95 protein-coding genes, 5 tRNA genes and 2 pseudogenes (2 of these 102 running past the window's edge) are annotated in these 115,343 nt (G+C 48.2%); 51 read left to right on the top strand and 51 right to left on the bottom strand.

Translation table 11 applies throughout. The annotated features are described in order from the left end of the window. A protein-coding gene (locus BQ5453_RS09900; protein WP_071123096.1) for a histidine phosphatase family protein crosses the window boundary here: on the top strand, positions 1-113 show its 3' portion. The gene continues 454 nt to the left of window position 1, outside the view; only the last 113 of its 567 coding nucleotides appear in the window; its start codon lies off the left edge, out of view; it ends in the stop codon at positions 111-113. A gap of 102 nt (positions 114-215) precedes the next feature. On the opposite strand, the gene BQ5453_RS09895 is transcribed toward BQ5453_RS09900, so the two are convergent. After that, positions 216-1,823 (bottom strand): OmpP1/FadL family transporter, encoded by a 1,608-nt coding sequence (locus BQ5453_RS09895; RefSeq protein ID WP_071123095.1) that lies wholly within the window; start codon positions 1,821-1,823, stop codon positions 216-218. Between the two features lie 386 nt (positions 1,824-2,209). Here BQ5453_RS09895 and BQ5453_RS09890 point away from each other — a divergent pair, with 386 nt between their 5' ends. The 6 genes from BQ5453_RS09890 (at position 2,210) to BQ5453_RS09865 (ending at position 10,281) form a co-directional block, all read left to right on the top strand. Next, positions 2,210-2,437: a helix-turn-helix domain-containing protein gene (locus tag BQ5453_RS09890; RefSeq protein WP_235860109.1), complete on the top strand. Its 228-nt coding sequence runs from the start codon at positions 2,210-2,212 to the stop codon at positions 2,435-2,437. A gap of 38 nt (positions 2,438-2,475) precedes the next feature. Continuing rightward, positions 2,476-5,337, top strand: coding sequence for a type I restriction endonuclease subunit R (locus tag BQ5453_RS09885; protein ID WP_071123094.1), 2,862 nt, complete (start codon positions 2,476-2,478; stop codon positions 5,335-5,337). 122 nt (positions 5,338-5,459) lie between these two features. Then, positions 5,460-5,834 (top strand): four helix bundle protein, encoded by a 375-nt coding sequence (locus BQ5453_RS09880; RefSeq protein ID WP_071123093.1) that lies wholly within the window; start codon positions 5,460-5,462, stop codon positions 5,832-5,834. Positions 5,835-5,856: 22 nt separating this feature from the next. Further along, the gene (locus BQ5453_RS09875) at positions 5,857-7,413 is read left to right on the top strand and encodes a type I restriction-modification system subunit M (protein WP_071123092.1); all 1,557 of its coding nucleotides are present in this window, start codon (positions 5,857-5,859) and stop codon (positions 7,411-7,413) included. 43 nt (positions 7,414-7,456) lie between these two features. Beyond that, positions 7,457-8,872 carry a virulence RhuM family protein gene (rhuM, locus tag BQ5453_RS09870; RefSeq protein WP_071123091.1) on the top strand — a complete coding sequence of 472 codons (1,416 nt, stop codon included), beginning with the start codon at positions 7,457-7,459 and terminating at the stop codon, positions 8,870-8,872. Between the two features lie 89 nt (positions 8,873-8,961). Continuing rightward, on the top strand, positions 8,962-10,281 hold the full coding sequence (locus tag BQ5453_RS09865; RefSeq protein ID WP_083361203.1) for a restriction endonuclease subunit S: 1,320 nt from the start codon (positions 8,962-8,964) through the stop codon (positions 10,279-10,281). On the opposite strand, the gene BQ5453_RS14670 is transcribed toward BQ5453_RS09865, so the two are convergent. Together BQ5453_RS14670 and BQ5453_RS14665 are read right to left on the bottom strand one after the other, a co-directional pair. Then, entirely contained in the window at positions 10,274-10,756 is a 483-nt protein-coding gene (locus BQ5453_RS14670; protein ID WP_229035474.1) for a restriction endonuclease subunit S, read from the bottom strand. The two genes, BQ5453_RS09865 and BQ5453_RS14670, sit on opposite strands and share 8 nt — an antisense overlap. Before the next feature lie 69 nt (positions 10,757-10,825). Continuing rightward, a pseudogene (locus BQ5453_RS14665) lies at positions 10,826-11,353 on the bottom strand (restriction endonuclease subunit S); the annotation flags it as partial. 100 nt (positions 11,354-11,453) lie between these two features. Between BQ5453_RS14665 and BQ5453_RS09855 the strand changes: the two are divergent. The 5 genes from BQ5453_RS09855 to BQ5453_RS09835 all read left to right on the top strand — a co-directional run bounded on the left by BQ5453_RS09855 (position 11,454) and on the right by BQ5453_RS09835 (position 17,890). Next, positions 11,454-12,380 carry a tyrosine-type recombinase/integrase gene (locus tag BQ5453_RS09855; protein ID WP_071123090.1) on the top strand — a complete coding sequence of 309 codons (927 nt, stop codon included), beginning with the start codon at positions 11,454-11,456 and terminating at the stop codon, positions 12,378-12,380. A 1,307-nt stretch (positions 12,381-13,687) separates the two neighbouring features. Continuing rightward, on the top strand, positions 13,688-15,043 hold the full coding sequence (gene mtaB / locus BQ5453_RS09850; RefSeq protein WP_071123089.1) for a tRNA (N(6)-L-threonylcarbamoyladenosine(37)-C(2))-methylthiotransferase MtaB: 1,356 nt from the start codon (positions 13,688-13,690) through the stop codon (positions 15,041-15,043). Continuing rightward, positions 15,036-16,070, top strand: coding sequence for a glycosyltransferase family 2 protein (locus BQ5453_RS09845; protein ID WP_071123612.1), 1,035 nt, complete (start codon positions 15,036-15,038; stop codon positions 16,068-16,070). The genes mtaB and BQ5453_RS09845 overlap by 8 nt, the downstream gene beginning before the upstream one ends. A 95-nt stretch (positions 16,071-16,165) precedes the next feature. Continuing rightward, positions 16,166-17,119 (top strand): gliding motility protein GldB-related protein, encoded by a 954-nt coding sequence (locus tag BQ5453_RS09840; protein WP_074027664.1) that lies wholly within the window; start codon positions 16,166-16,168, stop codon positions 17,117-17,119. Positions 17,120-17,182: 63 nt separating this feature from the next. Beyond that, the gene (locus tag BQ5453_RS09835; protein ID WP_071123088.1) at positions 17,183-17,890 is read left to right on the top strand and encodes an SAM-dependent methyltransferase; all 708 of its coding nucleotides are present in this window, start codon (positions 17,183-17,185) and stop codon (positions 17,888-17,890) included. Between the two features lie 126 nt (positions 17,891-18,016). Here BQ5453_RS09835 and BQ5453_RS09830 read toward each other — a convergent pair whose 3' ends face one another. The 5 genes from BQ5453_RS09830 to BQ5453_RS09810 all read right to left on the bottom strand — a co-directional run bounded on the left by BQ5453_RS09830 (position 18,017) and on the right by BQ5453_RS09810 (position 25,811). Then, complete coding sequence (locus tag BQ5453_RS09830; RefSeq protein ID WP_071123087.1) at positions 18,017-19,825, bottom strand: RICIN domain-containing protein; 1,809 nt, start codon at positions 19,823-19,825, stop codon at positions 18,017-18,019. A 41-nt stretch (positions 19,826-19,866) separates the two neighbouring features. Continuing rightward, entirely contained in the window at positions 19,867-21,480 is a 1,614-nt protein-coding gene (locus BQ5453_RS09825; RefSeq protein ID WP_071123086.1) for a beta-N-acetylhexosaminidase, read from the bottom strand. A gap of 22 nt (positions 21,481-21,502) precedes the next feature. Continuing rightward, entirely contained in the window at positions 21,503-22,801 is a 1,299-nt protein-coding gene (locus BQ5453_RS09820; RefSeq protein WP_083361201.1) for a leucine-rich repeat domain-containing protein, read from the bottom strand. A 694-nt stretch (positions 22,802-23,495) separates the two neighbouring features. After that, positions 23,496-23,825, bottom strand: coding sequence for a hypothetical protein (locus tag BQ5453_RS09815; RefSeq protein WP_143033365.1), 330 nt, complete (start codon positions 23,823-23,825; stop codon positions 23,496-23,498). Positions 23,826-24,740: 915 nt separating this feature from the next. Continuing rightward, entirely contained in the window at positions 24,741-25,811 is a 1,071-nt protein-coding gene (locus BQ5453_RS09810; protein WP_143033364.1) for a TlpA disulfide reductase family protein, read from the bottom strand. A gap of 234 nt (positions 25,812-26,045) precedes the next feature. Here BQ5453_RS09810 and BQ5453_RS09805 point away from each other — a divergent pair, with 234 nt between their 5' ends. The 3 genes from BQ5453_RS09805 to BQ5453_RS09795 all read left to right on the top strand — a co-directional run bounded on the left by BQ5453_RS09805 (position 26,046) and on the right by BQ5453_RS09795 (position 29,011). Beyond that, the gene (locus BQ5453_RS09805) at positions 26,046-26,795 is read left to right on the top strand and encodes a polyprenol monophosphomannose synthase (RefSeq protein ID WP_071123082.1); all 750 of its coding nucleotides are present in this window, start codon (positions 26,046-26,048) and stop codon (positions 26,793-26,795) included. Between the two features lie 69 nt (positions 26,796-26,864). Further along, the gene (locus BQ5453_RS09800; RefSeq protein WP_071123081.1) at positions 26,865-28,205 is read left to right on the top strand and encodes a dihydroorotase; all 1,341 of its coding nucleotides are present in this window, start codon (positions 26,865-26,867) and stop codon (positions 28,203-28,205) included. Between the two features lie 56 nt (positions 28,206-28,261). Next, entirely contained in the window at positions 28,262-29,011 is a 750-nt protein-coding gene (locus BQ5453_RS09795) for a lysophospholipid acyltransferase family protein (RefSeq protein ID WP_071123610.1), read from the top strand. A gap of 295 nt (positions 29,012-29,306) precedes the next feature. Here the strand turns inward: BQ5453_RS09795 and BQ5453_RS09790 are convergent, their stop codons facing one another. After that, complete coding sequence (locus tag BQ5453_RS09790) at positions 29,307-30,065, bottom strand: hypothetical protein (RefSeq protein ID WP_071123080.1); 759 nt, start codon at positions 30,063-30,065, stop codon at positions 29,307-29,309. Positions 30,066-30,495: 430 nt separating this feature from the next. Here BQ5453_RS09790 and BQ5453_RS09785 point away from each other — a divergent pair, with 430 nt between their 5' ends. Then, positions 30,496-30,699 (top strand): PG1828 family lipoprotein, encoded by a 204-nt coding sequence (locus tag BQ5453_RS09785; RefSeq protein ID WP_071123609.1) that lies wholly within the window; start codon positions 30,496-30,498, stop codon positions 30,697-30,699. A gap of 275 nt (positions 30,700-30,974) precedes the next feature. Here BQ5453_RS09785 and nudC read toward each other — a convergent pair whose 3' ends face one another. The 3 genes from nudC to BQ5453_RS09770 all read right to left on the bottom strand — a co-directional run bounded on the left by nudC (position 30,975) and on the right by BQ5453_RS09770 (position 34,133). After that, positions 30,975-31,730 carry an NAD(+) diphosphatase gene (gene nudC, locus BQ5453_RS09780; protein ID WP_071123079.1) on the bottom strand — a complete coding sequence of 252 codons (756 nt, stop codon included), beginning with the start codon at positions 31,728-31,730 and terminating at the stop codon, positions 30,975-30,977. Between the two features lie 95 nt (positions 31,731-31,825). Next, the gene (locus tag BQ5453_RS09775; RefSeq protein ID WP_071123078.1) at positions 31,826-33,577 is read right to left on the bottom strand and encodes a phospho-sugar mutase; all 1,752 of its coding nucleotides are present in this window, start codon (positions 33,575-33,577) and stop codon (positions 31,826-31,828) included. A gap of 178 nt (positions 33,578-33,755) precedes the next feature. Then, a complete protein-coding gene (locus tag BQ5453_RS09770; RefSeq protein WP_071123077.1) occupies positions 33,756-34,133 on the bottom strand; it encodes a VOC family protein in 378 nt (125 codons plus the stop codon). 68 nt (positions 34,134-34,201) lie between these two features. Here BQ5453_RS09770 and BQ5453_RS09765 point away from each other — a divergent pair, with 68 nt between their 5' ends. Together BQ5453_RS09765 and BQ5453_RS09760 are read left to right on the top strand one after the other, a co-directional pair. After that, positions 34,202-34,906, top strand: coding sequence for an HAD family hydrolase (locus BQ5453_RS09765; RefSeq protein ID WP_235860072.1), 705 nt, complete (start codon positions 34,202-34,204; stop codon positions 34,904-34,906). A gap of 254 nt (positions 34,907-35,160) precedes the next feature. Further along, positions 35,161-35,481, top strand: coding sequence for a hypothetical protein (locus BQ5453_RS09760; RefSeq protein WP_071123076.1), 321 nt, complete (start codon positions 35,161-35,163; stop codon positions 35,479-35,481). A gap of 502 nt (positions 35,482-35,983) precedes the next feature. On the opposite strand, the gene rplT is transcribed toward BQ5453_RS09760, so the two are convergent. The 3 genes from rplT to infC all read right to left on the bottom strand — a co-directional run bounded on the left by rplT (position 35,984) and on the right by infC (position 37,473). Then, entirely contained in the window at positions 35,984-36,328 is a 345-nt protein-coding gene (rplT, locus tag BQ5453_RS09755; RefSeq protein WP_022102596.1) for a 50S ribosomal protein L20, read from the bottom strand. Between the two features lie 153 nt (positions 36,329-36,481). Next, positions 36,482-36,679: a 50S ribosomal protein L35 gene (rpmI, locus tag BQ5453_RS09750; protein WP_022102595.1), complete on the bottom strand. Its 198-nt coding sequence runs from the start codon at positions 36,677-36,679 to the stop codon at positions 36,482-36,484. Between the two features lie 104 nt (positions 36,680-36,783). Beyond that, positions 36,784-37,473 carry a translation initiation factor IF-3 gene (infC, locus tag BQ5453_RS09745; protein WP_071123075.1) on the bottom strand — a complete coding sequence of 230 codons (690 nt, stop codon included), beginning with the start codon at positions 37,471-37,473 and terminating at the stop codon, positions 36,784-36,786. A 498-nt stretch (positions 37,474-37,971) separates the two neighbouring features. On the opposite strand from infC, the gene BQ5453_RS14170 reads away from it, so the two are divergent. Together BQ5453_RS14170 and BQ5453_RS09740 are read left to right on the top strand one after the other, a co-directional pair. Continuing rightward, the gene (locus BQ5453_RS14170; RefSeq protein WP_022102592.1) at positions 37,972-38,109 is read left to right on the top strand and encodes a hypothetical protein; all 138 of its coding nucleotides are present in this window, start codon (positions 37,972-37,974) and stop codon (positions 38,107-38,109) included. 5 nt (positions 38,110-38,114) lie between these two features. Beyond that, positions 38,115-38,914, top strand: a pseudogene (locus BQ5453_RS09740) (KilA-N domain-containing protein). 1,119 nt (positions 38,915-40,033) lie between these two features. Here BQ5453_RS09740 and thrS read toward each other — a convergent pair. After that, positions 40,034-41,977 carry a threonine--tRNA ligase gene (gene thrS, locus BQ5453_RS09735; RefSeq protein ID WP_071123074.1) on the bottom strand — a complete coding sequence of 648 codons (1,944 nt, stop codon included), beginning with the start codon at positions 41,975-41,977 and terminating at the stop codon, positions 40,034-40,036. A 212-nt stretch (positions 41,978-42,189) separates the two neighbouring features. On the opposite strand from thrS, the gene BQ5453_RS09725 reads away from it, so the two are divergent. Together BQ5453_RS09725 and BQ5453_RS09720 are read left to right on the top strand one after the other, a co-directional pair. After that, positions 42,190-42,486 carry a nitrous oxide-stimulated promoter family protein gene (locus BQ5453_RS09725; RefSeq protein ID WP_071123072.1) on the top strand — a complete coding sequence of 99 codons (297 nt, stop codon included), beginning with the start codon at positions 42,190-42,192 and terminating at the stop codon, positions 42,484-42,486. A gap of 282 nt (positions 42,487-42,768) precedes the next feature. Further along, complete coding sequence (locus tag BQ5453_RS09720) at positions 42,769-44,235, top strand: Do family serine endopeptidase (RefSeq protein WP_071123071.1); 1,467 nt, start codon at positions 42,769-42,771, stop codon at positions 44,233-44,235. Between the two features lie 505 nt (positions 44,236-44,740). Here BQ5453_RS09720 and BQ5453_RS09715 read toward each other — a convergent pair. From BQ5453_RS09715 to BQ5453_RS09700, 4 genes are all read right to left on the bottom strand, one after another. Then, positions 44,741-47,158: a TonB-dependent receptor gene (locus BQ5453_RS09715; protein WP_143033363.1), complete on the bottom strand. Its 2,418-nt coding sequence runs from the start codon at positions 47,156-47,158 to the stop codon at positions 44,741-44,743. A gap of 150 nt (positions 47,159-47,308) precedes the next feature. After that, positions 47,309-47,391: transfer RNA gene (locus BQ5453_RS09710), tRNA-Tyr, on the bottom strand. Between the two features lie 31 nt (positions 47,392-47,422). Continuing rightward, the gene (ribH, locus tag BQ5453_RS09705) at positions 47,423-47,917 is read right to left on the bottom strand and encodes a 6,7-dimethyl-8-ribityllumazine synthase (protein ID WP_022102584.1); all 495 of its coding nucleotides are present in this window, start codon (positions 47,915-47,917) and stop codon (positions 47,423-47,425) included. A 145-nt stretch (positions 47,918-48,062) separates the two neighbouring features. Further along, positions 48,063-48,770: a tetratricopeptide repeat protein gene (locus BQ5453_RS09700; protein WP_071123070.1), complete on the bottom strand. Its 708-nt coding sequence runs from the start codon at positions 48,768-48,770 to the stop codon at positions 48,063-48,065. 356 nt (positions 48,771-49,126) lie between these two features. Here BQ5453_RS09700 and recF point away from each other — a divergent pair, with 356 nt between their 5' ends. After that, positions 49,127-50,230 (top strand): DNA replication/repair protein RecF, encoded by a 1,104-nt coding sequence (recF, locus tag BQ5453_RS09695; RefSeq protein ID WP_071123069.1) that lies wholly within the window; start codon positions 49,127-49,129, stop codon positions 50,228-50,230. A gap of 91 nt (positions 50,231-50,321) precedes the next feature. On the opposite strand, the gene BQ5453_RS09690 is transcribed toward recF, so the two are convergent. The 8 genes from BQ5453_RS09690 to BQ5453_RS09655 form a co-directional block, all read right to left on the bottom strand. Next, positions 50,322-50,666 carry a hypothetical protein gene (locus tag BQ5453_RS09690; RefSeq protein ID WP_071123068.1) on the bottom strand — a complete coding sequence of 115 codons (345 nt, stop codon included), beginning with the start codon at positions 50,664-50,666 and terminating at the stop codon, positions 50,322-50,324. Next, positions 50,656-50,910 (bottom strand): type II toxin-antitoxin system Phd/YefM family antitoxin, encoded by a 255-nt coding sequence (locus BQ5453_RS09685; RefSeq protein WP_022102580.1) that lies wholly within the window; start codon positions 50,908-50,910, stop codon positions 50,656-50,658. Before BQ5453_RS09685 ends, BQ5453_RS09690 begins: the two co-directional genes overlap by 11 nt. A 404-nt stretch (positions 50,911-51,314) precedes the next feature. Beyond that, a complete protein-coding gene (locus BQ5453_RS09680) occupies positions 51,315-51,605 on the bottom strand; it encodes a DciA family protein (protein WP_022102579.1) in 291 nt (96 codons plus the stop codon). 14 nt (positions 51,606-51,619) lie between these two features. Beyond that, a complete protein-coding gene (locus BQ5453_RS09675) occupies positions 51,620-52,702 on the bottom strand; it encodes a DUF4831 family protein (RefSeq protein WP_071123606.1) in 1,083 nt (360 codons plus the stop codon). 40 nt (positions 52,703-52,742) lie between these two features. Then, entirely contained in the window at positions 52,743-54,269 is a 1,527-nt protein-coding gene (locus BQ5453_RS09670; protein WP_071123067.1) for an NAD(P)H-hydrate dehydratase, read from the bottom strand. Between the two features lie 78 nt (positions 54,270-54,347). Beyond that, a complete protein-coding gene (locus BQ5453_RS09665) occupies positions 54,348-54,773 on the bottom strand; it encodes a BT0820 family HAD-type phosphatase (protein ID WP_022102576.1) in 426 nt (141 codons plus the stop codon). Positions 54,774-54,886: 113 nt separating this feature from the next. Further along, the gene (gene rfbA / locus BQ5453_RS09660) at positions 54,887-55,780 is read right to left on the bottom strand and encodes a glucose-1-phosphate thymidylyltransferase RfbA (protein ID WP_071123605.1); all 894 of its coding nucleotides are present in this window, start codon (positions 55,778-55,780) and stop codon (positions 54,887-54,889) included. Between the two features lie 591 nt (positions 55,781-56,371). Then, positions 56,372-57,154 (bottom strand): polysaccharide biosynthesis/export family protein, encoded by a 783-nt coding sequence (locus tag BQ5453_RS09655; protein WP_071123066.1) that lies wholly within the window; start codon positions 57,152-57,154, stop codon positions 56,372-56,374. Between the two features lie 854 nt (positions 57,155-58,008). On the opposite strand from BQ5453_RS09655, the gene BQ5453_RS09650 reads away from it, so the two are divergent. Then, the gene (locus BQ5453_RS09650; protein WP_071123065.1) at positions 58,009-58,482 is read left to right on the top strand and encodes a PaaI family thioesterase; all 474 of its coding nucleotides are present in this window, start codon (positions 58,009-58,011) and stop codon (positions 58,480-58,482) included. A gap of 246 nt (positions 58,483-58,728) precedes the next feature. On the opposite strand, the gene BQ5453_RS09645 is transcribed toward BQ5453_RS09650, so the two are convergent. From BQ5453_RS09645 to BQ5453_RS09630, 4 genes are all read right to left on the bottom strand, one after another. Then, entirely contained in the window at positions 58,729-58,995 is a 267-nt protein-coding gene (locus BQ5453_RS09645; RefSeq protein ID WP_071123064.1) for a hypothetical protein, read from the bottom strand. A gap of 80 nt (positions 58,996-59,075) precedes the next feature. Next, positions 59,076-60,200, bottom strand: coding sequence for an AAA family ATPase (locus BQ5453_RS09640; RefSeq protein WP_071123063.1), 1,125 nt, complete (start codon positions 60,198-60,200; stop codon positions 59,076-59,078). A 316-nt stretch (positions 60,201-60,516) separates the two neighbouring features. Further along, positions 60,517-61,047 (bottom strand): BatD family protein, encoded by a 531-nt coding sequence (locus BQ5453_RS09635; RefSeq protein WP_071123062.1) that lies wholly within the window; start codon positions 61,045-61,047, stop codon positions 60,517-60,519. A gap of 276 nt (positions 61,048-61,323) precedes the next feature. Beyond that, positions 61,324-63,303 (bottom strand): NAD(+) synthase, encoded by a 1,980-nt coding sequence (locus BQ5453_RS09630; protein ID WP_071123061.1) that lies wholly within the window; start codon positions 63,301-63,303, stop codon positions 61,324-61,326. A gap of 551 nt (positions 63,304-63,854) precedes the next feature. Here BQ5453_RS09630 and BQ5453_RS09625 point away from each other — a divergent pair. The 14 genes from BQ5453_RS09625 to BQ5453_RS09560 all read left to right on the top strand — a co-directional run bounded on the left by BQ5453_RS09625 (position 63,855) and on the right by BQ5453_RS09560 (position 79,571). After that, positions 63,855-66,554, top strand: coding sequence for a 4-alpha-glucanotransferase (locus tag BQ5453_RS09625; RefSeq protein WP_071123060.1), 2,700 nt, complete (start codon positions 63,855-63,857; stop codon positions 66,552-66,554). A gap of 408 nt (positions 66,555-66,962) precedes the next feature. Further along, on the top strand, positions 66,963-67,379 hold the full coding sequence (locus BQ5453_RS09620) for a sugar 3,4-ketoisomerase (protein WP_022101964.1): 417 nt from the start codon (positions 66,963-66,965) through the stop codon (positions 67,377-67,379). After that, the gene (locus tag BQ5453_RS09615) at positions 67,366-67,806 is read left to right on the top strand and encodes a sugar 3,4-ketoisomerase (protein WP_022101963.1); all 441 of its coding nucleotides are present in this window, start codon (positions 67,366-67,368) and stop codon (positions 67,804-67,806) included. Before BQ5453_RS09620 ends, BQ5453_RS09615 begins: the two co-directional genes overlap by 14 nt. Continuing rightward, a complete protein-coding gene (locus BQ5453_RS09610) occupies positions 67,803-68,930 on the top strand; it encodes a DegT/DnrJ/EryC1/StrS family aminotransferase (RefSeq protein WP_071123059.1) in 1,128 nt (375 codons plus the stop codon). The genes BQ5453_RS09615 and BQ5453_RS09610 overlap by 4 nt, the downstream gene beginning before the upstream one ends. A gap of 63 nt (positions 68,931-68,993) precedes the next feature. Then, complete coding sequence (locus BQ5453_RS09605) at positions 68,994-69,362, top strand: LytTR family transcriptional regulator DNA-binding domain-containing protein (RefSeq protein WP_071123058.1); 369 nt, start codon at positions 68,994-68,996, stop codon at positions 69,360-69,362. Beyond that, positions 69,353-69,964 (top strand): FHA domain-containing protein, encoded by a 612-nt coding sequence (locus BQ5453_RS09600; protein WP_022101960.1) that lies wholly within the window; start codon positions 69,353-69,355, stop codon positions 69,962-69,964. The genes BQ5453_RS09605 and BQ5453_RS09600 overlap by 10 nt, the downstream gene beginning before the upstream one ends. 168 nt (positions 69,965-70,132) lie before the next feature. Further along, entirely contained in the window at positions 70,133-71,869 is a 1,737-nt protein-coding gene (locus BQ5453_RS09595) for an ATP-binding protein (RefSeq protein WP_071123057.1), read from the top strand. Between the two features lie 15 nt (positions 71,870-71,884). After that, positions 71,885-72,754 carry a formylglycine-generating enzyme family protein gene (locus BQ5453_RS09590; protein ID WP_071123056.1) on the top strand — a complete coding sequence of 290 codons (870 nt, stop codon included), beginning with the start codon at positions 71,885-71,887 and terminating at the stop codon, positions 72,752-72,754. Positions 72,755-72,771: 17 nt separating this feature from the next. Next, positions 72,772-73,680, top strand: coding sequence for a formylglycine-generating enzyme family protein (locus tag BQ5453_RS09585; RefSeq protein ID WP_071123055.1), 909 nt, complete (start codon positions 72,772-72,774; stop codon positions 73,678-73,680). Positions 73,681-73,873: 193 nt separating this feature from the next. Further along, positions 73,874-74,617 carry a caspase family protein gene (locus BQ5453_RS09580; protein ID WP_071123054.1) on the top strand — a complete coding sequence of 248 codons (744 nt, stop codon included), beginning with the start codon at positions 73,874-73,876 and terminating at the stop codon, positions 74,615-74,617. A gap of 657 nt (positions 74,618-75,274) precedes the next feature. After that, positions 75,275-76,255 (top strand): hypothetical protein, encoded by a 981-nt coding sequence (locus tag BQ5453_RS09575; RefSeq protein WP_071123053.1) that lies wholly within the window; start codon positions 75,275-75,277, stop codon positions 76,253-76,255. A gap of 18 nt (positions 76,256-76,273) precedes the next feature. Further along, a complete protein-coding gene (locus tag BQ5453_RS09570; protein WP_071123052.1) occupies positions 76,274-76,717 on the top strand; it encodes an FHA domain-containing protein in 444 nt (147 codons plus the stop codon). After that, a complete protein-coding gene (locus tag BQ5453_RS09565; RefSeq protein ID WP_071123051.1) occupies positions 76,714-77,814 on the top strand; it encodes a PP2C family protein-serine/threonine phosphatase in 1,101 nt (366 codons plus the stop codon). Before BQ5453_RS09570 ends, BQ5453_RS09565 begins: the two co-directional genes overlap by 4 nt. 161 nt (positions 77,815-77,975) lie before the next feature. Further along, positions 77,976-79,571 carry a protein kinase domain-containing protein gene (locus BQ5453_RS09560; RefSeq protein ID WP_071123050.1) on the top strand — a complete coding sequence of 532 codons (1,596 nt, stop codon included), beginning with the start codon at positions 77,976-77,978 and terminating at the stop codon, positions 79,569-79,571. A 1,024-nt stretch (positions 79,572-80,595) separates the two neighbouring features. Here BQ5453_RS09560 and BQ5453_RS09555 read toward each other — a convergent pair. The 6 genes from BQ5453_RS09555 to BQ5453_RS09530 form a co-directional block, all read right to left on the bottom strand. After that, positions 80,596-81,528, bottom strand: a complete 933-nt coding sequence (locus BQ5453_RS09555; RefSeq protein WP_071123049.1) for a M48 family metallopeptidase — start codon at positions 81,526-81,528, stop codon at positions 80,596-80,598. Between the two features lie 82 nt (positions 81,529-81,610). Next, complete coding sequence (gene glgP, locus BQ5453_RS09550) at positions 81,611-84,241, bottom strand: alpha-glucan family phosphorylase (RefSeq protein ID WP_071123048.1); 2,631 nt, start codon at positions 84,239-84,241, stop codon at positions 81,611-81,613. Positions 84,242-84,255: 14 nt separating this feature from the next. Continuing rightward, positions 84,256-85,932, bottom strand: a complete 1,677-nt coding sequence (locus BQ5453_RS09545; RefSeq protein WP_071123047.1) for a glycosyltransferase — start codon at positions 85,930-85,932, stop codon at positions 84,256-84,258. Between the two features lie 616 nt (positions 85,933-86,548). After that, positions 86,549-87,442, bottom strand: coding sequence for a hypothetical protein (locus tag BQ5453_RS09540; RefSeq protein ID WP_071123046.1), 894 nt, complete (start codon positions 87,440-87,442; stop codon positions 86,549-86,551). 1,053 nt (positions 87,443-88,495) lie between these two features. After that, positions 88,496-89,404, bottom strand: a complete 909-nt coding sequence (locus BQ5453_RS09535; protein ID WP_071123045.1) for a dihydroorotate dehydrogenase — start codon at positions 89,402-89,404, stop codon at positions 88,496-88,498. Then, a complete protein-coding gene (locus BQ5453_RS09530) occupies positions 89,392-90,174 on the bottom strand; it encodes a dihydroorotate dehydrogenase electron transfer subunit (protein WP_071123044.1) in 783 nt (260 codons plus the stop codon). The genes BQ5453_RS09535 and BQ5453_RS09530 overlap by 13 nt, the downstream gene beginning before the upstream one ends. 312 nt (positions 90,175-90,486) lie before the next feature. Between BQ5453_RS09530 and BQ5453_RS09525 the strand changes: the two genes are divergently transcribed. The 4 genes from BQ5453_RS09525 to BQ5453_RS09510 all read left to right on the top strand — a co-directional run bounded on the left by BQ5453_RS09525 (position 90,487) and on the right by BQ5453_RS09510 (position 90,923). After that, positions 90,487-90,561, top strand: a tRNA-Val gene (locus tag BQ5453_RS09525). A gap of 55 nt (positions 90,562-90,616) precedes the next feature. Next, positions 90,617-90,691 (top strand) — tRNA-Val (locus tag BQ5453_RS09520). A gap of 44 nt (positions 90,692-90,735) precedes the next feature. Further along, positions 90,736-90,810 (top strand) — tRNA-Val (locus tag BQ5453_RS09515). 38 nt (positions 90,811-90,848) lie between these two features. Beyond that, a tRNA-Val gene (locus BQ5453_RS09510) sits at positions 90,849-90,923 on the top strand. 518 nt (positions 90,924-91,441) lie between these two features. On the opposite strand, the gene BQ5453_RS09505 is transcribed toward BQ5453_RS09510, so the two are convergent. From BQ5453_RS09505 to ispE, 12 genes are all read right to left on the bottom strand, one after another. Continuing rightward, entirely contained in the window at positions 91,442-91,621 is a 180-nt protein-coding gene (locus tag BQ5453_RS09505; protein ID WP_071123043.1) for a hypothetical protein, read from the bottom strand. A gap of 18 nt (positions 91,622-91,639) precedes the next feature. Then, on the bottom strand, positions 91,640-92,527 hold the full coding sequence (locus tag BQ5453_RS09500; protein ID WP_083361197.1) for a DUF4296 domain-containing protein: 888 nt from the start codon (positions 92,525-92,527) through the stop codon (positions 91,640-91,642). A 32-nt stretch (positions 92,528-92,559) separates the two neighbouring features. After that, entirely contained in the window at positions 92,560-93,162 is a 603-nt protein-coding gene (locus BQ5453_RS09495) for a lipoprotein signal peptidase (protein ID WP_071123041.1), read from the bottom strand. 385 nt (positions 93,163-93,547) lie between these two features. Further along, complete coding sequence (locus tag BQ5453_RS09490) at positions 93,548-93,922, bottom strand: TraR/DksA family transcriptional regulator (RefSeq protein WP_022102780.1); 375 nt, start codon at positions 93,920-93,922, stop codon at positions 93,548-93,550. Between the two features lie 184 nt (positions 93,923-94,106). After that, the gene (gene ileS / locus BQ5453_RS09485; protein ID WP_071123040.1) at positions 94,107-97,649 is read right to left on the bottom strand and encodes an isoleucine--tRNA ligase; all 3,543 of its coding nucleotides are present in this window, start codon (positions 97,647-97,649) and stop codon (positions 94,107-94,109) included. Positions 97,650-98,052: 403 nt separating this feature from the next. Continuing rightward, entirely contained in the window at positions 98,053-99,243 is a 1,191-nt protein-coding gene (locus BQ5453_RS09480; RefSeq protein ID WP_083361196.1) for an MFS transporter, read from the bottom strand. Positions 99,244-99,254: 11 nt separating this feature from the next. Further along, positions 99,255-100,073 (bottom strand): 3-methyl-2-oxobutanoate hydroxymethyltransferase, encoded by an 819-nt coding sequence (gene panB / locus BQ5453_RS09475; RefSeq protein WP_071123038.1) that lies wholly within the window; start codon positions 100,071-100,073, stop codon positions 99,255-99,257. Between the two features lie 2 nt (positions 100,074-100,075). After that, positions 100,076-100,729 (bottom strand): HAD family hydrolase, encoded by a 654-nt coding sequence (locus BQ5453_RS09470; RefSeq protein WP_071123037.1) that lies wholly within the window; start codon positions 100,727-100,729, stop codon positions 100,076-100,078. Between the two features lie 224 nt (positions 100,730-100,953). Further along, entirely contained in the window at positions 100,954-101,613 is a 660-nt protein-coding gene (locus BQ5453_RS09465; protein ID WP_071123036.1) for a YggS family pyridoxal phosphate-dependent enzyme, read from the bottom strand. Positions 101,614-101,745: 132 nt separating this feature from the next. Beyond that, positions 101,746-102,228: a DUF4494 domain-containing protein gene (locus BQ5453_RS09460; protein WP_022102774.1), complete on the bottom strand. Its 483-nt coding sequence runs from the start codon at positions 102,226-102,228 to the stop codon at positions 101,746-101,748. A gap of 106 nt (positions 102,229-102,334) precedes the next feature. Beyond that, positions 102,335-103,096 carry an EFR1 family ferrodoxin gene (locus BQ5453_RS09455; RefSeq protein ID WP_071123035.1) on the bottom strand — a complete coding sequence of 254 codons (762 nt, stop codon included), beginning with the start codon at positions 103,094-103,096 and terminating at the stop codon, positions 102,335-102,337. Next, a complete protein-coding gene (ispE, locus tag BQ5453_RS09450) occupies positions 103,093-103,938 on the bottom strand; it encodes a 4-(cytidine 5'-diphospho)-2-C-methyl-D-erythritol kinase (protein WP_071123034.1) in 846 nt (281 codons plus the stop codon). The genes BQ5453_RS09455 and ispE overlap by 4 nt, the downstream gene beginning before the upstream one ends. 498 nt (positions 103,939-104,436) lie before the next feature. On the opposite strand from ispE, the gene BQ5453_RS09445 reads away from it, so the two are divergent. The 9 genes from BQ5453_RS09445 to BQ5453_RS09405 all read left to right on the top strand — a co-directional run bounded on the left by BQ5453_RS09445 (position 104,437) and on the right by BQ5453_RS09405 (position 114,457). Next, positions 104,437-105,075 (top strand): hypothetical protein, encoded by a 639-nt coding sequence (locus tag BQ5453_RS09445; protein WP_022102771.1) that lies wholly within the window; start codon positions 104,437-104,439, stop codon positions 105,073-105,075. A gap of 58 nt (positions 105,076-105,133) precedes the next feature. After that, entirely contained in the window at positions 105,134-105,427 is a 294-nt protein-coding gene (locus BQ5453_RS09440) for a hypothetical protein (protein ID WP_071123033.1), read from the top strand. A gap of 11 nt (positions 105,428-105,438) precedes the next feature. After that, entirely contained in the window at positions 105,439-105,738 is a 300-nt protein-coding gene (locus BQ5453_RS09435; RefSeq protein ID WP_071123032.1) for a cell division protein ZapA, read from the top strand. A gap of 156 nt (positions 105,739-105,894) precedes the next feature. Beyond that, on the top strand, positions 105,895-107,427 hold the full coding sequence (gene rny / locus BQ5453_RS09430; protein WP_071123031.1) for a ribonuclease Y: 1,533 nt from the start codon (positions 105,895-105,897) through the stop codon (positions 107,425-107,427). Positions 107,428-107,583: 156 nt separating this feature from the next. Further along, a complete protein-coding gene (locus tag BQ5453_RS09425) occupies positions 107,584-108,870 on the top strand; it encodes an MFS transporter (RefSeq protein WP_071123030.1) in 1,287 nt (428 codons plus the stop codon). Between the two features lie 868 nt (positions 108,871-109,738). Next, positions 109,739-111,223: an IMP dehydrogenase gene (gene guaB / locus BQ5453_RS09420; protein WP_071123029.1), complete on the top strand. Its 1,485-nt coding sequence runs from the start codon at positions 109,739-109,741 to the stop codon at positions 111,221-111,223. 157 nt (positions 111,224-111,380) lie between these two features. Continuing rightward, positions 111,381-112,805, top strand: coding sequence for a peptidylprolyl isomerase (locus BQ5453_RS09415; protein WP_071123028.1), 1,425 nt, complete (start codon positions 111,381-111,383; stop codon positions 112,803-112,805). 3 nt (positions 112,806-112,808) lie between these two features. Beyond that, on the top strand, positions 112,809-114,161 hold the full coding sequence (locus tag BQ5453_RS09410; protein WP_071123027.1) for a peptidylprolyl isomerase: 1,353 nt from the start codon (positions 112,809-112,811) through the stop codon (positions 114,159-114,161). A gap of 95 nt (positions 114,162-114,256) precedes the next feature. Further along, positions 114,257-114,457 (top strand): hypothetical protein, encoded by a 201-nt coding sequence (locus BQ5453_RS09405; RefSeq protein ID WP_071123026.1) that lies wholly within the window; start codon positions 114,257-114,259, stop codon positions 114,455-114,457. A gap of 183 nt (positions 114,458-114,640) precedes the next feature. Here the strand turns inward: BQ5453_RS09405 and BQ5453_RS09400 are convergent, their stop codons facing one another. Further along, on the bottom strand, positions 114,641-115,343 hold the 3' portion of the coding sequence (locus tag BQ5453_RS09400; protein ID WP_022102762.1) for a phosphoribosylaminoimidazolesuccinocarboxamide synthase. 239 nt of this gene lie beyond the right edge of the window; only the last 703 of its 942 coding nucleotides appear in the window; its start codon lies beyond the right edge, outside the window; its stop codon occupies positions 114,641-114,643.

Genomic DNA, 115,343 nt, shown 5'->3' with positions numbered 1-115,343 from the left:
GCGAAATACGCGACATTCCACGCATGCAGAATGCCGAGGTGCGCCACATCGCCATCGACCATCTGCCAGCGCAATGGAACAGTTCGACACAAGACGCTATTTCTGCCGACTGACCTCTTTCTCTCCAAAAAACAAAAGTTTCGGATTTAATCAAAGCTGACCTAAAGTCAAACCTTGATTAAATCCGAAACTAATATATAGATATATGTGGCGTATTAGAAATCGATTTCGAGTCCCAAACCGAACACGTCGTTGCTGCGGTGGAAGTTGTCAGAGCCTACCGTGCTGTAATTCGCCAACCCCGTCTGAATATTCTGCAAAGCTACACCCTCTGCCTGTATTTGTCCCAGTCGGGCCTGATATGCAGCTCGCTGCTCAGCTGGCAACTGCGGGTTAGCCAACGCTGTACCAATTTGCGTAGCCGCGGCACTCAACTGATCGCCCATGGGCTTAAGCATTTTGCCAAAATTACCCTTGATATTATAGAAGTCACTGTGCTGACGTTCGTAATGCTTGTAGAAGGTCTTGAAGTAGGCAATATTCAGAGCCACCTTTTTGCGCAGTTGGAAACGGGCACCAATACCCAGCGAGTTAGAGTTGGTTACAAAACTCATGTCGCTGATAAACTGGCTGTTATCGCCAAGGCCATAGTTGGTTGTTTGCCAACCGGCACTCACTGTCCAGCGGGGTGCCACATCTACCTCGGCACCGGCCAGCAATTCCCAACCACCCTTTTTCAGAGAGTTGTGTCTGTCGTTGTGCTGTGTGGCTTGTTTGTCAAAGTAATAGTGGAAGCCTGCGTTCAATCGCAAGTTATCAAGCACTTCGTAGCGTGCGCCCAATGCCAGTATGGCCGGAATGTCAGCCTTTACCTTGACCCCGTCGTCATACTCTTCAAGGCCGCTGGTGTTCATACCCGTTTGATTTTTAAGGCGCAACTTTGTCTTAAATTCGTAACGTGCCGAGAGGTTTACCTTGCCCACCTTGTAGTCGGCACTGATGATGGGGGTAAATCCCCAACCGCTCTGGTCGCAGTTAAGTTCCTTGTCCGACACAACCGATGCAAAGTCGGGCATATTCTGAGATTCAAAGAACTTGGTTGCAGATACAAAGCCCTGCTGGTCCGCCAAAGATACTAAGTTCGGGTCCGTCACATGCACACTGATGTTACGCACATAGCCATAATAGTTACACTGTGCATAGACCACACGTCCACCTACGCTGACATTAAAATTGGGAGTGATTTTGTAGCCCACACCAAACTGGCCACCAAAGTAATACTGGCGTCCTTGCATGTGGGTGTCCATTCTATAACCTGTGACAATATTGGGGTCGCCAGTTACAGCGCCAATCAAAGCGGGCAACATGGCCACCTGGCTCTCAAATGAAGGCAAACCATCGGCAAACTTACACTTGCCACCGCCACCGGTAATGCCAAAGTGGAATGACGCGAACCACTTTTCACCCACACGGGCCAAATCGAACGAAGGGATTACAGGCGCCTTGGCCTTACCCTCAAATTTCTTAAAACCGTCACTACCATTGGCCACACCGTTTACGGTGCCAAGGGCAAATGGTGCAAAGTATGTATTGTCGCTACGTGTTTGGTAGGCACTCTGCAGGTCAAAGCCCAAATGCCAGCCTGTCGACATAAATCCCAAACCTGCGGGATTGGCATAAGCACCGTCTATGGCAATGGCGGCATCGCGTGCCGGATTGCGGAGAAAGCTCACACTCTGGTTGGTGTTTGTCAGATAGCCACCAGCCTGAGCTGCTGTGGCGGCGCTCAGTGCAAGCGCAGCTGTAAGGATTGATTTTTTCATTATTTTCCTTTTTCTTGTTCTAAACGTCGGCAAAAGTACAAACAATTTTGCACACAAACAAGAATTATGCGCATTTTGTGAAAAATCCTTGCGCACACGGCTGTCGCTGCTGCTGCCTCATGCCTTCTTACATCGCCGCCTGCAGAATATAGACCTTACACTTAGGGACGTTCAAAATTGCCATCAAAAAGAGAGACTGTTTTGCGGGCGCTTGCACAATTTTGTATCATTTATGCAAAAGAACAACCCTATAGTTGTACCTTCTCGTAAGAATCAGTTATCTTTGTTGGCGAAATGGCATTAGCCATAATATAAAAGGCACAAAGCGAAATACGTCTAAGATGATAAAGGAAACAATATCTCCTATTCAAAATGCAGGAACACAAATGAGCCAAGAAGAAAAATCTTGGTTTAACCATTCGCAGATGATAGCCAATATCATGTCAGCAAGAATGAAGGAACTTGGAATGACTCAAAAGATATTGGCAGAGAAAATGAATTGCACTCAACAGTACATTTCAAAAATCTTGAAAGGGCATGAGAATCTTTCGCTTGAAGTCATAAGCAAAATAGAGAATGCCTTGGATATTCATTTTCTGCAAACGAATGAATAACCATGTTCTTATAAGTATAACGATAAAAAAGATGAGATATGCCTGTACAAAGTGAAGCAGCCCTCGAAAACGGACTTATAGATACTCTTCAAAAGATGAACTACGAGTATGTTCATATTGAAGAGGAGAAGAACCTGTCTGCCAATTTCAAGAAACAGTTGGAGAAACACAACAAGAAGAAATTGGAAGAACTTGGTCGCACTGAGTTTACGGAGGCTGAGTTTGAAAAGATACTTATCTATCTTGAAGGTGGCACTCGCTTTGAAAAGGCAAAGAAACTGCGTGACCTCTTTCCGCTTGAACTGGAAAGCGGCGAACGCCTGTGGGTGGAGTTCTTGAACCGCACTCACTGGTGTCAGAACGAGTTTCAAGTTTCCAATCAGATTACGGTTGAAGGTAGAAAGAAGTGTCGTTACGATGTGACGATACTTATCAATGGTCTGCCTTTGGTTCAGATAGAACTGAAGCGTAGAGGCGTAGAGTTGAAACAGGCATACAACCAAATACAACGCTATCACAAAACTTCTTTCCATGGACTGTTTGATTACATCCAGTTGTTTGTCATATCTAATGGTGTGAACACTCGCTATTTTGCAAATAATCCGAATAGCGGATATAAGTTCACATTCAACTGGACGGATGCAGCCAATATGCCTTTCAACGACTTGGAGAAGTTTGCCACTGTGTTCTTCGACAAGTGTACGTTGGGCAAGATTATTGGCAAGTACATTGTATTGCATGAGGGAGACAAATGTCTGATGGTGCTTCGCCCTTATCAGTTCTATGCAGTGGAGAAGATTCTCGACCGTGTAGAAAACTCCAACGATAACGGTTATATTTGGCATACAACAGGTGCAGGAAAGACCTTGACATCATTCAAGGCAGCCCAACTTGTATCGGAGTTGGACGATGTGGATAAGGTGATGTTTGTGGTTGACCGCCACGACCTTGACACGCAGACGCAAGCCGAATACGAGGCCTTTGAGCCTGGTGCCGTTGACAGTACCGACAACACAGACGAACTGGTGAAGCGTCTGCACAGTAATTCAAAGATCATTATTACCACCATTCAGAAACTTAATGCAGCTGTCAGCAGGCAGTGGTATAGCAGTCGTATAGAAGAAATACGTCATTCTCGCATCGTGATGATATTCGATGAGTGTCATCGAAGCCATTTCGGAGATTGCCACAAGAACATCGTAAAGTTCTTCGACAATACACAGATATTCGGCTTTACAGGCACACCTATCTTTGTTGAGAATGCGGTGGACGGACATACCACAAAAGAAATCTTTGGCAACTGTCTTCACAAATATTTGATAAAGGATGCCATTGCCGATGAAAATGTGCTTGGTTTTCTTGTGGAGTATTACCACGGCAATGAGGATGTGGATAATGCCGACCAAGACCGCATGACGGAGATAGCAAAATTTATCCTTAATAATTTCAATAAGTCAACATTCGATGGAGAGTTTGACGCATTGTTTGCCGTGCAGTCAGTGCCGATGCTAATCCGTTACTACAAGATATTCAAGAGCCTCAATCCGAAGATCAGGATTGGGGCGGTCTTCACATATGCAGCCAACAGTTGTCAAGACGATGAGCAGACCGGTATGAACACTGGCGGTTTTGCAAGCGAAAGTACAGGCGAGGCAGACGAACTGCAAGCCATCATGGATGACTATAACAATATGTATGGCACAAGTTTCACTACCGAGAACTTCCGTGCGTATTATGACGATATCAACCTTCGCATGAAGAAAAAGAAAGCAGACATGAAGCCTCTTGACCTCTGCTTGGTTGTCGGTATGTTCCTAACTGGCTTTGACAGCAAGAAACTCAACACTCTCTATGTTGACAAAAACATGGAGTATCACGGATTATTACAAGCGTTCAGTCGTACCAACCGTGTGTTGAACGAGAAGAAGCGTTTCGGTAAGGTGGTTTGCTTCCGTGACTTGAAAAGCAAGGTGGACGAGTCTATCAAACTTTTCAGCAACAGCAATAATCTTGAAGATATTGTGCGCCCACCATTTGATGATGTTAAAACCCACTATCAAGAACTGACAAAGGACTTCTTGGAGCATTATCCCGAACCTCATTTTGTGGACTATTTGCAAAGTGAGGACGACAAGAAGCAGTTTATCCTCGCTTTCCGTGACATCATCAAAAAACACGCAGAGATACAAGTGTATGATGAGTTTGAAGAGGATGCTCCCGACCTCGGAATGACAGAACAACAGTTTATGGACTTCCGCAGCAAGTATCTTGATATATACGATTCGTTTGCTGTCAAGAACGATGATCTAAAGAAAGGTTATCAAATTCCAGAGGAAGACCTAAGCATGGTTGGTGAACCAAGCCCTCATGAAGAAGTCGCAACTGGTATGGGCGATATTGATTTTTGCTTGGAACTCCTGCATAGTGATATTATCAATGTTGCCTATATCTTGGAGTTGATTGCAGACCTCAATCCATACAGTGAGGACTACGAAGAGAGGCGTAAGCACATCATCGACACAATGATTAAGGATGTTGAACTTCGCAGTAAAGCAAAACTCATTGACGGATTTATCCAGAAGAATGTGGATGATGACCGTGACAATTTCATGGTTCGCAAACAAAAGGCTGATGGTACAAGCGACCTTGAAGAACGGTTGAATAACTACATCGTAACAGAGCGCAACAATGCTGTAAATACACTTGCCAAGGAAGAGGATTTGGATGCATCCGTGCTCAATCACTACCTATCTGAATATGACTACCTACAGAAGGAACAGCCTGAAATCATACAAGAGGCACTGAAAGAGAAACACCTGGGACTGATAAAGAAGCGCAAGGCATTGACAAGAATACTCAACAAACTGCGTTCGATTATAAGAACATTTTCTATGTATTAAGTGTTAGTGATAAGTGATTAAGTGTCAGTGATAAGTGATTAAGTGTTAGTGATAAGTGATTAAGTGTTGCACTGCAACCACTTAGTATCTATTCACTAAAACATAAAACTAAAAAATGGATTATGAAGCAAAGTATATTAAAAGATAAGAACAAGCTTTTTGCACTAAGGGTTATACGCTTGTACAAGTATTTATGTGAAGAAAAGAAAGAATACGTTCTTTCAAAACAATTACTTAGAAGTGGTACAAGTATTGGAGCAAACATTGCCGAAGCCTTTTACGGACAAAGCGAAGCAGATTTTGTTGCGAAATTGTCTATCTCGCAGAAAGAAACGAGTGAAACCATTTATTGGTTAGAATTATTACATGAGAGTGAATATTTAAAAGATAATGAATTTGATAGTGTTTATAGTGATGCAGAGGAATTAATCAAACTATTGACATCCTCTATAAAAACAATTAAAGGAAAAATGCAACAAAGCAAACTTAATCACTAATCACTAAAACTTAATACTTAACATGAGCGAAGAATTACAACAGAGACTCCGTGACCAACTTTGGGAAGTCGCTAACAAACTGCGTGGCAATATGTCTGCCAGTGACTTCATGTATTTCACCCTTGGCTTTATCTTCTACAAGTATTTGTCGGAGAAGATAGAGAAACACGCCAATGACGCATTGGTGGATGATGAAGTTACGTTCAAGGAACTCTGGGCAATGGAGAAAGACGAAGATATAGAAGAACTTCAGGAGGGCGTCAAGACCGAATGTCTGGAGAACATCGGCTACTTCATTGAACCAAACTTCCTGTTCTCGTCTGTCATTGAGAGCATTAAGAGAAAGGAGAATATTCTGCCGATGCTCGAACGCTCATTGAAGCGTATTGAGGACAGTACCCTCGGACAGGACAGCGAAGAGGACTTTGGCGGTCTATTCTCTGACATTGACCTTGCTTCACCCAAGTTGGGCAAAACTGCCGATGACAAGAATACTTTGGTCAGCAATGTGCTTCTTGCACTTGATGATATTGACTTTGGTGTGGAAGCATCGCAAGAGATTGATATTCTCGGTGATGCCTACGAGTATATGATTAGCCAATTTGCCGCAGGTGCTGGCAAGAAAGCTGGTGAGTTCTACACTCCTCAGGAAGTAAGCCGTATCTTGGCAGAGATCGTAACCATCGGTCATGCTCGTCTGCGCAATGTCTATGACCCAACTTGTGGTAGTGGTTCGCTGTTGCTACGTGCAGCAAACATCGGTCATGCAAACGAGATTTTCGGACAGGAGAAGAACCCTACGACCTACAACTTGGCTCGTATGAATATGCTTCTTCATGGCATAAAGTTCAGCAACTTCCGCATAGAGAATGGCGATACCTTGGAGGCTGATGCTTTTGGCGATACACAGTTTGACGCTGTGGTAGCAAATCCTCCTTTCTCTGCTGAATGGAGTGCTGCCGATAAGTTCAACAACGATGATCGTTTCAGCAAGGCAGGACGCTTGGCACCACGCAAGACTGCCGACTATGCCTTTATTCTCCACATGATTTACCACCTTAATGAGGGTGGTACAATGGCTTGTGTCGCTCCTCATGGCGTGTTGTTCCGTGGCAATGCCGAGGGCGTTATCCGCCGTTTCCTCATCGAGAAGAAGAACTATGTGGATGCCATCATCGGACTTCCTGCCAACATATTCTATGGCACAAGCATCCCGACCTGTATCTTGGTATTCAAGAAATGCCGTAAGGAGGATGACAACATTCTGTTTATTGATGCAAGCAAAGAGTTTGAAAAGGTCAAGACCCAGAACAAGCTCCGTACGCAGCATATCAAGAAGATTGTTGACACCTATCGTGAGCGCAAGGAGATAGAAAAGTACAGCCATCTCGCCACACTGCAAGAAGTGGCTGAGAACGACTACAATCTCAACATTCCTCGTTACGTTGATACTTTCGAGGAAGAAGAACCTATCGACATCCATGCTGTCATGAAAGAAATCAAGGAATTGGAAGCCAAACGAGCCTACCTTGACAAGGAGATTGAAGGGTATTTGAAGGAATTGGGATTGGTAGAATGAATTTTTTGTACCAGGTTGGGACAATTTTAGAAGAACGTTTTATATGGCTGAGAAAGATAATATACCAGAAATGCGTCCTACGTTTGATGCTATCCGCAGGACTGACGAAAACAACAAGGAATATTGGAGTTCGCGCGACCTGTGCAACGCTATGGGATATTCTACTAACTGGAAATTCCAAAATGTCATAAATAAGGCAATTGCCGTAGCCAATCAAAAAGGCATGAAGATTGATGACCATTTCAACCAAACGGTTGATATGGTCAAGCTCGGTAGTGGTGCATATAGAAAGGTGAACATATTCCGTTTGTCTCGTATGGCGTGCATGATTATAGCTGAAAATGCAGACGGAAAGAAACCTCTGGTGCAACAAGCAAGAGAATATTTTTCGCAATCCGTTTCTACCACAGAACTTATCCGAAACTCACTGGAATCCAACATATTACTGTATAAAACAGCACAAGGTGAAACCCGCATTGAAGTGATATTCAACAACGAGACATTTTGGATGTCGCAAAAACGCATGGCAGATTTGTTTGGCGTAGACCGAGCAACGATTGCTTATCACCTTTCTCAAATTTATGAAAGTGGAGAACTTACAAAAGAGGCAACTTGTAGAAAAATTCAACAAGTTCAACTTGAGGGTGTGCGTGATGTTGAACGTACTCCTTTGTTCTACAACCTTGATGCCATTATTGCCGTTGGCTATCGTGTGAACAGTTATCAAGCCACACAATTCCGTATATGGGCTACATCTGTATTGAAGGAGTTTATCATTAAGGGGTATGTACTTGATGACGAACGCCTGAAACAAGGCAAGCATTTCGGCAAGGACTACTTTGACGACTTGTTGGAACGCATCCGTGAGATACGGACGTCTGAACGTCGCTACTATCAGAAGATAACGGATGTATATGCAGAGTGTAGTGCTGATTATGATGCAAAATCAGAAAGTACCAAATTGTTCTTCAAGATGGTGCAGAATATGATGCACATGGCTGTCACACATCATACCGCAGCAGAGATTGTCTTTAACAGAGCTGATGCCGAACAACCACACATGGGGCTTACAACATGGAAAAAAGCACCAGACGGTAGAGTACAAAAGTCTGACACAATTGTTGCCAAAAACTATTTGTCGGATACCGAACTTAATCAACTCAATGGCATAACTACTTCATTCCTTGACCTTGCTGAGACTCGTGCCCAACGCCATATCATTACAACAATGGAAAATTGGCGAAAGCGACTTGCCCAGTTCCTTGCGGCAATGGACTATGAGGCAAACCCTTCGGCAGGAACTGTTTCGCAAGATGAAGCAAGAGCAAAGGCTTATGGAGAATATGAGAAATATAAGCTCATCCAAGACCGTTCATATATTTCTGATTTCGACAGATTTAATAATGGTAATGACGATATGCCTCTGCTTCCTTTCGACCTCAATCCAAAGGAGAACTGAAATCTTCCACAACTTGTGGAAATTTTAGGGAAATAATTTGTCCACCAAGCTGGTGGACTATTTCAGAACAATCAAATTAAGGATTAAAAATGACAACGACAAAAAATAACGAACATAAGAAACTCTATTTTTCGAGTGAGCGAGAGCAGAGTCAAGCTTGCTTGAACTCTGCCGAGCATGAGAAAAATCAAGGACGAAAAGTCCTTAATGTCCCAAATCTCAGACTCCCAGAGTTTCAGGGGGAGTGGGAAGAACTTGGGCTTTCAGAACTTCTTGATTTCAAGAATGGATTAAACCCCAAACCAGACAAATTCGGCAAAGGTATAAAGTTCATTTCTGTTATGGACATTCTTAATAATGCAGTCATTTCATATGATTGCATTAAGGCTTCTGTTGATGTAACGGAGAAAGAATTATCTGACTTTTCTGTTGAAAAAGGAGATATATTATTCCAACGCAGTTCAGAAACTTTGGAGGATGTTGGTAGAGCGAATGTTTATATGGATGATAAAACTGCTGTATTTGGAGGTTTTGTTATTCGTGGAAAGAAAAAAGGAGAATATGACCCACAATACTTCAATTATTTGTTACGCAGTCCGTTTGCTCGCAAAAAAATAGTTCCAATGGGTGCAGGTGCGCAACATTTTAATATTGGGCAAGAAGTATTGAGCAAAGTAAAACTGCACTTTGCAAATATAAAAGAGCAAAAGAAAATTGGAAAAATGTTCTCTTTGCTTGACGAGCGCATAGCGACCCAAAACAAAATCATTGACAAGTTGCAGTCCTTAATCAAGGGACTAAATGACTTCTTGTATACTCAATATGGTGGTGAAGTATTGACCTCTTTTGCAGAACTTGGCACTTCATATTCTGGACTATCTGGGAAGTCTGCACAAGATTTCGGTTCGGGTAAGCCTTTCATAACTTATTTGAATGTGTATTCAAACAATGTCATCAAAGAAAATGATTTCCAATATGTGGCAATCAAAGATGATGAGAAACAGAATGTTGTAAAATATGGCGATGTGTTATTCACATTATCCTCGGAAACTCCAGAAGAAGTTGGTGTAGGGTCTGTGTATCTTGGTAAAGAGAAAGTGTATCTCAATAGTTTTTGTTTTGGAATTCACATCACAAATACGGAAGTTGCTTTTCCTCCGTATCTGTCTTACTACGTTTCTTTAACAGCATTCCGCAAATTTATTTATCCTTATGCACAAGGAAGTACGAGGTTCAACCTGTGTAAGGCTGATTTCGAGAAGGCAAGTATTAAACTACCAACCTTAGCAGATCAAAAACGAATATACTCTGTGTTGGGGCATATAGACTGTAAAATAGAAACAGAAAGACAAATGCTTAACCTTTATAAATCTCAAAAGCAGTATCTGCTTCGCCAAATGTTCATATAAACATCTGGCGGAGCAAATATTTCTTCTGCATACTTAGGCTTGTTAGAATGTTCTTTTCCACCAATAATTTGCTATCTATTGCAGATAACGACTGAGCATATTGGAGTTGTTCTGTATATGATGGGCAAAAAAACTTGGCTTTGCCATAATCCTTGAAATATATGTGAGGTATAGCCATACCTGTCTTATAGGGTTCAAAGTTGAATACTTTCAGCAGATAGTAAAGGTATTGGAGTGAATAGCCTTCTTTTGCTTGTAATGTATTCAAAGTTCCTGTTGCAGAACATTTGCCTGTAACGTAGGAAACGGTTCCTACACCAGAACCATCTTTGATAATATAAACGGCTTCACCCTCTGTATTATAATTATCGAGGTAGCCAACGATGCCATTTGCTCCATAAACTGGATATGCACCATGTTCACAAACATCACTTTCTTGTAAGGTGGAAGAACTGCATTCTACGCACTCTGACAAACGAACATTAGTCTTGTTGCTGTGAACTATCTTCTGTGCAATTCCCTTGATTAAGGACTGCAACTTGTCAATGATTTTGTTTTGAGTAGCAATGCGCTCGTCAAGTGAGCGCAATAGTTTGGTTATTGCGTTTTGTTCTTCTTTACAAGGTAAATATACATGCGTCCTTTTTAGGTCTGCAAATGGAGGTATGTTTTTAATGGCAGAACCATTACTGTAAATTTTGGAAAATTTATCAATCATCGAAGAGAATACTGTTATAAAAATTTTCTTATTTACAAATTCGTCGTTTACTCGTACTCTCATCAAAGCTTGATTAAATACGCCATCCTCTGCTTCTTGTGGTAATTCATAGATTTCTCCAATAGTTCCTGCACATGAGACAATCAAATCACCAGCTTTTGTAACAAATTGTTTCATGTGTGAATCGAAGTAATCTTTCGTAATATAATATCTGCTCAAGGTCCAGTCTTTTTTTATGGCATTTTGTTGTTCGTAAACTTTTATTGCAGTCTTGCTTTGCGGAACGAAAATATCTTTCTTCAATGCACTACCAAAAGGACCTTTTTTGTATTGTGCTATTTCATCAAATGTGCACTTCTCCCACTCCCCCTGAAACTCTGGGAATCTGAGATTTGGGACATCAGAGGTCTATTTTCTCTAATTATTATGTACATCTTCAAAATTAAGGATTACAATGACAATAAAAACAATTAGAGAAATTGCGTTGGCTTGGAAAAGTGACAAGCAACGCTACGTAAAGCAGTCCACATACGCTGCTTATGTGCTAATTCTGGAGAACCACATTCTGCCATCATTTGGTGATTGCGATGCTCTGAGTGAGAAACTTGTGCAGGAGTTCGTTTTACAGAAACTGAATGGCGGTCTAAGCATTAAGACGGTGAAGGACATCCTTATTGTCTTGAAAATGGTTATGAAGTTCGGAGTAAAGAACGAATGGTTGAACTATTGCGAGTGGGACATCAAATACCCTACGACAGAGCCCAACAAGGAAATTGAGGTGCTGACGGTGGCACACCATAAGAAGATCCTCGATTTCATCAAACAGAACTTCACATTCCGTAACCTCGGTATCTACATCAGTCTGACCACTGGCTTGCGTATTGGAGAAATTTGCGGTTTGAAATGGTCGGACATCAATACCGATAATGGCACTATCACCGTGAGTCGCACCATTGAGCGCATCTACATTGTGGAGGGCGAACGCAAGCACACGGAGTTGGTCATCAACACACCCAAGACAAAGAACTCATGCCGTGAGATACCGATGAACAAGGAACTGCTGGCGATGGTGAAGCCACTGAAAAAGGTGGTAAACACAGACTTCTATGTACTGACCAATGAGAAGAAACCGACAGAGCCACGTACCTACCGCAACTATTATCATCGGTTGATGGCGCATCTTGACATGCCTCGACTAAAGTATCACGGGCTGCGCCATAGCTTTGCAACACGCTGCATTGAAAGCAACTGCGACTACAAGACAGTAAGTGTATTGCTCGGTCATGCCAACATTACAACAACCCTTAATCTCTATGTTCACCCGAACATGGAGCAGAAGAAAAAGTGCATCACCAAGATGATCAAGTCTCTTGGAAAATAGGGAACACAAAAGACATAGGCTATAAACGGTAAAAGGATGTGGTGACTTCAAATCACCCCATCCTCCGCCTATTTGTTGATATATAATGCGACAAAACAGACAAGCAAAATGACTGTATAAAGGAAACTCGGCAAGAATATCCAAAACCAAGTCTTTACCCAACCATTTGACAACCACACGCCTTCATTCCTTGACATCAAACAAGCCCTAAACACAAACAAGCTGAATAATCTCGCCAACAATCTGTAAAGGAATTAGGTATTAGGGCGTCACACCCCATCTGCACCAAGTGCAAACGAGCATGTGCACTTGTCTGCACACGTTCTATGCACGCCATATTTTTAATTATGTAAAAAGTGTCTGCACTCTGCACTTTTTACATATTCTTTATTGATAATCAAGCACTTAAGCAGTGTATACACATCTACACTCCGTCTGCACTGGCATCTGCACGCGCCTTGTTCCTATGCCACCATCTACATTCAAACACACTGCTTGCACCTCCCTTCATTCGTTCACGAACAGAGACACGAATCGGCATAGGGGGAGAGATTTTTCATACGGAGCAAGAGTCCTTTCTAACTCCCGCAACTGTATTTTCGCCCTCCCATAACAATGCTTGCGGCTATTCTACACCCATTTCACCACGCCTGCATAAAGGCTCGCATCAAAGTGCAGACAGTGCAGACAAGTGCAGACAGAAGTGTAGACAAGTGCAGACGGTGTCTACACGCCTAATTATTTAATTTTCAACACATTACAAACAATAGTGCAGAGTGTAGACAAAATTGCTTTTTTCCTCTGTATAGCACGAACTCAGCAATAAGTATTCAGCGGGAATACGTATATTGGGGGTTACCTTGTTGTATATTCTAAAGAGTGCATACCCTTCTGACACAGTTTCCATTTTTATTTTGCTTAGTAATGTTTTATTTGCTACCTTCGCAGCATAGCATGGAAGTAGAGCCAGTATATAGGAAGTTGGCCAGTCGTTAGACTGAGAGCAGCAGTTCGAATCTGTCGCTTCCATGCTTTTTTGTTTATTCTGTTATATTTATTTTGATTTATGCTTTAAGGCACTACTATTCGGGGGGGAGTTTCTTGTCAAGTACTTGGCTTGGCGTATAATCTATTATTGTTTCGGACCAGTGCGTTAATATGTTTTAGCCTTGTAGGCATTTCTTCTCCGATATTTCGTAACTTTGCACGGATTATGTGTTGGCGGAATTTGTTGACGTGAACTAACCTGAATGCACGTTCGATTTCGTACCAACAGACACACTATACATATAAGGTATTGAAATAGCATGTCATCACTACACAATAAGAAAGCAGCTTACCACACACTTGGCTGCAAACTCAATTTTGCCGAAACATCGTCACTTCGCGACCAACTGGAACGCGAAGGGGTGCAAACCATACAAAAGGGCGAACATGCAGACATCTGTATTGTAAACACTTGCTCCGTAACCGATGTGGCCGATCACAAATGCCGACAGGCCATACACCGCTTTACACGCGAACACCCGGGTGCCTTTGTGGTGGTGATGGGTTGCTACGCCCAACTCAAGGCCGACGAAATCGCCACCTTTGACGGGGTGGACCTTGTGCTTGGCATGGAACAAAAAGGCGATGTGCTGCGTTACATTGAGGAACGTATGGCACAGAAGGAGGCCCTGAATGGCGGCGACGCCTGCCACGAGGCTATCAGTGTGCCTACCAAGGACATTCGCACCTTTGTGCCATCATGCTCGCGCGGTGACCGCACACGCTATTTTCTGAAAGTGCAAGACGGCTGCAACTATTACTGCACCTACTGCACCATTCCCATTGCACGCGGCCGCTCACGCAACGGCAGCATTGCATCGCTCGTTAAACAGGCCGAGCAGGTGGCCGCCGAAGGAGGCAAGGAAATAGTGCTGACGGGTGTCAACACGGGCGACTTTGGCCGCTCGACAGGCGAAACTTTCCTGCAACTTATCAAAGCTCTCGACCAGGTGGTGGGCATTGAGCGCTACCGTATATCGAGCATAGAGCCAAACTTGCTCACCGACGAGATTATTGAGTTCTGCGCACAGTCGCGCGCCTTCATGCCTCACTTTCACATACCGCTACAATGCGGCTCTGACACAGTGCTGAAACTGATGCACCGCCACTACGACACGGCCCTGTTTGCACAAAAAATAGCACGCATCAAGCACATCATGCCCGACGCTTTCATAGGGGTGGACGTTATTGTTGGTATGCGCGGCGAGACGGACGAGTGTTTTGAAGAGTCGTACAACTTTATCAAGTCGCTCAACATCTCGCAACTGCACGTGTTCAGCTACAGCGAGCGCCCAGGCACCAAAGCACTGGAAATACCCTACGTTGTGCCGGCACAGACGAAACACGAACGCAGCCAGCGCCTGCTTGCGCTGTCGGAGGAGAAACGACGTGCGCATTATGCCCAATTTATTGGCACCACACGTCCTGTGCTGTGGGAGCACGCACGCGACAATGAACCCATGCAGGGCTTTACCGACAACTACATACGCGTGAAGCAAGCTACCGGCGACCATGCCAAAGACAACCATGTGACTTTGGCCGAACTGGGTGATTTTACAGCCGACGGCGAATGCTTGAATGAAGTGTTGGACCAAACTACATCTGCTCATGATTAAGACTGACAAAATAGCCATCGTCATACTTAACTGGAACGGTCGCGACATGATGCGCCAATTTTTACCCTCGGTTGTAAAACACTCCAAAGACGAGGGGTGCGTGATTGTGGCCGACAATGGTTCGACCGATGGCTCGCTCGATATGCTGAAGGAGGAATTTCCCGAAATTGAATTACTGCCATTGCCGCAAAATTATGGCTTTGCCGAGGGCTACAACAAGGCGCTCGACCTGGTGGAAGCTCCCTACTACTTGTTATTAAACTCTGATGTGGAGGTGCCAGATGGTTGGTTGCGCCCCATGCTCGACTATATGGAGCAGCACCCTGAGGTGGCTGCCTGCCAGCCCAAACTGCTGAGTCAGAAAGACAAACAATACTTTGAGTATGCCGGAGCTGCTGGTGGATTTATGGACCGCTACGGTTATCCATTTTGCCGCGGCCGCATATTTGCCGATGTTGAACGCGACGAAGGGCAGTACGACACCACAGCACACCTGCTTTGGGCCACTGGCGCGGCCTTGATGGTGCGCAGCCAGGATTGGAAGGAGAGCGGCGGACTTGACGGCCGTTTCTTTGCCCACATGGAGGAAATTGACCTGTGCTGGCGACTGCGATCGCGCGGCAGAGGCATTGTGTGCGTGCCGCAGAGTGTGGCCTACCACGTGGGAGGGGCATCGCTTGCCGCGGGCAATCCGCGCAAGACATTTCTCAACTTCCGCAACAATCTGCTGATGCTCTACAAAAATTTGCCGGCCGACGAGCTAAAGCCTGTCATGCGTGTACGCAAATGGCTTGACATGGTGGCGGCCTTCAAATTTTTGATTACAGGCGATGTGGCCAACTTCAAGGCGGTATACAAGGCACGCAGAGAGTTTAGGCGTATGCTGCCTGACTTTGAAAAAGACCGCCAACACAACCTGCAGTTAGCCGTCGATGGCGGACACGGACTGCCCGAACGTATTGACCAAAGCCTGCTGCTTTTGTACTACGCGAAAGGCATTAAAAGGTTCAGCGCTTTGCATTTTTGATATTATTTCATATATTTGCAAACAAAATAACAGTATAGTTGAAACGCTTACGCTACATATTATCCACTCTCATGGTATGCTCGCTTGCAATTTGTATGGCAGCATGCCAGTTTGACCGTAACCTTATTAAGGAGAATGCTGGCAAGGACTTGCGCATCATTCGTTACGACCGCATGGTGGACGACTATGTCAATACGGGCAATGTGGCTTTGTGGCAACGAATGAACACGGAGTTTCCACGCGAGACCCGTGCATTGATTGAGGACGTGCTGCACCTCGGGCGCGCCGACAATGAGGACATTGACGACAGCTTGATAGCATACTACAAAGACCCCATTCTGGTGCAATTGCGCATGGACATATCGCGCAAGTTTGAGGACCTTTCGGTTTACGAAAAAGCTTTGTCTCGTGCCTTCAAGCGCCTTGAAACCGAAGACAAGAATTTTGTTACACCCAAGATTTACGCTCAAAACTCGGCCTTTAACCAAAGCATTGTGGTGGGCGACAGCCTTATTGGCATCAGCCTCGACAAATACATGGGGGCTGATTACCCCGCATACAAAAAGTATTTTTACGAAAATCAGCGCGCCACAATGGAGCCCTCGCGCATAGTGCAGGACTGCTTATACTTTTACCTGAACCAACAGTTTCCTCCCACGAGACTGCGCATACGCCACACTTTGGGACAGTGGCTTATACACCAAGGCAAAATTGCCTGGGTGGTGGCACAACTCACTAATAAGAGTGCTATTGACATAGCAGCCTGCCAACCGGCCACCAAGGCATGGTACAAGCTGAACGAACGACGCGTGTGGAACACGCTGCGCAACGAAAAAATATGGAACAGCTATGACTCGTTGTTGCTGCACTCCATTTTGTATTCAAGTGATGCACACCCTTATTTTGTCGACCCGCACTCGCGTGGCGTGGGACTGTGGATTGGTATGCGCATTGTAGATGGCTACATGAAACATCACCCTGAAATGTCATTTGACGCACTGCTCCGTTATAACAACTATGATTTGATCAAGAAGGAGAGTAATTATTGACTCAAGTTTCGGATTTAGCCCGCCCGTGTTAAATCCGAAACTTCAATTATTGAAATATACACTATGGCTTCATTGTACCTTATACCCGTAACCTTGGGTGATACGCCCTTGTCGCAGGTGCTGCCTGCCTATAACAAGGACATCATTCTTGGGTTGCGGCATTTTATTGTGGAGGAGGTGCGCACAGCACGCCGTTTTTTGAAACAAGTTGACCGCGACATTGATATTGACAGTTTGACGTTCTACCCCATGGGCAAGCATGCCGATGCAGCGTTATTTTCAAAATACCTTGACCCGCTGCGCAAAGGCGAGTCGGTTGGTGTTATAAGCGAGGCTGGCTGCCCCGCAGTGGCCGACCCTGGAGCTGACGTGGTGGCCATAGCCCAACGTGAGGGACTGCATGTGGTGCCATTGGTCGGCCCTTCGTCCATTCTGTTGGCAGTGATGGGTTCGGGATTTAACGGACAGAGTTTTGCCTTTCATGGCTATCTGCCCATTGCACCTGGCGACCGTGCCAAAAGGTTGAAACAACTCGAAAGCCGCTCTGCTGCTGAACACCAGACACAGCTATTCATTGAAACGCCCTATCGCAACCATAAGATGATTGCCGACATCTTGTCTACCTGCAACCCGCGCACACGACTGTGCATTGCCTCGGGGCTGACTACCACACAAGAGTTTCTGCAATCGAAAACGGTGAAAGAGTGGAAGCAGACTCCCCCACCCGACTTGAACAAGATTCCTACCATCTTTGCCATTTACGCTGGTTAACGCTGGCATTTTGTTTGCCGCAAGGCCTGCGTGCTAAATTGGACAATAAATACGAAAGTGTCCGGTAAAATGTGCTGTTGCACATTTTACCGGACACTTGCCATTTACGCGATATGCTAAAGGTGCTTAGAGCACAACTTTAACTACTTGCCCATCGGCCACAACCACATAGGTGCCATGAGGCAGCGCAGTGCTGTTGTTAACCTGTTGGCCAGCTGCATTATAGATGCTGTAGTGGTTGGCATTCTCAACAACAATGCCGCCAAACTTGGTATATACCTTTACAGCAGAAGTTTGGTTGTTGTTAATTGAAGTTACCTCACCAAAGTTCTTGACAGAGCTGTCGCCCTGACCAGTCAGTTCGGCTACCTTGCCATTCAGCACCTCTACGTCGTAAGCCACATCGTTGGCTGTAAGGTACGGATAGTCGAGTTCGCTTTGTGCCAAGGCAATGGCTTGCTTGAGAGCCTCAGCCTTTTCACCCTGCAAAGTGGCGAGCACCTGCTGTGCACTGCTGACTGCCTGCTGCAATCTATCGGTCTCAGCCGAAGCGGGAAGCGGCACCAAGCGGAAGGTGAAGGCGTTCTTTGCCACCTTGTTGGCTATGGTGAGCGCTGAACCAGCTGCATTGGGTGCAACAAACGAAAGCGTGCTGCCGCTCTTGGCATCAGTGGTGCTGCCGGCATGAATGGCCAGGTGCGAATCGAGCGTCCATTCGTCCTCGTTGAGGAACAAGACAAACTTTGATGCTTCGGCTGTGGTGGCAGACTTAACAGCATTTCCGTCAACCGTTACATTGGCACCTGATTGCGGCAGCGTGAGGGTGGCAACGCCTTCATCATTTGTACTAATGAGCAAGCGCGAACCTTGGTAGGTGTAATCTGTGCTCAACGAGGCATTGCCGTTGGCATCGAACGACACAAAACGTCCCTCGCTATTGTAGTTGTAGTCGGGGAATACACTAACTGCCTGAATGCAATAGTAACCATTGGCAACGGCATTGGCCAATGAAACGGGCTTAGCCTCAACCAACTTGACACGTACCGCGCTGGTCTTGTCCTGAAAAGTCATGGTGCCGTCTGCATTATAGCCATAGCACTTCTCAGCGTTTTCGAAGGGAACCATGTAATATGAGTTGTCATCAGCCTTCTCAAAGGTCCACTTTTGGTTGTCGCCACCGCTTGTTTGCCACTGCAAGAGCTTGTGATAGTTTGCATTGTTTGAGGCTGATGGGTTGTCGATGTTGACATTGCCTACCGAGCTCTTTATGGTCCAATAATTTCCCGAACGGTTTATTTGCCATATCTGTCCTTCGTCCTTTACATCAAAAGGCTGCATGGTCAATATGGTGTTATTGGCCGTTGAACCATTGTTGCTTAATGCTGCCGAAGTGTCGAATGTGCAAATTTGGTAGTAGTTGCCGCTGGTTATGCCATCAATGGTAATGACGGGTTCAACATACTTGACCAACTTGACACGTGTGTCGGCACCTTTGTCCTGAAATGTAAAGTTGCCATTGGCATCAAGCGCATAACATTTCTCGGCATTTTCGAATGGGATCATGTAATATGAGTCATCGTCTGCTGCCTCGAAAGTCCACTTCTGGTTGTTGCTACCTTCTGTTTGCCATAAACAAAGCTGGTTACCGAATCCTAAATGGTTCTTGGAAGGATTATCTATATTAAATGCCCCCATTGCCGAGGTTATGCCCCAATAGTTGCCGTTTTGGGTCAGCACCCATACCTGGCCTTCCTCGGTGTCGCTCAAGTTGGTGAGTGTAAGCGTGACATTGTTTTTGGCCACTTCGCCACAGCTCAATGCTTTTGTGCCATCGAGCGTTACTATTTTGTACTTTTGACCGCTCACAATGTTGTCGGCCTGCACATTAAATGCGAATGCCAACAATGCGAAGAGCGTTAGAAATATCTTTTTCATAAATCTGATGTTGTATCGTTAGTAATGTATGTGCGGCCCTTTTACTGCAAGTCGATGTATTCGGTAGGCATTGAGAAGGTGATGCCGCGATGCTGAAGGTCGAGCATCAAGGGGCGTGAACGCTTTAAGAAACCCTTCCACGAACGGTTCTTTTGTGCGCTCCAACCTGCCTCGGCCAATATCAGCGAACGTGGGTAGGCCTGGTAGAATATGCGCTCGGGCGAATTGATAGATTCGCTCCACAGAGTGCCGGCCACGCCAAAGAGATTGTTCTTTTCAAATTCCTCACCTTTGCCCCAACCTGGGTCGAACTGGTAAACAGTCTCGAACGTGCGCACGGGCATACCCCAGTTTACCTCGGGCATATCGCCACTTGCCATGGGATAGTCGAAATAGCAATAGTCGCCAGGGCACATCATGATTTTGGCATTATTGTCGATAGCCGCCTGCACTGCAGGTTCTGTCAGACCATTACGCCAAGCAAATGTGACACAGCCCTCTTGTATCTCCTTAAAGTCGGTTTCGTACCAGAACATGGGTACCTTGTCGTACTTGGTGCGCAAGGTGTCAATAATACGGTCGAACATGTACTTTTGCAGTTTCCAGTTTTCCGACCGGTCGGTAGTGGTGATACCGAGCTTTTTCTTGAGTTTCTTGTCCTTCTCGCAAGTGGTCCAACAGTCGAGGGCGGGATTACCGGCCTCATCACCACCAAGGTGAACATATTTGCATGGGAACACATCGGCCAACTCGCGGAACACGTTGCCAAGGAACTCATAAGTAAATTCGTTGCCCGGGCAGAGCAGTTCGTTCGACACACCACAAGTGGTGCGGATAGGCACTTGCTTTCCACCACAAGTAAGTTCGGGGAAAGCATGAATGGCAGCCACTTCGTGTCCCGGCATTTCGATTTCGGGCACAACCATAACATGATATTGTGCACAGTACTTGACGAAGTCCTTCATCTGCTCTTGTGTGTAGTAGCCAGATATGGGTATCAGCATGTCGTCCATGCCCACACGCGAGGTGCTTTTCTCGATAAGTTGCGGATACTTCTTTATTTCAATGCGCCATGCTTGGTCATCGACCAAGTGGAGGTGAATACTGTTAAGTTTGTAACGTGCCATTTCGGGCACAATCTCCTTCAGACGTTCGTAAGGAACGAATATGCGGCAAGGGTCAACCATCAACTCGCGTACATGGGTGCGCGGTGCATCTTCGATGGTGATAGGGTTGGTTTCGATGCAACGGGCCGAGGCATTGTCATCTATCATGAGTTGCTCCATGGTCATGATGCCATAGAACACACCCGCGGCCGTTTTGCCGGCAATGTTTACGCCATTCTCGTCGATTGAAAGCGTGTAAGCCTCATCGTCGTTGAGCGAGGTGTCGATAGAGAGCGTTATTTGTGCTGTGCCGTTGTCGTTAAGAGTGGTTATGCCTGCACGGTCGGCAAGAATGCGCAGCAAGTGCGCCTTTTCGTTGGCCAACTCGTCGGGGCAGTTGATTTGTCCAACATTCTGCCATACAAGCGGCTGGCCCTGTGCTGAGGCCATTTTCAAAGGGATTGGCACCAAATTTTGTGCGGTGGCAACTGTTGGGGCCACCCAACTTGCTGCACAAAGCAGTGCGATGGAAAGAAATATCTTTTTCATAAATATTGTGTCTGATTGAGGGTTAGTAATTTACTTTGAATGTACGATTGTTAACCTTGACAAGGTAAGCGCCTCTTACCTGTAAGGGCAAAGCAATTTCACCCTCGCCCTGCAATGACTGCAAGAGCTGGCCTTGTGCATTATACATCTGCACACGGCTGCCCTGAGGCAAATGCTTGAGCCATACCTTGCTGCCTTCGACAGTGGCAGTAACTTTGGCTAATGCCTGCTGGGTGCTGACTGTGGTGACAGTACCGATGTTGAAGTTTTTCCACACCTCGGCCGATTTATAAGCCTCTTCGCTACCCTCGGGCACCAGCAAGTCTACATTGGCGCAGTCAACCCCGGCAAAGGCTGTGGCATCGACTGCTGCGGGAGTTTCGGCATAAACCTTTATGGTTTTGAGTCCGGTACAACCGGCAAACGCACATGCTTTGAGTTCGGTGAGTTCGGCAGGCAGAATGACGCTTTCTATGCCACTGCAACCTGAAAATGCGCCCTTACCAAAATACAAGATGCTGCCCGGAATGCTTACCTCGCCACGCAAACCGCTACAATTCATGAAAGCGGCATCGCCTAACTGCTGCAGGGCTCTCGGCATGCTGATGTGTGTGAGGCTCTTGCACTCGGCAAAAGCTGAGGCGCCTATGCGGGTTACCATCTTGTCGAGATTGATGTCGCCCGAAAGACTGGTGCAATTAAAGAAGGTGTTGTTGCCTATCGACTGCAAAGTAGAAGGCAACTTGATACCCTCGAGACTGCTGCAACGCGAGAAAACGCCATCGCGCAACACAACAAGGGTTGAAGGTATGCTGACAGTGCCCGCCAAGCTTGTGCAACCCTCGAAAGCATACGAGCCAATGTTTACCAACTGACCCGAGCCAGCGAACTGAATGCCTTGTAACGACTTGCAGCCTGCAAAACAGCTGGCACCGATGCTGGTTGTTGTTCTCGAAAATGTCAGTGTGCCTGCTAAAGAGTCGCAAGCGAAGAATGCCTGCGAGCCAATGGTTGAAAGGTTGTTGGGCAACACAAGGCTCCGCAAGTGATGGCGCGAATGGAGCGCATTTTTAGAAATGTTCGGACAGTTGGCCGCCGACAGATCGAGCGTGGCCATTGAATAGCAAAGGTCACGCAGCTGGCGAAAATCGCTGTTGCCTGTGGTGGTCAACGTTCCCGTGAGTTTGACATTTACCAGGTTAGGCTGATCTTTTGCCGCCACACTGGTTATGTTGCCAGTGGTCACATTTTGTGCCCAAACGTATGCAGGCGAGCCGCACAACAATGAGCACATGAGCATGAATTGTAGACTTCTTCTCATAGAATGATGATGGGTAAAAAAGTTTGTATTCGTAAGTATTAATAGGTCGTATATACCATCTGTTATTCATTTCAGAATAACTACCGGTAGCAAATGTACATAAAAATTATGTAACAATGCGAGGCTAACTTGCAAAATAGGGCATTTAACTGGCCAAAACGCCACATCTCGCATAAAAATGGTGTGCCAAGGCCCTCCTAACTTCGTCAATGCGTCACCCAATCAAATGACGTAACGCTTCGTTTTTCAACATGCGCCATTCAATGGTACAAAAGAGCGATGAAGTCGGGATATTGTGGTGTTTTATGAGATCTGCCGCTAACGCGGAGAACATAAGGACAAAAGAACATAAGAACAAAAGAGTTTCAAGACATACGGGCATGGACTTACGTCCATGTGCCCTCAAGAACATAAGGGCTACGCCGTTAAGCCCATGAGCGTCATGGAACAAGAAAACAATAGCATTAAACGCTACGGCGTAGCCCTTATGTTCTTAAGGGCACATGGACGCAAGTCCATGCCCGTATGTCTTGAAACTCTTTTGTTCTTATGTTCTTTTGTCCTTATGTTCTCCGCGTTAGCGGCAAATCTCATTGAGCGCCACATTCTTCAGCACCCCTCGTCATATTTGCGCCTCACGCAGTGCTATGTAGACTTGCTGCTGCGTCGGCGCGGCACTTGCTGCTGCACCAGTTCACGCCCCAGAGCCACGGCAGTGAACGTCTCCTTTGTCCGTCTTGTCACGCCGTTGCACTTCGGGTGTGCGGTCAAGCACATTATAGCGTATGTCGCACAGTTCGTCCATTAGGGTGATGGTTTGTTCTGTCAGACCGCAGTTTGTAGTGTTGCCAGTCGCTTGCGGTGCGCCGTCAGTGTCGTTGCTCTTGCTTTTTTGCGGCTGGGGCTTTTCTGTGTTTTTAGTTTGTGATTCCGGGGTATGTCCGATAACGTCTATCAGTTTGTCAACGCCACGTTTCACAATGGCGTCGGCATAGCGCAGCATTCTGTTAAGCATTCGTTTCATGGTAGTTACTACAATTTGGTTTGATATAAAAGTAAAGTGCTGCAAAGGTAACACGAAGGCATTGAACCCAACAAAAAAAGTGTACAATTTGTACACAAATATTTGCTCCCCTTCCCGCCTACCTACATATAAATGAATGTGTGTGCTTTTACTGCCATCTTACACTTTTTGTGCGTAACAAGCTGATACACAGAGTTTTCAAGAGTGTAAGATGATTTCAAAGTATCTTACACGCCCCTACATACATCTTACACACCTCACTCCGCTGCCGCGCAGCCAATTTGGACGTGTGCAGTAGATAATACGGCATAGGGACGTAGAGAAAACTGTCGGAGCAACAGACTTTTCTGACCCCCTATGCCGTGATGTCTTCCTCCCGTGCTTGTGCCGTGTGGCAGCGTGTGGGTTGTGTAGGTTGTGTGTAAGTGGAATTTGTAGCATCTTACACTAAGTAAAGCGTTGAAGGTCAATGATTTACGATGTGTTAGTGTAAGATGTAAGATACTCGGTAAGTAAAGTTTTTGTAGTATGGTAAAGGCCCCGCTACCACTAAACGCAAGCACTAATCGCTACCACAAAACACAAGCACAAAACGCAAGCACAAAACGCTACCACTAATGGGGGCGACGCGTCCCGCGTCGGGCATCAAAGCAAAGGTTCACAGACAGGCATGTAATTAGTGCTGAGCTTTTGTGTTCAGTGTATGAGCCCTTGCTTTAATGCCCGACGCGGGACGCGTCGCCCCCATTAGTGGTAGCGTTTTGTGATGGCGCAGGAAAGTGATGAAGTCAGGAAAGAGTGTGCCAAGGCCCTACATATAAGAGCCTTGGCACACCATTTTACATAATATTGTTTATTGGGGAGGACCCCGTCAACTTGTTTGCTAATTCCGCCTACGCGTTGGCACTGTCGAAATTACTTGAGCAATTCAGCCAGTTTCTCTTCGACCTTTGACACGCCAACCCCACTGGCCACGATTTTGCCATCGGGACCTATGAGCAATGTGGCAGGTATGGCTGTGATGCCATAAACCTTGCCGGCCACACAATCCCAACCCTTGAGGTCGGACAGGTGGTGCCATGGCAAATCAAGTTTTTTGATGGCATTTACCCACGCAGCCTTATCACCATCGAATGACAAGCCCACCACATCAAAGCCCTTGTCTTTATACTTGTTGTAAAGTGCTTTCAACGCAGGCATTGACTGACGGCAAGGACCGCACCACGAAGCCCAAAAGTCGACGAGCACATATTTTCCCTTGCCCACATACTCTGACAGTTTGTGTGTTTTGCCATCAACATCGGCCATCTCGAGGTCGGTAAACATGGTACCTACAGCCTGACGTTTCCACGCTTGAACTTTGTGCTTTATGTCATCACTTAACTTCGTGCTCATATAAGCAGAATTGCTATTTTCGGCCAAAGCTATCACGTCTTCCTGCTCCATGATGGGACTTACCCGCCACAGGAAGAATGCCGGAAACTTGAACTGCTTGTTTTCAGTGCAACACTGCTTGGTCAAGGCTACCAGTTGCTCGGTGCACTCTTCATTAACTTTTTCAAAACGATCTAACACACTGTCGGGTATTTGCTTGCCTGAGGCGCGCATGGCACGGTACTCGTCACCAAGTTTGATGATTTTGCGCATCGGCACATCGAACTTGGCAGCCCATGCGCTCATGCCTTCATTCTCGGCATTGCCCGTAGCCTTTTCGCTGGTAAAATCTACCTTCACATTGCCTTCGAGCACCACGTTAACGCCTTCGCTTTTATTATAAGTGGCCATTGCAAAGATATTGCCATTGGCATCGCCTTCAAAACGGAACTGGCCATTGCTGACCGTCGTGCTGTCGATATGGGGTGATGCGCCCATAAATTGTAAATACACCTTCTTCACACCATTGGGAACTTGACCACTGACCGTATATCTCTGAGCCATGCTTGGAAGGGCTAATAGCGCACATAGCGCCAATACTGTTCGTTTCATTTTTATGTGTTTAGATTGATTGTTTGCCGATTTATCTTGTGCAAAGATAAACAATGTCGGCCAAAATGCTTACTTTTGTAGCGGAAATAAGGACAAAGGGTGGTTCTAATAATTCTGGAATAGGAATTTGTGTGCTTTCAAAAAGACACTTTCGATAGCGTACAAGTCACATTTCAGAATCGCAAAACTCTAAAAACAGAATTTTTAGAACCACCCTAAAACTCAAACACGTTAATGGAAAAGAGCGACAGCGTTGTAATAATTCCTACCTACAACGAAAAAGAAAACATTGAGAATATCATACGCGCCGTAATCGGCCTGTCCGAACATGGCTTTCACATTTTGGTCATTGATGACGGGTCGCCCGACGGCACCGCAGACATTGTAAAACGCTTGATGGCCAATGAGTTCAAACACGAATTGCACTTGGTGCAACGCACTGGCAAACTCGGTCTTGGCACAGCATACATTGCCGGTTTCAAATGGGCTTTGGAGCACGGCTACGAATACATATTCGAGATGGACGCCGACTTCAGCCACGCTCCTAAGGACCTGCCCCGACTCTACAATGCTTGTGCCAAAGATGGGTACGACGTGTCGGTTGGCTCACGCTATGTAAGCGGTGTCAATGTGGTAAACTGGCCCATGGGACGCGTGCTCATGAGCTATTACGCCTCAAAGTATGTGCGAACAGTTACAGGGGTGCCCTTGCACGACACCACAGCCGGATTTGTTTGCTATCGTCGTAAAGTGCTCGAAACTATCGACTTGGACGCCATACGCTTTAAGGGATATGCCTTCCAAATCGAAATGAAGTTTACGGCTTACAAACTCGGGTTCAAAATCAAGGAGGTGCCCGTGGTATTTGTCAACCGCGAACTCGGCACGAGCAAAATGAGCGGTGGCATATTCAGCGAAGCATTGTTCGGCGTAATGCGCCTGCGATGGGCCGCCATGACGGGAGGCATCAAAGCCAAGAAATAACTTGCTAACTATAATGTGCCAATGCGACAAATTGTTTTACCGCATTGGCACATTGTTAAATATAGACCTATGCACTTCAGAACTCAAATTAAGAATGCTACCATCATAAACGAAGGCCGCCAGTTTGTTGGCACGCTCGTTATTGATGATGACCGCATCGACGAAATACTTGAAGGCCATGATGCCGAACCTACCATTCCGGTTGACGAGTCGATTGACGGCACCGGCTGCTACGTGCTACCTGGTGTGATAGATGACCACGTACACTTTCGCGACCCCGGACTGACGCAAAAGGGCGATTTCTGCTCAGAAAGCCGTGCTGCTGCGGCAGGTGGTGTGACTACAATTTTTGACATGCCCAACTGCGTGCCTCAAACCACCACCCAAGAGGCATTTGACGAGAAATGGAAAATTGCAGCTTCAAAGAGTGTAGTCAACTATGGCTTGTTCTTTGGCGCCACCGCTGGCAACGCCTACGAGCTGGCCCATCTTAATCCACGCAAGGTGGCCGGCATCAAACTCTTCATGGGTTCGTCAACTGGCAATATGCTGGTTGACAACGAAATAGCCCTGAAGGCTATCTTTGAAAATGCCAAACTGCTGATCATGACTCACTGCGAGAATTCTGCCATCATAAATGAAAACATGAAGGCGGCACAGGCACAATATGGTGCGGACCCAAGCGTGGAACACCACCCCGAAATACGCAGCGAAGAGGCTTGCTACCAATCAACGGCACTGGCTGTACGCCTGGCCCGCGAGAATGGGGCACGCTTGCACGTGGCACACTTGTCAACAGCAAAAGAACTCGAGCTCTTCGCTCCCAACGACCCACTTATTACGGCCGAAGCTTGTGTGGGACACCTGCTATTCTGCGACGAGGACTATGCACGACTCGGCTCACGCATCAAGGTAAACCCTGCCATCAAGACCAAAGCCGACCGCGATGCACTGCGCGCCGCACTGTCGTCAGGCAAAATCTACACCATTGGCACCGACCATGCACCTCATTGCATGGCCGACAAAATGGGAGGGTGCGCAAAAGCGGCATCGGGCATGCCCATGGTACAATTTTCACTGGTTTCGATGCTCGAACTTGTTGACAAAGGCTTGCTCACCCTTGAACGCCTTGTAAAACTGATGTGTCACAACCCGGCCGATTTGCTGCAAATTGAAAACCGCGGCTACCTGCGCGAAGGATATAAGGCCGACATTGTCATGGTGCGCCCACACAGACCATGGACACTCACCCCGAACCGCATTCAGAGCAAATGCAACTGGAGTCCGCTTGAAGGGCACACCTTCCATTGGCGTGTAGAACGCACCTTCTGCAATGGGTTCCCCATCTTCAACCGCGGTCATGTAACGGACGAGAAATTCCGTGGGCAGGCTGTATGCTACAACAGATAACCATCGAATACAACACAAGCAAAGCTACGCAACAAAAAACTACACTCCTATTTATTATGCTGTACAAAATATATCAACTCTGCATAGCACTCCCCATCATTTTTGTAGCCACAGTCATCACTGCTTTAGTTACAATAATAGGCGGTTTGTTCAACGCCCATGTGTTTGGCTACTACCCCGGAAAAATATGGTCACGCCTTATTTGCCGTGTGCTGCTACTGCCCATCAAGGTTGAGGGCCGCGAAAATATCGACCACAACCAAAGTTATGTGTTTGTGGCCAACCACCAGGGGCCAATGGACATATTCCTTATATATGGCTATCTGAACCGCAACTTTAAGTGGATGATGAAAAAGGCTCTTCGCAAAATGCCACTCGTTGGATATGCCTGCGAAAAGGCACGCCACATCTTTGTAGACAAATCTGGCCCCAAAGCTATCAAAGAGACCATTGAGAATGCACGCCACACGCTACAAGGAGGCACCTCGCTCGTAGTGTTTCCCGAGGGCGCACGCTCCTTTACCGGCCACATGGGCATATTCAGAAAAGGTGCATTCCAACTGGCCGACGACCTGCAACTGCCCGTTGTGCCTGTTACCATTGACGGTTCTTTTGATGTGCTTACCCGCATGGCCGGACTCAACTTTGTCAACCGGCACGCCATGCGTTTGGTTATTCACAAGCCCATATATCCCACATCGCACAGCCCCGAAGATATCAAAACTACTATGAATGAGGCTTACAATGTGATTATGTCGGCACTGCCCGAAAAATATCAAGGTTACGTTAAGAATGACGACCAGTGACCGACGTCACGCTATAAAGTGTACGAGTAAGCATATGACACTTGCAGAATAGACACATTTAACAAATACGCGAAAGAGCGCAATAGTCCAACATGAAGCCCTTTTATTATGGCGCTTCAAAATGGACCATTGCGCTCTTTCGGTGTTTATGAGGCTCAAACTAAGTAGGTGTTCAAAATTATTTTTACATTGAAAGGGCACATCTGCGCCTCGATAATGCACTTTCAATGTGAAAATGACATCTACTGATTGTATAAAATAATTTTGAACACCTACTTATTACACGCCACACAACTTAATATACGCACCAATCATAAAGTCCGTCAAGCAACGACTGCAAGGCAACCTTGTCACCACTACGCTCAACAATCCTTAGCAAGCGAGCCATAATCGAAGGTTTGGTCACACGGCATATAACAGGAGCAAAATGATCTTCATAGCGCAAATTTTCAGCCCCCCACTGCGCAAAGAACTCATTAAATCTGAACGAAGCATGACCATACGCATAATCCAACACGAAATCAAGTATCATTGAATGCAAGGTTGACGGGCGCGGATTGTGCAACTGCATGTATTCACGAAGCAAGCCAGACACCCTTTCGTCGCTAACCTTAAATCCCTGCCGGCGCAAATACCTGCATATAACCCAGCCATAAGCGGCATGATACACAGGGTGCACATTTTGCGGCGTACACTCCATGGCATGTACGATGCTCATAGCTTTAGTTGGATGAGTCTTGGATATGCGCTCCGCATAGTCTACCGCTGCAGCATGCGGCATGTGCTTTAGCAGCAAATTGTCATAACACTTGCGCCCTATGCCCTCCTCATCAATCATTGTGCGCAACAGATACTTCATGCACACAAAACATTTTGCCGCCACCTCGCCACCCCCGTCCGTAACCAAAGCCATTTTACACATGTCGTATATAACCCAAAAGAGCGACATTTGGGTCCATTCTGTGTCCATGAAGTGCAAATTGTCAAGCGCCGCATCAAGTGCCGCCTGCCAGTGCCCCCTCCGGCGCAAATCGTTTACATGATTGATTGACATGGCAAGTTAGTGTTCAAAATTACTATATGCGATGCGCAGATGCTGTCTCCAAACGGAATGTAAGTGCTTTAGCGCATCTATCACCTTTGTTTTCGGTCACATAACCCGCTATGTTCCTTCAAACAAAGATAAATTCAACTATATGATTGTGTAAAGATAGGAAAAACGCTCATAACTGCCTATTACCTGTGCGCATTATCTCAAAAGTTGCACAATGAATGCCCATTCTACTGCCGCCTGTCGTAACAGATAGCATGCTTTTTGCCAACTACGTTTTACAAAGAAACGCATCAAGATAAAATAATGTCAATTTGTACAACATTTTTGAGAAAAAAGCAGCCGAAACGTTTGCATGGATTGAAAAAGTCCGTACCTTTGCATCGATTAAAAAAGGCAATTGATTGTTTTACTTAAAATTTTAACAAACACAATGAAAAAGTTAGTTTTCATGTTCGTAGCTTTCGCAGCTATCTCTTTCGCTTCATGCGTTAACAAAACTTCTGACGCAGCTGCTGCTGATTCAACTGCTGATTCTTCAGTTGTAGACAGCACTGCTAACGACTCAGCTAACGCTGATTCAGCTGCTACTGTTGATTCAACTGCTGCTACTGCTGATTCAACTCAGGCTGCTTGAGAGCCAGCTGCTTAACTAAAGAAGTTTAGCTAAGCGAACTCGCTACAACAACGAGAGAAACTGAAACCTGTAACACCGCGTGTTGCAGGTTTTTTTGTGCACCTATACAAACTCAAGGGGAGAACATGGCAAACTCACGCATTGTGCGATGACCATATTCTCCCCATTAGTTTTTCAGTAAGCCCCCTATTACAGGGTAAATAGGTGTTCAGAATTATAGGGTGGTTCTAAAAATTCTGTTTTAAGAACCACCCTACAGCGGCTGGTTGCATGCGCTACTGTGCAAGCCAATGATCTATCAGGTGACGTGCCAAACTCACCTCGCCGGGTATGGCCGGCATGTTGTCGCGCGAATACCACCCTCCCTTGTTGAGTTCAGACCGCTGCAACTGTATGTCGCCACTGTCATATTCAGCTATAAAGCCAACCATCAGTCCACAAGGATAAGGCCACGGCTGCGACGCAAAATAGCGAATGTTCTTCACCTTTATGTGGGTTTCCTCCCACACTTCGCGATGCAAGCACTCCTCAAGCGTTTCACCGGTTTCTACGAATCCGGCCACAAGCCCAAGATAATCCTTTTTGAACTTGTTGCTTTGCACCAACAATATCTCCTGATTATCATGACGCGTAACAGCCACAATAATGGCTGTAGCCAGTGCCGGCCACACCTCCTTGCCACAATTTGTACAACGCTTTGATATGTCGGTATGTAATTTCATAGGCGCGCCACACACCCCACAAAACTTTGTGGTTTGGTCCCAATACAATATTTCACGCGCCTTACCCGCCATATTGTAGAGCGATGCCGGCAACACATCAAACGAGGCACGCAAGGGTACCATCTGCCATTCGTCGCCAAGCACGGGCGTGTCAAGTCGCGCTGTAAAACAAGCATGACCATTCAAATCGGGCAAATGATGCAAATGTTGCCACGCCTCCAAGCGTATTGGCGACTCGTCCCGCAATGGCACATCACCGCCCGACGTCAACAACAATTCGTCCTGACAAAACAAAAAATAGTAATTCATTAATATACCATTTAAGTTAATAGCAAGAGGCGGGCCTGTTCATCATCACAATGAATAGCCCGCCTCATAAGCTTGTTTATTCTAATCCAATAATATTACAAACCAAGGCTCTTCTTTACAGCCTCAATCTTTTCGTGTGCATCAGCCACAGCGCCCGCATAGCACTTCGGACATTGCATTGTGCCCTTTACTTCAACATAGAACTTGATCTTAGGTTCAGTACCCGAAGGACGAACGCTCACCTTGGTGCCATCTTCAGTATACCACTGCAACACATTGCTTGGCTCGGGGAAGTCAACGGCATCAAGTGCTTTCTCTGTGCCATCAGCATCAAACTCCTTCAATGCCTCGTAATCCTTGGTGCACACCACGCGCGAACCAGCTATTTCGGCAGGACGGTTAACACGGAAGTTTTCCATCATAGCCTTTATTTCGTCGGCACCAGTCTTGCCAGGCTTAACCACATTGATGGTTTTGTTTACTGCCAAGCCGTATTCCAAGTATATCTCCATGAGCACATCGTACAGCGTTTTGCCCTGATCCTTTGCCCAAGCGCAAATTTCAGCAAGCAGCGAGCAAGCCGATACAGCGTCCTTGTCGCGGCAGAAGTCCTCGGCCAAGAAACCGTAGCTCTCTTCACCACCGCCAATATACTGCAATTTGCCTTCGTTCAGACGAATTAAACGTGCAATCCACTTGAAGCCTGTGTAGCAGTCAAACATCTTAATATTATTTTTGTCTGCAATAGCCTTAATAAGTTCAGTGGTCACAATCGTCTTTACAACAAAGTCATTAGGCTGCATCTTGCCTTGAGCCTTGCGGTTCATGATGATATAATAAAGGAATATCATGCAAGTCTGGTTACCATCAATCAGCACCCACTCGCCCTTATCGTTCTTGCAAGCCATGCCCACGCGGTCGGCATCAGGGTCCGAAGCCATCACTATATCAGCATCGATGCGCTTAGCCAAATCAAGTGCCATTGTAAGAGCCTCGCCATTTTCGGGGTTAGGACTCTTCACTGTGGGGAAATTGCCATCCTTCACCATTTGCTCGGGCACGCAATGCACATTCTCAAAGCCCCAAAGCTTCAACGAATCCGGAATAAGCATCATGCCCGTACCATGCAACGGCGTATACACAATCTTCAAGTCCTTTTGGCGCTTGATAGCCTCGGGGTCAATGCTCAATGTGTGTACCTTGTCAAGATAAATCTGGTCAATTTCCTTGCCAATAATCTGGATGAGTGCCGGATTGCCCTCAAACTTGATATCCTCAACCTTCACCTTATTCACCTCGGCAATGATGCCCTTATCGTGTGGAGCAAGCACCTGCGCGCCATCGTCCCAATAAGCCTTATAGCCATTATACTCCTTCGGATTGTGGCTGGCGGTCAAAATGATACCGCTCTGACAACCAAGGTGACGTATGGCAAACGACATTTCGGGGGTTGGACGCATGTCCTCAAACAAATACACCTTGATGCCATTTGCTGAGAATATGTTGGCAGCAGTTTCGGCAAACAAGCGGCTGTTATTACGGCAGTCGTGTCCTACAACCACGCTAATTTCATCGCGGTCCTTGAAATTGATATTAAGGTAGTTTGACAAGCCTTGTGTGGCTGCACCAACAGTATAGATGTTCATACGGTTTGTTCCAGGGCCCATAATGCCACGCAAACCACCAGTACCAAACTCAAGCGTTTTGTAAAAAGAATCGATAAGTTCGGTCTTGTCTGAATTTTCTACCATGGCCTTTACGGCCTTCTTGGTCTCGGCATCGTAGCAGTCAGAATCAATCCACTGCTTTGCCACCTGCTCACACTGAGCTACAAGCTGATTATCCATAATTGAAATATTTGCATAAACAAGCGGCCGGCTGCTGCCATGCCGCCATTTTTTGTTTGCTATTATTACGACGAGTAGGCTTCAAGTGTTATACCACAAAAGTACCTTCTGCGCAAAAGCTGCGCCCACCTACTTACAAAATAAAAATTGAACCTGTATTACTAATCCTGCCCAAGCACTACTTCATAGGCAGCACTTCAATCCAATAGTCATCAGGATCGTTAATGAAATAGAGTCCCATCTCTTCGTTCTCGAAGCACACGCACCCCATTTCTTTATGATAAGCACGCACCGCATCATAATCACCAGGCACACGCAGGCAAATGTGCGATTCATTGTCACCCAGTTCATAGGGGTCTTTGCGGTCACGCAACCAAGTGAGTTCTAACTTGAAATCACTCAATTCGTTTTTCAAATACACGATTTTGAACGCACCGTCCGGCCCTTCAATCTCACCACAAGGCTTAAGACCAAGTGCCTTGCCATAAAACTCTATGCTGCGCTTCAAATCGAGCACATTGATGTTGAAATGATCAAATTTAGCTGTTACTTCCATTGCAGTCTGAATTGATACTTTGGTTTGTTTACAAAGGTACGAAAAAAACTCTGCAAACAAAGTGGCGCATGAATAATTTAGCAGTAATTTTGCAACAGCACAAAACTAAAAACTACATCATTATGCTTGACACCATTATCTTTGATTTGGACGGCACACTGCTTGACACATTGGACAACCTTGCAAACAGCGTGAACTACGCGCTGCGTACACACCGACTGAAAGAACGTTCCATCAAAGACATTCGACGTTTTTTGGGAAACGGCATCAGATATTTGATGACAAACGCCGTCGACAATGCCGTAACGGGTGATGATTTTGAAACGGTGTTCCAAACATTCCGCACACATTATGTGGCACACTGCCTGGACACCACACGCCCCTACCCCGGCATCATGCAACTGCTTGAAACACTCAAATCAAAGCAAATAAAAATGGCCATCGTATCGAACAAGCTGGACCCCGCTGTGCAAGAACTGGCCGAGCGCTTTTTCAAAGGATACATTGACTCCGCCGTGGGCGAAAGCAAAACCGTGCGCCGCAAGCCCAACCCCGACGCAGTGCTTAAAGCCATGCACGATTTAGGCACTACGGCCGACCATGCCATATACGTTGGCGACTCCGAAGTTGACCTTGAAACAGCCAAAAATGCCGGACTGCCATGTGCCTTGGTCACCTGGGGGTTCAGAGACGAGGACTTTCTGCGCTCACTACCACTACAACGCGACACACATTTTATCAACCAACCTGCCGAATTACTCAAACTTGTATGAACAGGCAACTGCCTATCACAATACAAATTATACAGACTGACACGCTGCAAAATAGGCTCGTAATGGCAGCAAAACAGTAAAATCGCGCCTTACAACGCAGAAAAACGCAGCAAAAACAACTAAATTAACATATAAATTCGCCATTGTCGTAGACTGTCACATTTCATACGTTCCTTTGCATCACGATTTTGAAAGCAGCCTAAGCTCACTTTCCAACGAGCTGCTACATAAAACAACTCACAAAATACACAGCCATGCAAAAGAACAATTTGACACTTCACAACGCAGCCAATCCCGAGTGGAAACTCATCAATCTGCTCACGCTTGCCACTCTCACACAATGGCTTAAGCGCACAAGCGCCATACAGACACTAAAGAAATGCTACGCCGACATCATGGGCATTAAACTGACATCAGAACAAACCGTTTACGTGTCGTATGCACAGATTGCAAGCGTGCTTACGCTCATGCCCTTCAACATCAATCTGGGCTGGCGCGCCCTCTTCTTTATGTGCTTCTGCATTATGGTCAAGCAGTCGGGCATTACACAAGCCATTCACGACGACGGCGCATAACTTTACTATCACAACACATCACAGGCCCGGGTATGCACTCATCTTAAATGTTGGAGAGCAAACCCGGGCCTGTAATAAATAGGCGTTCATACTTGGTGTTCGCTGTCCGGTGAAACGGAACGTTAACATGCGAACAGACTCAAGCACTTAACGCTACCTCTAATGGGGGCGACGCGTCCCGCGTCGGGAAAATGCAATGTTTATACACTAAATAAAGGCTCACAGACAGCAGTAATTACACTTCTGCCTGTGAGCCTTTGCCTTTATTCCCGACGCGGGACGCGTCGCCCCCATTAGAGTTAGCGTTTAGTGGTAGCGCTTAGTGCTTGAGTGCGTTCGCATGTCTACGTTTTACCAGATGGCAATAAAACTCATGCTATAAAGAGGGGGCCATTGTCACCCTGCAAAACACCTGCATATATTGAAAAAACGGGAGAAGCACTTACGTGCATTCTCCCGTTATACTTTTCGTATTGAGCTGTAATGTGCTTATCGGCACTAATTACTTAGCCTTAGCTACGATGGCCTTGAAAGCCTGAGGATTGTTTACAGCGAGGTCGGCGAGCACCTTACGGTTGATCTCGATACCAGCCTTGTGCAAACCACCCATGAGCTGTGAGTAAGAAAGACCTTCGAGACGAGCTGCAGCGTTGATACGCTGAATCCACAAAGCACGGAAATTGCGCTTTTTGTTACGACGGTCGCGGAAGGCATAAGTCAGACCCTTTTCCCAAGTATTCTTGGCTACGGTCCAAACATTCTTGCGGGCACCATAGTAACCGCGAGTGAGTTTGAGAATTCTCTTACGCTTAGCTCTTGAAGCTACGTGATTTACTGATCTTGGCATTTTGTTGTTACATTTTGGAAGTTAGCGTCGGCTGCCACATTATATTTTTAGTTGCATGACAGACGAACTTGGAAGCTGAACATCCGGTTAGACTTTAATGTGAAAGATTAAAAGGTTTGGATTGCTCCTTTACAGTTAAACCCGCTAAGAGGATTAACGGAGGCAGAGGAGTTCGCGAACCTGACGGCGGTTAGTGCTGTCGATGATAGCTACGTGGTCAAGGTTACGCTTCTGCTTCTTAGTCTTCTTAGTCAGAATGTGACTGTGGTAAGCATGACGTCTTTTGATCTTACCCGTTCCAGTGAGAGCGAAACGCTTCTTTGCACCAGAATTAGTCTTTACTTTTGGCATTTTCTTTTGTTGTTTTATTGTTAATATATCACTGCGGCTACGTGAGATACCGAACGTAGCGCGCGAGCTATTCAGTTATTGCTTCTTTTACCCGAGCGCAAAGATTAGAAATCCTCGCCCTCAACAAAAGGACCAGTATACTCTTTCTTGGCCTTCACCTGAGGAGCCTTCTTTACAGGCTTTGGAGTCTGTTCTTCCTGAGCCTCACTGGCGTCGGCCACAGCCTCAACCTTCTTGGGGGCTGCAGTCTTTTTGGGCGCGATAAAAAGTATCATGCGCTTACCCTCAAGCACAGGCATTTGTTCGACCTTGCCATATTCTTCAAGGTCATTGGCAAAACGGAGCAGAAGCACCTCGCCCTGTTCCTTGAACAATATAGAACGGCCACGGAAGAATACATAAGCCTTTACCTTGTCACCCTCAGACAAGAACTCCTTGGCATGCTTCAACTTAAAGTTGTAATCATGCTCATCAGTTTGCGGTCCGAAGCGAATTTCCTTCACCTCTATTTTAACCTGCTTGGCCTTGAGCTCCTTCTGGCGCTTTTTCTGCTGATAGAGGAACTTTGAATAGTTGATCAAGCGACATACAGGCGGAACAGCATTGGGGGAGATCTCTACGAGGTCAACACCCTTTTGCTGCGCAAGCTGAATGGCCTGACGCGTGGGCATTACTTCAGATTCTACATCATCACCTACAATACGTACCTCGCGGCAACGTATCTGTTCGTTAATGCGATGCTGTGGCTTGTTGTTATTGCGGTCGCGGCGATTATTCTTCTGCGGTGCTGGCATTAAATGAGTATTTGAGTTTATAAGTTTACGAGTTGACAAGTGAACGAGCGATTTTTCACGCGCCACGTATCCTTGTAGACTTTCAACTTTCTTTTATTTTAGTTTTTATCGGCTGCAAATTTACACCTTCTTTTTTGAATATCAAAGCATAACTATGTTTTTTACACGTATTTTTCATCACGTCGTTACAAAATAAGGCCTTTACCTTTGTCTTTATAGCAAAGGCTGGCATAGAGAAAATGCTTGAAGTCCCCTTACAAACACGTAAATTCAGCAAGCAAGAGCCAACTCCGTCATAAGGCAAAATTTTCCACCCCCAGAAAAAAGGGGGCGGAAGATTTTAGTTATGAAACCACTCTAAAAAGGTGCCAATACGTCTATATGCACTTTCGTACCTTCACGCAAGATAAGTGTACTTTTGCACAATAAAACTCTGGAAAATACGTCATTTTTTATAACTTAGCAGTTCAAATTCGAGAATAGACAATTAAGAATAATATGAATACAAAAGCAAAAACATTCATCAAATGGGTCGGCGGTAAAGAACAGTTCATCGAACAACTGGAAGCAAAACTCACAGCGGACTTTGATAATTTGGCAAATGTTACATACAGATTTGTGGCAACTAAAGACTAAGGATTATGGCTAAGATAAAAGTTGAAAATGCAGAAATATCTGTTGTTAGTGTGCAAAGCGAGGATTATATCTCTTTGACTGATATGGCACATAGCCAAATGCAGGAGCACGTAATTTTCAGATGGTTGAGTCTCAAAAGTACAATAGAATATCTCGGCGAATGGGAAATACTATATAATCCGAATTTTAATTGTACCGAATTCGATACAATTAAAAATGCAGCAGGAAGCAACAACTTCGTACTTTCTGTGAAAGCTTGGATTCAAAGAACAGGCGCAATTGGCATTATGGCAAAAGCTGGTCGATATGGTGGAACATATGCCCATCGTGACATTGCCTATCATTTTGGAATGTGGATAAGTCCTCGATTCCAACTTTTATTAGTAAAAGAGTATCAACGTCTTAAAGCTGACGAGCAGAAGCAATTGGCGTGGTCTGCCAAACGTGAATTGTCAAAGATAAATATCGTATTCACACAGATGCAATTAAGGAAAATCTTATTCCAAACGAGGTGACACGTGAACAAGCAGCTATGAAGTATGCCGACGAAGCCGATGTTCTCAACATAGCCATGTTTGGTATGACGGCAAGGCAATGGCGTGAGCAGAATCCAGACAAGAAAGGCAACATTCGTGATTACGCAAGCATCAACGAGCTTATCTGCCTATCAAATATGGAGAATCTAAATGCTGTGTTTATCAACGATGGAATGCCACAATCAGAACGGCTCATTAAACTGAATCAGATTGCTATCCAACAAATGAGAATTCTCGAAGGTACAGGAGGTAGAAACTTATTAAAGTAAAATTGATTATGGCACAACAGAAATATACACAGGTACAGCAAGTGATAGACACGCTTCGCAAGACTGGAGGGTATGCAACACTTGGGGATTTGTATTATCTCGTAGATACAAAATCGTGGGCGACCTATACTCCCAACAAATCAACCCGAAGGATTGTGCAGCAATCTAACGAAACATTATACAATGTGTCAAATCTATAGCGCATAATGCAAGAAACCGTGTCAACAGAGACATGCAATGTATCGGGGGAGGTTTGTGGCATTAAGATTGTATAATTCATTATTAGAATACAGCTGAAACAGCGTTTCTTGTATTACTCCATTCGGAATGGTGCAGGAAACGCTGTTTTTGCGTCCAGACCCAAAGGAGCGAGCAAGCTATGCAAACAAGTGTAGACAAGCTACGGTTATCACCCTACCCCATATATTGGGTTTTAGCCGTTTTGTCTGCACTCTGCACTTTTCACACATAAACGTTTGATTATCAGATATTTGAAGTGTGTAGACAACCCTGAAAATCATCTACACACCTGTCTGCACTACAACACGCACTATAACACTTCATGCACAACTTATCACACTTTGCACAAGTAGGTTTTACCATGCCGCCACAAATAAGAACGATTACGGGAGGCCGTACTATCTATTACTCCAAATGAAACGCCTACCTCGCACAACCGTAACAACGAACTGCCTGCACCGACAACTCTAATCTATACAGACAAGATGCCACTATGCTGGCAGCCGTGCAGACAGTGCAGACAAAAGTGCAGATAGTGTAGACAAAAATGCAAGCAGTGCAGACAAAAAGTGCAGATAGTGCAGACAAAAAAATGCAAGCAGTGCAGACAAAGTGCAGACAAAATGTACTTTTGTCTACACTCGTAAGATAATTGATTATCAGCACTTTAAGACGAAAAGTGCAGAGTGCAGACAAAATTCAAAAAACTATGTAGAGGAGGCTTGACGACGAGACTAAAGTGCAGAATACTTGTATGCACGCACACCACAATTTGTAACACAAAAAAGTGTGCCGTTTACGTTTTGAACAATACGTAAACGGCACACCTTATGCCATGTGGTTGTTATGTGAAATGGCTTATGAACCTCTGAATTTTGATTAGAATTTCTCGGTCATTTCCTTTACTTCATCATTCACCTTCTTTGCAAAGTCGGCAATAGAGAGAACGCCTTGGTCGCCTTCGCCTTGCTTACGCACAGCTACAGTGCCGTTGGCAGCCTCTTTCTCGCCCACTACGAGCAGATAAGGCACATGCTTCATTTCGTTGTCACGAATCTTACGACCAATCTTCTCCGAACGGTCGTCAACGTATGCACGCACGTCCTGTGCATTGAGTTCTTCGCTCACCTTATGTGCGTAATCGTTGAACTTGTCTGAAATAGGCAGCACAGCCACCTGGTCGGGAGTAAGCCACAAGGGGAACTTGCCGGCAGTGTGCTCGATAAGCACAGCCACGAAACGTTCCATAGAACCGAACGGCGCACGGTGAATCATTACAGGACGGTGCTTTTGGTTGTCTGCACCAGTGTATTCCAACTGGAAGCGTTCGGGCAGGTTGTAGTCAACCTGAATGGTACCCAACTGCCAACGACGTCCAAGAGCGTCCTTCACCATAAAGTCGAGTTTAGGACCATAGAATGCAGCTTCGCCGTATTCGATGTGTGCGGGCAGTCCTTTTTCCTTGCAAGCCTCGATAATGGCTTGTTCGGCACGTTCCCAATTTTCTTCTGAACCGATGTATTTCTCGCGATGCACCTTGTCACGGAGTGAGATCTGTGCCTCGAATTTGTCAAAATTCAGAGCCTTGAAAATAATCATGATGATGTCCATCACACGAAGGAACTCGTCCTTTACTTGCTCGGGTGCACAGAAGATGTGTGCATCGTCTTGAGTAAAGCCACGTACACGCGTCAATCCGTGAAGCTCACCACTCTGCTCGTAGCGGTATACCGTACCAAACTCTGCACAACGGAAGGGCAATTCCTTGTATGAGCGTGGACGCCATGCAAAAACTGCACAGTGGTGAGGACAGTTCATAGGTTTGAGCATGTATTCCTCACCCTCTTCAGGTGTGTGAATGGGTTGGAAAGAATCCTTGCCATACTTTGCATAGTGACCTGAAGTTACATAAAGGTTCTTTGAACCGATATGAGGTGTCATAACCTGCTGATAACCATAACGCTTTTGTATTTTCTTCAAGAAATCTTCCAAGCGCAAACGGAGCTGTGTTCCCTTAGGCAACCACATTGGCAAGCCCTTACCCACGAGGTCAGAGAACATGAAGAGTTCCATTTCCTTGCCAATTTTGCGGTGGTCACGGCGCTTGGCTTCCTCTATCATCTGCAGATATTCATCGAGCATCTTCTTCTTGGGGAAGGTGATGCCGTACACACGAGTCATCATCGGACGCTTTTCGTCGCCACGCCAATATGCCGAACTTACCGATGTTACCTTGATGGCCTTGATAGGTGCAGTGCTCATCAAGTGCGGGCCACGGCAAAGGTCGGTATAATTGCCCTGTGTGTAAGTTGTGATATGACCATCTTCGAGTTCTTCAATCAACTCGTTTTTGTAGGTCTGGCCATGATCGGCAAAGAACTTCAATGCGTCGGCCTTTGAAATGTCCTTACGTACAAGAGACTCTTTCTTTTGAGCGAGTTCTTGCATCTTCTTTTCAATCTTGGCAAAATCGGCTTCACCGATTACTACGCCTTCGGGTGGCATCACATCGTAATAGAAACCATTCTCGATAGCCGGACCAATACCAAACTGGGTGCCTGGCCACAACTCTTGCATGGCTTCGGCCATGAGGTGGGCTGATGTATGCCAGAAAGCGTGCTTGCCCTCTTCATCGTCCCATTTATAAAGATTGATAGTAGCGTCTTCGGTAATTGGGCGATTGAGTTCTACCGTTTCGCCATTCACACCGCAAGCAAGCACATCTTGCGCCAAACGCTGCGATATGCTTTCTGCTATTTGCAGACCTGTTACGCCGTTTTCATACTCACGTACAGACCCATCAGGAAAAGTTATTTTTACCATAACATTATTTGGTGTATGTTCTTAATTGGTGGCAAAGTTAGTGCAAACCGAATGCAATGCAAAGCAAAAAGGCAATTTTTTGCCTTGCATTGCTGAGGTGCAGCCTAACTTGCAGAAAGTTTACTGCATATTTTATAAAGCCCTGTGCAGTATTTTCAGAATGATAATGATACTTTTGCACCGCAACATCAACCAACATACATATATATAATATGCCAACACGAATTGAACGAGAAAAGCAAACCGTTGCACAGATGATTAAAATCTACTGCAATGGCAAGCATCACAGCAAGCAGCTTTGTGCAGAATGTCAAGAGCTACTCAACTATGCCCAGCTTAGACTCGAGCGCTGCAAATTTGGCAACCAGAAGCATACTTGCAAAAAATGCCCCGTTCATTGCTACAAGCCCTGTATGCGACAAAAGATGTGCGCGGTCATGCGCTACGCGGGCCCTCGCATGCTATGGCACCACCCCATTGCCGCCATACGGCATATGCTAAATCATTAACCGAAATGGTATAAACCTATTATCACGCCATCACTCATCACTGGCGCATTTGCCGAGCGTGTCAAGTTTTCGGCTGATATGGAGGACGAGGTGGACGATGACGGGCAACTGGGTTACTAAATGCGCTATTCAAGCATTTTTACTTAACAATTTATATGGTTGAGGCGCGTATTCGTGTTAAATGAGACAAAAAAATGGCGAAAAGCAAGTGCTATGGCATACACTCTATTGACGTATATCGTAAATTCGCGGTCAGTAAAATCAAACAACCTATTTCGATATATGACACGTAAATATCTTCCGTTATGGGTTCTGGCCTTGACTTTGGGCCTCCAATCACCCGCTATGGCTGCTAATGCAGTTCCGTCAAACCCCGCTGACCTTACAGTTGCTGCCGAGAGCGCAGTTAACTCTGTAGTATACATCAAGGTCGTAACAGGTGGCAAGACACAGACTATTCAATATTCTGACCCATTTGAAGACTTCTTCGGATTCGGCGACTTTTTTGGCAACGGCAATGGACAGCAACGCCAACGCATACAAACTCCTAAACGCGTAGGAGCCGGTTCCGGTGTCATTCTGACTGAAGACGGCTATATCGTAACAAACAACCACGTTGTGGAGAATGCCGAAGAAATGACCGTGAAGCTGAACGATAACCGCGAGTTCAAAGCACGCATCATCGGTACCGATAAATCAACCGACCTGGCACTTATCAAGATTGAAGCCAAAGGCTTGCAAGCCATCAAGGTGGGCAACTCTGACAATCTTAAATTGGGCGAATGGGTTTTGGCCATTGGCAACCCGTTCAGCCTGACATCTACCGTTACGGCTGGCATTGTCAGCGCCAAAGCCCGCACTCTGAATGCCACACCTGGCAGCATCGACAGCTACATTCAAACTGATGCCGCCATCAACCCTGGCAACTCTGGCGGCGCCTTGGTCAACACCAAGGGCGAGCTGGTAGGTATCAATGCCATGCTTTACTCACAAACGGGTTCGTTCTCGGGTTACGGCTTTGCCATTCCTACTTCTATCATGAACAAGGTGGTTGACGACTTGCGCAAATACGGCACAGTGCAGCGCGCCTTGCTTGGCATTTCTGGCATGGACGTAAGCAACTACATCGACATGCAAAAGGACAAGGGCAAGAACCCTGACCTTGGCACCGTAAATGGCATCTATGTGAAGGAAGTTAGCGCTGATGGTGCCGCTGCCGAGGGTGGTCTGAAAGAAGGCGATGTGATTACAGCTGTTGACGGCAAGAAGATTGAGAAATTTGGCGAGCTGCAAGAGTTGCTTACCAATCACCGTCCTGGCGACAAAGTGACAGTTACTTATCTGCGCGACAAGAAACAACATTCTGCTACCTTGACGCTGCGCAACGTTCAAGGCACTACCGTAGCAGTTCAGTCACTTGACATTACGGCAATGGGGGTGGGCTTGCGTCCGCTTACCGACAGTGAAAAGAGCGAACTCAACATGCCTTATGGTTTGATGATCACAGCTATTCGCGAAGGCAAGATGAAAGAGGCCGGATTAACAAAAGGCTTGATAATCACAAAGGTTAATGATCGTGAGATGCGTACTACCGACGACTTTGACGAGGTAACCAAACAAGCAAACATGAGCAGCGACCGCGTGCTTTGGATTCGTGCCAAAACTCAGACTGGACTCAATCGTTCATTTGCTGTTGAATTGGCTGACACCAAGGCCGTCCACAAGGACAAGAGCAACACGAAGAAATAACATCATATTAAGGTTGAAATAACTGCAAGCGTCCGAGCTTGGCTGTACTAATCACAACCGCTCCGCACGTGCATCAAGATAGATGCCACATGCGGAGCGTTTTTTATTGTTGTTTGTCGTGTATTATCAACGTGCTGTCAGATTTTGTTGACGGTGTACGGCAAATGATTGCATCTCGACAAGCCTGACAATCGGTTTATATCGGTTAAAAAGTTGCCTCGTTTAGCTCTTACCCCCCTATTACGAACAAAGCGACTCGTTTCGCAACGAGTCGCTTTTGAATGTTTTTGATAGGTATTAGTTCTTTAAGGTAAAAAGATTGTATTTAGGATAACGGTGCAAAAGTAGCCCCTTATTTTTACATAGCCAAGTAAACACTAAACAAATTTACGTTATTACTTACTTTTTGCTACATTAGGAGCGCAATTTTGATTTTAAGCGGTCCAATTTGTTAGCATTTCTTTCATAAGCCCCAACGTTCGCGTTGTATTTTGGCAGTCTCATATCAGAAGTCGAACGACAAGCGCGCGTTAATCTGGCGACCAGTCAAGTAGTTCGGCACAGCATATTGGGTGTTAGTAATATCTGTCACCCAATAGTATGAATTGACGTTATCTATGCCCAAAAGGTTGAAGCAATCCAACCCGAGCCAGATGTTTTTGAACAGACGTCCCATGCCACGCTGTATGTGACGGTCACTATTGTTCAACAAACGATAGCTCATGCCAATATCCACACGTTTGTAGGCAGGAGCACGAAGCGTTTGCTTCGACTTGTCACTGCGTGGAGGCCCAAACGGCAAACCATCGGCAAAAGCAGCTTTAAGCGTGAAACGCCAACGTGTAGTTCCCGGAAAATAATCGGTAAAGAACAACGACACGTTATACCTTTGGTCTGTGGGACGCGGAATAGACAGGCCGTCTATTTTTTCTTTGGTACGCATCAGCGAGAAAGTAAGCCACGAATCTGTACCGGGCACAAACTCGCCATACAACTTAAAGTCAACACCTGCTGCATAACCACTCGACTCATTACGGCCATAATATACCACACGCACATTATCTACCGTGTATGGTATCAAGTGCGAAAGGGCTTTGTAATAAGCCTCAGCCGTAAACTTGAACGGACGTCCGGCGACCTTGAACAAATAGTCGGCACCGAACACAAAATGTATAGAACGCTGCGATTTGATGTCACGATTGAGCTGAACCGTAGCAATGCCATTTGTCAACGTCGTATCCTTCAACTCCTTGTAAAAAGGTGCCTGGTAATAAAAGCCCGTGGCAAAACGGAAGGTCCAATGGTCGGAGAATGATGGCAACAGTCCCATCGACACACGCGGCGACACTATCGTTTCTTTATTCCAGTCCCAATGACTCAAACGTACACCATACGTAAGGTTGAACAAGCCAATCTTTGCACGTATGCGCCAAGTGTCCTGTGCGAAAAGCGATATACGCGAAGTTGTAATGTCTGACTTCGATCGCAAACTGTAAATGAGGTTCAATGCTGTGGGGTTATATGGCAATGAATAGCCCATCGAATCGCGCATTTCCCACTCACGCGAATTGTCATGAATAGTCTCGCGTGTCCAGTTAAAGCCTGCTTGCAGCGTATGACCGGTCAACTTGGTACGGAAACGCAGACCCGTGTTCATCACACGCGCCCTCAAGCGGTTACGTGCGTGTTCCAAATAGGTGCCGACACCCAACTGCTCGGCAGTCGTGGCCTCATTCAGCCAATATTGCCCCTGTATGTCGTAAGTTTCATGCTCTTGTGTGGCATAAGTTGAGAACTGCAAGGCCAAATAGGTATCTGGATTAAAATGACGCGTGAGAGTTGCTGCTCCAAACATGGTTTTGAAAAAGTCCTTTTCCTGACCGTCGAAATACACAAGAAAGGTTTTAGCCTCGCTGATTGTACCAAACTTCGTTTCGCGGTTGTGCGGCACAAAGTTGTAATGGTTGTCTGATATATTACCCAACACATCAAATGACCACCGACGATTGGGACGCCACGAAAAGAATGCCTGATAGTCGAGAAAGTTCGGGCGGTACTCGCCATTGGTGTCTGTCGACCCCAACAGATATCGCGTGGTTTTGTAACGCACCGACGACATCAAGCTCACCTTTTTATTACCCCAACCCACATACGCGCCAGCACCAAGCATTGACGCCTGTGCCGTAGCCTCAAAATTCTCCGGGTGCTTGTACGTAATATCGAGCACTGACGACATTTTGTCACCATAACGTGCCTCAAAGCCGCCCGACGAAAAACCGATACTCTCCACCATATCTGAGTTGATGATAGAAAGCCCCTCCTGCTGCCCCGAACGCACCAACATGGGACGGTACACCTCGATACCATTAAGGTAAACGCAGTTTTCGTCAAACGAACCACCACGCACATTATACTGCGACGACAATTCGTTGTGTGTGCTCACACCGGCCTGCGTGGCAATAATCTCCTCCACCCCGTTGCCTGTGGTTGACGGAGTAAGTTTGGCATCAGGCTGTGTAATACGCTGCGTAGTTGTTGTTTGTCTTCCCTGTCCCGTCACCACAGCTGTGCCAAGTGTGTTGTTCGAGTCGAAAGGTGGCAACATGACATCAAGACGCACAGAGTCGCCCGGCGAACGCAACAAACGTTTGCGTGTTTCATAGCCTATCATTGAATAAACTATGCGCACACTGTCTTCTGACGCACACCACAAGTTGTACTCGCCCTTCAAATTGGTAAATGTCAGCGCATTCTGTCCCACAGCCCTTACCGAAGCCAATTCGATTGGTGCCCCTTGGTCATCTTTTATTACACCGAACACGCGTGTGCGCCTTTGGGCATATACGTTAGTGGCCGCCATTGCAAACAGCAACAGCAGCCATACGCTATTTAATATCTTGTTGTATTGTTTGTTTGAAGCCATATAAATATGATAACGGCATATTTCCATGTTTATTGCAAATATCGGGAGTTGATTTACCCTCTCCCACCCTGCAACATCTCGCCTATCTGCTACACCTTACTTATTAAAACTCAACGGCGCAACTTTCGATGTGAAAGCTGCGCCGTTGCGTGGGCAAAGATGGATTCGAACCACCGAAGGCGTAAGCCAGCAGATTTACAGTCTGCCCCATTTGGCCACTCTGGTATTTGCCCTTATTTCTTAATTGCGATGCAAAGATACGAACTATTTTTGTAACTTCCAAGCATAATCGACCATTTTTATTGCAGTTAGTGCAAATTCTTCGCCTTTATTGCCTAATCTGCCCCCCGAACGCTCCTCAGCTTGCTCATGATTGTTAACTGTGAGCAATCCGAAAATCACCGGAATATCGCCTTTGGTGTTCAATTCTGCCACGCCTTGCGTCACACCTTGGCAAATATAATCAAAGTGCGGTGTATCGCCACGTATTACGCAACCAAGGATTATGATACCATTCACATGACCGAACTTTGCCAGTTGTGATGCAGCATATATCAGTTCAAAACTGCCCGGCACACGTTCTACCTTTATATTGCCTTCGGCCACACCATTCTTTTTGAGTTCACTAACCGCCCCATCAAGCAATTTGTCGGTTATGTGATTATTCCACTCTGTGGTGATTATGCCAAAACGCATTTCGCTGGCATCGGGCACTGGTATGGTTTGGTCTGCTGTATATGAATAATTAGAAGATGACATTTTATATATATGTGTTATATGTGTGCAAAAAAAGAGTGGCTGCGGCTTGCAAAGTTCTTATCAGTTTATTAAGACCTACTCACTTGCAAGGCGCAGCCACCGCATTATTGTAAATTACAAATTGTATCAGTTACCGAATACAAGGTTACTTTGAAAGTCTTTCAATGTACTTATCAATTACAGCATCAAGCACCACACCATTTTGTTGTTGACGGCTGCAAATCGGTGCTGAAGGATACTTGCTCTTTATGTCTTGATACAATTTCAAAGCATCGTCCTTCTTGTTCTGGCTTTCAAGAACAAGTGCCGCATCAAACAAGGCCTGTGAGCTGAGCGCAGGTACATCTGTAGCATCAGCTGCCTTCTTAAAGGTCTCAACAGCCTTGTCAAGTTGCTTATCAGTTGCATAAGCATTAGCGAGGGCATAAAGAGCTTGTGCCGATACGGTCTTGTCACCCTTTACGTCAAAGGCTTCCAAATATTTGATAGCCTCCTTGGTCTTGCCCAACTGAAGGTTGCAGATACCAGCCTCATACTTGGCAATGTTGCCTGCATTGGTTGAGCTGTACTTGTCAGCGATTTTAGTCAAACCGAGCGTCTTGCCTTCGCCTTTCAAAGCGTGCTCGTAGTCCTGACTCATCAGATATTTTTGCATTACGATACCAAGGCACTCCTGTGCTTTTTCCTCACGAGGCTTTGAATAGCCAAAGATGTAGGCAGGAATACCACCTGCAATGACTAAGACCACTACAACGGCCGTGATTACTTGCTTTTTGTACTTGATGAAAAATGCTTCGGTCTTGGCCAAAGATTCGTTCACATCGAGTGTTTGGTTGTTCTTCTGATTGCTCATAATATGTTTTTTCTTTATTTACAGATTGCTTTGGCACTCATAACCCTTTAAGCATCAACGGGTTGACAAATGCAGCGCAAATTTACAACTTTCCACCCATGTACTGAAATAAACCACTACTTTTTTTACCTCACGCAAGCACGTACATTGATAAAAAGGATTATTTTGACAGCACACAGCGCGCTTTAAGCTGCCGTTTACTTTGTTTTTGACTCATCAAGGTGTAACTTTGCATTGTCTTAAGCCGTCGGCGAAATTCCTTGTTAATGGGGTTAAGGGTTAAAGGGTTAGCAGGTTAACAAGCTCTTTACTAATTCCGCCTGCGCGTTGTCTTAACGCTATTATTTAGCATACACATGATATTAAACCATCTCACCATAACCAACTACCGCAACATCGGCGTAGCCAGCCTTGAGTTTTCACCCAACATCAACTGTTTGGTGGGCGCAAACGGCATGGGCAAGTCGAACGTGCTCGATGCCATATACTACCTGTCGTTTTGCCGAGGCTTTGCCAGTGCACAGGACGCTCTCAATGTCAACCACGACACAGACTATTTCATATTAGAGGGCGACTACACCGACGATATCGATAGCCACAAACGTGTGTGCTGTTCACTCAAGCGGGGGGCACGCAAAAGGCTCAAGGTTGACGGCAAGGACGTCAAACGCATCTCCGAGCACGTGGGCCACATACCGCTCGTCATCATTGCCCCTGCCGATTCGGCATTGATTTTAGGCGGCAGCGAAGAGCGGCGGCGCTTTATGGACATGGTCATCATGCAGTACAGTGCCCCCTACCTCGACGCCCTCATTCGTTATGACAAGGCGCTGAAACAACGCAACGCCTTGCTCAAACAAGAGGCTGAGCCCGACAGCTCGGTTTTGGACGTGCTGGAGGATATGATGTCTATGAGCGGACAAGTTATCTATGAGCAGCGCAAACAATTCATCACAGATTTTCTGCCCATCTTCACCGACTTGTACACGCAACTTTCGGGCAACACTAACGAACAGGCCGGCATAACATACATCAGCCATGGCGACCGTGGCGAACTACGTCCTCAGTTGCACGACTGGCGTGCCAAGGAACGCATCGTGGGCTATTCACTGCACGGCATGCACAAGGACGAACTCGAACTTACACTCAACGGTTTCGGAGTCAAGCGTGAGGCATCACAAGGTCAACAAAAGACGTTCTTCATTGCCATGAAACTGGCACAATTCATCTTCCTAAAGAACAAAGGCGAGCACCGTGTTCCATTATTATTGCTTGACGACATTTTCGACAAACTCGATGCCAACCGCGTGGAACGCATCATTTCTTATGTCAGTAACCAAAACTTTGGACAGATATTCATTACAGACACCCGCCGCGAACACCTCGACCGCATACTTGCCGCCACACAGCACGACTATAAACTGTTCAATGTAACAAATGGCGAAGTAAGCCAGGTGTAGTAAAAAGAGAATAAGATTATACAGCTGTCCGGTACAACCACAAAGCACATATTTATGCCTTTGCTATTAGTTGTACCGGACAGCATTCATATTAAATAGGATAACCCTCTTCCATGATAATTTGTTTGAGAACATCGTTTTTTACAGAAGAGGCTTCAGCCTTATCGTAGATAAGAAGCAGGACAATTACACCATCAACCTCATGGACAATAAAATTATAGGTGATAATCCTTGCCCCTCCCGATTTTCCCTTACCTTTTGATTTGATAGCCATTCGTATTTTACGAATGCCTGGAGACAATTCATCTCCTTGCAGCGGATTATCCAATAGTTCTTTACGAAAGGTCTTCAAGTTTTCCTTGAAACTCGGATACTTTTTGGCTAACCTTTTTGCAGCCACATCAAAGTAGCTTGAAGTGGTTATACTATAATTCATCAATCAGGCTATCAAGTGTATTAAGCTTTTTCTTTCCGGCAATAACCTCTTTAAGTTCACGAAGAGCACCCCTTAAATCAGCTGTTATTTTCTGTGTTTCGTCCGAAATAAAATCAGAAGAAGACACAGGAACTAAGCGAAAGTTCCCCTCACGTGATTTCAATATTACATGTTCGCCCGAATTTACCATCGAGAAATATTTCCCTTGGTTGGCTCTAAAATCTCTTGCACTAACTATCGTCATAACAATATGGTTTATTGGTTATGGCGCAAAGTTAAGAACTTCCTTTCTATTTGGCAACCGAATTGGTACCAAACATTATATGAATCATTCTCACAAACACCTCCATTTAGTAATGGTGAAAGAATAAGTTGAGCAATTTTGACCTGTATTTTTGTTGCTTTTGAAATTTGGAAGAGGGAGCATAGCGGGCTATGTGACCGATGACAAATTGCAAAAGCGGCAAAAAGACAGGGCATAAGGAACATCTCCTTACTCCGCAAAATTGGTCAAGTTATTTTTTCACCATTACTTAATTCAAACTATTACTGTCCGGTAGCCCCAAAACGCATATATCTGCAATTTGGGGTTACCGGACAGCAACTATTGGTATTACTTGGCTTATCTTCAAGTCCGTCATACATTCCTCACGAAAATGCGATGTCAACAATCACATTAACGCCGACTTTGGCATTGAGTTTCTTGACAAGGTCGCTGCGCTTCATCGACAACTCGTTGCGCAACATAGCCGAACGCAGTTTAACATACAACGTTTGGTTGTACACCCTCAAGCTCTCCGTCAACCGTTCTGCCGCAACTCCGGCCACCTCGCCCCATGCCGCTATCAAGCGGTGCTCATTAAGCGGTGTTTCGAGTTGCGACTGACGCAAGAAGCGCAAAAGCACTTTTTCAATAGATTCTTCTTTACGCCTTTCCATTGTCCGTCGGCATATTACTCAGGCCTTTCAGCCTCAATCTTTACGATGCCGCCTGTCACAGGAGAAAGCTGCACATGGGTCGTTGTCTTTTTGTTAAACAGTTCGCCGCCCAAATGTTCTACGCGTCCGAATTGCGCCATTGGCACCGATTGCGAAACAAATTCCTTATCGGCCGAGAATACCTTTACCAAAGCTCTGCCCGGTGTGGCATACCTCAGGTCGGCCACCTTTTTCTTTGCCTTGCCATTTGCCTCAGCCGCAACTACCTCTGGCAAGCTTTTTTGGTCTTTTACGCTTATATATACAGGTGTGCCAGCAGGGTCGTCAGCGTCAACCACGCCCAAATATTTTGAAAAGTTGAACACCACTTGGCGATCAATATCCTGCGTTGGTGTCACATCAAACACCACAACGTGTGTTTCACTGCTTGCCGAGCCACGGAACAGCTGCATCAACCCATCTTCCTGCGTGTCCAGATTAGCGAGCATCAACTTGAGCTGCTCACCGTCCTTAGGCATAAAGTCGGCCTGTCCCTTTGTCAACAAACCACGGTTTTCGCGAATGTCATATATTTCGTTTGCAGCCAATTCTGCCATTTTAGCAGTACTGCCAGCCGAGAGTATCTCTTCTGTCTTGAAATCAGCACCATTCACCGTCTTTTGCTGCACTTTCGTTACCGACGCCACAGGCAGTTGCTCATCGTTCACACTGCTTTTGGCATTAACCGACAGCAAGCGCCCGTCGTTAGTCAGCGACACATACGGGGCCGAAGTTTTCTGTTTGAACTTGATGCTATAAGCCTTCGACTTGTCGGCTACGCCATAAGGCACAATTTTCACATCGTCAATAGTCCACGTGTCATACGCTGTCTGCGGCACATCTTTCAAGCGCAAGTAGCGCTCTGCATACTCACAGAACTCGCCTGGCGTATGATGCGTTTTGGTAGCAGTCAGCACAACGCGCAAACTTGTTGCGGGCAAAAAATATGTAATGCCGTCTTCGGTCAACCCCGGCGTATAAGCAGTCACTTCGGTTTGAGCCTTTGCGCCCAATGAAAGCAGAGCCGCAGCAGCGGTTATTATTGTAAAGCGTTTCATCTTCATCGTACAAAAATTTCAAGTTTCACACACCTGCCGTTCATGCCCCAGCCTTTATACTGAGCAAAGCCTTTGGCAAGTAATTTATGATGTCCGAGGCCGTCACGCCATGTTCTCCCATGTCGGCAGCCGCCATGTCGCCAGCCAGCCCGTGCCAGTAAACGCCCAGTTTACAGGCCTCCTCTGGCGTATATTGCTGTGCCAGCAGGGCCAAAATAATGCCCGTCAACACATCGCCGCTACCGGCCGTAGCCATGCCCGAATTGCCTGTTGGGTTAAAGCACACCTGCCCATCAGGAATACATACGGCCGTATAATGCCCCTTCAGACAAATAAAGAATTTGTGCTGCTTGGCCATGTTCACAGCCTCGAGCAAAGTGCTGTATGAATCCGTATTGCATATACCAAGGTGCTGCATCTCCTTGGGGTGCGGCGTAAAGATGGCATTTGCCGGAATTTGCGGTATCCACCCTTTGTGGCTGCCCAATATGTTGATGCCATCAGCGTCTATCACCAAGGGTATGTCCGTATGGCTCGTTTGTTCTATGAAGGCCAGCGCCGTGCGTTTGTCTGTCCCAATGCCAGGGCCAATGGCCAAAGCCTGGAAAAAGTCGGTCCTGACGGGATTGGTAAAAATGCGTTCGTCCTCATCATGGTCGAGCACAGCCTCAGGCACAGCTATTTGCAAGATGTCATTATTTTTCAACGGGGTGTGCACCGTCACCTTGCCTACGCCCGACTTCAGACAGGCCCTTGCAGCCAACACAGCAGCCCCAGCCATGCCATACTTGCCAGCCACGAGCAGCGCATTGCCAAATGTACCCTTATGACCAAAGGCAGGACGTGCCTTTACCAAAGCGGCCACATCGGCACGTTCCGTTATTTGATACGGAATGCACATCTCGTCAAGCTTGTCAAGGCACAACCCTATCGACAGCACATGCGTTTGTCCTGCATAAATCTGGTTGTCGGCCAATATGAGCGCAAGCTTGGGCAGCCCGATGGTCAATGTATGGGTAGCCCGCACAATGGCCGAAGGCGAATTGTAAGTATTATCCTCACACATCAGTCCCGAAGGCATATCAATGCTCACCACATCGACTTGTGCCGCATTGATAAACTTTACCAAAGCGGCATATCCGCCCCCAAGGGGCTTGTTCAGCCCTGTGCCAAACAAGGCGTCAACTATCAAGGTGTCGGTGCTCAGTTCGGGTGCTTCAAACTGCTGTTGTATTTCAATGAAATCCACTTCAGGACATTCTTGGCTCAACCTTTCGGCATTCACCTTGCAGTCCTCGCTCAGCGAATTGTTGGTATTAAACAAAAAAGCCTGTATGCGCTTATAGCCACGTTTGCTCAGCATACGGGCCATAGCCAAACCATCGCCACCATTGTTGCCCGGACCAGAAAATACGACAATAGGCTTTTCGTGGTCGGTGTATTCATTCTGTATAAAGTCTGCCACAGCCTTTGCAGCCTCCTCCATCAGGTCAACAGACTTCATGTCACGTTCTTGGATCGTATAATTGTCCAACTCCCTCATTTGGTGAGCGTTTGGTAGCTTCATGCTTATATGTGATTTTCGTTATTTGTATTTTCCTTGCTATGTCAGAATAGCCGACAACAGCCCATGCGGTACGACATGTCAGAATTTCCACCAAGCCTTTTTCTTTGGCTCTTGGTTGTCATTTGTCAACCTTTCAACATACTGCGCATAGGTCATGTGCTTTGTCACCATCTGATAGATTGTGCCCCAATCGGGCAGTCCGCCACAATTACGGTCGTCGATGAACACATCGGCCTTAATTTTACGACTAAAGTGTGCCGTACCCTGGTGGTCTGAGGCGTCCTCGTCAATATCTGAATTTACAGCATAGAAACGCACGCCACGTTCTTCGCACCATTTTACGGCGTCGTCAAGTAATTGTCCCTCGCGCACACTCCACAATATGAGTTTGTGGCCGTCCTGCATCAACTGGCGCAAGCTGGCGGTGGCAAATGGTATTTCCTTTCCGATGGCCGGATATTTGTGCTCCACTATCGTGCCATCAAAGTCTACTGCTATTATCATGTGAGATTTTTGGAGTAAGGTTATAAGGTGGTTCTAATTAAAGTGTAAGGATTGCCTTGAAAACTAAACAGGCCAGGATACACGTGCCCCTGCCAAGTCCAGCCCATCAGCGGCTAAGCCCCTTGGCTGGCATACTCATCGGCCAGCTTCAACAGATATTGACCATATTGGTTTTTAGCCATTGGCAAAGCCTGTTGCCGCACCTGCTCAGCCGTCACCCACCCATGGGCCAACCCGATGCCTTCGAGACAAGCCACTTTCAAGCCGGTACGCTTTTCTATCACTTCAATAAACGTAGAAGCCTCGCTCAAACTGTCGTGCGTCCCGGTGTCGAGCCAGGCAAAACCGATGCCCAAAGTTTGCACCATGAGTTTTTTGTTCTCAAGAAAATGCTGATTAACGGTCGTAATTTCCAGTTCGCCACGTGCCGACGGTTTAATTTGCTTGGCCACCTTCACCACCTCGTTGGGATAGAAGTACAAGCCCACCACGGCATAGTTCGACTTAGGCTGTGCAGGTTTTTCCTCAATGCTCACTGCCTGTCCATCGTTGTTAAACTCTACCACGCCATAGCGTTCCGGGTCGTTCACGCGATAGCCAAACACCGAAGCGAGTCCCTCGTTTTCAGCCTTTGACACAGCTTCACGCAGCATGCTCGAAAAATTACTGCCATGAAATATATTGTCGCCAAGCACAAGGCACACGCTATCGTTGCCAATAAATTCCTCGCCAATAATAAAGGCCTGTGCCAAACCATCGGGCGAGGGCTGCACGGCATATTCAAAGTGTACGCCAAATTCACTGCCATCTCCCAGCAAGCGTTGGAAGCTCGGCATATCCTGTGGCGTTGAAATAATCAGTATGTCGCGTATGCCTGCAAGCATCAACACCGATATGGGGTAATACACCATCGGTTTGTCGAATATGGGAATAAGTTGCTTGCTTATGCCTTTTGTAATGGGATAGAGGCGTGTGCCGCTACCACCAGCTAATACTATTCCTTTCATGTAGTGAGGGATAAGGTTGTAACAAATGAAATACGCCATGGCAGCGCATCATTGCAAATCTAAAGCCAAGATAGTGCAAGGTGTGAGCAGAGCACCAAACTCGTTTGAGTGTTTTGCCGAACCGACGCCTATCTTTTGCAAAGATAGTGCAAGGTGAGCGAAGTGCAAAGCGAAAAACGCGTTTTTTGATTTGCACTTCCGAGCCGCAGCCTATCTTATTCAAAGATAGTGCAAACCGAGCGCAATACAAAATGAAAGGCCCAAGACTTTCATTTTTATTGCCGAGGTACAGCCTATCTCGGGGTTCAAGCACCAAACGCTAACTCTAATGGGGGCGACGCGTCCCGCGTCGGTTTTTTCAGCAGCCTCGTCTCGCGAAAAAGATGCTGCTATTATTTAGTAGAGTTCATATTTTCCTACTTTCTCTATCCCGACGCGAGACGCGTCGCCCCCATTAGAGGTTGCGTTTGGAGCATGAACACACAAAATGCGGGCAAAATCAAGACCCTGTACAAGGTCTTCAGTTTTGCCCGCAATAATCATTATAACAATTATACATCTTGCAAAACACGTTGCAAGAATGCTTATGCATTATCTAAAAATAAGGATGGCTATACTCGTGAGTACAGACGTTACAGACAACCAGGTTGAAATATTGCGCACCGAGTTATCGTTGTTGGTAGACTGACCCATACGCACTTTGTTAGGCTCAACATACACCACATCATTCTGCTGCAAGTTGAACACCGGCGAATTAAACAAGTCCTTTGAGCGAAGGTCTACAAAATAAGTCTTTGTTACGTTGCCCTCCTGACGGAGCACCCTGATGCAATCGCGACGGCCAGTAATGGTCAAGTCGCCCGCACGACCTATAGCCTCGAGTATGGTCATCTTGTCACGCGTGATTTCCTGCAATCCCGGACGGGCCACTTCACCCAACACCGTAATATACTGATTGTAGGCGGCCACCGTTACAACAGCGTCGTTCAACACGCCATCACGGAACTTGGCCTGAATGCGCGATGCAGCCTCAGCGCGAGTGAGGCCTCCCACTTGCACACGACCTATGCCCGGCACATCAACATTGCCATTCTCGTCTATCGTGTAACGCATGTTGTCGGCATTTGAAGTGCTCGAATATGACGAACCTGTCGACAAGTTGTAACGTACTGCCAACTCGGGAGTGGCAGCACTGGTCACGGTTATACCTATCTTATCGCCCGGCACGAGTTTCAGCACACTCTGCTGGGTGGGAATGACTGTTGTGGCAACACTGTCGGGAGTAATGTCTTGAAAGTAGATGATTTTCTCTTTGGTCTTGCATGACGCAATGGTTAGGATTGCTACCAAAAGGAGGAAGATGTTTTTCTTCATTATTCTGTTCTGAGTTGTTATATATGGGTGCAAAGTTAATATAATAACTTGTAATTAAGCAACAATTACAAAATGATTTTTGCGCCTATTGTGCAAATTGCAAACGAATGTCATTGTTTTATTTGCACAAGGAGCAAATTGTCAGAGTACAACACTTGCACAGTTTGCAAACTAACATTTGATTTTTCTAATTGCACAATCTACGATTGCGTAACCAACCGATGGGACCTCACAAGGTTTCACAACAAGTGCAGACACACTACCATAAGATGTAAATGCACAAAGTGTCTGCACTCTGCACTTTTGCCACAAAACTACATGAATATCAACTTATTACACAGTGTAGACAAAGGTAAAAAACGCCTACACACCTGTATGCACTTGTCTACACTAACAAGCGAATACGGCAGACCAAATGCTTGCACAAAAACGGTCGTGCCAACCGCTCGCTACGGCATAGGGAGAACGTTTTTTCTGTCGGAGCAACCGGAAGTACGCGCCCCCTATACCGCAATGCGTAGTCGGCACTACACGTGTACACTTGCATCTATGCTGATAAGTGCAAGCAAAGTAAATAGTGCAGACAAGTGTAAATAAGTGCAGATAGTGCAGACACGAGTGTAGTTAAGTGCAGACAGCGTGCAGATAAATTTTGGAGTTGTCTACACGCCTGAAACGATTGAATTTCAGCGCAGTGTATATAAAAAGTGCAGAGTGCAGACATTTTGCATTAAAACGATATAGAGAGCAAAATGGGGCAGCATTACGCGTGCATCGTAAATGAGATGTCATACATTTGTATGCTACTTTTTTGTACATTTGCATACAGAAACAACGTTCAACATTCACGCCTTATGAAAAAGATTATCAATCCCTATTTGGGTAAAAAAGGTTACAAGTGCATTTGCTGCAGTCCGGACAATCCCATCGGTCTGCATTTACAATTTTGGGAGGAAGGCGACGAGGTTCTGACAAAATGGAGCCCGAGCGAGAACTACCAGGGTTGGGTCGACACATTGCATGGTGGTGTGATTGCCATGCTGATGGACGAGGTGGCCGGCTGGGTGGTCAACCGCAAGTTGCAAACAGCGGGCATGACCACACGGCTCGACGTTAAGTATCGCCAACCGGTCATGACCACCGAACCGCTTATTACCATCAAGGGGCACATCAGCGCACAACGCCGCAATATTGTCACCATACATCTTACTCTTGAAAATGCCAAGGGCGAAATTTGCGACGAGGCTGATGCCACTTACTTCACTTTCGGACCGGAACGGGCCAAGGAAATGGGCTTTGATGGTTGCGCAGTGGAAGGAGAAGAGTAAAATACGAACGGGCTCAAGCGCCAACACAAAACGCTAACACTAAGCGCTAACACAAAACGCTAACACTTAGCGCTAACACTTAGCGCTAACACAAAACGCTACCTCTAATGGGGGCGACGCGTCCCTCGTCGGGAATTTTAAGGCAAAGGCTCACAGATAGTAGTGTGATTAATACTATCTATGAGCCTTTATTTTGTTCTTTTTTCCGACGCGAGACGCGTCGCCCCCATTAGTGGTAGCGTTTCTTCAAGCACTAAGCGCTAACACAAAGAACCATTGCCCTTCAATGCAATTTCTACTCAAAGTTGCTACGTCTTCAGTATCGTCTGTTGAATATAGATATATTTCCAAATCAGCTATTCGGTACTTCACGTTTCTGACTCCTTCACTATCTTTTTCACATTTGGCGATGGAAAAGTTTTTCATCAGGCTAACCGCCAATGCTTCGTAATCCTCTTTTATTGGATTAGCGAATTTCTTAAAAAGAGAGTCTATTGTTTTATACTCGTTCATATTTCCTGTCTATTGGCTAATAAACTGATTAATGATATTTATTTAACTAGTGAATGGCAAACCTCAGTGTCGGCTATAGACTACATCATTTCTCTTTTAAACCAAAGTTCAAATACACTATCAGCAAGGAATATACCATCTTTTTCAACGGTGATAATCTCTTTGTCAACCAAACTTTTCTTTATACGGTCTATATTTGACTTACTGCCAAGAGGGTATATTTCAGAAACCGCTTGAGTTGTAAATCCTGAATGTATGTCTTTGCACAAAAGACGAATGAAGTTGAGCTGATAGGTCGTAAGCCCCTCTGTCTGTTGTATGAAGAGACTGCTGTTTTGCTCCAACAGAGCCTTCAAGCCTTCTTCAAAACTCTCCTCGTTTACTTCTTTTCCTGTTTCGGCCATAACGTTCCATGCAAGTTGCTGCACATAAGATGAGTAATTCTTTACCACTTGGCATATTCTGCCAGCATACTCTTCTGCTATCTTCTTGCCATATTTCTCGTATCGAGAACAGATGAATGGGACCCAATATTCCGTAGGAATACACTTGAGATGCAACATCTCCCCAAACTGATAGAAAGGCATACGACGACTTTGGAAAATATTTTCCATCAGATGCTTCTTACTGCCAAAGAAGCAATATGACACATTTTGATGATGCTGCCAAACACCGCGTAGACGTTTTTGTATAGTCAGCGAGTCTGTAAACTCTCCTATCTGCTGAAACTCGTCAATACATACTACAAGGCGAACGCCCTGTTCCTTGGCAATACGTTCTGGAAGATTCAAAATTTCCTCTGGAGAATAATCCTTGGGTGTTATACCCAAGGATACAGAAAACTCAGAGTTAGGTTCTGGGCTAAATGAAATTTTGGGCGAGATTCTAACCAAAAAACGCTTGATGTTCTCCATTACTTGCTCCAAATGGTTGCCGGTGGACTTCATGATTGTTTCAGCAAATCGGTTATAGAAATCATATTCACTTCTGCAGTCATATATGTCCATATAGACGATTTTTAGCATAGGGTTATCAATCTCGGAAATCACCTTTTTTATAAGAGAAGTCTTACCCATGCGTCTTGGAGATATAAGAATAACATTAACGCCATTTTCAAAGTCAAGCTTGATACGCTTGGTTTCTTCAATTCGGTCTGTAAAGTTATTACCACCGACCGACATACCATATACAAAAGCTTTCTCCATAATCTTTACTCCTTACTTAATTAGATTACAAAGGTAATGTAAAAAGAAGTAGTTCACAAGGTTGTGGTCCACAACTTTGTGAAGTCGATTGAAAAATCTCATAAAATAGACTCCCTCTCCATATTTTTCACATCTGCTTGTCTGCGTCGCTTCTTCCTTTTAACGCGAGTTCGTATTTCCTTCCCCTTTTTCTATCCCGACGCGAGACGCGTCGCCCCCATTAGTGGTAGCGTTTCTTCAAGCACTAAACGCTAACACTAATGGGGGCGTTTCTTCAAATACCAAACTGTTGATCAGCGAGCAAGCGAACACCGCATCACAACACACCACCTGAGGTGCGCATCATGTCCTGTGTAGAACGCAGGGGCTTTTCCTTTACCTCAAACGTAAAGGTTTTGGACGCTCCCTGCACCTTGACATTTTGATATTCGGGCTGTGCCCCCATCATCTGGTCAAAGAGGTCGGGCATACGCACCACACGCTGCAAAGTAGCCTTAAACTTTTGTACGGGTATTGTATATGTACCCGTCTTTTGCGGTGCCACCACATATTGGTTCCACACAAGGGTGTAATACATCTGGCGTCCCTCGCGCGTACGTCCGGCCGTGGCGTTGCGGTCTATGTCGAGCTTGCGTACATCACATTTACCCTTCACCACAAACTGGCTCGTACATTCGGCCTTGGCAATAGGCGCCGTGGCATACAGCACCACCGACACCAACATGCTGTCGCCGGCATAAAGGGTGGTACGGTCGGGCAATATGCGTGCAAACAACACATCTTTCGTTGCTGCCCGAAGAGGCAACACCATCAACATGAGCAGCAATGGAATAAGCAACCTTTTCATATTTCTATATCATTTATTGAGGTTTCGGATTTAACAAGGACGGGCTGAAAGCCCAATATTCTTCATAGCCCAGGGCAAGCGAAGCGACACCCTGGGTATCGCGTGTTGAAGCAGTCGCGCCCTGTAAGGGCAAAAGTAAAAAGTTCTGTTACTTCTGCCCTTACAGGGCGTAACTTTTGCATTCATACCAACCCAGGGTGACGCTTTGCTTGCCCTGGGCTATGAAGAACATTGGGCCTTCAGCCCGCACTTGCCAAATCTGAAACTTCAGTTATTTTACGCATTTTCTACAACGGACGGTGTACTTTCATCTTCCGTCTCGAGGTCGGCAAGCCATGCGTCCGAGCTGGCATCGGAAGGCATGCGCCAGTCGCCACGCGGACTGAGCGAGCAGCTGCCAACCTTAGGCCCATCGGGCAAGCACGAACGCTTGAACTGCTGGGTGAAGAAACGGCGGAAGAAGGTGCGCAACCATTTGAGAATAACCTCATTGGTGTACGCCGTGCCATTGCCTGTACCGTCAAATGCACGACAGGCAAGATAATATATCTTTTGCGGACGGAAACCGAAACGCAGCACATAATACAAGAAGAAGTCGTGCAGCTCGTAAGGGCCGACAAGGTCCTCTGTCACCTGCTTGATATTGCCGTTCTCGTCAGCCGGAATGAGTTCGGGACTGATGGGGGTGTCTACTATGTCGAGCAGTGTGGTGCGGCTGGCCTCATCGGCCATGTTGCGTGCAGCCCAGCTCACGAGGTGCTTTACGAGCGTTTTGGGTATGGAGGCATTCACACCATACATGCTCATGTGGTCGCCATTATAGGTGGCCCACCCAAGTGCCAGTTCGCTCAAGTCGCCCGTACCGACCACAAAGCCGCCCATCTGTCCGGCAGCGTCCATCAATATCTGCGTACGTTCGCGGGCTTGCGAGTTTTCGTATGTCAGGTCGTGCACATTGATGTCGTGTCCCAAATCCATGAAGTGCTGTGTCACCGCGGGTGCTATGCTTATCTCGCGTATGGTCACACCGAGCTCCTTCATCAAGTTTGTGGCATTGGTATAGGTGCGGTCGGTTGTGCCAAACCCTGGCATGGTGATACCCACTATGCCACGGCGGTCGCGCTCCAAACGGTCGAAGGCATGCACTGCCACCAGCAGGGCCAGTGTGGAGTCGAGGCCGCCACTAATGCCTATCACCACCGTCTTGGCACGGGTGTGCTCTATACGACGTGCCAGTGCCTCGCTTTGTATGCAGATAATCTCCTCACAACGCTCGTCAAGCTCGTAGCCCTCGGGCACAAACGGGTGGGCGTCGATGGGGCGTGTCAGTGTAAACGGCACATTGCTTGCATAGGGTTCGAGTTCTATATTGCGGTAGTTCTGCACCAGTTCGTTGTCGAAGGCATTGGCAAAAGTCGTATTGGTGCGACGCTCGGCGCGCAGACGCTCCACGTCAATTTCGCTGCAAATGAGCTGTTCGCGCATGGCAAAACGTTCGGCCTGTGCCAGCAAAGCGCCATTTTCGGCTATAAAGGCACGACCGCTGAACACGAGGTCCTGTGTGCTTTCGCCATAACCACTGCCAGCATACACATAGCCAGCCAGCAGGCGGGCGCTCTGGCCGAGCACAAGGTTGCGCAGATACTGCGCCTTGCCTATGAGTTCGTTGCTTGCGCTAAGATTGAATATGATGTCGGCACCGGCCAGTGCCAAGTGGTTGCTGGGCGGCACAGGTGCCCAAAGGTCTTCACATATCTCAATACCGAAAGTGCAGTGTGTGGTGGAGAACACGAGGTTCTTGCTCATGGGCACCGTCTGACCGCAAAAGCGCAATTCCACACCATTGGCCAGCACTTGGGCTGAGGTGAACCAACGCTTTTCATAAAATTCTTTGTAATTGGGTATATACGTTTTGGGCACAAGGCCATACACTTTGCCCCGCTGTATGACGGCAGCACAATTAAACAGCATGCTGTTATAGGCTATTGGCACGCCCACCAAAGCCGTAACATTAAGGTTACGGCTGAACTCCATCAGTTTGAGCAGTGAAGCTTCTGCCTCGTCAAGCAGCAACTGCTGCTGAAACAAATCCTGGCAGGTGTAAGCAGTGATGGCCAACTCGGGCAGGCACAATATCTCTACACCCTGTCCCTCGGCCGACGCCATAAGGCTTTCAATCTGTTGGATATTAAAAGAACAATCGGCCACCTTCACCGAAGGAATGGCCGCCGCTACTTTGATAAAACCGTTTTGCATAATCAATATTTGATGCAAGAAAACGCCACATTTTGCCCTATCGTCACGCACATACGAAACGACAGGGCACAAAAAAAGGCTGTACCAGTGATGTGATGAAACTCCGAGCGAAATAAGATTTGAGCTCCAGCCAATCTCTGTAATCCGACCCTACGACAAGCGCATATCGGCACGCCATTGAATAACTGGTTGACTCGGTTTTCAAGTAATTATTGATGAGTATCCCAATCTAACCGGTACAGCCGTATATTTTTCTGCAAGAGGCTGATTTCCTGCCTTTATACAGCGCGCTGTCTGATGAGCGCTCTGTTTTTATGTCTTATTGAATTTGATGCAAATATACAATCATCTGATATTACTGCCAAACGTTTGCACTCATTTTTTTGCCTGTCCCTCCAATTTACATGTTTTGCAGCAAAAGGTGGGTGTATGTCATTTTTTCTTGTTAAGTTTACCGCCAAATGCGGCACAAGCAAAAAGGCCCTTTTCTACCACCTGAATAATCAGTATTTTTTAGAACCGCCCCATTACTAAACGCTTAAATTTGAAGCATGAAGACTCTCACTTTTCATATTGACTACCACACCCGCCACAATGAGCGCCCCGAGCTGGTCTGTTCGATTGATGGTGGCGACATATTATATATAGCATTGCAGAGCAACGACCAAACGCACTGGACCGCCACGCTGCAAGTGGCTGATCAAAGCCAGCACATCAGATATGCCTACCAAATAGTGGCTGACGACGGCACACTGCTGCGCGTCGAGACTAACACCTGGCGGTTGTTTGCATTCAACCACCGCTCTGAGGTATGCTTTTGCGACGCCTGGGCCGACACGTGCTTGGGGCAGAACTATCACCGCGCGGCATTTGAGCAATGCTTGATGTTGCCACGCGGCGGCGAAAAGATGCACCTTGAGTTGTTCACCTCGCCTTATTTATTGCTGCTGCACACGCTGCCACCAGCCAATGGCATGAAGTGGGCCGTTGTGGGCAACACGCCCAATATGGGGGAATGGCAGCCACAGCAGGCACGCATCATGCAGCGCACTGACACCTACGAGTGGGCACTGCCGCTGACGCGTGAGGATTTTGAACAAGGCTTGGAGTATAAATATGTATTGGTGGACGCTAAAGACCCTGCACACGCACAGTGGGAGGAGGGCGGCAACCGCATCATCAGCCCCACCCCATGCAACCTCAATGCCTCGATTGTGCGTCAGGACGAAAGGCCGCGCATGAGTTTGCCTCAATGGCGGGGAGCGGGGTGTGTCATTCCGGTGTTCTCGCTGCGCAGCAAGGGCAGCATGGGCATTGGCGACTTTGGCGACCTTGACACCATGATACGCTGGGGGGCCGATGTGGGCATGAAGGCTATTCAGCTGCTGCCCATCAACGATACCACACGCACGGGGTCGTGGCACGACTCTTACCCCTACAATGGCATTTCGGTGTTTGCCCTGCACCCTGCCTACCTCGACCTGCGAGAGTGGAGGGGGAGCAAGGCTTACAAGGTGTATAGTGCGCTTGGCACGGAGTTGAACACTCTGCCTGAGGTGGACTACGAGAGGGCTTTTAAGCTGAAAATGGACTTTGCGCACGCTTTATATAAAGAGGGTGGTGCAAAGGTGGTGGCCTCTGCGCCTTTCAAGAAGTTTTGCGATGACAACGCACATTGGTTGCCTGCCTACACTACTTTTTGCACGCTGCGCGACACTTACCACACGGCCGATTTTCGCTCATGGCCCGACGATGCGCCCAAAGCCGGCGAACTGGAGGCCTACACTGCCAAACACCCCGATGTGGCCGACAGCCGCCTGTTCTACGCCTGGCTGCAATATTTGCTGCACCGGCAAATGCAACGGGCCCACAACACGGCACGCGAACTGGGGGTGATACTGAAGGGGGATATTCCCATTGGCATCAGCCGCGACAGTGTGCCGGCATGGGCCGACGGCCATTTGTTCCACTTTGACGGACAGGCGGGGGCACCGCCCGACGACTTTGCCGTGCATGGGCAAAACTGGGGGTTCCCTACCTATAATTGGGAGGCCATGGCGCAAGACGGCTACCAGTGGTGGCGCAGCAGACTGAAGCACATGGAGCAGTACTTTGACGCTTACCGCATTGACCACGTGCTGGGCTTTTTCCGCATTTGGGAGGTGCCGTCGCAACATATTTACGGACTGTTGGGGCAGTTCCGCCCCGCCCTGCCCTATACCGAGGCCGAAATTCACGACTTTGGTTTTGGGGGCGACGTGCAAGCCTTGTGTGTGCCACGTGTGACGGCCGGAACCATGCAAAAGTTGATGACCGACACAGAGAATGCCAAACTGGCTGCCGACTATTTTACAAAGAACGGCGAATGGTATGTGCTGAAGGAGGCTTACCGCTCCCAGCGTGCCATCTGCCGCTTGCTGCCCGAGGGCAAAACGCGCCAGACTTTGTTGCAGGTGGTGTGCGAGGTGTTGTTCATACGCGATGCCACACACGCCCATCTGTTTCACCCACGCGTTGGAGCACAGCGCACTTGGCTTTTCGATGCCTTGAGCGAGGCCGACCGTCAGGCTTTCAACCATCTGCACGACCACTTCTTTTACGAGCGCAACAACCAGTTTTGGGCTGACGAGGCCATGAAGAAGGTGCCGGCAGTCACACAGAGTGCCGACGCGCAGCACCCGGTGCTGCAACTTTATCCGCTTAACGGCAATGGCATGTTGCCATGTGCCGAGGACCTTGGCATGGTGCCGGCATCGGTTAAGGGTGTGCTTGAACGGCTCGAAATTCTGTCGCTCGAAATCCAGCGTATGCCCAAGGCTTATGGTGTGCGTTTTGGCAATCCGCTCGACAATCCTTATCTGTCGGTGGCCACCATTGCCACCCACGACATGCCGCCATTGCGCTTGTGGTGGCAGCAAAATGGCGAACAGTCACAGGCCTTTTGGCACGAAGCGCTGCGCCACAATGGCGAGGCGCCCGCCGAAGCCACACCTGAGGTGTGCGAGGAGGTGGTAAAATTGCACCTGCAATCGCCCTCAATGCTTTGCTTGTTAGGGTGGCAGGATTGGCTTGCCATATCACCCACGCTGCGCAGCAAGCACCCCGAGACGGAACAAATAAATGTGCCGGCCAACCCCGACCAATACTGGCAATACCGCATGCACCTCACACTTGAGGAGTTGATACAGGCCACGGGCTTTAACGACAAGGTGCGCGCACTGATTGCGGCCTCGGGACGTTTGGATAATTAAAAACGCAAGTTACGGATTTAGCCCGCGCGGGCTAAAACATCGTGCAAGGCGAATGCAATCAAACTTGCGTGAATTGTTCAAGCATCAAACGCTACCTCTAATGGGAGCAACGCGTCTCGAGGCTGCTGAAAAAAACGACGCGGGACGCGTCGCCCCCATTAGTGCTTGCGTTTCTTCAAGCATCAAACACTAACACCAAACGCTACCACTAAGAGCTACCACTAAATGCTAGCTCTAATGGGGGCGACGCGTCTCGCGTCGGAGAATTTTTCGGCAGCCTCGTCTCGCGTCAGGATTTTAGGCAAAGGCACACAGGCAGAAGTGTAATTAGTGCTTACGTTTTTTGCAGCTGTCATTGATTCAGCCCGCACTTATTAAAACCGAAACTTCAGACAACAACTACCATATATGACCATTGACGATGCACGGCTTATTGAGTTGCCACGTTTCAACGACCCTCGCGGCAATTTGTCGTTTGTAGAGCAACATAACCAGGTGCCTTTCAAGTTTGAACGCGTATACTGGATATACGATGTGCCGGGGGGCGAAAACCGCAGCGGACATGCCTACCACACTACCGAGGAACTTATCATAGCCATTTCGGGCAGTCTCGACGTGATTGTGGACGATGGCACAAACAAGCGCACCTTTACGCTTAACCGCTCGTACTACGGGCTTTACATACCAAAGGGACTTTGGCGCACGCTCACAAACTTCTCCACCAACTCGCTGGCACTCGAAATAGCCTCAACGCCTTACAACCGTGCCGACTATGTGGAGGATTACGGCACTTACAAACGAATGAAGCAACATGGAGAAATATAGTGTATTCGACTGCTCTATTGTAGAACTTAACCGACACCATTCTGACCGCAAAGGCAACCTTACCGTGGTGCAGAATGGCGACACGCTGCCTTTCGACGTGAAAAGGGTTTACTACCTTTACGATGTGCCGGGCGGCGAGGAACGTGGTGCACATGCCCACCGCACACTGAGCCAATTTATAGTGGCAGCATCTGGTTCGTTCACTGTCACACTCGACGACGGCCAATGCAAGCGGTCGTTTTTCCTCAACCGCCCCTACCAAGGGCTGCTGGTGCGCCCGGGATTGTGGCGAAGCATCACCGACTTTTCGTCGGGGGCGGTGTGCATGGTGCTGGCTTCGGACATTTACAAAAGCGAGGATTACATTCGCAACTACAACGATTTTGTAGCATTCAGACTCTCGCTCAACAATATTGAAACATTATGATTAAACTATACGACTTGCAGCGCATCACCCACGAACACGCCGATGAGTACAAGGCCGCCATGGCCCGCGTGATTGACTCGGGGTGGTTTTTGCAGGGCGACGAGACGAAACAATTTGAACACGACTATGCCCGCTACATCGGCACACAACATTGTGTGGCGGTGGCCAACGGACTTGATGCGCTTTACCTCATACTACGCGCCTATAAGGAAATGGGGGTGATGGCTGATGGCGACGAAATCATCGTGCCGGCTAACACCTACATTGCCACCATATTGGCTATTACACGCAACAATCTCAAACCTGTATTGGTGGAACCTACTTGGCACCATCTGGAACTTGACACCGACCGCGTGGAACAGGCCATCACACCGCGCACACGGGGCATCATGACGGTGCACCTGTACGGACGACTGGCGTGCAACGAGCAGTTGCTCGACATTTGCCACCGCCACCACCTCAAACTGATGGAGGACAATGCACAAGCGCAGGGGTGTACGTTCAATGGCAAACGCACCGGTTCGTTGGGCGATGCCGCAGCGCACAGCTTTTACCCTGGCAAAAACATCGGGGCCATGGGCGATGCTGGGGCCGTCACAACCGACAATGCGGAACTTGCCGCCACCATTCGCGCCCTGGCCAACTATGGCAGCGAACGCAAATATGTGTTCAAATATGCGGGCATCAACAGCCGCATGAGCGAGATGGACGCTGCCGTGTTGCGCATCAAACTCAAATATCTTGACCACGACAATGCCCGCCGCCAGCAGTTGGCCGACTTTTACTACGGGCACATCAGCAATCCGCTCATCACGCTGCCCGAGCGTCTGCCCGATGCCCACAATGTGTACCACCAATTTCCCATATTCTGCAAGGAGCGCGACCATCTGCAAACGTTTCTTGCACAACAGGGTGTGCAAACGCTCATTCACTACCCTATCCCCCCGCACAAGCAGCAATGCTATTATGAGGCATGGGGTCACGAGCTCTCATTGCCTGTAACGGAGCGCATTCATGCCGAGGAACTTTCTATCCCTATGAGTCCGGTGGTCTCTGCCGATGAGGCGCAACAAGTGGTTGATGTGCTCAATAAATGGCAAGGTACGTCACAAAATGCCATTTAATGGCGCATTAGTTGTTATCTTTTTGGTAATTTTGTGCATAAATACAGAACAATGCCGACTCACATGAAATACACCATATTCAACCGCCGCACAGAACTATTGCGCGTGCCCTTGGCCAAGGCCATGTTCTACGAGGCTTATGGCAACTACTGCTATGGGGTGTTTCCCAACAAACAGAAGGTTATGCTGCCCGTTGGCCTCACCACCGTTGAGGAGATGCTGCACAAGCAGGCTGCCGAAACGGCACCAACCTTCCTGCGCATTGGCAAACGCTACATTGTCAATGCCGACATGATTGTGCAAGTTAACCTTACCAACCATAAGTTGGTACTCTCCGACTTTGAGCATGAGGGTAACTTTGCCCTGCCCATGTCGAAAGAGGCGCTTAAAACTATCAAACGACTTTACGAAGACAATACTTTATGGAAATAGGCGAAAGCATCATTATTGGCCGCATGGGGCAACAACCGCTACACCTGTCCGACGCCAGCATCGACCCGCAGCACGCCACACTTACGCGCACCTCGGCCGACTCGTATGTAATTGAAGACCACGACTCGGCCAAGGGGGTCTTTGTGTTTGGCCTGCGCATCATGCGCAAAAGCATCAAGGCTGACACGCCTTTATTTTTAGGCTCTTTCAAGACCTCGGTCAAACAACTGCTTACCGATGCCTCGCGCATCAACCTGCAACAGGTGTGGAACGACTACGACAAGCAAAAGCGCAAGTGGGACCGCTACTCCATGTTGGTCAACTCCATTCGTATGCTCACCCCCATACTGACCATGCTCGTCACACAGATGGTGGGTCAAAACTGGCTGGTGTCGTGCATTGTGCTGCTGGCTGTCATGGCCATTGCCATCTTTGCTGGCGAAAAGGTGCTCGAAAAGAAGACCGTCGCTTTGGCCACCCTCAACGCACAGATGCAAACCACCTACGTTTGCCCGCACTGCCACAAATTTCTTGGCTTCGTCCCCTACTCTGTGCTAAGCGGCAAAAAGTATTGCCCTAATTGCGGCGTGCCGATTAAGTAACGCGCTGACGGAGTTCTTGGTTGACAGGTTTACAAGTTGACAGGTTTACAAGTAAGTTTGATATACACTCCTTGTTCTGTAGAACTTGGCTAACTTACCCGTCAACTTGTTAACTCGTCAACCCGTCAACTCCTCAACTCGTTTACTAATAAATGATACAAAAGCATGATGAATCCCAATACAAGACAAGTGCCCTATGGTGTGGCCGACTTTGAGCTGATCAGAAGAGACAACCTCTATTATGTGGACAAGACCATGTACTTGCCCATGCTCGAAGCTGAGGCACGCAACATATTCTTTACGCGTCCACGCCGATTTGGAAAAAGTCTGCTCATCAATATGCTGCATGCCTATTATGATTGCAACAAGAAGGACAAGTTTGAACAGCTGTTCGGCGACTTGTGGATTGGTAAACACCCCACAAGTTTACAAGGCAAATACCTCGTGCTATACTTGGACTTCTCACAGGTGGGCGGTAGCATCGATCAAGTAGAAGAAAAGTTCAATGCCTATTGTGGCACACAACTCAATGGTTTTGTACGCGACTACGAAAGACTTTACCCCGAGGGGTTTGTTCAAAAAATTGACGGCCTCGCCGATGCAAGTGCCAAACTTAACGAAATTGCCAACGAGTCGAAACGCAGAGAGTTGCCTCTCTACCTTATCATCGACGAGTATGACAATTTTACCAACACCATACTCAACGAGCAAGGCGAAGCGGTGTACCATGCTATCACACACGCTGACGGCTTTTACCGCGACACATTCAAAAGGTTTAAGGGAAACTTTGAGCGCATATTCATGACTGGCGTCAGCCCCGTTACTTTAGACGATGTAACAAGCGGCTTCAACATTGGTTGGAACATTACCATGAAGTCTGAGTTTAACGACATTCTCGGCTTTACTACCGACGATGTGCGCACCATGTTCAACTACTACAAAGAGCAGGGCGAGCTACCTGCCGATTTGGACGTGGAGGAGGTCATAAATGACATGAAACCATGGTATGACGGATATTGTTTCTCGGAAAAATCACTAAAAAGCAAAAACCGCGTGTTTAATTGCGACATGGTGCTTTATTACTTGCGCAACTATATGAGTTACGGCTGTGCACCCAAACAAATGATTGACCCCAACACTAAAACGGACTACAGCAAGATGAACAAGTTGCTACGTTTTGACAAGCTGGACGGCAACCGCAAAGGGATTATTAAAAGCATAGCTGAAACAGAACAAGTAATTACTTCGCTCGAGGAGTCTTTCCCCGCCCGTGCCTTGACCAATCCCGACACATTTACCAGTCTGCTCTTCTACTATGGCATGCTGACCATCAAGGGCACACATGGCATGCAACTTGTGCTGGGCATTCCCAACAACAATGTGCGTAAACAATACTATGGCTATTTGTTAGAGGAATACCAACAAATGAGCCGTGTGAGCCTCAACGACCTCATAGACAAATTTACCAATATGGCCTTTGATGGCGATTGGCGTACCGCACTCAGCAGCATGGCACAAGCATACGCTAACATATCATCTGTGCGCGACGGCATTGAAGCTGAACGTAATTTGCAAGGTTTCTTCATGGCTTACTTCAGCTTAAACGACTATTACTACACCGCTCCCGAATTGGAGCTGAACCATGGCTATTGCGACTTTTTCTTGCTGCCCGATCTCACTCACTACCCCACCCAGCACAGCTACATCATCGAGTTAAAGATGCTACATAAGGGAGATAGTGAGGAACTTGCTCAAAAGCAGTGGGACGAGGCCGTCAGCCAAATCAATCGCTACGCTGCAGCACCAAGAGTTGAGGCCCTGCGCCAAGGTACTGAGCTACATAAAATCATCATGCAATTTGAAGGCTTCCAACTCAAACGCATGGAAGAAATTGTTAACAAATAATCAAGCGCACACATCATGAACCCCAAACACATCATTCTCACCCTGCTCCTCATGCTTTGCCCCATTGGCATGGCAGCACAGAGCACCATTACACGTAATAAGCCGAAGCCGGCTGTAACGAAACAAAAACCTGCTGCAAAGCCAAAGGCTAAACCTACACCACGGCGCAATAGCAGCACTACTGGTTTGTCGGCAGAGCTTAACAAGCTCATTAACAATATGGTGTATGTAGAGGGAGGAACCTTTACAATGGGTGGCACAGCTGAGCAAAATGGCGATATGGACTACAATGAAGAACCTTCACACAATGTGACTCTCAGCAGCTACTACATCTGCAAGTATGAGGTAACGCAAGCTCTTTGGCGGGCCGTCATGGGGAGTAATCCTTCCTATAAGAAAGGCGACAAGCTACCAGTTGAATGCGTCAGTTGGGATGACTGCCAAACCTTTATCAACCGTCTCAACAGCTACACGGGCCGCAACTTCCGCCTACCTACAGAAGCAGAATGGGAGTTTGCCGCACGCGGTGGCAAGAATAGTCGTCACTACAAATATAGCGGCAGTAATAATATTAACGATATCGCATGGTATCATGACAATAGTGGGACGCCGACACCGAGACACGTTCACCCCGTCGGTTGTAAACGCCCCAACGAATTAGGACTCTATGATATGAGCGGCAATGTTTACGAATGGTGTAATGATTGGTATGGCTCATACACGTCATATTCACAAACTAATCCAACAGGTCCAGTAACGGGGGCTTATCATGTAAAGCGCGGTGGTAGTTGGAATGATTATGCCAGATACTGCCGCTCATCAACCAGGTATAATGGTGCCACGGATAGCGAGATCGGCCTCCGCCTCGTCCTCTCCAATTTATAATATATCACACACACATCATGAACCCAAAACACATCATACTAACCCTGCTCCTCATACTTTGCCCCATTGGTATGGCAGCACAGAGCACCATTACACGCAATAAGCCGAAACCGGCTGTAACGAAACCAAAACCTGCGGCAAAGCCCAAGGCAAGACCGAAAGCCAAGCCCAAACCTGCACCACGGCGCAATAGCACACATCATTCAAGCAGCACAAACAGCACGACTGGTTTGTCGGCCGAGCTTAACAAGCTCATCAACAACATGGTATATGTGTCGGGCGGTACTTTCACCATGGGCGGCACAAGCGAACAAGGCTGTGATGCTGAGTCTGACGAAAAGCCCACCCACAACGTCACCCTCAGCAGTTATTACATCTGCAAATACGAGGTGACGCAAGCCCTATGGCAGGCCGTCATGGGCAGCAATCCGTCTGAATTCAAAGGCGACGATCAACCTGTCGAACGCGTGAGTTGGAACGACTGCCAAACCTTTATCAACCGCCTCAACAACTACACGGGGCGTAACTTCCGCCTGCCTACCGAAGCCGAATGGGAGTTTGCCGCACGTGGCGGAAACAACAGCCGCCACTACAAATACAGCGGTAGTAACTACATTAGCGACGTGGCATGGTACATCGACAACAGTTATAAACGCCCCAACCCCATTGGCACCAAGCAAGCCAACGAACTCGGCCTGTACGACATGAGCGGCAATGTGTGGGAATGGTGCAGCGATTGGTACGGCTCATACAGTTCTTACTCGCAAAACGACCCAACTGGGCCTAACAGTGGGGCTAGCCACGTGTTTCGCGGTGGCAGCTGTTACGACCTCGCCAGGATCTGCCGCTCGTCTCGCCGTGACGGCTACTCGTCCGGCTACCGCGGCAGCCACCTCGGGCTCCGCCTCGTCCTCTCCCAGTTGTAAGATCCTTGTTAAAAAGAAAAGAGTCTGAAGCAAAAACGCGACAAAAGGAGGCGACGGGAGGAGCCGACGATGTCGTGTTTATGCTTCGGGCGATAAATAGATACCGCCTGTGGCGACATTTACAACAAAGGTATTACCACAAAGACATATACAATAAGAGTCATACCCCACACCTAACACCTTCCACCTCACCATGCGCCAACTGCTACTTTTACTCTGCATACTGCTCCCCCACCTGCTGCCTGCCCGCACCATCTATATGGTGTCGGTGGGCATAGCCAAATACCAATACATCAACCCCTTGCGGCAAACCGAGAATGATGCAACCGACATGGCGGCGCTCTACCGCACACACACTACGCACGTCACACTGCTGACGGGGAAAAATGCCACACGGCAGAGCATCTGCACGACACTGAAAAATGTCTTTGCACAAGCGGAGGCCGACGACGTGGTGGTGTTCTTCTTCAGCGGACACGGCAGTAAAGGCGGATTGTGCGCCTACGACACACGAGGGGCGTCTACCTGCATCAGTTATGGCGAGATAGCCAAAATCATTAAAGGCTGCCGCGCCAACAACAAACTGCTGTTTATTGATGCTTGCTATGCCGGCGGCCTGCGCCACGACAGCAACGCTGTCGCTTCCGCACAAAGTTCGTTTGACAAAACCGAGGGGGTGATGCTGTTTCTCTCATCACGCACCAACGAAACCTCGCGCGAAAATCCATACGGACGCAACGGACAGTTTACACGTTACCTGCTGCGCGGCTTGAAAGGCGGAGCCGACAATAACCGCAACCGCATTGTGGAGGCGAAGGAACTCTTTGACTTTGTGGCAGCCAACGTGGCCAAGGCTACCAAGGGCAAGCAGCACCCTGTGATGTGGGGACGCTTTGACAACAACATGCACGTAATGAATTGGAACCCCAAAAGGTGATTTCGTCACGCCAAACACGTATTTCATACTTTGAAATGCTATAACCATTGGCAAAAGGCGAACCTTGTTTTGCTCTTTTAAGGGCTGTTCGCCCTTGTACCGCTTACCGCGGGATACATAAGAACATAAGCTACATAAGTAACATAAGGCTGGCGCCGTGTTTTTTACATAAGCTGAGGCAGGGCTTTCCGCCCAGCCTGTAAGATACATAAGGGCTGCGCCGTGTCATTGGCTCTAATGTAGTTTGTCATGATAACATAATGGAACAAATTAAAGCGTTCTCTTCATCAGGCGTCAGCCCTTATGTATCTTACAGGCTGGGCGGAAAGCCCTGCCTCAGCTTATGTAAAAAACACGGCGCCAGCCTTATGTTACTTATGTAGCTTATGTTCTTATGTATCCCGCGGTAAGCGGCACAAGGGCGAACAGCCCTTAAAGCACCAATGCAGGATAAGACATGTTTTAGCCTGTCAGTCCGCTATGATTGCTTTGGGTGGCACATGGACGAAATCAGGAACATGCACGTAATGAATTGAAACCCCAAAAGGTGATTTCGTCATGCCAAGCACGTATTTCATACTTTGAAACGCCATAACCATTGGCAAAAGGCTACAAAGCACCTATCTTTGCATCATAAACATCTAAAACAACCAAGCCATGTATAACAACAACGACACCATCACACAGGGACGCAACAAAGACCAAAAGCAAAGCAATGATAAGAAACTGCACTTCAAAAGTATGGCAGCCTCCTCATTTGTAGGTGCCATGGCTGGCGCAGGTGCCATGTGGGCTGGCGAAGCCTTTGCCAACGAGCAAAATAATGAAGCTGCCGCCGCTACCGCCGAGGCTGCAGGAGTACAAACCATTGCGCAGCCCAACGAGCAGGAAGTTACTGCCGACACGCTGGCCGCTGAAAGCAAAACACAAGCACAGCACGAGGCCAACGCCACACCAAAGGCCGATGCCACAACACACAACGCTCACAGCAGCCACACCACACACCACGATGAGCCGCAACTTACTCCGGCCACTCACACGCAAGGATATGCCGCACAACACGACATTCAAATTGAAAGTGTCGAAACCATGACAACCGACGACGGACGCACCGTCACCATGGCCATCGGCACAGTGGACGGCCACATGGCGGCCTTCAAAATGGACGACAACAACCGGGTGGTGGCCTCGTTTGTCGACACCAACGACAACGGCGAGGTGGACGACAATGAAGTGACCGACCTGCGCAGCGAAAACATGACGCTGAACACGCTCACCAATGGCAACAACAATGTACAAATGGCGGCCGACGACACCGAGTCGCCCGAAATTCACGTCATTGCCGTACAAAACGATGTAGACCTTAACGGCCACACAGTGGACGTGGCTCACGTGAGCGTGGGTGACGAACACGTTGCCTTGGTAGACGTTACTCAAAACGGCGAGGTGGACATCATGATGGGCGACAGCAACCACGATGGTCAAATAGACGACAGCGAACTGCACGACATATCTGACAGCCACATGCCCATGCCGTCGGCCGACGATGTGGAGGGGGGCTACGGACAGATGGCACAGTCTGACACCGACCTGCCCGACTACTCCAACGATGCCGATATCACACTATACGACGCATAATGACGAACTAACAAGCGTATGAACATTACACTTAAATGTCCCGCCTGCGGCGCACTGATAAGCGCGGCCAGCATGGCGGGCATTGAACAAAAAACGGCCGAATGCCCCACCTGCCACACCAAGCAACGTTTAGGCGCCTACTTGCCCAAACTGTCGTTGGCTGTTGGCAGCCACACCTACCAGCTGCATTTTGGCAAGCAATGGGTGGGCCGCCTTAAGGAGGGCAATGATGCCGAAATACAAATACCCGACGACACACGCTACATGAGCCGGCACCATGCCATTATCAATGTGCAATGCACCGCCACCGGACTGCGCTGCACCCTCGAGGAGCATGGCAAGAACCCTACCCTGCTGCAAGGCATCGAACTGTGTGAGGATGACATTGTCTACCTCAACGCCAACGACTGCCTCACACTGGGCGAACAACAAATGTACGTAGCTAACGATTTTGCAAAATGAGCCAAAAGCCCTTAACTATATCGACTCCACAAGGTTTTAGCGAACTGGGACAGAAACCTAACCAGGAGGACGCGCTTTACCCTGCCCTTGGCCATGCCACCAGCACCACACACGTTTTTGTGGTGTGCGACGGCATGGGCGGACATGCGCATGGCGAGGTGGCGAGCAGCTGTGTGGCGCAAGCCATTGGCCAGCACACCACGCTGCCCAAACCATGCTCCACGCAACAAATGGAACAGCACTTCAACGAGGGGTTGGCCGAAGCCTATCGTCAACTTGACACACTCGACAAACAGTTTGACGACAGCAGCGGAGGCAAGGCCACAATGGGCACCACGCTTACATTCCTGGCCATTTGCACCGATGGCATACTGTTGGCGCACATTGGCGACAGCCGCATTTACCAATTCAGACAAGGCAAGGGTGTGGTATACCAAACACGCGACCACTCGCTTGTCAACGACTTGATAGCGGCGGGCGAGCTGACCGAAGCCGAGGCACGCACTTGTCCACAACGCAATGTCATCACAAGGGCTGTGCAACCTCATCAGCCTACCATGTCCAAGGCCACGTTCAAAGTCATACCTTACTACCATGTGGCACCTGGCGATGTATTCATGCTCTGCTGCGACGGCATTGTCGAGCAGCTCGACAACAATGATTTGCAACAAATAATGCTTGCCAATCAGCCACTTGGCCAACGCATCGACGCACTCAAACAGACTTGTCGCACACGCGGTACACGCGACAACCACTCATGTTGGGCGTTCGAGGTTGAAAAGGTTGAACATACGAAGTCGCAACCCGCCCCCCAGCCCGAAACTGACGAGGAACGCTTCACCCCCAACGTGCAACCGGCAAAGCAGCCTTCTGCCCCTACCAAACACACTTGGCCTTTAGTAGCCATATTAGTGTGCATCATCTTGCTCTGTTTCGGCGCAGGCTATTTCCTTTGGCACAAGCCCCAACAAACTACCGACGCACCGACTGCCACCATGCCCCAAAAGGTGGAACAAAAGGTGGAACAAACCACCGAACCAACCGACAGCAACGACTCTGATGCCACACAAGGCACCATCACACGACATCATAAATAAATCCGTTAACGGGTTGACAGGTTGACAGGTAAGTTTGTTCTGCACAACTTATATTGTGTAAGGGACATAAAAGACACGACTAACTTACCCGTTAACTTGTCAACCTGTTCCCCCGTCAACAAAACAGTCAACCCACTAAATAAATACAGACGCACCATACTATGACCGACAATTCCACCCCCCGCGAGGGGTTGCTTGCCATTGGCACCACACTTGCCAATGGCAAATACCGTATAGAAAAATACCTGGCATCGGGCGGCTTTGGCAATACCTACATGGCCATCGACACCGCCTTTGACGAAAGAGTTGCCATCAAGGAACTCTTTATTAAAGGCGTGTGCGGCCGCATGGACAATGCAACCGACATCTCCATCAGCCTTACCGAGAACCAGCGCACATTCAATGCACAACGCGAAAAGTTCCGCAAGGAGGCACGCCGCCTGCGCAAACTCGAAAACAAGCACATTGTACGGGTGCACGACTTGTTCGACGAGAACGGCACCACCTATTATGTAATGGACTTTATCGAAGGCGAAAGTCTGTCTACCCGTCTCAAACGCACCCACCAGCCAATGACAGAGGCCGAAGTGCTGCCCATTCTGGCTCAAGTGCTTGATGCGCTCGAAACGGTTCACAACGAGGGCATTTGGCACCTCGACCTCAAGCCTGCCAACATCATGGTTGATGACAAAGACAACGTGCAACTCATTGACTTTGGTGCGAGCAAACAGCTGCGCAATGCCGACGGCAACTCCCTCTCCACTTCATCGGCCCTGGCTTGCACTCCTGGTTATGCCCCGTCCGAACAAATGGAACAGAACATCGAAAAGTTTGGTCCGTGGACTGATCTCTACGCGCTCGGTGCCACACTTTACCACTTGCTCACACTGCAACAACCGCCCTCGCCATCAGACATTGACGAGGACGCCACAGAGGCTCTGAAATTGCCTGCCGCCGTGAGCAAAAAGACTGCCGACCTCATCAAGTGGCTCATGAAACCGAACCGCAAGATGCGTCCGCAATGCGTGGCCGATGTCAAACAGTTCCTGGCGGAAACGCCTACAAAGCCGCAACCCAAACCACAATCCGAGCCGCAACCTTCAAAGTCTGCTACCAAGACGGCCGATGATGATGGCGACACCATTTTGAAAGGCGGTAAAAGTACCAAGACCACAACACAGTCCAATGGTAGCAATACAACACCTACAACAGATCACAAAGGCAAATCAAACAAAACCGTCATCATAGGCAGTATTCTGGCCCTCGTCATTGTGGGAGCATTTGGCTACGGCATGTGGCACGACCGAAGTGAGGCCCAAGACGCATCGGTGGCTGTTGACTGTGACAGTGTGGCTGCAGACGTGGTGCAAAAATCGGTAACCAATCTGATGGTGTCAGTAAACGCTGGTCCGAAGAACATGCGCAACTATGCCTATACCGGCAGCATAGCCGACACGATTGGTGCACTGCCGCAGGGCTTTGGTACGGCCAAATTTGAAAAATATGGCAGCATTCCTGCCGCCACCTATTCTGGTCACTTTACCAATGGCTTGTGCAACGACCAAACGGGCGATGCCACGCTGAAGTTTGATAATGGCGATACGTATAAAGGTACCTTCAACAATGGCTACTACGAGCAAGGCACCTACACCTTGAAGGATGGTTCATACTTCACAGGCACATTCAAAGAGGGCAATCCCTACAAAGGTAAATGGTACAATAGCGACGGCTCGTTCTCTGAAGAAATAGGTAAGTAAATATTGCTGTCCATGAAATCGTGAATATTCGAACAGTCTCAAGCGCAAAGTGCTAGTACCAAACGCTACCACAAAACGCTAGCATAAAACGCTAGCATAAAACGCTAGCACAAGGCGCTAACACAAAACGCTACCTCTAATGGGGGCGACGCGTCTCGCGTCGGGAAAAAAGAAAGCAATAAGCAACTCTAAGCAGAGCTTAGTAAATGCAGACTCCTCTCTCCTTGCCCGACGCGGGACGCGTCGCCCCCATTAGTGGTAGCGTTTGGTGCTTGCGTTTGGTGCTTGAGACTGTTCAGATTATTACGTTTTACCAGACTGCAATTATTAGGAAATTATTGCTGCCCGGTAAAACCATTCTGATATTATCGCTCACGGATCGCACCGATTGCATGGATTCTTTTGCTCATGCAACGTGCTCTAGCACCACAGAGATGACGGATTTTACGGATTTTGTGAGCATTGCATGCTCACTTCGCTATTGGCCCGTAACGTACCCGTGGCGAAGAACATTAGCACAGATTATGTGGTAATGTACCTGTCCGTAGCAACGAGCTAATAGCGAAGTGAGCATGCAATGCTCACAAAATCCGTCAAATCCGTCATCTCTGTGGTGCTAAAGCACGTTGCATGAGCGGAAGAATCCGTGCAATCGGTGCGATCCGTGAGCAATAGTAATATATTGCCTTCTGGTAAAACTCCAAAGCATAAACAACCTGTCACGGATAACGCTACCACAAAACGCAAGCACAAAACGCTACAACAAAACGCTACCTCTAATGGGGGCGACGCGTCTCGCGTCGGGAAAAAAGAAAGCAATAAGCAACTCTAAACAAAGCTTAGTAAATGCTGACTCCTCTCTCCTCGCCCGACGCGGGACCCGTCGCCCCCATTAGTGGTAGCGTTTTGTGGTAGCGTTTTGTAGCAGCGTTTTGCGGTAGCGTTTTATGCTTGCGTTTGGTGCTTGAGACCGTTCGTATTATTACGTTTTACCAGACTGCAATTATTAGGAAATAAAGCAAAATCACTTCTTTTTCTTGCTACTCTTCTTAGCCGTCGTTTTCTTCTTCGTACCACTCTTCTTTGCAGACTTCTTCTGCTTTGTAGCCTTTTTGGTAGTCGTCTCGGTAGTCTTTACCGGCGTGTAATACTTCAAGGCAGTAGGCAACCACTTCTGAATGTTGGCAATACGCTTGGCATCTGAAGGGTGATCACTCAAAAAAGCCAAACGGCTGTTAGTTGTGCTGCTTGCCATACGCTGCCAAAAGCTGACGGCCACACTGGGGTCGTAACCCGCCATAGCGGCAAAAATAAGTCCCATGTAGTCGGCCTCGCTCTCGTTGTCACGCGAATATTTAAGGCTGCCAAGCTTCGAACCTAACGAAAAGGCCGTCTGTGTGAGCAACGAAGTTGTATTGCTCACCCCTGTGGCACCCAACACCGCACCGAGCAGTTTGGCACCAGCCTGCTGCTTTACCTGCGTGCTGAGTTGTTCGGCCGAGTGCTTGGCCACCGCATGCGCTATTTCGTGACCGAGCACAATGGCAAGGGCGTCTTCGCTCTGCGTTACAGGCAGCAAGCCCTCATACACAACAATTTTGCCACCCGGCATACAAAACGCATTGGCCGAGTTGTCCTGCACCAGGTTAAACTCCCAACTGTAGTTCTGTATCGCATCGAGGCGGTTGTTATTGCGCAAATAGGTTTCGACCGCTGTGGCCAGACGCTTGCCCACCTTTTGCACCATGGCAGTGTTGGCTGCATTGGTCGATATCTTGGCTGTTTTCAAGTAGCTTTGATACTCTTGCGCACTCAAACTGAGCACCTGTTCGTCACTAACCCACAACCTTACCTTACGGCCCGTAACGGGCACTACAAACTTGCCTTGTGCATTCATGGCCGTTGGAGCAGACAACAGCAACACAAGTGCCAACAAAACATGTTTCAGAAATTTCATTGTAAAAGTATGATTTTACAAAGGCCACTCCCCAAAGCGAACTTTAAGGGAGTGGCCAAAGTTTTATTTACAAATAAGTGTATTAGATGAACCAGCGCACATAGCAGAAGTTCTGACGGTTGGGCAGGTTCTTGTTCTTAGGATACATGCGGTAAGCCACCTTGTATGAACCGGCGAGGTCAACGCTCGAAGTCAGTTCGAAGGTATAGAGATTGCCCTCATGAGCTACAACATTCATAGGCATTACACTGTAAATCTCCTCGTTACCCTCGGCACCCGACATAATCACGAGATCTACGCCGATAGCATCGTCAAGGCCCTGTTCGTCAATCACATGCTTAACAGAGAATTCCTTGCCGCTGACAAGTGCGCCATTCTGCAAGTTTTCGCTGCGTTCGCTGCTTACCACGCGAATGTTGTCCCAACGCTGTGCCACGCTTTCCTTCCATGAGGCAATGTCCTTAGCCAGCTGGTTGTCGTGAGCGACCAAAGTTTTGAAACGAGCAGCCTCGGGGTTGTAGAAGCGGTCGTAGTAGTCATCGAGCTGGCGCTTCATGGTGTACTGCGGTGCAATGCAAGCGATAGAGTTCTTCACCGTGCGCACCCAGTTTTCAGAATAGCCCTTGCGGTTGCGTGCGTAGTAAAGCGGAATAATCTCCTGCTCAAGCATAGAGTAGATGGTTGAAGCATCGAGCTTGTCCTGGTGCTCCTGGTTCTCGTATGTGCGACGGTCGGTAAGTGCCCAACCTGCACCCTCGCGGTAGCCTTCGTACCACCAGCCATCGAGCACACTGAGGTTAATCACACCATTCATCAAGGCCTTTTCGCCTGATGTACCACTGGCCTCGAGCGGACGGGTCGGTGTGTTCATCCAGATATCTACACCCGACACAAGGCGGCGTGCCAACTGCATGTCGTAGTTGTCGAGGAAGAGAATCTTACCCATAAACTCAGGACGCTGTGAGATGTCGTAGATCTTCTTTATCAAGCCCTGACCGGCGCCATCGGCGGGGTGTGCCTTACCTGCAAAGAGGAACTGCACAGGATAGTCGGGGTTGTTGACGATCTTAGACAGACGGTCGAGGTCTGAGAAGAGCAAGTGAGCACGCTTGTATGTAGCAAAGCGGCGTGCAAAACCAATGAGCAACGCATTGGGGTTAATCTTGTCGAGCAAGCTTACCACCAATGAGGGGTCACCCTGGTTGCGCAGCCAGTTCTCGCGGAAACGGGCACGGATATAGTCAATGAGCTTGTTCTTCAGCAGTACACGGGTGTTCCAGATAACCTCATCGGGCACATTGTAAATCTTCTCCCAAATCTTGCTGTTGCTCTGGTCGTAGATGTAATCCTTACCCAGATACTTGGCATATACGGCCTGCCATTCCTTGGCACACCATGTGGGGAAGTGCACACCATTGGTCACATAGCCCACGTGGCTCTCCTCAGGATGCGGATTGTAGATCTTGAACCACTCGTCGTGGCTGCGTTCGGCATGATTGGGGTGTGTATAGTTGGGCAGATAGCCAGGCCAAATGTCCTTGAACATCTGCTGGCTTACACGGCCGTGGAGCCAGCTTACACCATTAACCTCCTGGCAAGTCTTGCAAAGGAAGGTTGACATACAGAACTTCTCATCCTTATCGTCAGGATTGGTGCGGCCAAGTCCCATAAACTCGTCCCACGAAATGCCAAGGCGTGCGGGGAACTGGTTCATGTACTTGTTGAACAAGCCTTCGTCAAAATAGTCGTGACCTGCGGGCACGGGGGTGTGAACGGTGTAGAGTGAAGAGGCGCGAACCAATTCGAGAGCCTCGTCAAATGTCATGCCGCTCTCAACATATTCGGCCAGGCGCTGCACGTTGCACAATGCGGCGTGACCTTCGTTGCAGTGATAAATATCCTTCTTGATGCCCAACTGCTTGAGGGCCAACATACCACCAATACCGAGCAAATACTCTTGCTTGATACGGTTTTCCCAGTCGCCACCATAGAGTGAGTGTGTGATGCGGCGGTCGAACTCTGAGTTCATGTCGTTGTCGGTATCGAGCAAATAAAGCTTGATACGTCCCACGTTAGCCACCCAAAGTGCGGCGTGCACCATAAAGTTGGGATAAGGCACGTTAACAATCACCTGATTGCCATCCTTGTCGAGCACGCGCTCGATGGGCAGGCGGTCAAAGTCCTGAGCCTCGTAGTTGGCAATTTGCTGACCGTCCATTGAGAGGCTCTGTGTAAAGTAGCCATAACGGTAAAGGAAACCTACGGCCACCATATCGACATTGCTATCCGAAGCCTCCTTCAAATAGTCACCGGCCAAGATGCCAAGACCACCTGAATAGATTTTGAGCACATGGTTCAAACCATACTCCATGCAGAAGTAAGCTACCGAAGCGCGCTTGGCATCGGGCTTTACGTCCATGTACTTGCGGAAGTCGCCATACACCTTGTCCATGCGGGCAATGGTTTCGCCATCTTTTGACAATTCGATCAGACGGTCATAATCGATGCTGCGGAGCAGGTCGATAGGGTTCTTGTTAACCTTCTTCCAAAGGTCTCCGTCAAGACTGGCAAAAAGCTGCATGGCTTCTGTGTTCCAAGACCACCAAAGGTTATGGGCCAGTTCGTCCAACTTCTTCAGAGCCTCAGGAATGTGGCTTTTCACGTTGATCACCTTCCATGAAGGTTGGTTAACGTTGCTAATTTTGATGTTCATAATATGATAGTTAGTCAATTTTCATTAGTTGATAATTCTACTCTCGACAAAGCGAAGTTGTATGCTTCGTAATAGTACTTGACAAAGTGTTTCCACTGCGCCTTGTCGGCCAAGGCAGCCGCCTTGTTGCGTGTGGCGGTACGCTTGCGCGCAGGGGTGCCAAGCAGTTGTTTGACAGTTTCGCACATCTGGTGTGCCACCTCAAAGTAGTTGCTGTCATCGCGATGTATCACATGCACGCCATCGTTCAATGTGCCCTCATGGCCAAGCACCTCGTCCACCCATTGGCCAAAGCCACTGAGGTCGGTGGTTACGCATGGGGTGTGGAAGGCACAACTCTCAAGCGGCGTATAACCCCACGGCTCATAGTATGAGGGGTAAAGCGCCAGGTCGTTGGCAGCAAGCAGATGATAATAAGGCATATTGAATATGCCATCATTACCCTCAAGATAGCAAGGCACGAGTATCACCTTTACCTTGTCTTCCGGACGGTTTTCAATGCCCAAATGGCGGATAGTGGCCACTATGCGGTCTTCGTCCAGGTTATGCAAGTCATGCGTGATAATGGGGTTGGGCAGTGGCGCGGCCTGGCCGAGTTTACCCTTCAGCAGGGCTTCTTGCAGGTCGGCGCGCGGTCCTTCGAGCCAGCACGGCACCTCTATCAGGGCCAGCACCTGCTGCTTGCCCGGTATGTCGTTAAGCTGTGCACGGAGTTCGGCCATCGACTCCAGAAATACGTCAAAGCCCTTGCAGCGGTAGTCATTGCGTCCGCTGGTCGAAACAATCAGCGTATCATCGGGCAGCGCGCTGCCTGTGAGTGCCGAAGCCACATCGAGTATGCAGCGACGGGCCTGTTTGCGCACCTTGGTAAATTGCGCGCCTTGGGGCACGAAATCGTTTTCAAAGCCATTTGGCAGCACCACATCTACTGGCTTGTCGAGCAACTGCTTGCACTCACGGTCGGTAAAACGGCTCACGGTTGTAAAGCAGTCGGCATGCCATGCACTTTGCTTTTCGATGCTGTGCTTGGCCTCCATGTGCAGTTCTTGCGCCATTTGGTCGCCGTTGTAGCCATCGAAGTAAGCATACAGCTGTTTGTCGTTACCGCATATAGAGCGACCTATGCTGGTGGCATGGGTTGTAAATATGGTTGCCACGCGGGGCATGTGTTTTTTAAGGAAAAGCATACCCAGTCCCGACATCCACTCGTGTGCCTGGTACACCACCTTGTCGGCGGGAGTCAGGCAGAGCGACACCACGGCCTCGACAAAGCGACCGGCTGCATACGAAAACATCGATGCCTCATCATAGTCGCCATAGGCGTGGAGTGAGTCAACGCGAAAGAGATCCCATGCCTCGGCATAGATCTCATCTTTAATTTCAAAAAAGGGGGCAAAATCAACGAGCACAGCCACAGGCTTGCCCGGTACATTCCAACGGCCAATTCTACATTTTAGTCCTAAGTCTGCTGCCGCTTTCTTCCATGTTGGCAACAACCCTTCATCTTCACAAAAATCAACATTAGCCGTAGGTTGCTTCAAATCAGGACCGATAAACACGAGTTTGTCCTGATAAACAGACATAAGTGTCTTGGCACGCGATGAGAGCACCGTATAGATGCCGCCCACCTTATTACAAACTTCCCAACTTGTTTCAAATATATAGTCGGGCTTTAATTGTTCATTCTTCATAAAAATCTGTAATAACCTCTGCAAAGATAGTGCAAGGTGAGCGAAATGCAAAACGAAAGTCCTAAAACTTTCGTTTTCATATCCGAACCGCAGCCTATCTTATTAAGAAACGCTACCTCTAATGGGGGCGACGCGTCCCGCGTTTTTTTTCAGTTATTGCTTCTGTATAACAAAGTTCAAATATCATCTTTGTTATTATCTCAACTTGTTTGCCATTCTGGCAAAGGGAACTGTCCGGTTAACCCATTCTGATATTATCGCTCACGGATCGCACCGATTGCACGGATTTTTTTGCTTGTGCAACGTGCTTTAGCACCACGGAGATGACGGATTTTACGGATTTTGTGAGCATTGCATGCTCACTTCGCTATTAGCTCGTTGCTGCGACCAGGTACATTACTACACAATCTGTGCTAAAGCATTTCGCCACGGGTACGTTACGGGCCAACAGCGAAGTGAGCATGCAATGCTCACAAAATCCGTCAAATCCGTCATCTCCGTGGCGCTAAAGCACATTGCATAAACAAGAAATCCGTGCAATCGGTGCGATCCGTGAGCGATAATATCAGAATGGGTTAACCGGACAACCATTATCAAAAAAAGATGCTTGCGCACATCACTTTGCCACATTCACCTTCAAGCCCAACGCCCACACGCTATAAGTGGACACGAGCAAAGAGGCTGCCATGCCGATGGTATTGAGCACAAAGAACAGCACCGTTACAAATGAAGGCAACCCCATGGCATCACCCATAAGCTGCGACTTGACTGCGGCCACACTGGTACAGACATACACCAACACGGGCATGAGCAGCACCACGGCGCACAACCCCACGGGGATAGCTGCCAACAACATCAAATTGAATGTCAAACCGAAAGCACGCTTTAAGGCATAACACATGCCCGGCTTAAAAGGCACCATATAGAGTGCATACCTCAACGTGAATATCGCAAATGCCGACAACAAGTACAACACAATCAAGGCATACACTGCCATAACCCACACCTGCCACTTGACGGCGGCATAAACAAAAGGTGCACCAATCACCAAAAGGGCCACGGCAAAAATCACCACCGACTGAAACAGCCGTTTCAACGTTTGGCGGTCCGACTTGTCGAGCATAAAACTTCCCCGACCGTCAATCCGCCCCTGTGCCTTGTAGCACCGAATGAGTTTGAACACACGGGCCACAAAGCCTAACATGGCGACCAAGGCAACAAACAGCGCCAGCACCAGATACAATGCTTCGTGCCATACGGGCAGGCTGACAGCCTTAGCCAACTCGTGCGGCGCGCCTTGTTGCCACAGCAAATAGGCGGGCACAGCATGCTGGCAAATGTACTGTTTGCACATTTCTATCAAAAAGGCTTGCGCCATGCCTGCAAAGATGGTCCACGGCAAAAGGGCCATGAAATAAGTTTTCCAGTTCAGCGCCACTATTTTCCAGGCATCGGCCATGCAACCTTTTATGCCCCGGTCTTTATCGAATGATATATTACTTGTTGCCATATACTACTCTTAAGTAAGATTGTTGTCTCCTTTGCAAAATTACAGAAAGTATCACATACGCGGCATGCCACGCCCTATTTTTTTTACGAAGCCCGCCCCTGCTCCACCTTCATATCCGTGCCGACGCCTCACGCGCGCGCACGCGTCCGGCATTTTATCGGCAAATTGTCTACACTCTGCACTTTTTGTATGCACTGCGTTGATAATCAAGCGTTTCAAGAGTGTAGACAAACCCGTTTTTTATCTACATTTTTATCTACACGCTGTCACAATCACATCACCCTCTGTCTACACTTGTCTGCACCCTACCCACTCTGCCATGTGCTGATTGTGAGGAGGCAATCAAACAACTATGGGAGGTAGTAATATCTGTTGCTCCGAACGGCACGCCTGCCTCCCGTAACAGACATTCGGCATACAGGCTGCGTGCAGACACGGTGCTAAACAGAGTGCAGGCATCGTGCAGACAAAGTGCAGACGAGTGTAGTTGTGTGCAGATGGTGTCTACACTCCTAAAATACCTGATTATCAACGCAGTGCATACAAAAAGTGTAGAGTGTAGACAAAATGGCAAAATCACGAAAAATATGGTTGTCCGGTAAAACCATTCTGATATTATACTCACGGATCACACCGATTGCACGGATTTTTTTCGCTCGTGCAACGTGTTTTAGCACCACGGAGATGACGGATTTGACGGATTTTGTGAGCATTGCATGCTCACTTCGCTATTTGCCCGTAACGTCCCCGTGGCGAAAAACATTAGCACAGATTATGTGGTAATGCATCTATCCGTAGCAACGAGCTAATAGCAAAGTGAGCATGCAATGCTCACAAAATCCGTCAAATCCGTCATCTCCGTGGTGCTAAAGCACGTTGCACGAGCGAAAAAAAATCCGTGCAATCGGTGTGATCCGTGAGCCATAATACCAGAATGGTTTTACCGGACAATATAAACAAACTGACGCCGTAGCGCTGCTTTTTGCAACACTACGGCGTCAGCCTTTGGGCTATACTTATGTCGGGATTAGCTCTTAATCGCCGGGTGTCTAACTATTTGAGACAACCAATGATTTCGTGCACATCTTTCACACCATGACTGTCGAGCCACTCGTTCATGCCGTCAATGACACGTATGGTGGTGGTGGGGTCGATGAAATTAGCCGTACCAATTTCTATGGCTGTGGCACCGGCCATCAAGAACTCGATGGCATCGGCAGCATTCATGATGCCGCCCAAACCTACTACGGGAATGTTGACTGCACGGGCTACCTGCCACACCATGCGCAACGCAACGGGCTTGACACACGGACCGCTCAAACCGCCCGTGCCGATGCTCAAACGTGACTTGCGGCGCTCTATGTCGATGCTCATACCCATCAGGGTGTTGATGAGCGACACACTGTCGGCACCTTCGGCCTCGACGGCTTTGGCTATAGAGGCAATGTCGGTCACATTGGGCGAGAGCTTGACAATGAGTGTTTTGTGGTAGCGCTGGCGCACGGCACGTACCACACTGGCAGCCCCCTCGCACGTAACACCAAAGGCCATGCCGCCATCTTTGACATTCGGACACGATATGTTGAGTTCAATGCCTGGTATGTGGTCGAGCGCATCAATGCGGGCGGCACACTCGGCATAATCCTCGGGCGACGAACCTGACACGTTGACGAGCACATTGCTGTCAATATCCTTGAGCTGTGGATAGATATGCTCGCAAAAATAGTCGACGCCCTTGTTTTGCAAACCTACGCAATTAAGCATGCCCGAGGGGGTTTCGGCCATGCGCGGATAGTCATTGCCCTCGCGGGGGTGGAGCGTGGTGCCCTTCACTATGAAACCGCCAAGGCGGTTGAGATCGATAAAATCGGCAAATTCAAGGCCATAGCCAAATGTGCCTGACGCCGTGAGTACAGGATTTTTGAGGTCCAGGCCTCCTACTTTTACATTTAATTGAGCCATGACAGTTTTTCGGTTTTGAATACGGGTCCTTCCTTACATACACACAGATTGTGGCCATCGGCCATCTTTTCGACACAGCACAGACACGCGCCGAGGCCACAGGCCATCAAGTTTTCGAGCGAAGCCTCACACGGCACGCCGGCCGATGCTGCCCAGCGGGCCACTGCCACCATCATGGGCTTTGGGCCACAGGTTGACACGCTGTCGAATTGTTCCTTACTCAATATGCTGTGGTTGGTGACGAAGCCCTTTTCACCCTTTGAGGCATCTTCGGTTGTGACGTACACACGGCCGTACTGCTCAAACAGGTCGAGCTGCATAAGGTCGCCGGCTGTGCGTCCGCCGAGCAAGAACACGGGTTCGCAACCTGCCTCGCGCAGCATTTTGCCAAAGTAAAGCAAGGGAGCGGTGCCGACACCTCCGCCAACGAGCAACACTTTGCACCCGTCGGTGGCGGGCATGCTGAAGCCATTGCCCAAGGGGAACATGCAGTTTATCATGTCGCCCACCTGGCTACAGGCCAAACGACGGGTGCCATCGCCCACAGCATGTATGAGCAGCCACAACTGGTTCTTGTCATAATCGACAAAGTTTACGGAGATGGGGCGGCGCAAAAGGGTGGTTGGTGAATTTTGCACTTGTACTTCGACAAACTGTCCGGGCAAGATTTCGGGCAGCAAGCCGCTTGTAGGCTCTAACTTGAGCAGAACATATCCCTGACGCGGGGTCTCTACTTCGGCCACGCGGAGGTCTTTTACGTATTTTTTCATGAAACGGAGTTTGTTGCTTTCTGCAAAAGTACATAAAATCTTAAGAGTGGCGGGCAAGTGGGCATTCAAAAGTTTGTATTACCACACCACAGACTGCTATTCATTATGCAACAAATGCGACTTTTCAAATTCTGCGCTGCTATAATCGTAAAAAATATGCACACTTCACAAACGCTTATAATGCAATGATTTTCAACACGATACGTACAATAAGATTCTTTGCTACGCAAAATTGTTTCACAAAAAAGTCGTGAAACAATTTGTCAATTCAAAAAAAGTTCGTACTTTTGCATCGCTTTAGAGGAAAACCTTGGGCGTTTAGCTCAGCTGGTTCAGAGCATCTGCCTTACAAGCAGAGGGTCGGCGGTTCGAATCCGTCAACGCCCACACAAGTACAAACACAAGGTTATTTCTCATCACAAAGCATTGCAAACAAAAGTTCGGGCGTTTAGCTCAGCTGGTTCAGAGCATCTGCCTTACAAGCAGAGGGTCGGCGGTTCGAATCCGTCAACGCCCACTACACACTCTACTCAAACTTTTGTTTGCTACCTCACAACATGAGGGCGTTTAGCTCAGCTGGTTCAGAGCATCTGCCTTACAAGCAGAGGGTCGGCGGTTCGAATCCGTCAACGCCCACACAAGTACACACAATTTGATTCGCTGTTTTTATTACAGGGCGTTTAGCTCAGCTGGTTCAGAGCATCTGCCTTACAAGCAGAGGGTCGGCGGTTCGAATCCGTCAACGCCCACATTAAACATAGGAGTATCGTTATGGATACTCCTCTTTTTGTATTTTTGCTGTTCTGTTAAACCATTCTGATATTACTCACGGATTGCACCGATTGCACGGATTTTTTTGCTCGTACAACGTGCTTTAGCACCACGGAGATGACGGAATTGACGGATTTTGTGAGCATTTCATGCTCACTTCGCTATTAGCTCGTTGCCGCGGATAGGCACCTTACTGCATAATCTATGCTAACGTATTTCGCCAAGGGTACGCGTTACGGGCCAATAGCGAAGTGAGCATGAAATGCTCACAAAATCCGTCAATTCCGTCATCTCCGTGGTGCTAAAGCACATTGCACAAGCAAAAAAATCCGTGCAATCGGTGCGATCCGTGAGTATAATATCAGAACGGGTTAACCGGACAGCAATAAAAGCTGATAGAAAACACAGGCACTAATGGGGGCGACGCGTCCCGCGTCGGTTTTATAAGCAACCTTGTCCCGCGCGATAGTGAAAAGGGAAATATGCCGTCAACCCGCTACAGCGTTAACTTGTCGCCATAAACATAGGTGGCATCGCGCCATTCGACAAATGGCTGTTCGCAAAGCAACGGATAGTGCTTGACAGGATGGCCATCGTGCGCGAATTCTACGACCTCGCGGTGCAACGTTTGCCCCGTGGGCAACACGACTCTGGAATATGCTATCAATCGTGACATGATGTGTGCGGTATGTATCTACACAAAATGCGGCTTACGCTCATTGGCCGTGTCGGACCGCATAAGGCTGTCGCGCAAGCGGCGTTGGAAATTGACGGGACGGCGTGGTACAGAATCACCATGCGCCGGGGTGCTGGTGGCTCGTTCCACCTGCTGACCACGTACACGGTACATGCGCAGGTTCGACAGCGACACAATGCGGGCACGGTTGTCCCATGGGGCGCACTGGTATGCAAACAGTTCGATGCTCGTTACCTTGCCCTTGCCTATGGTGGTTTGCATCTGCTGGCTGCCACTCATAAACACAAACTGCTGCATGGTGGTCACCGAATCGCCAGCATAATGTATGGTGGCATACATCATGACGCGGTGCTCGCCTTCATGATAGAACCACTCGGCATTGAACATCAGCACCAGACGGTCGCCACTTTTTATAGCCGTATCGGCACGCTGGGTGTAAACAAAACGGTTTACGCCTTGAGAGTTGAGCAAAATGCTTGACGGGCCTTGCCACACGTTCAGCGTGTCGCCACTTGCCGTTTGCAAGCCTGGCAGCAGCGCGTTGTTTGTAACATCGACACTGCCGCCCATACGCTCTGACAAGCGGGCGTATATTTTGCCAAGCTTGTCGGCATGGCGCTCATACCATATCATGGACTTGTCGAAATCGGATTGGGTGATGCCATATTTCATGAACACCGCTTCCTGATAGAGCCGGGTGTAATAAGCTATGCTGTCACCTGGCATTTGCTGTGCCATGGCTTGTGCCATGTGGTAGTCGTAGAGCACATCTTCCATCTTGCCAGCGCCAAGCACGCCATCGGGGGGACCTGGCTTGCACGACATGAGGCAGAGTGCCGATATTAAGAGCAGAATTATTGAACGTAAACGTAAGAACTTCGTCATATAAGTACTATATGCGGAAAGATGGGGGCTGTTTACTTTTTAAGCAGCCCCATGTTTGATATATACTTGTGATAGAACAACACGAGTGCTACGGCGCCACAACTGATTGAGGCATCGGCAAAATTGAATATGGCACCAAAGAAGGTGTTGCCACCGAACAAGGGCACCCAATCAGGCCATGTGAACAACGGGAAATAGAACATATCGACTACCTTGCCCGACAAGAAACTGCCATAACCCTGGCCAAAGGGCACTAACTGGGCGGGTAAATAGGGGGTGCTTTCGGTGAATATCAATCCGTAGAACATGTTGTCGATGATGTTGCCCGCAGCACCGGCTATAATCATGGCCACACACACTATCAGGCCATAGGGTGCCTTGCGCTGTATTAACCGCGACAGCAGCACGCAAAACAGGCCTATTGCTACCACGCGGAACAGCGCCAAGAACATGGTGCCCACGAACTGCATGCCAAAGGCCATGCCACGATTTTCGGTAAAAAGGATATGGAACCAATCACGCGCTACAACATAGTCCTCGTGCAGCATGAAGGTGGTTTTGATGTCAAACTTTATGAGTTGGTCTATCACAATGACTCCCAACACAATAAGTATGGCCAATATGGTACGACGCATAGAGTTTGTTGAATGTAAAGATGCTGACATTTGATAATAGGGGCTGATTATTCTGGCTTTAATTCTGTTAGTAACTCAAGCTTCGGGGTTAACTTGAACGGGCCGAAGGGCCAATGACTTCCATAGCCCAAGGCAGCGCGTTGGGTTTTCAGCAAGAGGAAATGGACGTCCTCAAGCACCAAGCGCAACCTCTAATGGGGGCAACGCGTCTCGCGTCGGGAAAAGAGGCAGTTATTATTTAGTAAAGCTCGTATTTTTCTCCTTTCTCTATCCCGACGCGGGACGCGTCGCCCCCATTAGTGCTTGCGTTTTTTGCAGCGCGTTTCTGGCTACTTAAAATGTCCCAAAAACGGTCTCGCTTTTAATGCCAAGGCATACCTGCTTATCAGCGTGCTTGTTTGGCCTCGATGCTGAGTGTGGCATGAGGTACTGCACGCAAACGTTCCTTGGGTATGAGTTTGCCCGTTACACGGCAGATGCCGTAGGTCTTGTTTTCAATACGCACAAGGGCTGCTTGCAATGCTTGGATAAACTTTTGCTGACGTGCTGCCATGGTGGTTAGCTCCTCCTTGGTTTGCGTCATAGAGCCCTCCTCGAGTATTTTGTAGGTTGGCATGGTGTCGTCCACATCATTGCCATTTTTATTGCTGAGCGTATCCATCATTTGCTGATAGTCGCGTTTGGCCAGCTCAAGTTTGCTGAGGATTATTTGCTTGAACTCTTCAAGTTCCTCGTCTGAATAACGTTTCTTTTCCGTCATGGTTATTAGGGTGTTAGATGGCTATGCAGGCTGGCACTCTGTCAAACGGCTCACGCGATGTGAACCCTTGCATGCTGCTCAGTTGCCGCCATTATTATTAAAAAACGCAATGGGCAAATAGGCAACCACACTGCCAGACGGCTCATGTTGTGATCGCTTATTTGCTCATTACCAACAGTTCTGATTATCGCGTAATGCTCATTTTGGCCTTGAAGTCTTCAAAGTCAAACTCTGCGGCATCACCGGGCAGTGTGTCAGCTACCTCAATGCTGTCGGCAAGCACTTGCGATGCGATATATTCATTGAAAGCCTCAACCGCTGCAGCAAGTTGTGCCTGGTTTTCTATCACCACACGTATGCGGTCGGTGATTTCAAAACCACTCTCCTTGCGGTAGGTTTGAATGCGCTTTACTATTTCGCGTGCCAAACCTTCGTTGCGAAGCTCGGGGGTGAGTTCAAGGTCAAGTGCCACAGTGAGTGCGCCCTCGTTGGCCACTGTCCAGCCGGGCATGTCCTCGCTGATTATTTCCACATCGGCACGCTCTATCTCAACCGGTTGTCCTTCAACTGTGACTGAGAGTTTGCCTTCGCTGTCGAGCTTGTTGATGTCGTCCTGACCAAGTGCCGTAACCACGGCATTGACGGCCTTCATCAGTTTGCCAAACTTCTTGCCCATTACGCGGAAGTTGCACTTTACTTTCTTCTCCAGCATGTTGGCGTCGGCATAGCGCAGCTCCTTTACATTGACCTCGTCAAGAATGAGCTGGCTGACAGCTGCCAGGTCTTCGCGCAACTGGTTGTCGGTTACGGGAATTGATATGCACTGCAGGGGCTGGCGTACGATGACGTGCTCTTTTTTGCGCAACGACAGAGTCATTGACGACACTTTCTGAGCCAGTTCCATGCGGCGCTCAAGTGCCTTGTCTATGCAAGCCTCGTCAGCCTTGGGGAATGTGGCGAGATGCACACTTTCAGCAGCACCCTTGACGCCTGCCGTGAGATCGCTATAAAGACGGTCGGCATAGAAGGGGGCGATAGGAGCCATCAACTTGGCCACGGTGAGCAAACAGGTGTAGAGTGTTTGATAAGCACTCAGCTTGTCGGTGTTCATGCCACCACCCCAGAAGCGCTTGCGGCTCAAACGCACATGCCAGTTTGACAAGTTGTCGATGACAAATGTCTGTATCAAACGGCCGGCCTTGGTGGGTTCGTAGTCTTCGTAGTCAGCAGTCACCTCGCTGATGAGCGTGTTGAGTTCTGACAAGATCCAACGGTCTATCTCGGGACGCTCATTCATTGGCACTTGCGGTGCTGCGGGGTCGAAGTTGTCGACATTGGCATACATGGCAAAGAACGAATACGTCTGATAGAGCTTGCCGAAGAATGTGCGGGCAACTTCCTGCACGCCCTCTTCGTCGAACTTGAGATTGTCCCAAGGCGAAGAATTGGTTATCATGTACCAACGCAAGGGGTCGGAACCGTACTTTTTGATTGCGCCAAATGGCTCTACGGCATTGCCAAGACGTTTCGACATCTTGTTGCCATTCTTGTCGAGCACCAAGCCATTGCTTATTACTGCCTTGAATGCCACGCTGTCGAACACCATTGTGGCAATGGCATGCAATGTGAAGAACCAGCCACGTGTTTGGTCTACGCCCTCGGCTATGAAATCGGCGGGGTAAACGGTTCGGCTGTCGAGCAGTTCCTTGTTTTCAAACGGATAGTGGATTTGCGCGTAAGGCATTGAACCTGAATCGAACCATACGTCTATCAAATCGCTCTCACGCTTCATGGGCTTGCCCGAAGGTGATACTAATATGATATTGTCTACGTAAGGACGGTGCAAATCTATGCGGTGATAGTTGTCGGCTAAATAGTCGCCCGGAACGAAGCCTTTGTCCTTCAACGGATTTGAGGTCATGAAACCTGCAGCCACACTCTTTTCAATCTCGGCATTGAGTTGCTCGAGCGAACTGATGCATATTTCTTCGCGTGTCTCAGCATTGCGCCAAATAGGCAACGGGGTGCCCCAATAACGCGAACGGCTCAAGTTCCAGTCGTTAAGGTTTTCAAGCCATTTGCCAAAACGGCCCGAACCTGTGCTGGCGGGTTTCCAATGAATGCCATTGTTCAACTCCATCATGCGCTCTTTAAGGGCTGAGCTGCGAATGAACCAGCTGTCGAGCGGATAATAGAGGATAGGTTTGTCTGTGCGCCAACAATGCGGATAGTTGTGCACATGTTTCTCAATTTTGAATGCCTCACCAGCCTGTTTCATTTCCAGGCAAATGACGATATTCAAGTCCTCTGCTTTGGCGGCAGCCTTTTCGTCATATTTTCCGTCCTTGTTAAATTCGGGAGCGTAAGCATTCTTCACATAATCGCCGGCATGATGGCTGTAAGCCTCAACGTCTACGCACTTGGCTACAAAGTTGTCGCACAACTCGTCGAGCACATAGTACTTGCCGGTAAGGTCTACCATCGGACGTGTTTCGCCCGCCTTGTTTATCAAGAAGAGTGAAGGTATGCCGGCGGCCTTGGCCACCTTGGCATCGTCGGCACCGAAGGTTGGCGCTATATGTACAATACCTGTACCATCTTCGGTTGTCACATAGTCGCCCGGAATAACACGGAAAGCTTCTTCGGCAAGTTCAACAAACTTGTCGATGCCTGAAGTAAAGCACTTGTCGGGGTGGGCAGCAGCATATGCGCTAACCCATGCGGGTGAATTGTCTTCAACCTTCTCGGTGGGTTTAACCCAAGGCATCAACTGCTTGTAGTGCATGCCCACGAGGTCTGAACCCTTCCACTCGCCCACAATGCGGTAAGGTATCACCTTATCGCCGTGTTTGTAAGCGTCAAAGTCGGCATTCTCGCCCTCGGGCTTGAAATAAGCTGCCACACGCGCCTTGGCCACGACTGCGGTCATGGGCTCGCCATTGTAGGGGTTGAATGTTTCAACTGCCACATAGTCAATGTTCGGACCAACGCACAATGCGGTGTTCGAAGGCAGAGTCCAGGGCGTTGTTGTCCAAGCCAAGAAGTATGGCTTGCCGAACTTCGTCATCTCGGGTTTAGGATCGAGAATGGCAAACTGCGCCGTAACGGTAGTATCCTTTACATCGCGGTAGCAGCCCGGCTGGTTAAGCTCGTGTGAGCTCAATCCTGTACCTGCAGCAGGCGAGTAAGGCTGTATGGTATAGCCTTTGTACAGCAAGCCCTTTTTATAGAGTTGGCCGAGGAGCCACCACAAGGTTTCGATATACGAGTTTTCGTATGTGATATACGGGTGTTCCATATCTACCCAATAGCCCATCAGGTGACTGAGGTCTGTCCACTCTTGTGTGAACTTCATCACATTCTGACGGCAACGGGCATTATAATCCTCAATAGAAATAGTTTTACCGATATCCTCCTTGGTTATACCCAGTTCTTTCTCTACTCCAAGTTCAACAGGCAGACCATGTGTGTCCCAACCAGCCTTGCGCTTTACTTGAAAGCCTTGCATAGTTTTGTAGCGGCAGAACACGTCCTTAATGGTACGTGCCATCACATGATGAATACCGGGGTGTCCATTGGCAGAAGGAGGACCTTCAAAGAATACAAAAGAAGGACAACCTTCGCGTTCATTCATGCTCTTGTGGAACAAGTCCTGCTTGTCCCACTCATTGAGCACCTCTTCATTAACCTTGTATAAGTTAAGTCCGTTACGTTCGGTAAATTTCATATTTCTTGTATTGTTTCTTTCTTATTTTAGTCTGCAAAGATAGTGCAAGGTGAGCGCAATACAAAACGAAAGTCTTAAAACTTTCGTTTTTATTGCCGAACCGAAGCCTATCTTGGGCGATAGCCAAAGGGCAAGGTGAGCGCAATACAAAACGAAAGTCTCAAAACTTTCGTTTTTATTGCCGAACCGCAGCCTATCTTGGGCGATAGCCAAAGGGCAAGGTGAGCGCAATACAAAACGAAAGTCTCAAAACTTTCGTTTTTATTGCCGAACCGAAGCCTATCTTGGGCGATAGCCAAAGGGCAAGGTGAGCGCAATACAAAACGAAAGTCTCAAAACTTTCGTTTTTATTGCCGAACCGCAGCCTATCTTGGGCGATAGCCAAAGGGCAAGGTGAGCGCGGTTATTCCGTGCCACCAGTTTTCGGCCCCACCCAAAGAACATAAGCTGCAAGGCCTATTGCACAGAGTGCAAAATCGACAGTAAAATTATCTGACACACCACAAGCACTGAACAAAAATCCCAGTGAAAAAGCCATACGCCATGTCAGAATATAGGTATTCTGTGCCGTGCCACGCTGACAATGTTGCGCCGATACGACCCAATCCATAAGGTGACGCGACGACACCGCCCCTACGCCAAAGCCGAGCAAGCCATAAGCCACGCTGACAACGGCGAAAGAATTGACAGGCAACATGCACAATGCCAACATTATAAGTAAATAGGCAAACGACACAATGCCGCGTTGCCCCATACGGCGCCTTACGAACAGCTGCACCAAAAAGGCTGCCAACACGCCAAGAGCCATGCACAGACAGGGCCACGCATTCAACATCAAACCGGCCATGCGTCCGAACACCCATGGCGCAGCGAACATGGTCAGCCCCAAGTGCATCGAACTGGGCAAGAAGAAGCGGTCGAGCGTTACCAACGGCACCTTGACCGGAGCCTTGACCGGCACTGTGGTTTGTGCTACAAGCAGAAAAGCCAAAGCACAAGGCACAAGCGTCCACCAAAAGGCCAAGTCGACTGTCACGACCCGCAACAACACATAACCCAAGAACAGTCCCAAGGGAATGCCCAAGCGACCGGCCCAACCATAAATAATGTCACCACGGTTACGCTGTTTCGACTGCAATATATCGTTGACCAGAGTCGTACCGAGGGCCGTTTGTGCCACGCCAAAAGCCATTCCTTGCAACAGTTGCAATGCCACAATGCTTTCGAGGTTATGCACGCAAAACATATAGCCAAGCAATGTCACTACGGGACCTGCCACCAGTGCCGCCTTCAAAAACACTTCCTTACGGGAACGCCGTTCCATCAGGTGTGCACCAAACGGGCCAGGAATTACCATGCCCACAGCAAAAGCCAGCACAGCATACCCCGTCCACGCGGGTGTACCACCCAAATTTTCGACCAGGACAGCGAGCAACGGCACTGTGGCGAATATAAAAATATGCAAGAACCAGTTGGCTACGCACATATTGATAAAGCGCGAACTCGACAACCGGTTGTGAACTTGTGTACTCATCATTTCAACACCAGATGCGGCACTCGCCCTATGATGTGCAATCAAAGGACGTTCCGCCATAAGCGTTTGTTTTAATAGCTTTCGTTAGCATTCGGAAAGTCGCCCGTCTTCACATCTGCCACATACGCTCCAATAGCGTCTGTCATAATGGTGTGCAAATCGGCGTAACGACGCAAGAATTTTGGCGAGAAACCATTGTTCTTGCCCAACATATCGTCCACTACAAGCACTTGTCCGTCGGCCGGTCCGGCACCAATACCTATGATGGGGATATCTACGCTTTCGACAGCTTTTTGGCAGAGTGCGGCGGGAATTTTCTCCAACACCACGGCACAGCAGCCCACCTCAGCCAAGAGTTTCACGTCCGACAGCAGCTTTTCGGCCTCAGCATCTTCCTTGGCACGCACGGCGTAGGTGCCAAATTTATTGATGCTTTGTGGTGTCAGACCCAGATGTCCAACAACAGGAATGCCTGCATCGAGTATGCGTTTTACGCCCTCTATTATCTCGACACCGCCCTCAAGTTTCACGGCATCACAGCCCGTTTCTTTCATTATGCGTATGGCGTTTCGCACGGCTTCCTTTTCGTCAATCTGATAGGTACCGAAAGGCATGTCGCACACCACGAGCGCACGTTTTACCGCACGTGCCACCGATCGGGCATGATAAATCATTTGGTCGAGCGTAATGGGGAGCGTGGTCATGTTGCCAGCCATCACGTTAGAGGCGCTGTCGCCTATCAATATCATATCTACACCGGCCTCGTCCACAATCTTAGCGGTTGTAAAGTCGTACGAAGTGAGCATGGCAATTTTCTTGCCCTCTGCTTTCATTTCCTTCAAACGATGCGTCGTCACCTTGCGCGTATCGTCAACTAAATATCCTGGCATTATTATTTATTATTTAATAAGTTGCACATCTGTACAACGGTTATTTCAGTAAAATCATTTATCACCTTGTCGCACAACGGCTCTATCACCTTTGCGCTATTCGTTGTAGTCAGCCCTACCACCAACGCGCCGCTGTTGCGACCAGCCTGCAAGCCACTAATAGAGTCCTCAAACACTACTGCATTTTGTGCGTCTCCGCCCAAAGCCCTTGCAGCATCAATGTAGCAATCGGGAGCGGGCTTTGAGCGCCGTGCGTCCTCTGCGGTAAATATGCGGTCGAACAGCTCCGGCAATTCGGGGTGACACTTGAACAGGCACTGCATCTTTTTATTATCAGAGCTTGTAACAACTGCCACAGGAATTGTGGCCTCACGCAATGCTCTGACAAAAGTCACCGCACCTTTTATATATGGAAAGTCCATTTCGCGTTCAAACTGCCACAACTCTTCTATCACCTGCTGCCGCTTTTCTGCATCATTGGGGTAATATTCGCCAACAATTTGCTTGAGCGTGTGTCCTTTGATACGTGCTGCAAAATCCTCCGTTTCGGGAAAATCACGTTTGCCTACTTTTTCCCAAAACAACGTGTACTGCCCTTCCGTGTCAACAATCACGCCGTCCAGGTCAAATAGGGCGATGGTCTGCATTCTCGTCATAGTTGTTTAGTTTTGTATGCGTGGCAAGCGTCATATCTTGTCACGCTGCAAAGTTACGTATTCTTTCTGAGCTATACACAAAAGGCACTGTTTATCTTATTCGCACACAGATAACGCCCCGCTTTAAGCACCCTTCATACAATCTGATATATTCACACACCGAGCCCGGCCACCACCGCTAACGGATTTTGGCCGGGCTCCTGTTTCTATCACATTGTTATTGTTCAATATTCTCTTTCGCCAAAGATGGCGGTACCCACACGCACAAGTGTTGCGCCCTCGTCCATGGCCACATCATAGTCGTGCGACATACCCCACGAACGCTCACAAAAGTGCGGGTCGTCAGCAAAGAAACGTTGTTTCAACTCGTCAAAATACACGCGGGCTTGATGAAACTCGCTCCGCACCTGCACCATGTCGGGCGTGTTCGAAGCCACACACATCAAACCGGCTATCTGCACATTTTTCAAAGCGCGCCACGCCCCATCTTCAAGCAAGGCGGTGCAGGCCTCGGGCGTAAAGCCATACTTGCTCTCTTCCTGCGCTATGTGCAATTCGAGCAAACAGGGTATCACGCGGTCATGCTTAGCCGCCTGTTTGTTTATTTCGGCCAGCAGTTTGTAGCTGTCCACAGCATGTATGAGCGAGATGTATGACGCAATATATTTCACCTTGTTAGGCTGCAGATGACCGATAAAATGCCATTGTATGTCGGCCGGCAAAGCCTCGTGTTTGGCCTGCAGTTCCTGTACGCGGCTCTCGCCAAATATGCGTTGGCCCTGGTCATAAGCCTCCTTGATGAGTGCCGCCGGGTGGAATTTTGACACGGCTACAAGTTCTACGCCTTGCTTTACCGTAGCCCTTACTTCGTTAAGATGTATCATAGCCTCAAAATAATAGATTTTCTACTTATTTGCCCGTTAACTTGTCAACCCGTCAACTCATTACGTCGACGCGTACTTATCAACTCATTACGCCACGCCTAAGAACGGCTTTAATATCCGGCAGTGTGGTTGTCAAGCCTCATATTCGGGCTTGTCCTCACCAGCCTTTTTGTGGTGTACAACATAGTGGAATATGTCCATAATAGCCGTTTCGGTAACCGAGGCTATGGTGTAGTCCATCATTGAGCCTTTCATACCCTCGTCAAGGCGCTTGATCGAATCGCGCAAATCGGCAGCCTGCACAAGCACATTCTGCGAGGTCTTCTTCTCCTTGCCACTCTTTTCGTCGAGTGTGATAAAGAGCAGTTTGGCACGGAAAAACTTGTCGGCGCTGTCATCGCCAGGTGCCTCAAACAGTTCGGCATAGTGGGCGCGCTTGATGTCGCTCACCTCAAAGGCACCGGTCATAAATGGGGTTATCTCTTCTATAATACGTGCTTCAGCTTCGGTAAAGTTCAAGGCGTCTACCAAATAAGGCTCTGTCACCTTCTTTACAAGACCATTTTCCATAGTCTTTTCATACTTCACCTTACACTCAAACCATTCGTTGTTCATTGTTAGTCGTATTGTTTTATTGTTCTACTTGCACCAAACGGACGTTTTACATTAACGCATCTTGCATACCGACGGGATAAGTGCGCCCGCTTAGCGGACGGCAAAATTATAAATTTATTTTCACCTGACCCTTGCCACGCGTAAATTTTCCGTAGCTTATGGCATGGTGCGGACAGATATGGTAGCAACGCAAACAATGCGTGCATTTGCCGGCATGCCATTGCGGCAAACCGTCTGCCCCCATACGCATATTGCCCAACGGACAACGGCGCACACAGGCACCACATTGGCTGCAGACACTGGCATCTACGCTGAAGCGGCGGTCGCTTATCAGCAACTTGTTAAAGAGCGGGCGCAACACATAACTTTTCAGCCAGGGCCATGCCCCACGCAGCATTTCACGCTCGTCAAACGGTGCCCGGCTGGCCACACACGTCGCCACATGTGTCATGCGCTGGTCGAAGGCGCGGTCTTTACGTTGTTGCACGTCAGGACTGTCCACATCGAACCCCGGCAAACATACATAGGTATTGCGCATCTGTACCACATAAACGGCATCGAGCTGCCACCCCACACGCTTCAGCGCCTTGCGCAATAACACGTCGGCATACCCCATGTCGTCACCGCAGGTCAGCACAGCATAAACATACTTGTGCCTGACGCCACGCGGCAATGACTTGACGAACTGCTCTACAAACACGGGCAGGCCCCAAGCATAGACGGGTAGCACAAAGCCCACCACCGCATCGTCACACACCGGGACATCAACCGCCACACTACTCATGTCGGCCAACTTCGTCGAAGTGCTTTGAGCCAACTGGGCTGCCACTTTGTACGAATTGCCGGTACCCGAAAAATAGTAAATCATTTGACGAACTGCTTTACAAAGACAAAATGCTTGTCAAAGACCTCTGCCGCCTCTGGTACAGGGCGATCAAACAAGCCAAATATCGTGCTGCCGCTGCCACTCATGGCTGCATACTGTGCCCCCATGTCGTAAAGTGTTTGTTTGATGGCTGCCAATTCCGGGTGATTGGGAAAGACCGATGCCTCAAAGTCGTTCACCACCAGACGTCGCCACTCCGTCACCGGCTGGGCGATGGCATCAATTAGCGGATAGTCGGCCGGTTTGGGCACGACCTGTGCATAAGCCTCCTTGGTCGACACAAACACATCGGGCTTTACCAACACGATGTGCTTGCCCTTGAGCGAAAGCGAAATTGGCTGCAACCTGTCGCCTATGCCCGTGGCATAAGCAGACCGGCACTTTACAAAGAAAGCGCAATCGGCTCCAAAGCTGGCCATACGCTGTTCCATTTCGGTCTCTGACATACCGAGTTCAAAGGTTTCGTTCAGCCCTGTCATCATCATGGCAGCATCACTGCTGCCCCCACCAAGTCCGGCTCCCATCGGTATGTGCTTGTAAAGATAGATGTCCAAGGGCGGCAAGTCGAACTCCTTTTTGAGCGACATATACACCTTTACCACCAAATTGTCGGAGGCGTCACCTGCCACAGGCACACCGCCCGTGGACAGCGTGTAAGGCGCTGTATCGTCGTCTGAAATCTTAAATTCAAGATTGTCACGCAACGGCACAGGATAAAACACGGTTTCAAGATCATGATAACCGTCGGCACGACGGGCCACCACATTCAAACCAATATTTATTTTGCACGGTGGCAACAAGAGTGTACGCTTGTCTGTTTGCATATTTAAGTTGGTGTTCAAATGTGGGTGGCTCTAACAATTCTGAAACAGGGATTTGTGCACTATCATAGTGCGCAAATCACATTTCAGAATGGCAGAACTCTAAAAACAGAATTTTTAGAACCACCCACTTGTCTTACCCCCGTTGGCGGTCTGAGCTGAACGGGGCAACAAGTTGAATTGTAAAATAATTGATAGGCAGTAGAAGCTGGCACAACGCTAACCTGACAATCTCTGAAGCCGCGTCACGCCAAAGCATACTGCCAAATGTCCGGCACAAGTGCCTTTTTTGACAAACCGCAAACAAAGTTAATGTTTTTCCTTTACTTGAACGCCGTGCGCCTAAATCTTTGAACCTCAAAACACAAAAATAAAACATATTTCACACAAAAAGCACAAAAAGGCTGTAAATGCCTTGGCACTTCGGAGGGCATTACTTATCTTTGCAAGAGCTATTTGCTCCAACTGAACAAGAGCACATGGCACAAACAACACAACAATATGGGATTATTTTCAAAATTATTCAAACATAAGGAACAGCCCAACGAAACAGGTTGGCGCGTGGGCGGCATGGAAGATTTCATGATGCTCATTCGCGTTTATTATCAAGCTGTCATGGCGGCTAACCTTGGCATCAGCAACCTCTCTGCACTGCCCGACCTCAGAGTGTTCAAGCAGACACTCCACGTACAAACCGTCAACAACAAGTTGGGCTTGGGCGAAAAGAACAAATGCCGCAAAATGCTGATGGAAATTTACGGCATCGAGGACTTCTTCTTCAAGGAAATTGACCGAAGCATCAAGCGCCACTGCCGCAATGTGAACGATGTGCGCAACTATCTGTTCCTCTTCCAGGGCTTTTCACAAGAGCTGATGATGCTCATGGGCAACATCATGAAGTGGAAGTTCCGCCTGCCAAGCATGTTCCAGCAGGCGCTGCGCAACCTCACTGCCAAGGCCATCAACGAAGTCCTGACCAAAGACACCTGGAAGGACGAAGGTGTGCGGAAGGCTTGCATCGCCGTACGACGCTACCAACAGCAACTGGGCTATAGCGCCGAATGGATGACCACCTACGTATACAACGTGGTAATACTGGCCAAAAAAGAGCCTAAACCAAGCGACAAGGACGAGAAGTAAGCGTGTCACACCCGCACCAATCCCCCCCCACCCCTCTCAACCGTTCAAAGCATAAATAATGACTAACGAACAAGAAATAGCACTTCGAAACTTTGAAGCACGCGTGCGCCAACTCATGATGGCGTATCAAGACGAGCGACAAAAAAACGCCGACTTGCAAGCGCAGCTCGAAGCGTGCCAGCAACAACTTGCTGGCGCGGAGCAGACTATTGACGGTTTGAAAAAGGACTACGACACGCTGAAAACGGCACGCATGATTGAGGTGAGCGGCGACGATGTGAAAGAGTCGAGAGCCAAAATAGCACGACTCATACGCGAAGTGGACAAGTGTATTGCATTATTAGACGTTTAGACACTCGTATTATGGAGAACAACAACGAAAAAATGGTCATACAGCTGCTCATCGGCAAGCAAGCTTTCCCTATTACCATCAAACGTGACCAAGAGGAAATTTACCGACGGGCCTCACAACTCATCAACGAGAAACTCGGACGCTACGAGCAATCTTACCCTCATCTCGGATACGAAAAATACACCTCTGTCGCATTACTCGACTTTGCCGTACAGGTGCTGCAATTACAGGCACAACAAGACCAGTCGCCCTACGAAAACACCGTAACAAGGCTGACGCAAGAACTTGAAGAGCTATTGGCCGAAAAATAGCGCACACCACGGGCAAACCTGCTTGCCCACCACCAAGCGCCACAACTGCCACACCTTGCACCCTTACGCTTATTTATAAAAATGACAATTAACGACGCTGCCCGGGGGTCGGACTAAATATGCCGGGCGCACCATTAACACTCTATATAAATACAAATGTACGAAGCAATACTTATCGTCATCGGTCTGGTGATCGGTGGCTGTGCTGGATATAGTTTTTTCCGTTATGTACTGAAAAAGAAATATCTGCGCATGATCGAAACAGCCAACAAGGAGGCTGACGTCATTAAGGAGAAAAAACTCCTCGAAGTAAAAGAAAAGTTCCTCAACAAAAAGGCTGAACTTGAAAAAGAGGTGCAGCAGCGCAACCAACGCATACTGCAAGTTGAGAACAAACTCAAGCAACGCGAAATCGGACTGAACCAGCGCCAAGAAGAACTGGGACGCCGCAAGCAGGAGCTCGACAACACGCACAACCGACTCAACACACAGCAGCAGGCTCTGAACCGCAAAGAGGAGGAACTTGAAAAATTGCAACTCAAGGAGCGCGAAAAGCTTGAAGAGTTGAGCGGACTCTCGGCAGACGAGGCCAAGAAACGATTGGTTGACTCGCTCAAGGACGAAGCACGAAGCAACGCACAAAGCTACATCAACGATATCATGGACGATGCCAAACTCACCGCCAACAAGGAAGCAAAGCGCATCGTGATACAAACCATACAACGCGTGGCCACCGAAACTGCCATCGAAAACAGTGTGACAGTGTTCCACATCGACAACGACGAGGTGAAAGGCCGCATCATCGGTCGCGAAGGACGCAACATTCGCGCACTCGAAGCCGCCACTGGCGTTGAAATCGTTGTGGACGACACACCCGAGGCCATTGTCATCAGCGCATTCGACCCCGTGCGCCGCGAAATCTGCCGATTGGCACTCCACCAGCTCATTGCCGACGGACGCATACACCCGGCACGCATTGAGGAGGTTGTAGCCAAAGTTAAGAAACAGGTTGAGGACGAGGTTATCGAAACGGGTAAACGCACTGCCATCGACCTCGGCATACACGGCCTGCACCCCGAATTGGTACGCATCATTGGTAAAATGAAATACCGCTCGTCATACGGCCAGAACCTGTTGCAACACGCACGCGAAACGGCTAACCTTTGCTCTGTTATGGCAGCAGAACTCGGCCTCAACCCCAAAAAGGCCAAACGCGCCGGCTTGCTGCACGATATAGGCAAGGTGCCCGACGAGGAGAGCGAACTGCCACACGCACTTTATGGCGCCAAGCTGGCTGAAAAGTATAAAGAGAAGCCCGAAATTGTAAATGCCATCGGCGCTCACCACGACGAAATGGAAATGACCACTCTGCTTGCACCCATCGTGCAGGTGTGTGATGCCATCAGCGGTGCACGCCCAGGCGCACGTCGCGAAATTGCCGAAGCCTACATCAAGCGCCTCAACGACCTTGAACAAATTGCTTCAAGCTACGAGGGCGTAACCAAAACATACGCCATACAGGCTGGCCGCGAACTGCGCGTGATTGTTGGCGCAGACAAAATTGACGACAAACAAATCGAAAAGCTCAGTGCCGACATCGCACGTCGCATTCAGGACGAAATGACTTATCCCGGACAGGTGAAGATTACCGTCATTCGCGAAACACGCTCTGTAAGCTACGCCAAATAACAAACTGGCTATACAACATCTTGCAATATGCTAATGTGCTAATATGCTAATGTGGCTGCGCCTTATGCGTAAAGGTCGCCCAGCGTATTAGCACATTTACGTATTGACACATTAGCAACGTTAAACACGCATATCAACACACACGAACACACAACCATGAAACAGCGTTCACCATGGGGTTGGATCCCCACGCTCTATACAGCCGAAGGCATACCCTACGTCATCGTCATGTCGGTAGCCACCGTCATGTACGAACGCATGGGACTGACCAACGCCCAAATTGCACTCTACACCTCATGGCTCTATCTGCCATGGGTTATCAAACCATTTTGGAGCCCCATCGTAGACCTCCTGCGCAACAAACGGTGGTGGATTGTCATCATGCAGTTAATCATTGGAGCGGCCCTGGGCGGCCTGGCTTTCAGCATGCAGCTGCCATATTTCCTGCAATGCTCGCTCGCCATGTTGTGGCTCATGGCTTTTAGCAGTGCCACACACGACATAGCAGCCGATGGCTTTTACTTGCTCGCACTATCGCCCAAAGAGCAAGCTTTCTTTGTCGGCATACGTTCCACCTTCTACCGCATAGCAAGCATTGTCGGACAAGGATTGCTCATCATGATTGCCGGCACACTTGAGTCGCACTACCGCCCCGCACAAGCGTGGAGCATCACATTTACACTCACCGCAGTGGCTTTTCTGCTGCTGTTCCTTTACCATTGGCGTTACTTACCACGCCCCGCAGCCGACGTAACGAGCAAGCAAGTAGACTGGCACAATGTAACAACCAACTTTATCGATACATTTGTCAGCTTCTTCCGCAAACCGCAGATTATCATAGGGTTGCTGTTCATCTTGCTATACCGACTCCCCGAAGCCCTGCTCGTCAAGATATGCCCGCTATTCATGCTTGGCAAGCCCAACGATGGCGGATTGGGCCTCAGCACTGGCGAACTCGGCTGGGTGCAAGGCACCGTCGGGGTTATCGGACTGACCCTTGGCGGCATATTGGGCGGCTGGGCTGCCGAACGCGGAGGACTGAAACGCTGGCTCTGGCCCATGGTGTTAAGCATCACACTGCCCGATGCTGTCTACATCGTGCTGGCCTATTTCCAACCCGACAACCTCACTTTCGTGAGCGTGTGCACCTTTATCGAACAATTTGGCTACGGGTTCGGATTTACCGCCTACATGCTCTACCTGATGTATTTTTCGCGAGGCAAATCATCGACGGCCCACTACGCATTTTGCACCGGCTTCATGGCCCTTGGCATGATGTTGCCAGGCATGGTGGCTGGCTATCTGCAAGAGGCCGTTGGCTACCTCAACTTCTTTATTATCACCATGGTGCTTTGCACCCTCACCTTTATAGTGGCTTCGCTCATAAAAATTGACAAAGATTTTGACGAAAGCAACGAAGAAGAAATCGCTGTGAAGAACTAAGCAGCAAACGCTACCACCAAACGCTACCACTAAACGCAAGCACTAATGGGGGCGACGCGTCCCGCGTCGGGAATCAAGGCAAAGGCTCAACAGACTGGCATGTAATTAGTGCTATCTGTGAACCTTTATTTTGTGTCATTTTTTCCCGACGCGAGACGCGTCGCCCCCATTAGTGCTTGCGTTTGGTGCTTGCGTTTAGTGCTTGCGTTTGATGCTTGAGTACCTTCGCATATTTACATCTCACCTGACAGCCATAAAAACAACTTTTGCCGTATTGTCTGCACTCTGCACTTTTTATATGCACTGCGCTGATATTCAACAGTTTAAGCAGTGTAGACACCATCTGCACGCGTCTGCACTTCTCTACACGCGTCTGCACTTTCTATACACACCACAAAAAGAATGAAATGCCTTTTGCATCAACAGTACCATTTTACGGTCACGGCAGACAACCATACCTGTTACGGGAGGCCGAATTTTCGGTTGCTCCTACTCAAAAGTCGCCCTCCCTATACAACCGCAAACAAATGCCATCACCGCAATTACAACACAGCCCTGACAAGCAGTGTATTACGTGCCAATGGCAACTACACGCCGCAAAGTTGAAAATGGTGCAGTGCAGACAGTAGTGTAGACAGTAGTGTAGACAAAGTGCACACGTGTCTACACTACCCAAAGCGTTGGTTTTCATTACATTACGTCAGAAAGTGCAGAGTGCAGACAAATTTGCATTATTCCCCTATAGGGCAACTACGCCACATCATGATGCACTGGAGTCGATATTATTTTATCCGATTTTTTTGCCCCCTCAGTTGCAAGTAATAAAAGAAAGTCGTAAATTTGCGTGCAATTAAAATCCCGACTTAGTATGACATCTGATTTTATTGCTGACAAAATCGTGATGGACGGTCTCACGTTTGACGACGTCCTTTTAGTTCCCGCTTATTCTGACGTGCTCCCACGCACCGTGTCGCTTGCGACAAAATTCTCACGCAACATCGACCTGCAGATACCCTTCGTTACAGCTGCGATGGATACTGTAACAGAGTCGACCATGGCCATTGCCATTGCACGCGAGGGTGGTATCGGTGTTATTCATAAAAACATGAGCATCGAGGATCAAGCACGCCAGGTGGCTATCGTAAAACGTGCCGAAAATGGTATGATTTACGACCCTGTGACCATCAAGCGCTACAAAACAGTGAAGGACGCACTCGACTTGATGAGCGAATATCACATTGGCGGTATTCCCGTCGTTGACGACGAAATGCACCTCGTGGGTATCGTTACAAACCGTGACTTGCGTTTTGAGCGCCAACTCGACAAGCGCATTGACGAGGTAATGACCAAAGAAAACCTCGTTACCACCACACAACAGACCGACTTGCTCTCTGCTGCACAGATTTTGCAAGAAAATAAAATCGAGAAACTCCCCGTTGTGGACAAGGACGGCCACCTTGTAGGACTTATCACCTACAAGGACATTACCAAGGCTAAGGACAAACCCATGGCTTGCAAGGACGCCAAAGGCCGCCTGCGCGTGGCAGCTGGTGTGGGCGTTACTGCCGACACTATGGAGCGTATGGAAGCCCTTATCCATGCCGGAGCTGACGCCATCGTAATTGACACAGCACATGGTCATTCTAAATTCGTTATCGAAAAGCTGAAGGAGGCTAAGTCAAGCTTCACAGGTGTTGACATCGTTGTGGGCAATGTGGCCACTGGCGATGCTGCCCGCATGTTGGTTGACGCTGGTGCCGACGCCATCAAGGTGGGTATCGGTCCGGGCTCTATCTGCACCACCCGTGTGGTAGCTGGTGTGGGTGTGCCACAGTTGTCTGCCGTTTACGATGTAGCTTGTGCGCTTAAGGGTACAGGTGTGCCCTTGATTGCCGATGGCGGTTTGCGTTATTCGGGCGATGTAGTGAAGGCATTGGCTGCCGGTGGCTACTGCGTGATGATAGGTTCGCTCGTGGCTGGTACTGAGGAGAGTCCAGGCGAAACCATCATTTTCAATGGCCGTAAGTTCAAGACCTACCGCGGCATGGGCTCGCTCGAGGCTATGGAGAATGGCTCGAAGGACCGCTACTTCCAAGGCAACGTGAAGGAAGTAAAGAAACTTGTGCCGGAGGGTATTGCCGGCCGTGTGCCTTACAAGGGATCTGTGCAGGAGGTTATCTACCAGATGGTAGGTGGTCTGCGCTCGGGCATGGGCTACTGCGGTGCCGCAACAATCGAAAAGCTGCACGATGCCAAGTTTACACGCATCACAGGTGCCGGTGTGCTCGAAAGCCATCCACACGACATCACTATCACCAGCGAGGCTCCTAACTACAGCCGTCCTGGCGAATAAGCATTTATTCATTGACACATGATAATGGCCAAAGGCATGAGGCCCTGGCCTGCTGAGAGTTTAGAAGTTAAAAAGTTGACAGACGCGTTTACTACAAAGCACGGCAAAAGGCTTTTCAACTTCTAAACTTTTCGGCTTAAATAACGAACGTTTCTGCATGAAAAAAACAGTTCTATTTTCTACCCTCTTCGCCCTGGCCCTGACCGCTGGGGCGCAGTCGGCTGCAGACCCCGTACTGATGGTTATCAACGGCAAGCCTGTAACAAAGAGCGAATTTGAATACTCCTTCCACAAGAATGGCAATGTGCAAGATGCCGTTGAGCAAAAATCGGTGCAGGAGTATGTGCCCATGTTTATCAATTACAAGCTGAAAGTGGCTGCTGCCGAGGCTGCACACCTTGACACGCTGTCGAGCTACAAAAAAGAGTTTCTGACATACCGCGACATGCAGCTCACGCCCTTCATGGTGGACAGCTTCTTTACCGACTCCATAGCACGTGTGGTTTATGCCAACACCGAGAAACAACTCGGTGGCAAGGATTTGATACAGACGTCGCACATACTCATACGTCTGGGCCAAAAGGCTACCGAGGCCGAAAAGGCTGCTGCCAAGTCGAAGGCGGACTCTATTTACAACGCCATTGTCAATGGTGCCGACTTTGCTGAAATGGCTAAAAAGTATTCAGCTGACCCAGGCAGTGCTGCCAAGGGCGGCCAACTGCCTATGGTGGGACCCGGCCAATTTGTAAAGGAATTTGAAGATGCTGCCTATGCTCTGAAACAAGGCGAAATGTCGAAGCCCGTATTGTCGGCCTTTGGCTACCACATCATCAAAATGGACGAACGCAAGCCGCTTGACCCCTACGAAAAGCTGAAGGGTGACATCATGGCCATGCTCAAACGGCAGAACATTGATGAAGCATCGGCTGAATACCGCATCAAGAAACTGGTTGCGGCATCGAATGGCAAACTTACACGCGAGGAGGTGCTCGACAGCGTGATGAATGCCAACATCGGCCAAAACGATGCGCTGCGCTACCTCATACAGGAGTATCACGATGGGTTGCTGCTTTACGAAGTAAGCAAGCGACAAGTGTGGGACGTAGCTGCTGCCGACACCAAGGGACTCGAAACGTGGTATAAAACGCACAAAGCTGACTACGCATGGAAGGCCCCAAAATTCAAAGGTTTTATCTATCACTGCAAAAACGCCAAGGATGCCAAGGCGGTGAACAAAATGCTGAAGAAGTATGGTGCCGGAGAGTGGCGCAAACAGCTCAAGCAACAGTTTAACAAGGACTCTATCACCGTGTCAGTGAGTGGCCCCTACCTCTGCTCACAAGGCGAAAATTCTGTAATTGACGCCTACGCCTTTAAGACCGGCAACAACGTGAAACAGCCCAAGGGATTTACCATGACCGGGGTGAGCGGCAAGGTGATGAAACAGCCTAAATCGTACATTGACGTGAAGGCTCAGGTGACAAGCGACTACCAGGCCGAATGCGAAAAGCTGTGGGTGGAAAAGTTGCGCAAGCAGTTTACCTTCACTGTTAACGAAGATGTGCTGAAAACCGTAAAATAAGCTATGATTAAAAAATTTTGGGGGGCTGCTTTGCTGGCTCTATCGCCAATGCTTGGTTTTGCACAAACCAACATTGTAGACGAAATTATATGGGTTGTGGGCAATGAACCTATCTTGTTGTCCGACGTGGAGGAGACTCGCATCTCGTCCGAAGCATATGGCCAGCCGGTTGACAACCCTTATTGCACCATACCCGAACAAATTGCTGTTAACAAGCTGTTTGTACACCAAGCCGAACTGGACAGTGTGACGGTGAGCGAATCGGACGTGATACGTGCCGTCGACAACCGCATCAACGAGAGCATTCAAGCCTTTGGCTCACGCGAGGCTCTGGAACAGATGTACGGACGCTCGGTGTCGCAAATGCGCGAGAACCTTAAAAAGCAGTATCGCGAGCAGATGATGGCTGACGAAGTGCGCCAAAAACTCACTACCGATGTGAAAGCCACACCGGCCGAGGTGCGCGAATACTTCAAGAATGTGCCCAACGACAGTCTGCCTTTCATACCAACGCAGGTTGAGGTGCAAATCATCACCTCGGTGCCCGAAGTGCCTCGTGCTGAGGTGGAACGCATCGAAAACAAACTGCGCGAATATGCACGCCGCGTCAACAGCGGCGAGGCGGACTTTTCGACCCTTGCCAAATTCTACTCCGAAGATGGCTCTGCACGCAATGGCGGCGAATTGGGATATATGGGACGCAACCAGCTCGTGCCTGAATTTGCCAACGTGGCTTTTACACTTAACGACCCCAAAAAGGTGTCGAAAATAGTGCGCAGCGAATATGGCTACCATATCATTCAGCTGATTGATAAGAAAGGCGACAAGATTAACGTACGCCACATTCTGCTCAAGCCTCACATTGACGATAGCGAAATTGAAAAGGGCATAGCACGCCTCGACTCCATTGCCAACGACATTCGTGCCAACAAGTTTACGTTTGACGCAGCAGCATTAGCTTTGTCTGACGACAAAGACACACGCAACAATCATGGCCTCATGGCCAATGTTGACCAGCAAAACGGCACAGTGAGCTCGCGCTTTGAAATGCAAGACTTGCCCGCCGATGTGGCCAAGGTGGTTGACACACTTAGTGTGGGACAGATTTCGCGTGCCTTCCGCATGACCAATGACAAGGGTCAGGAGGTATGCGCTGTTGTGATGCTCAAAAACCGCATTGAGGGACACCCTGCCAACATGACAGAGGACTTTCAGACGCTGCGCGACGTGGTTGTGAACAAACGCAAGGAGGAGAAGATTGAACAGTGGATTAAGGACAAAATCAAAACGACTTACGTGCGCATCAGCCCCGACTGGCGTAACTGCAAATTCCACTATGAAGGTTGGGTGAAGTAATTTACCGAACAACGTACCTAAATAATGAGAGCCTGCATTTGACTACACACAATGCAGGCTCTTATACTCATTGAACAAGTGAACGATAAATTAGTATGAAACGCAAACAGCTCATAATTAGCGCTATTACGCTCTGCATCGAAAGCATCGTGTTCTGCTTGATATTCTATGCACTCTACAATTTAGGGCGCTTTCTATTCGACATTCCCTATTTGCCCGCGCAGACTCTACCTATTAGCTTCTTGATTTACTTCATACTCAATATAGCCCGGCACATTTTCATACAACGTAAATAAACACGGCGTGGCATTTGCTGCGCCTCATTCTACTATTTACAACACATAAATGGCACGCCTTAAATATATACAACACTAAATGCCAGTGTATAAGCCACACGACTTTGATATCGCGACTTATACACTGGCATTTAGTGTTATTGCACCTACGGTGTGGTGCGTACTTGTGTCTACAAATATTATTTACTCGGCAAGGTAGGCAGCCACGTTCTTCTCGATACGGGCAAGTACGTCGCCAGTCTCTTCAGGAACGAACTTTTCACCTGTAATGTGCTCGTAAAGTTCGATGTAGCGGGCAGAAATGCTGTTGACAATCTCGTCTGTCATTTCGGGCACTTGCTGGCCTTCTTTTCCCTGGAAACCATTGTCCATTAACCATTCGCGTACAAACTCCTTTGAGAGCTGCTTTTGAGGCTCACCTGCGGCAAAACGCTGCTCATAGCCTTCTGAATAGAAATAACGTGAAGAGTCGGGCGTGTGAATTTCGTCCATCAAATAGATAGTGCCGTTATGCTTGCCAAACTCATACTTGGTGTCGACCAAAATAAGGCCGCGCTTGGCTGCAATTTCGGTACCACGCTCAAAGAGTGCAAGGGTGTACTTTTCGAGCACAGCATATTCTTCGGGAGTGGCAAGGCCACGTGCCAAGATTTCTTCCTTTGAAATATCGGCGTCATGTTCACCAATCTCGGCCTTTGTTGTAGGCGTTATGATGGGTTGAGGGAACTTTTGGTTTTCCTTCATGCCCTCAGGCAGTTTCACACCGCAGATTTCGCGCACACCGCTTTTGTAAGCACGCCATGCACTGCCACAGAGGTAGCCACGTACAATCATCTCAACGGGAAATCCCTCGCACATCACACCAACCGTTACCATGGGGTCGGGG

The organism is Prevotellamassilia timonensis, assembly GCF_900106785.1.
GTDB lineage: Bacteria > Bacteroidota > Bacteroidia > Bacteroidales > Bacteroidaceae > Alloprevotella > Alloprevotella timonensis.
Note: the sequence above shows the minus strand (reverse complement) of the source record. Positions and strands in the feature narration are given on the sequence as shown.

Bases quoted from the DNA above. Each gene is read 5' to 3' on its own strand.
- BQ5453_RS09895 (WP_071123095.1), bottom strand. From the start codon at position 1,823: ATGAAAAAATCAATCCTTACAGCTGCGCTTGCACTGAGCGCCGCCACA.
- BQ5453_RS09890 (WP_235860109.1), top strand. From the start codon at position 2,210: ATGAGCCAAGAAGAAAAATCTTGGTTTAACCATTCGCAGATGATAGCC.
- BQ5453_RS09885 (WP_071123094.1), top strand. From the start codon at position 2,476: ATGCCTGTACAAAGTGAAGCAGCCCTCGAAAACGGACTTATAGATACT.
- BQ5453_RS09880 (WP_071123093.1), top strand. From the start codon at position 5,460: ATGAAGCAAAGTATATTAAAAGATAAGAACAAGCTTTTTGCACTAAGG.
- BQ5453_RS09875 (WP_071123092.1), top strand. From the start codon at position 5,857: ATGAGCGAAGAATTACAACAGAGACTCCGTGACCAACTTTGGGAAGTC.
- rhuM (WP_071123091.1), top strand. From the start codon at position 7,457: ATGGCTGAGAAAGATAATATACCAGAAATGCGTCCTACGTTTGATGCT.
- BQ5453_RS09865 (WP_083361203.1), top strand. From the start codon at position 8,962: ATGACAACGACAAAAAATAACGAACATAAGAAACTCTATTTTTCGAGT.
- BQ5453_RS09855 (WP_071123090.1), top strand. From the start codon at position 11,454: ATGACAATAAAAACAATTAGAGAAATTGCGTTGGCTTGGAAAAGTGAC.
- mtaB (WP_071123089.1), top strand. From the start codon at position 13,688: ATGTCATCACTACACAATAAGAAAGCAGCTTACCACACACTTGGCTGC.
- BQ5453_RS09845 (WP_071123612.1), top strand. From the start codon at position 15,036: ATGATTAAGACTGACAAAATAGCCATCGTCATACTTAACTGGAACGGT.
- BQ5453_RS09840 (WP_074027664.1), top strand. From the start codon at position 16,166: ATGGCAGCATGCCAGTTTGACCGTAACCTTATTAAGGAGAATGCTGGC.
- BQ5453_RS09835 (WP_071123088.1), top strand. From the start codon at position 17,183: ATGGCTTCATTGTACCTTATACCCGTAACCTTGGGTGATACGCCCTTG.
- BQ5453_RS09830 (WP_071123087.1), bottom strand. From the start codon at position 19,825: ATGAAAAAGATATTTCTAACGCTCTTCGCATTGTTGGCATTCGCATTT.
- BQ5453_RS09825 (WP_071123086.1), bottom strand. From the start codon at position 21,480: ATGAAAAAGATATTTCTTTCCATCGCACTGCTTTGTGCAGCAAGTTGG.
- BQ5453_RS09820 (WP_083361201.1), bottom strand. From the start codon at position 22,801: ATGAGAAGAAGTCTACAATTCATGCTCATGTGCTCATTGTTGTGCGGC.
- BQ5453_RS09815 (WP_143033365.1), bottom strand. From the start codon at position 23,825: ATGAAACGAATGCTTAACAGAATGCTGCGCTATGCCGACGCCATTGTG.
- BQ5453_RS09810 (WP_143033364.1), bottom strand. From the start codon at position 25,811: ATGAAACGAACAGTATTGGCGCTATGTGCGCTATTAGCCCTTCCAAGC.
- BQ5453_RS09805 (WP_071123082.1), top strand. From the start codon at position 26,046: ATGGAAAAGAGCGACAGCGTTGTAATAATTCCTACCTACAACGAAAAA.
- BQ5453_RS09800 (WP_071123081.1), top strand. From the start codon at position 26,865: ATGCACTTCAGAACTCAAATTAAGAATGCTACCATCATAAACGAAGGC.
- BQ5453_RS09795 (WP_071123610.1), top strand. From the start codon at position 28,262: ATGCTGTACAAAATATATCAACTCTGCATAGCACTCCCCATCATTTTT.
- BQ5453_RS09790 (WP_071123080.1), bottom strand. From the start codon at position 30,065: ATGTCAATCAATCATGTAAACGATTTGCGCCGGAGGGGGCACTGGCAG.
- BQ5453_RS09785 (WP_071123609.1), top strand. From the start codon at position 30,496: ATGAAAAAGTTAGTTTTCATGTTCGTAGCTTTCGCAGCTATCTCTTTC.
- nudC (WP_071123079.1), bottom strand. From the start codon at position 31,730: ATGAATTACTATTTTTTGTTTTGTCAGGACGAATTGTTGTTGACGTCG.
- BQ5453_RS09775 (WP_071123078.1), bottom strand. From the start codon at position 33,577: ATGGATAATCAGCTTGTAGCTCAGTGTGAGCAGGTGGCAAAGCAGTGG.
- BQ5453_RS09770 (WP_071123077.1), bottom strand. From the start codon at position 34,133: ATGGAAGTAACAGCTAAATTTGATCATTTCAACATCAATGTGCTCGAT.
- BQ5453_RS09765 (WP_235860072.1), top strand. From the start codon at position 34,202: ATGAATAATTTAGCAGTAATTTTGCAACAGCACAAAACTAAAAACTAC.
- BQ5453_RS09760 (WP_071123076.1), top strand. From the start codon at position 35,161: ATGCAAAAGAACAATTTGACACTTCACAACGCAGCCAATCCCGAGTGG.
- rplT (WP_022102596.1), bottom strand. From the start codon at position 36,328: ATGCCAAGATCAGTAAATCACGTAGCTTCAAGAGCTAAGCGTAAGAGA.
- rpmI (WP_022102595.1), bottom strand. From the start codon at position 36,679: ATGCCAAAAGTAAAGACTAATTCTGGTGCAAAGAAGCGTTTCGCTCTC.
- infC (WP_071123075.1), bottom strand. From the start codon at position 37,473: ATGCCAGCACCGCAGAAGAATAATCGCCGCGACCGCAATAACAACAAG.
- BQ5453_RS14170 (WP_022102592.1), top strand. From the start codon at position 37,972: ATGAATACAAAAGCAAAAACATTCATCAAATGGGTCGGCGGTAAAGAA.
- thrS (WP_071123074.1), bottom strand. From the start codon at position 41,977: ATGGTAAAAATAACTTTTCCTGATGGGTCTGTACGTGAGTATGAAAAC.
- BQ5453_RS09725 (WP_071123072.1), top strand. From the start codon at position 42,190: ATGCCAACACGAATTGAACGAGAAAAGCAAACCGTTGCACAGATGATT.
- BQ5453_RS09720 (WP_071123071.1), top strand. From the start codon at position 42,769: ATGACACGTAAATATCTTCCGTTATGGGTTCTGGCCTTGACTTTGGGC.
- BQ5453_RS09715 (WP_143033363.1), bottom strand. From the start codon at position 47,158: ATGGCTTCAAACAAACAATACAACAAGATATTAAATAGCGTATGGCTG.
- ribH (WP_022102584.1), bottom strand. From the start codon at position 47,917: ATGTCATCTTCTAATTATTCATATACAGCAGACCAAACCATACCAGTG.
- BQ5453_RS09700 (WP_071123070.1), bottom strand. From the start codon at position 48,770: ATGAGCAATCAGAAGAACAACCAAACACTCGATGTGAACGAATCTTTG.
- recF (WP_071123069.1), top strand. From the start codon at position 49,127: ATGATATTAAACCATCTCACCATAACCAACTACCGCAACATCGGCGTA.
- BQ5453_RS09690 (WP_071123068.1), bottom strand. From the start codon at position 50,666: ATGAATTATAGTATAACCACTTCAAGCTACTTTGATGTGGCTGCAAAA.
- BQ5453_RS09685 (WP_022102580.1), bottom strand. From the start codon at position 50,910: ATGACGATAGTTAGTGCAAGAGATTTTAGAGCCAACCAAGGGAAATAT.
- BQ5453_RS09680 (WP_022102579.1), bottom strand. From the start codon at position 51,605: ATGGAAAGGCGTAAAGAAGAATCTATTGAAAAAGTGCTTTTGCGCTTC.
- BQ5453_RS09675 (WP_071123606.1), bottom strand. From the start codon at position 52,702: ATGAAACGCTTTACAATAATAACCGCTGCTGCGGCTCTGCTTTCATTG.
- BQ5453_RS09670 (WP_071123067.1), bottom strand. From the start codon at position 54,269: ATGAAGCTACCAAACGCTCACCAAATGAGGGAGTTGGACAATTATACG.
- BQ5453_RS09665 (WP_022102576.1), bottom strand. From the start codon at position 54,773: ATGATAATAGCAGTAGACTTTGATGGCACGATAGTGGAGCACAAATAT.
- rfbA (WP_071123605.1), bottom strand. From the start codon at position 55,780: ATGAAAGGAATAGTATTAGCTGGTGGTAGCGGCACACGCCTCTATCCC.
- BQ5453_RS09655 (WP_071123066.1), bottom strand. From the start codon at position 57,154: ATGAAGAAAAACATCTTCCTCCTTTTGGTAGCAATCCTAACCATTGCG.
- BQ5453_RS09650 (WP_071123065.1), top strand. From the start codon at position 58,009: ATGAAAAAGATTATCAATCCCTATTTGGGTAAAAAAGGTTACAAGTGC.
- BQ5453_RS09645 (WP_071123064.1), bottom strand. From the start codon at position 58,995: ATGAACGAGTATAAAACAATAGACTCTCTTTTTAAGAAATTCGCTAAT.
- BQ5453_RS09640 (WP_071123063.1), bottom strand. From the start codon at position 60,200: ATGGAGAAAGCTTTTGTATATGGTATGTCGGTCGGTGGTAATAACTTT.
- BQ5453_RS09635 (WP_071123062.1), bottom strand. From the start codon at position 61,047: ATGAAAAGGTTGCTTATTCCATTGCTGCTCATGTTGATGGTGTTGCCT.
- BQ5453_RS09630 (WP_071123061.1), bottom strand. From the start codon at position 63,303: ATGCAAAACGGTTTTATCAAAGTAGCGGCGGCCATTCCTTCGGTGAAG.
- BQ5453_RS09625 (WP_071123060.1), top strand. From the start codon at position 63,855: ATGAAGACTCTCACTTTTCATATTGACTACCACACCCGCCACAATGAG.
- BQ5453_RS09620 (WP_022101964.1), top strand. From the start codon at position 66,963: ATGACCATTGACGATGCACGGCTTATTGAGTTGCCACGTTTCAACGAC.
- BQ5453_RS09615 (WP_022101963.1), top strand. From the start codon at position 67,366: ATGGAGAAATATAGTGTATTCGACTGCTCTATTGTAGAACTTAACCGA.
- BQ5453_RS09610 (WP_071123059.1), top strand. From the start codon at position 67,803: ATGATTAAACTATACGACTTGCAGCGCATCACCCACGAACACGCCGAT.
- BQ5453_RS09605 (WP_071123058.1), top strand. From the start codon at position 68,994: ATGAAATACACCATATTCAACCGCCGCACAGAACTATTGCGCGTGCCC.
- BQ5453_RS09600 (WP_022101960.1), top strand. From the start codon at position 69,353: ATGGAAATAGGCGAAAGCATCATTATTGGCCGCATGGGGCAACAACCG.
- BQ5453_RS09595 (WP_071123057.1), top strand. From the start codon at position 70,133: ATGAATCCCAATACAAGACAAGTGCCCTATGGTGTGGCCGACTTTGAG.
- BQ5453_RS09590 (WP_071123056.1), top strand. From the start codon at position 71,885: ATGAACCCCAAACACATCATTCTCACCCTGCTCCTCATGCTTTGCCCC.
- BQ5453_RS09585 (WP_071123055.1), top strand. From the start codon at position 72,772: ATGAACCCAAAACACATCATACTAACCCTGCTCCTCATACTTTGCCCC.
- BQ5453_RS09580 (WP_071123054.1), top strand. From the start codon at position 73,874: ATGCGCCAACTGCTACTTTTACTCTGCATACTGCTCCCCCACCTGCTG.
- BQ5453_RS09575 (WP_071123053.1), top strand. From the start codon at position 75,275: ATGTATAACAACAACGACACCATCACACAGGGACGCAACAAAGACCAA.
- BQ5453_RS09570 (WP_071123052.1), top strand. From the start codon at position 76,274: ATGAACATTACACTTAAATGTCCCGCCTGCGGCGCACTGATAAGCGCG.
- BQ5453_RS09565 (WP_071123051.1), top strand. From the start codon at position 76,714: ATGAGCCAAAAGCCCTTAACTATATCGACTCCACAAGGTTTTAGCGAA.
- BQ5453_RS09560 (WP_071123050.1), top strand. From the start codon at position 77,976: ATGACCGACAATTCCACCCCCCGCGAGGGGTTGCTTGCCATTGGCACC.
- BQ5453_RS09555 (WP_071123049.1), bottom strand. From the start codon at position 81,528: ATGAAATTTCTGAAACATGTTTTGTTGGCACTTGTGTTGCTGTTGTCT.
- glgP (WP_071123048.1), bottom strand. From the start codon at position 84,241: ATGAACATCAAAATTAGCAACGTTAACCAACCTTCATGGAAGGTGATC.
- BQ5453_RS09545 (WP_071123047.1), bottom strand. From the start codon at position 85,932: ATGAAGAATGAACAATTAAAGCCCGACTATATATTTGAAACAAGTTGG.
- BQ5453_RS09540 (WP_071123046.1), bottom strand. From the start codon at position 87,442: ATGGCAACAAGTAATATATCATTCGATAAAGACCGGGGCATAAAAGGT.
- BQ5453_RS09535 (WP_071123045.1), bottom strand. From the start codon at position 89,404: ATGGCTCAATTAAATGTAAAAGTAGGAGGCCTGGACCTCAAAAATCCT.
- BQ5453_RS09530 (WP_071123044.1), bottom strand. From the start codon at position 90,174: ATGAAAAAATACGTAAAAGACCTCCGCGTGGCCGAAGTAGAGACCCCG.
- BQ5453_RS09505 (WP_071123043.1), bottom strand. From the start codon at position 91,621: ATGTCACGATTGATAGCATATTCCAGAGTCGTGTTGCCCACGGGGCAA.
- BQ5453_RS09500 (WP_083361197.1), bottom strand. From the start codon at position 92,527: ATGACGAAGTTCTTACGTTTACGTTCAATAATTCTGCTCTTAATATCG.
- BQ5453_RS09495 (WP_071123041.1), bottom strand. From the start codon at position 93,162: ATGCGTCGTACCATATTGGCCATACTTATTGTGTTGGGAGTCATTGTG.
- BQ5453_RS09490 (WP_022102780.1), bottom strand. From the start codon at position 93,922: ATGACGGAAAAGAAACGTTATTCAGACGAGGAACTTGAAGAGTTCAAG.
- ileS (WP_071123040.1), bottom strand. From the start codon at position 97,649: ATGAAATTTACCGAACGTAACGGACTTAACTTATACAAGGTTAATGAA.
- BQ5453_RS09480 (WP_083361196.1), bottom strand. From the start codon at position 99,243: ATGGCGGAACGTCCTTTGATTGCACATCATAGGGCGAGTGCCGCATCT.
- panB (WP_071123038.1), bottom strand. From the start codon at position 100,073: ATGCCAGGATATTTAGTTGACGATACGCGCAAGGTGACGACGCATCGT.
- BQ5453_RS09470 (WP_071123037.1), bottom strand. From the start codon at position 100,729: ATGACGAGAATGCAGACCATCGCCCTATTTGACCTGGACGGCGTGATT.
- BQ5453_RS09465 (WP_071123036.1), bottom strand. From the start codon at position 101,613: ATGATACATCTTAACGAAGTAAGGGCTACGGTAAAGCAAGGCGTAGAA.
- BQ5453_RS09460 (WP_022102774.1), bottom strand. From the start codon at position 102,228: ATGAACAACGAATGGTTTGAGTGTAAGGTGAAGTATGAAAAGACTATG.
- BQ5453_RS09455 (WP_071123035.1), bottom strand. From the start codon at position 103,096: ATGATTTACTATTTTTCGGGTACCGGCAATTCGTACAAAGTGGCAGCC.
- ispE (WP_071123034.1), bottom strand. From the start codon at position 103,938: ATGCAAACAGACAAGCGTACACTCTTGTTGCCACCGTGCAAAATAAAT.
- BQ5453_RS09445 (WP_022102771.1), top strand. From the start codon at position 104,437: ATGGGATTATTTTCAAAATTATTCAAACATAAGGAACAGCCCAACGAA.
- BQ5453_RS09440 (WP_071123033.1), top strand. From the start codon at position 105,134: ATGACTAACGAACAAGAAATAGCACTTCGAAACTTTGAAGCACGCGTG.
- BQ5453_RS09435 (WP_071123032.1), top strand. From the start codon at position 105,439: ATGGAGAACAACAACGAAAAAATGGTCATACAGCTGCTCATCGGCAAG.
- rny (WP_071123031.1), top strand. From the start codon at position 105,895: ATGTACGAAGCAATACTTATCGTCATCGGTCTGGTGATCGGTGGCTGT.
- BQ5453_RS09425 (WP_071123030.1), top strand. From the start codon at position 107,584: ATGAAACAGCGTTCACCATGGGGTTGGATCCCCACGCTCTATACAGCC.
- guaB (WP_071123029.1), top strand. From the start codon at position 109,739: ATGACATCTGATTTTATTGCTGACAAAATCGTGATGGACGGTCTCACG.
- BQ5453_RS09415 (WP_071123028.1), top strand. From the start codon at position 111,381: ATGAAAAAAACAGTTCTATTTTCTACCCTCTTCGCCCTGGCCCTGACC.
- BQ5453_RS09410 (WP_071123027.1), top strand. From the start codon at position 112,809: ATGATTAAAAAATTTTGGGGGGCTGCTTTGCTGGCTCTATCGCCAATG.
- BQ5453_RS09405 (WP_071123026.1), top strand. From the start codon at position 114,257: ATGAAACGCAAACAGCTCATAATTAGCGCTATTACGCTCTGCATCGAA.